100 protein-coding genes and 1 riboswitch (2 of these 101 running past the window's edge) are annotated in these 112,861 nt (G+C 73.5%); of the genes, 53 read left to right on the top strand and 47 right to left on the bottom strand.

Translation table 11 applies throughout. The features are described 5' to 3' along the window. On the top strand, positions 1–1,155 hold the 3' portion of the coding sequence (gene ligA, locus HNP84_RS43040; protein WP_185055854.1) for an NAD-dependent DNA ligase LigA. Its footprint begins 954 nt before the window's first position; the window shows 1,155 of its 2,109 coding nt (coding positions 955–2,109); the start codon falls outside the window, past its left edge; the stop codon is at positions 1,153–1,155. Positions 1,156–1,787: 632 nt separating this feature from the next. Here ligA and HNP84_RS43035 read toward each other — a convergent pair. Then, complete coding sequence (locus HNP84_RS43035) at positions 1,788–2,669, bottom strand: hypothetical protein (protein WP_312926974.1); 882 nt, start codon at positions 2,667–2,669, stop codon at positions 1,788–1,790. A 371-nt stretch (positions 2,670–3,040) separates the two neighbouring features. Between HNP84_RS43035 and HNP84_RS43030 the strand changes: the two genes are divergently transcribed. Both HNP84_RS43030 and HNP84_RS43025 read left to right on the top strand, forming a co-directional pair. Further along, positions 3,041–4,708, top strand: a complete 1,668-nt coding sequence (locus HNP84_RS43030) for a RyR domain-containing protein (RefSeq protein ID WP_185055853.1) — start codon at positions 3,041–3,043, stop codon at positions 4,706–4,708. Between the two features lie 62 nt (positions 4,709–4,770). Beyond that, complete coding sequence (locus tag HNP84_RS43025; protein WP_185055852.1) at positions 4,771–5,253, top strand: hypothetical protein; 483 nt, start codon at positions 4,771–4,773, stop codon at positions 5,251–5,253. On the opposite strand, the gene HNP84_RS43020 is transcribed toward HNP84_RS43025, so the two are convergent. Then, the gene (locus tag HNP84_RS43020) at positions 5,250–9,302 is read right to left on the bottom strand and encodes a GH92 family glycosyl hydrolase (RefSeq protein ID WP_221337451.1); all 4,053 of its coding nucleotides are present in this window, start codon (positions 9,300–9,302) and stop codon (positions 5,250–5,252) included. The two genes, HNP84_RS43025 and HNP84_RS43020, sit on opposite strands and share 4 nt — an antisense overlap. A gap of 228 nt (positions 9,303–9,530) precedes the next feature. Here HNP84_RS43020 and HNP84_RS43015 point away from each other — a divergent pair, with 228 nt between their 5' ends. Further along, positions 9,531–10,190: a hypothetical protein gene (locus tag HNP84_RS43015; RefSeq protein WP_185055850.1), complete on the top strand. Its 660-nt coding sequence runs from the start codon at positions 9,531–9,533 to the stop codon at positions 10,188–10,190. A gap of 50 nt (positions 10,191–10,240) precedes the next feature. Here HNP84_RS43015 and HNP84_RS43010 read toward each other — a convergent pair whose 3' ends face one another. The 3 genes from HNP84_RS43010 to HNP84_RS43000 form a co-directional block, all read right to left on the bottom strand. Further along, on the bottom strand, positions 10,241–11,086 hold the full coding sequence (locus tag HNP84_RS43010; protein WP_185055849.1) for an SRPBCC family protein: 846 nt from the start codon (positions 11,084–11,086) through the stop codon (positions 10,241–10,243). Then, the gene (locus tag HNP84_RS43005) at positions 11,079–11,636 is read right to left on the bottom strand and encodes an ArsR/SmtB family transcription factor (RefSeq protein ID WP_185055848.1); all 558 of its coding nucleotides are present in this window, start codon (positions 11,634–11,636) and stop codon (positions 11,079–11,081) included. The genes HNP84_RS43010 and HNP84_RS43005 overlap by 8 nt, the downstream gene beginning before the upstream one ends. A gap of 743 nt (positions 11,637–12,379) precedes the next feature. Then, entirely contained in the window at positions 12,380–13,147 is a 768-nt protein-coding gene (locus HNP84_RS43000) for a glutamate racemase (RefSeq protein ID WP_185055847.1), read from the bottom strand. 276 nt (positions 13,148–13,423) lie between these two features. On the opposite strand from HNP84_RS43000, the gene HNP84_RS42995 reads away from it, so the two are divergent. Together HNP84_RS42995 and HNP84_RS42990 are read left to right on the top strand one after the other, a co-directional pair. Next, positions 13,424–13,918: an anthrone oxygenase family protein gene (locus HNP84_RS42995; protein WP_185055846.1), complete on the top strand. Its 495-nt coding sequence runs from the start codon at positions 13,424–13,426 to the stop codon at positions 13,916–13,918. Positions 13,919–13,965: 47 nt separating this feature from the next. Next, complete coding sequence (locus HNP84_RS42990; protein WP_185055845.1) at positions 13,966–14,439, top strand: Lrp/AsnC family transcriptional regulator; 474 nt, start codon at positions 13,966–13,968, stop codon at positions 14,437–14,439. A 60-nt stretch (positions 14,440–14,499) separates the two neighbouring features. On the opposite strand, the gene HNP84_RS42985 is transcribed toward HNP84_RS42990, so the two are convergent. From HNP84_RS42985 to HNP84_RS42965, 5 genes are read right to left on the bottom strand one after another with little or no spacing between them, the layout of a single operon-like run. Further along, the gene (locus HNP84_RS42985) at positions 14,500–15,510 is read right to left on the bottom strand and encodes an N-acetylglucosamine kinase (protein ID WP_312926971.1); all 1,011 of its coding nucleotides are present in this window, start codon (positions 15,508–15,510) and stop codon (positions 14,500–14,502) included. After that, positions 15,507–16,775, bottom strand: a complete 1,269-nt coding sequence (locus tag HNP84_RS42980) for a family 4 glycosyl hydrolase (RefSeq protein ID WP_185055844.1) — start codon at positions 16,773–16,775, stop codon at positions 15,507–15,509. The genes HNP84_RS42985 and HNP84_RS42980 overlap by 4 nt, the downstream gene beginning before the upstream one ends. After that, positions 16,772–17,662 carry a carbohydrate ABC transporter permease gene (locus tag HNP84_RS42975; protein ID WP_185055843.1) on the bottom strand — a complete coding sequence of 297 codons (891 nt, stop codon included), beginning with the start codon at positions 17,660–17,662 and terminating at the stop codon, positions 16,772–16,774. Before HNP84_RS42975 ends, HNP84_RS42980 begins: the two co-directional genes overlap by 4 nt. After that, positions 17,659–18,618, bottom strand: a complete 960-nt coding sequence (locus HNP84_RS42970; protein ID WP_312926969.1) for a carbohydrate ABC transporter permease — start codon at positions 18,616–18,618, stop codon at positions 17,659–17,661. Before HNP84_RS42970 ends, HNP84_RS42975 begins: the two co-directional genes overlap by 4 nt. A gap of 2 nt (positions 18,619–18,620) precedes the next feature. Further along, complete coding sequence (locus HNP84_RS42965; protein ID WP_185055842.1) at positions 18,621–19,955, bottom strand: ABC transporter substrate-binding protein; 1,335 nt, start codon at positions 19,953–19,955, stop codon at positions 18,621–18,623. A gap of 220 nt (positions 19,956–20,175) precedes the next feature. On the opposite strand from HNP84_RS42965, the gene HNP84_RS42960 reads away from it, so the two are divergent. After that, on the top strand, positions 20,176–21,075 hold the full coding sequence (locus tag HNP84_RS42960; protein WP_185055841.1) for a TIGR03564 family F420-dependent LLM class oxidoreductase: 900 nt from the start codon (positions 20,176–20,178) through the stop codon (positions 21,073–21,075). Between the two features lie 2 nt (positions 21,076–21,077). Here HNP84_RS42960 and HNP84_RS42955 read toward each other — a convergent pair whose 3' ends face one another. Continuing rightward, a complete protein-coding gene (locus HNP84_RS42955; RefSeq protein ID WP_185055840.1) occupies positions 21,078–22,292 on the bottom strand; it encodes an ROK family transcriptional regulator in 1,215 nt (404 codons plus the stop codon). Between the two features lie 161 nt (positions 22,293–22,453). Between HNP84_RS42955 and HNP84_RS42950 the strand changes: the two genes are divergently transcribed. The 4 genes from HNP84_RS42950 (at position 22,454) to HNP84_RS42935 (ending at position 28,656) form a co-directional block, all read left to right on the top strand. Further along, positions 22,454–24,778 (top strand): ATP-binding domain-containing protein, encoded by a 2,325-nt coding sequence (locus tag HNP84_RS42950; RefSeq protein WP_185055873.1) that lies wholly within the window; start codon positions 22,454–22,456, stop codon positions 24,776–24,778. 785 nt (positions 24,779–25,563) lie between these two features. After that, the gene (gene lnt / locus HNP84_RS42945; protein ID WP_185055839.1) at positions 25,564–27,249 is read left to right on the top strand and encodes an apolipoprotein N-acyltransferase; all 1,686 of its coding nucleotides are present in this window, start codon (positions 25,564–25,566) and stop codon (positions 27,247–27,249) included. Beyond that, positions 27,249–27,992: a polyprenol monophosphomannose synthase gene (locus HNP84_RS42940; protein WP_185055872.1), complete on the top strand. Its 744-nt coding sequence runs from the start codon at positions 27,249–27,251 to the stop codon at positions 27,990–27,992. Before lnt ends, HNP84_RS42940 begins: the two co-directional genes overlap by 1 nt. Positions 27,993–28,101: 109 nt before the next feature. Continuing rightward, on the top strand, positions 28,102–28,656 hold the full coding sequence (locus HNP84_RS42935) for an FxsA family protein (protein ID WP_185055838.1): 555 nt from the start codon (positions 28,102–28,104) through the stop codon (positions 28,654–28,656). A 755-nt stretch (positions 28,657–29,411) separates the two neighbouring features. Here the strand turns inward: HNP84_RS42935 and HNP84_RS42930 are convergent. From HNP84_RS42930 to HNP84_RS42895, 8 genes are all read right to left on the bottom strand, one after another. After that, positions 29,412–29,756, bottom strand: a complete 345-nt coding sequence (locus HNP84_RS42930) for an RNA polymerase-binding protein RbpA (RefSeq protein WP_185055837.1) — start codon at positions 29,754–29,756, stop codon at positions 29,412–29,414. A 124-nt stretch (positions 29,757–29,880) separates the two neighbouring features. After that, positions 29,881–31,239, bottom strand: coding sequence for an MFS transporter (locus HNP84_RS42925; protein ID WP_185055836.1), 1,359 nt, complete (start codon positions 31,237–31,239; stop codon positions 29,881–29,883). Positions 31,240–31,287: 48 nt separating this feature from the next. Beyond that, positions 31,288–32,085, bottom strand: a complete 798-nt coding sequence (locus HNP84_RS42920) for a glycerophosphodiester phosphodiesterase family protein (protein ID WP_185055835.1) — start codon at positions 32,083–32,085, stop codon at positions 31,288–31,290. Positions 32,086–32,144: 59 nt separating this feature from the next. Continuing rightward, positions 32,145–32,747, bottom strand: a complete 603-nt coding sequence (locus tag HNP84_RS42915; RefSeq protein WP_185055834.1) for a TrmH family RNA methyltransferase — start codon at positions 32,745–32,747, stop codon at positions 32,145–32,147. After that, the gene (locus tag HNP84_RS42910; RefSeq protein WP_185055833.1) at positions 32,744–33,337 is read right to left on the bottom strand and encodes a class I SAM-dependent methyltransferase; all 594 of its coding nucleotides are present in this window, start codon (positions 33,335–33,337) and stop codon (positions 32,744–32,746) included. Before HNP84_RS42910 ends, HNP84_RS42915 begins: the two co-directional genes overlap by 4 nt. Positions 33,338–33,384: 47 nt before the next feature. Next, complete coding sequence (locus HNP84_RS42905) at positions 33,385–34,332, bottom strand: VWA domain-containing protein (RefSeq protein WP_185055832.1); 948 nt, start codon at positions 34,330–34,332, stop codon at positions 33,385–33,387. Positions 34,333–34,339: 7 nt separating this feature from the next. After that, complete coding sequence (locus HNP84_RS42900) at positions 34,340–35,299, bottom strand: DUF58 domain-containing protein (protein WP_185055871.1); 960 nt, start codon at positions 35,297–35,299, stop codon at positions 34,340–34,342. Between the two features lie 5 nt (positions 35,300–35,304). After that, entirely contained in the window at positions 35,305–36,309 is a 1,005-nt protein-coding gene (locus HNP84_RS42895) for an AAA family ATPase (RefSeq protein ID WP_185055831.1), read from the bottom strand. A gap of 209 nt (positions 36,310–36,518) precedes the next feature. Here HNP84_RS42895 and HNP84_RS42890 point away from each other — a divergent pair, with 209 nt between their 5' ends. Then, positions 36,519–37,289, top strand: coding sequence for a hypothetical protein (locus HNP84_RS42890; RefSeq protein ID WP_185055830.1), 771 nt, complete (start codon positions 36,519–36,521; stop codon positions 37,287–37,289). A gap of 36 nt (positions 37,290–37,325) precedes the next feature. Here the strand turns inward: HNP84_RS42890 and HNP84_RS42885 are convergent, their stop codons facing one another. After that, a complete protein-coding gene (locus tag HNP84_RS42885; RefSeq protein WP_185055829.1) occupies positions 37,326–38,552 on the bottom strand; it encodes an MFS transporter in 1,227 nt (408 codons plus the stop codon). Between the two features lie 31 nt (positions 38,553–38,583). Beyond that, positions 38,584–39,324, bottom strand: coding sequence for a DeoR/GlpR family DNA-binding transcription regulator (locus tag HNP84_RS42880; RefSeq protein ID WP_246519358.1), 741 nt, complete (start codon positions 39,322–39,324; stop codon positions 38,584–38,586). An 84-nt stretch (positions 39,325–39,408) separates the two neighbouring features. Between HNP84_RS42880 and HNP84_RS42875 the strand changes: the two genes are divergently transcribed. The 3 genes from HNP84_RS42875 (at position 39,409) to HNP84_RS42865 (ending at position 41,874) form a co-directional block, all read left to right on the top strand. Then, positions 39,409–40,392, top strand: a complete 984-nt coding sequence (locus tag HNP84_RS42875; RefSeq protein WP_185055827.1) for a helix-turn-helix transcriptional regulator — start codon at positions 39,409–39,411, stop codon at positions 40,390–40,392. A gap of 123 nt (positions 40,393–40,515) precedes the next feature. Beyond that, a complete protein-coding gene (locus HNP84_RS42870) occupies positions 40,516–41,184 on the top strand; it encodes a LysE family translocator (RefSeq protein WP_185055826.1) in 669 nt (222 codons plus the stop codon). Between the two features lie 60 nt (positions 41,185–41,244). Further along, complete coding sequence (locus tag HNP84_RS42865; RefSeq protein WP_185055825.1) at positions 41,245–41,874, top strand: IMPACT family protein; 630 nt, start codon at positions 41,245–41,247, stop codon at positions 41,872–41,874. Between the two features lie 85 nt (positions 41,875–41,959). Here HNP84_RS42865 and HNP84_RS42860 read toward each other — a convergent pair whose 3' ends face one another. Together HNP84_RS42860 and HNP84_RS42855 are read right to left on the bottom strand one after the other, a co-directional pair. Next, on the bottom strand, positions 41,960–42,595 hold the full coding sequence (locus HNP84_RS42860; protein ID WP_185055824.1) for a transcriptional regulator: 636 nt from the start codon (positions 42,593–42,595) through the stop codon (positions 41,960–41,962). After that, a complete protein-coding gene (locus tag HNP84_RS42855) occupies positions 42,592–42,987 on the bottom strand; it encodes a DNA-binding protein (protein WP_185055823.1) in 396 nt (131 codons plus the stop codon). The genes HNP84_RS42860 and HNP84_RS42855 overlap by 4 nt, the downstream gene beginning before the upstream one ends. A 59-nt stretch (positions 42,988–43,046) precedes the next feature. On the opposite strand from HNP84_RS42855, the gene HNP84_RS42850 reads away from it, so the two are divergent. Continuing rightward, positions 43,047–44,288 (top strand): PEP/pyruvate-binding domain-containing protein, encoded by a 1,242-nt coding sequence (locus HNP84_RS42850; protein WP_185055822.1) that lies wholly within the window; start codon positions 43,047–43,049, stop codon positions 44,286–44,288. Between the two features lie 144 nt (positions 44,289–44,432). Beyond that, the gene (locus tag HNP84_RS42845) at positions 44,433–45,047 is read left to right on the top strand and encodes a histidine phosphatase family protein (protein WP_185055821.1); all 615 of its coding nucleotides are present in this window, start codon (positions 44,433–44,435) and stop codon (positions 45,045–45,047) included. Between the two features lie 182 nt (positions 45,048–45,229). On the opposite strand, the gene HNP84_RS42840 is transcribed toward HNP84_RS42845, so the two are convergent. Next, positions 45,230–46,093 (bottom strand): SGNH/GDSL hydrolase family protein, encoded by an 864-nt coding sequence (locus HNP84_RS42840; protein ID WP_185055820.1) that lies wholly within the window; start codon positions 46,091–46,093, stop codon positions 45,230–45,232. 251 nt (positions 46,094–46,344) lie between these two features. Here HNP84_RS42840 and HNP84_RS42835 point away from each other — a divergent pair, with 251 nt between their 5' ends. Then, positions 46,345–47,541, top strand: a complete 1,197-nt coding sequence (locus HNP84_RS42835; RefSeq protein WP_246519357.1) for an isochorismate synthase — start codon at positions 46,345–46,347, stop codon at positions 47,539–47,541. A gap of 457 nt (positions 47,542–47,998) precedes the next feature. Here HNP84_RS42835 and HNP84_RS42830 read toward each other — a convergent pair whose 3' ends face one another. From HNP84_RS42830 to HNP84_RS42815, 4 genes are all read right to left on the bottom strand, one after another. Then, complete coding sequence (locus HNP84_RS42830; RefSeq protein ID WP_221337469.1) at positions 47,999–48,640, bottom strand: DedA family protein; 642 nt, start codon at positions 48,638–48,640, stop codon at positions 47,999–48,001. A 130-nt stretch (positions 48,641–48,770) separates the two neighbouring features. Further along, on the bottom strand, positions 48,771–49,460 hold the full coding sequence (locus HNP84_RS42825; protein ID WP_185055817.1) for a hypothetical protein: 690 nt from the start codon (positions 49,458–49,460) through the stop codon (positions 48,771–48,773). After that, entirely contained in the window at positions 49,457–50,323 is an 867-nt protein-coding gene (locus HNP84_RS42820) for an ATP-binding cassette domain-containing protein (protein ID WP_312926959.1), read from the bottom strand. The genes HNP84_RS42825 and HNP84_RS42820 overlap by 4 nt, the downstream gene beginning before the upstream one ends. Further along, entirely contained in the window at positions 50,320–50,682 is a 363-nt protein-coding gene (locus tag HNP84_RS42815) for a GntR family transcriptional regulator (RefSeq protein ID WP_185055816.1), read from the bottom strand. The genes HNP84_RS42820 and HNP84_RS42815 overlap by 4 nt, the downstream gene beginning before the upstream one ends. Positions 50,683–50,882: 200 nt before the next feature. Between HNP84_RS42815 and trpB the strand changes: the two genes are divergently transcribed. From trpB to HNP84_RS55615, 4 genes are all read left to right on the top strand, one after another. Further along, positions 50,883–52,040, top strand: a complete 1,158-nt coding sequence (gene trpB, locus HNP84_RS42810) for a tryptophan synthase subunit beta (RefSeq protein WP_185055869.1) — start codon at positions 50,883–50,885, stop codon at positions 52,038–52,040. Then, entirely contained in the window at positions 52,037–52,843 is an 807-nt protein-coding gene (gene trpA / locus HNP84_RS42805; protein ID WP_185055815.1) for a tryptophan synthase subunit alpha, read from the top strand. Before trpB ends, trpA begins: the two co-directional genes overlap by 4 nt. Before the next feature lie 5 nt (positions 52,844–52,848). Beyond that, complete coding sequence (locus HNP84_RS42800) at positions 52,849–53,604, top strand: GntR family transcriptional regulator (RefSeq protein WP_185055814.1); 756 nt, start codon at positions 52,849–52,851, stop codon at positions 53,602–53,604. 93 nt (positions 53,605–53,697) lie between these two features. Further along, positions 53,698–54,609: a S1C family serine protease gene (locus tag HNP84_RS55615; protein ID WP_185055813.1), complete on the top strand. Its 912-nt coding sequence runs from the start codon at positions 53,698–53,700 to the stop codon at positions 54,607–54,609. Positions 54,610–54,639: 30 nt separating this feature from the next. Here HNP84_RS55615 and HNP84_RS42790 read toward each other — a convergent pair whose 3' ends face one another. Both HNP84_RS42790 and HNP84_RS42785 read right to left on the bottom strand, forming a co-directional pair. After that, positions 54,640–55,893 (bottom strand): glycosyltransferase family 4 protein, encoded by a 1,254-nt coding sequence (locus HNP84_RS42790; RefSeq protein WP_185055812.1) that lies wholly within the window; start codon positions 55,891–55,893, stop codon positions 54,640–54,642. Positions 55,894–56,054: 161 nt separating this feature from the next. Further along, a complete protein-coding gene (locus HNP84_RS42785) occupies positions 56,055–56,792 on the bottom strand; it encodes an alpha/beta fold hydrolase (RefSeq protein WP_185055811.1) in 738 nt (245 codons plus the stop codon). 77 nt (positions 56,793–56,869) lie between these two features. Between HNP84_RS42785 and HNP84_RS42780 the strand changes: the two genes are divergently transcribed. Continuing rightward, a complete protein-coding gene (locus HNP84_RS42780) occupies positions 56,870–57,847 on the top strand; it encodes a helix-turn-helix transcriptional regulator (RefSeq protein WP_312926955.1) in 978 nt (325 codons plus the stop codon). Here the strand turns inward: HNP84_RS42780 and HNP84_RS42775 are convergent. Further along, positions 57,807–60,995 carry a S41 family peptidase gene (locus tag HNP84_RS42775; protein ID WP_312926953.1) on the bottom strand — a complete coding sequence of 1,063 codons (3,189 nt, stop codon included), beginning with the start codon at positions 60,993–60,995 and terminating at the stop codon, positions 57,807–57,809. The genes HNP84_RS42780 and HNP84_RS42775 overlap by 41 nt on opposite strands. A 301-nt stretch (positions 60,996–61,296) precedes the next feature. Between HNP84_RS42775 and HNP84_RS42770 the strand changes: the two genes are divergently transcribed. Together HNP84_RS42770 and chrA are read left to right on the top strand one after the other, a co-directional pair. Beyond that, positions 61,297–61,599, top strand: a complete 303-nt coding sequence (locus HNP84_RS42770; RefSeq protein ID WP_185055808.1) for an Rv3488 family transcriptional regulator — start codon at positions 61,297–61,299, stop codon at positions 61,597–61,599. A 160-nt stretch (positions 61,600–61,759) separates the two neighbouring features. Beyond that, a complete protein-coding gene (gene chrA / locus HNP84_RS42765; RefSeq protein WP_185055807.1) occupies positions 61,760–62,953 on the top strand; it encodes a chromate efflux transporter in 1,194 nt (397 codons plus the stop codon). Positions 62,954–62,977: 24 nt separating this feature from the next. Here chrA and HNP84_RS42760 read toward each other — a convergent pair whose 3' ends face one another. Beyond that, a complete protein-coding gene (locus HNP84_RS42760; RefSeq protein ID WP_185055806.1) occupies positions 62,978–63,940 on the bottom strand; it encodes a GlxA family transcriptional regulator in 963 nt (320 codons plus the stop codon). A gap of 99 nt (positions 63,941–64,039) precedes the next feature. Between HNP84_RS42760 and HNP84_RS42755 the strand changes: the two genes are divergently transcribed. After that, positions 64,040–64,486: a hypothetical protein gene (locus tag HNP84_RS42755; RefSeq protein ID WP_246519356.1), complete on the top strand. Its 447-nt coding sequence runs from the start codon at positions 64,040–64,042 to the stop codon at positions 64,484–64,486. Positions 64,487–64,545: 59 nt separating this feature from the next. Here HNP84_RS42755 and HNP84_RS42750 read toward each other — a convergent pair whose 3' ends face one another. The 3 genes from HNP84_RS42750 to HNP84_RS42745 form a co-directional block, all read right to left on the bottom strand. Then, positions 64,546–65,751 (bottom strand): S8 family peptidase, encoded by a 1,206-nt coding sequence (locus tag HNP84_RS42750; protein ID WP_185055805.1) that lies wholly within the window; start codon positions 65,749–65,751, stop codon positions 64,546–64,548. A 1,142-nt stretch (positions 65,752–66,893) separates the two neighbouring features. Further along, complete coding sequence (locus tag HNP84_RS55610; protein ID WP_281396451.1) at positions 66,894–67,016, bottom strand: hypothetical protein; 123 nt, start codon at positions 67,014–67,016, stop codon at positions 66,894–66,896. A 60-nt stretch (positions 67,017–67,076) separates the two neighbouring features. Further along, positions 67,077–68,105, bottom strand: a complete 1,029-nt coding sequence (locus HNP84_RS42745; RefSeq protein WP_185055804.1) for an Rv2578c family radical SAM protein — start codon at positions 68,103–68,105, stop codon at positions 67,077–67,079. A 133-nt stretch (positions 68,106–68,238) separates the two neighbouring features. Between HNP84_RS42745 and HNP84_RS42740 the strand changes: the two genes are divergently transcribed. Further along, positions 68,239–68,523 (top strand): DUF3040 domain-containing protein, encoded by a 285-nt coding sequence (locus tag HNP84_RS42740; protein ID WP_185055803.1) that lies wholly within the window; start codon positions 68,239–68,241, stop codon positions 68,521–68,523. 264 nt (positions 68,524–68,787) lie between these two features. On the opposite strand, the gene HNP84_RS42735 is transcribed toward HNP84_RS42740, so the two are convergent. Then, positions 68,788–69,333 (bottom strand): hypothetical protein, encoded by a 546-nt coding sequence (locus HNP84_RS42735; protein WP_185055802.1) that lies wholly within the window; start codon positions 69,331–69,333, stop codon positions 68,788–68,790. Between the two features lie 213 nt (positions 69,334–69,546). Between HNP84_RS42735 and HNP84_RS42730 the strand changes: the two genes are divergently transcribed. Further along, positions 69,547–69,774, top strand: coding sequence for a hypothetical protein (locus HNP84_RS42730; RefSeq protein ID WP_185055801.1), 228 nt, complete (start codon positions 69,547–69,549; stop codon positions 69,772–69,774). A 12-nt stretch (positions 69,775–69,786) separates the two neighbouring features. Here HNP84_RS42730 and HNP84_RS42725 read toward each other — a convergent pair whose 3' ends face one another. Then, the gene (locus HNP84_RS42725; RefSeq protein WP_185055800.1) at positions 69,787–71,013 is read right to left on the bottom strand and encodes an NAD(P)/FAD-dependent oxidoreductase; all 1,227 of its coding nucleotides are present in this window, start codon (positions 71,011–71,013) and stop codon (positions 69,787–69,789) included. Positions 71,014–71,200: 187 nt separating this feature from the next. On the opposite strand from HNP84_RS42725, the gene HNP84_RS42720 reads away from it, so the two are divergent. Next, complete coding sequence (locus tag HNP84_RS42720) at positions 71,201–72,847, top strand: AMP-binding protein (protein WP_312926950.1); 1,647 nt, start codon at positions 71,201–71,203, stop codon at positions 72,845–72,847. A 19-nt stretch (positions 72,848–72,866) separates the two neighbouring features. Here the strand turns inward: HNP84_RS42720 and HNP84_RS42715 are convergent, their stop codons facing one another. The 3 genes from HNP84_RS42715 to HNP84_RS42705 form a co-directional block, all read right to left on the bottom strand. Next, on the bottom strand, positions 72,867–73,322 hold the full coding sequence (locus tag HNP84_RS42715) for a nuclear transport factor 2 family protein (protein ID WP_185055799.1): 456 nt from the start codon (positions 73,320–73,322) through the stop codon (positions 72,867–72,869). Positions 73,323–73,741: 419 nt separating this feature from the next. Next, complete coding sequence (locus HNP84_RS42710) at positions 73,742–74,278, bottom strand: hypothetical protein (protein WP_185055798.1); 537 nt, start codon at positions 74,276–74,278, stop codon at positions 73,742–73,744. Between the two features lie 107 nt (positions 74,279–74,385). Next, positions 74,386–75,114 (bottom strand): FadR/GntR family transcriptional regulator, encoded by a 729-nt coding sequence (locus HNP84_RS42705; protein ID WP_246519355.1) that lies wholly within the window; start codon positions 75,112–75,114, stop codon positions 74,386–74,388. Between the two features lie 152 nt (positions 75,115–75,266). Here HNP84_RS42705 and HNP84_RS42700 point away from each other — a divergent pair, with 152 nt between their 5' ends. The 14 genes from HNP84_RS42700 (at position 75,267) to HNP84_RS42635 (ending at position 92,193) form a co-directional block, all read left to right on the top strand. Then, the gene (locus HNP84_RS42700; RefSeq protein ID WP_185055797.1) at positions 75,267–76,013 is read left to right on the top strand and encodes a FadR/GntR family transcriptional regulator; all 747 of its coding nucleotides are present in this window, start codon (positions 75,267–75,269) and stop codon (positions 76,011–76,013) included. 151 nt (positions 76,014–76,164) lie between these two features. Further along, entirely contained in the window at positions 76,165–77,502 is a 1,338-nt protein-coding gene (locus HNP84_RS42695; RefSeq protein WP_185055796.1) for an extracellular catalytic domain type 1 short-chain-length polyhydroxyalkanoate depolymerase, read from the top strand. 146 nt (positions 77,503–77,648) lie between these two features. Beyond that, a complete protein-coding gene (locus HNP84_RS42690; protein WP_185055795.1) occupies positions 77,649–79,928 on the top strand; it encodes a hypothetical protein in 2,280 nt (759 codons plus the stop codon). A gap of 75 nt (positions 79,929–80,003) precedes the next feature. After that, on the top strand, positions 80,004–80,639 hold the full coding sequence (locus HNP84_RS42685) for a hypothetical protein (protein ID WP_185055794.1): 636 nt from the start codon (positions 80,004–80,006) through the stop codon (positions 80,637–80,639). A gap of 58 nt (positions 80,640–80,697) precedes the next feature. Continuing rightward, positions 80,698–82,008 (top strand): APC family permease, encoded by a 1,311-nt coding sequence (locus HNP84_RS42680; protein WP_185055793.1) that lies wholly within the window; start codon positions 80,698–80,700, stop codon positions 82,006–82,008. 99 nt (positions 82,009–82,107) lie between these two features. Next, positions 82,108–83,922, top strand: a complete 1,815-nt coding sequence (locus HNP84_RS42675) for an ABC transporter substrate-binding protein (protein WP_185055792.1) — start codon at positions 82,108–82,110, stop codon at positions 83,920–83,922. Continuing rightward, positions 83,919–84,947 carry an ABC transporter permease gene (locus HNP84_RS42670; RefSeq protein WP_312926947.1) on the top strand — a complete coding sequence of 343 codons (1,029 nt, stop codon included), beginning with the start codon at positions 83,919–83,921 and terminating at the stop codon, positions 84,945–84,947. The genes HNP84_RS42675 and HNP84_RS42670 overlap by 4 nt, the downstream gene beginning before the upstream one ends. Beyond that, complete coding sequence (locus HNP84_RS42665; protein WP_185055791.1) at positions 84,944–85,855, top strand: ABC transporter permease; 912 nt, start codon at positions 84,944–84,946, stop codon at positions 85,853–85,855. Before HNP84_RS42670 ends, HNP84_RS42665 begins: the two co-directional genes overlap by 4 nt. Before the next feature lie 5 nt (positions 85,856–85,860). Then, positions 85,861–86,874 (top strand): ABC transporter ATP-binding protein, encoded by a 1,014-nt coding sequence (locus tag HNP84_RS42660; protein ID WP_185055790.1) that lies wholly within the window; start codon positions 85,861–85,863, stop codon positions 86,872–86,874. Further along, positions 86,871–87,884, top strand: coding sequence for an ABC transporter ATP-binding protein (locus HNP84_RS42655; protein ID WP_185055789.1), 1,014 nt, complete (start codon positions 86,871–86,873; stop codon positions 87,882–87,884). The genes HNP84_RS42660 and HNP84_RS42655 overlap by 4 nt, the downstream gene beginning before the upstream one ends. After that, entirely contained in the window at positions 87,881–88,750 is an 870-nt protein-coding gene (locus tag HNP84_RS42650) for a GNAT family N-acetyltransferase (protein WP_185055788.1), read from the top strand. Before HNP84_RS42655 ends, HNP84_RS42650 begins: the two co-directional genes overlap by 4 nt. Before the next feature lie 30 nt (positions 88,751–88,780). After that, positions 88,781–89,692 carry an N-acetylmuramic acid 6-phosphate etherase gene (gene murQ / locus HNP84_RS42645; protein ID WP_185055787.1) on the top strand — a complete coding sequence of 304 codons (912 nt, stop codon included), beginning with the start codon at positions 88,781–88,783 and terminating at the stop codon, positions 89,690–89,692. Then, positions 89,685–90,905 (top strand): serine hydrolase domain-containing protein, encoded by a 1,221-nt coding sequence (locus HNP84_RS42640; RefSeq protein WP_185055786.1) that lies wholly within the window; start codon positions 89,685–89,687, stop codon positions 90,903–90,905. Before murQ ends, HNP84_RS42640 begins: the two co-directional genes overlap by 8 nt. Before the next feature lie 79 nt (positions 90,906–90,984). Then, positions 90,985–92,193: a site-2 protease family protein gene (locus HNP84_RS42635; protein WP_185055785.1), complete on the top strand. Its 1,209-nt coding sequence runs from the start codon at positions 90,985–90,987 to the stop codon at positions 92,191–92,193. A 3-nt stretch (positions 92,194–92,196) separates the two neighbouring features. Here HNP84_RS42635 and HNP84_RS42630 read toward each other — a convergent pair whose 3' ends face one another. Continuing rightward, a complete protein-coding gene (locus tag HNP84_RS42630; protein ID WP_185055784.1) occupies positions 92,197–92,910 on the bottom strand; it encodes a TenA family protein in 714 nt (237 codons plus the stop codon). Continuing rightward, positions 92,901–92,996, bottom strand: a riboswitch (TPP riboswitch). It overlaps the preceding gene by 10 nt. A 177-nt stretch (positions 92,997–93,173) precedes the next feature. On the opposite strand from HNP84_RS42630, the gene HNP84_RS42625 reads away from it, so the two are divergent. Then, positions 93,174–94,835, top strand: coding sequence for an alkaline phosphatase family protein (locus HNP84_RS42625; RefSeq protein ID WP_185055783.1), 1,662 nt, complete (start codon positions 93,174–93,176; stop codon positions 94,833–94,835). A 6-nt stretch (positions 94,836–94,841) separates the two neighbouring features. On the opposite strand, the gene HNP84_RS42620 is transcribed toward HNP84_RS42625, so the two are convergent. Continuing rightward, positions 94,842–96,728, bottom strand: a complete 1,887-nt coding sequence (locus HNP84_RS42620) for a LamG-like jellyroll fold domain-containing protein (RefSeq protein WP_185055782.1) — start codon at positions 96,726–96,728, stop codon at positions 94,842–94,844. 198 nt (positions 96,729–96,926) lie between these two features. On the opposite strand from HNP84_RS42620, the gene HNP84_RS42615 reads away from it, so the two are divergent. Both HNP84_RS42615 and HNP84_RS42610 read left to right on the top strand, forming a co-directional pair. Continuing rightward, a complete protein-coding gene (locus tag HNP84_RS42615; RefSeq protein ID WP_185055781.1) occupies positions 96,927–97,769 on the top strand; it encodes an SDR family NAD(P)-dependent oxidoreductase in 843 nt (280 codons plus the stop codon). Between the two features lie 121 nt (positions 97,770–97,890). Further along, positions 97,891–98,979, top strand: coding sequence for an SLAC1 family transporter (locus tag HNP84_RS42610; protein ID WP_185055780.1), 1,089 nt, complete (start codon positions 97,891–97,893; stop codon positions 98,977–98,979). Here the strand turns inward: HNP84_RS42610 and HNP84_RS54265 are convergent. The 3 genes from HNP84_RS54265 to HNP84_RS56520 all read right to left on the bottom strand — a co-directional run bounded on the left by HNP84_RS54265 (position 98,922) and on the right by HNP84_RS56520 (position 101,966). Next, the gene (locus HNP84_RS54265; RefSeq protein ID WP_185055779.1) at positions 98,922–99,941 is read right to left on the bottom strand and encodes a glycoside hydrolase family protein; all 1,020 of its coding nucleotides are present in this window, start codon (positions 99,939–99,941) and stop codon (positions 98,922–98,924) included. The genes HNP84_RS42610 and HNP84_RS54265 overlap by 58 nt on opposite strands. 83 nt (positions 99,942–100,024) lie before the next feature. Further along, a complete protein-coding gene (locus tag HNP84_RS42600) occupies positions 100,025–100,885 on the bottom strand; it encodes an NAD-dependent epimerase/dehydratase family protein (RefSeq protein ID WP_185055778.1) in 861 nt (286 codons plus the stop codon). Beyond that, positions 100,878–101,966: a substrate-binding domain-containing protein gene (locus tag HNP84_RS56520; protein WP_185055777.1), complete on the bottom strand. Its 1,089-nt coding sequence runs from the start codon at positions 101,964–101,966 to the stop codon at positions 100,878–100,880. Before HNP84_RS56520 ends, HNP84_RS42600 begins: the two co-directional genes overlap by 8 nt. 111 nt (positions 101,967–102,077) lie before the next feature. Here HNP84_RS56520 and HNP84_RS42590 point away from each other — a divergent pair, with 111 nt between their 5' ends. The 3 genes from HNP84_RS42590 to HNP84_RS42580 all read left to right on the top strand — a co-directional run bounded on the left by HNP84_RS42590 (position 102,078) and on the right by HNP84_RS42580 (position 106,870). Next, positions 102,078–102,818, top strand: a complete 741-nt coding sequence (locus HNP84_RS42590; RefSeq protein ID WP_312926944.1) for a sugar phosphate isomerase/epimerase family protein — start codon at positions 102,078–102,080, stop codon at positions 102,816–102,818. Then, entirely contained in the window at positions 102,815–103,948 is a 1,134-nt protein-coding gene (locus HNP84_RS42585; protein WP_185055776.1) for a Gfo/Idh/MocA family protein, read from the top strand. The genes HNP84_RS42590 and HNP84_RS42585 overlap by 4 nt, the downstream gene beginning before the upstream one ends. Before the next feature lie 69 nt (positions 103,949–104,017). Continuing rightward, on the top strand, positions 104,018–106,870 hold the full coding sequence (locus HNP84_RS42580) for a glycoside hydrolase family 9 protein (RefSeq protein WP_185055775.1): 2,853 nt from the start codon (positions 104,018–104,020) through the stop codon (positions 106,868–106,870). A 34-nt stretch (positions 106,871–106,904) separates the two neighbouring features. Here the strand turns inward: HNP84_RS42580 and HNP84_RS42575 are convergent, their stop codons facing one another. Further along, positions 106,905–107,918 (bottom strand): hydroxyacid dehydrogenase, encoded by a 1,014-nt coding sequence (locus HNP84_RS42575; protein ID WP_221337449.1) that lies wholly within the window; start codon positions 107,916–107,918, stop codon positions 106,905–106,907. 204 nt (positions 107,919–108,122) lie between these two features. Between HNP84_RS42575 and HNP84_RS42570 the strand changes: the two genes are divergently transcribed. From HNP84_RS42570 to HNP84_RS42555, 4 genes are read left to right on the top strand one after another with little or no spacing between them, the layout of a single operon-like run. Next, on the top strand, positions 108,123–109,487 hold the full coding sequence (locus tag HNP84_RS42570; protein WP_185055774.1) for an ABC transporter substrate-binding protein: 1,365 nt from the start codon (positions 108,123–108,125) through the stop codon (positions 109,485–109,487). Then, complete coding sequence (locus HNP84_RS42565; protein WP_312926942.1) at positions 109,484–110,443, top strand: carbohydrate ABC transporter permease; 960 nt, start codon at positions 109,484–109,486, stop codon at positions 110,441–110,443. Before HNP84_RS42570 ends, HNP84_RS42565 begins: the two co-directional genes overlap by 4 nt. Then, the gene (locus HNP84_RS42560; protein ID WP_221337448.1) at positions 110,440–111,324 is read left to right on the top strand and encodes a carbohydrate ABC transporter permease; all 885 of its coding nucleotides are present in this window, start codon (positions 110,440–110,442) and stop codon (positions 111,322–111,324) included. The genes HNP84_RS42565 and HNP84_RS42560 overlap by 4 nt, the downstream gene beginning before the upstream one ends. Then, the gene (locus HNP84_RS42555) at positions 111,321–112,592 is read left to right on the top strand and encodes an enolase C-terminal domain-like protein (protein ID WP_221337447.1); all 1,272 of its coding nucleotides are present in this window, start codon (positions 111,321–111,323) and stop codon (positions 112,590–112,592) included. The genes HNP84_RS42560 and HNP84_RS42555 overlap by 4 nt, the downstream gene beginning before the upstream one ends. A 41-nt stretch (positions 112,593–112,633) precedes the next feature. On the opposite strand, the gene HNP84_RS42550 is transcribed toward HNP84_RS42555, so the two are convergent. Beyond that, on the bottom strand, positions 112,634–112,861 hold the 3' portion of the coding sequence (locus tag HNP84_RS42550; RefSeq protein WP_246519354.1) for an NAD(P)-dependent alcohol dehydrogenase. The gene runs 786 nt beyond the window's last position; 228 of the gene's 1,014 nt are visible here — the last part of the coding sequence; the start codon falls outside the window, past its right edge; the stop codon is at positions 112,634–112,636.

The raw sequence follows: 112,861 nt of genomic DNA, 5'->3' as shown, positions 1-112,861 counted from the left end.
CCGCGCTGGGCGGTGGCGTACAAGCTGCCCCCCACCGAGAAGATCACCAAGCTGCTGGCCGTGGAGTGGAACACCGGCCGCACCGGCGTCATCGCCCCGCGCGCCGTGCTGGAGCCGGTCGAGCTCGACGGCAGCGTGGTCGGCTACGCCACGCTGCACAACGCCGCCGACATCACCCGGCGCGGCCTGATGCTCGGCGACAGCGTGGTGGTCTACAAGGCGGGCGACGTCATCCCGCGGGTGGAGGCCCCCGTGGTGCACCTGCGCACCGGCGAGGAGCGGCCGATCGAGTTCCCGAAGGTCTGCCCGGTCTGCGGCGACGCGATCGACACCTCCCAGGAGCGGTGGCGCTGCGTGCGCGGGCGGGCCTGCCGCGCCATCGCCTCCATCCTGTACGCCGCGGGCCGCGACCAGCTCGACATCGAGGGCCTGGCCGAGAACCGCATCCAGCAGATGCTCGACGCCGGGCTGATCACCGACTTCGCCGACCTGTTCTCCCTCACCCGCGAGCAACTGCTCGATCTGGAGCGCATGGGCGAGGTCAGCACCGACAATCTGCTGGCCGCGCTCGAACGGGCCAAGACCCGCCCGCTGAGCCGGGTGTTCTGCGCCCTCGGCGTGCGCGGCACCGGCCGGTCGATGAGCCGCAGGATCGCCCGCCACTTCGGCACCATGGACGCCGTCCGCGCCGCCGACGCCGAGGCGATGCAGCAGGTCGAGGGCATCGGCCCGGAGAAGGCCCCGGTCGTGGTCGCCGAGCTGGCCGAGCTGTCCGACCTGATCGACAAGCTGGTCAAGGCCGGGGTGAACATGACCGAGCCCGGAGTCACCCCCGCGCCCCCCGGCGCCCCCGCCGCGCCCCCCGGCGCGCCCCCCGGCGCGTCCACCGGCGCGTCCACCGACGGCCTGCCGCTGGCCGGCATGTCGGTCGTGGTCACCGGCTCCATGACCGGCCCGCTGGAGTCGCTGACCCGCACCGAGATGAACGAGCTCATCGAACGCGCCGGCGGCAGGGCGTCCTCCAGCGTCTCGGCCAAGACCTCACTCCTGGTGGCCGGCGAGAAGGCCGGCTCCAAACGCACCAAGGCCGAAAGCCTGGGCGTCCGCATCGCCACCCCTGAGGAGTTCGCCGCCCTGGTCGCCCCCCACCTGTGACCCCCAGCCCCGGCGAGGCCCCCCGCGCCGGGTGTGCTCCTCGCGTCGGGGCTTCCGGGTCAGTGTTGCCCCGCGCTGGGTTGCCCCGCGCTGGGTTGCCCCGCGCTGGGTTGCCCCGCGCTGGGTTCCCCCGCGCTGGGTTCCCCCCGGGCTGTGCGCCTCGCTCCGGGTGAGTGCTCCTCCCGGCGGCGCTGTGGGCCTCGCGCCGGGTCAGTGTTCCTTGCGTCGGGGCTGTGCTCCCCACGTCGGGGCAGTGCACCCCGCGTCGGGGCAGTGTTTCCCCCGCGCCGGGTGGGTGCTCCTCATGGCGAGGCAGTGCTCCCCGCGCCGGGGCTGTGCGCCTCGCGCCGGGGCGGTGTTCCCCGCGTCGGGGGCAGGCGCCCCGCGTCGGGGCAGTGTGTCCCCCACGCCGGGTGAGTCCACCTCCCGTCGGGCAGTGTCCCCCGCCGGGGCTGTGCTCCCCGCGCCGGGGCAGTGTTTCCCCACGCCGGGTGGGTGCTCCCCCCGTCGGGGCTGTGCGCCCCGCGCCGGGTCAACGCTCCTCGTGCTGGGGCGGCGCTCCTCGTGCCGGGTCAACGCTCCTCGTGCTGGGGCGGTGCTCCTTACGCCGGGGTAGCGCTCCGGGGGGCGGGTCACTGCTCCAGGTGGCGGAAGGCCTCGCGGGCGGAGGCGACGCTGTGGCGCAGGGCCTGCTCCAGGCGGTCGGCGTCGTCGGCCAGGCGGTCGAGCTCGCGCATGGCCAGGGAGTCGGCGCCCGACTCGGCCAGGAGTTCCTCGTACTTCGGCAGCCGGGTGCGCAGCTCCTCGATCTGGTGCCGGGCGTGGTAGGCCCGCTCGGCCTCGGCGACGTGCCCGGCGTACCGCTCCAGGGCCTCGACCCGGGCCACGACGGCGGCCTCGCTGCCGGCCAGTGCCCGCTCCAGGGGCTCGGCCACCGCGGCTGCCTCGGGCGTGAGGCCGCCGCCGACGAACTCCCGGTGCTCCTCACGCAGGGAGGACAGCTTGGCCAGCAGGCGGGCGATCTCCCACTCCTGGGCGGGCAGCGTGACGTTGTTCCTGACATCGTCGAGCAGCCCCTCGGCGTGCACCGCCGACTCCAGCACCGACCTGACCGCGCGCTGCGTACGGGCCATCAGCTCGTGCGCGGCCCGGTCGAAGTCCTCGGGCAGCAGGTAGTGGGCGGCGTACCAGCGGGCGTTGTCGTACAGCGCCCGGTCCTCCGCGGGCTCGTCGCGGACCAGCAGGCCGGTGGAGGCCCAGATCACCGCCCCGCCGATGAGGAGCAGGCCGATGGCGTCGCGGTCGTGCACGAACAGGAACGCCCCCACGACGATGGCCGCGGCCGCGGCAAGGGTGCCGAGCATCATCCTGATCCGCCGGTCGGCCGGGCTGGGCGCGTCGGGCCGCCATCCCGCACGGATGCGCGACAGCAGCACCGGGTTCTCGCGGAAGGACTGGGCCACATCATCGGGCAGGCTGGGATCGACGACGATATCCGCCCGCCTGTCCGTCACTCCCGCGCCCCCAAGTTCCGCCGTGAGCCGGATCATAAAGCGCCCGGCACGCCGATGTCATGCGTTACGGCGCCCCCGTCCCGGTCCCGGCGCCCTGATCGAGCACGAGCGGCGATGCCCGCGCGCGGGTGAGAGACGGCCGCGGGGGAAAGCGCTCGCCCCCCGGCGCCCGGCGCAGCCGGTGCCCGGAAAAGGGTATGTCCCCATTCGATCTCCCGCAAACAGCAGATATGCGCCCCTTATCGCGGAATTTCGTGTAACGGGATACTCACCTGGTTCATTGCTATTTGCCGGGTTACCCTGCGAAAGGCGTGGTCCTGGACTGTCGCAATACAAGGGGAGAAGAGATGACCCTTTCTGCGACATATGTCGTGCGTGTCGCATTCGGGGTCCTCGCCGTCGCCGCGCTGGTGACGGGCTACGCCGGGCTGCGCGCCTACGCCCAGGGCGAGCCCGAGCTGTCCGCGACCCCGCTCAACCTGCTCTACTGGACCCTGCAACTGTTCGTGTTCGACTCCGCCCCGCTGGAGGCCGGCGCCAGCCTGCCGCCCGCGCTGGAGTTCGCCAGGTTCGCGGCGCCCGGCGTCACCGTCTACACGCTGGTGGACGGCGCGCGGCTGCTGCTGGCCGCCGAGCTGCGCCGCATCCGGGCCAGGGAGTCCAAGGACCACGTCGTGGTGTGCGGCTCGGGCGCGGTGGCGATAGCGCTGATCGAGCGGCTGCGCGAGACGGCGGAGCGCATCGTGATGATCAGCGCCGCCCCCGTCACCGAGTGGGGCGACCGCAAGGTGCTGCACGTCGCGGGCGACGCGCGCAGCCCGTCCACGCTGCGAGCGGCGGGCGTGCAGCGGGCCACCACCCTGTACGCCTGCGAGGCCGACAGCTCGATGAACACCGCCATCGCCCTGGCCGCGCACGACATGGCCCGCCCGGCCGCGGGGAGCCACCTGTCGACGTACGCGCTCATCCCCGACCCCGAGCTGTGCGCGGCGCTGCGGGCGCGGCGGCTCGGGCTGCCGGACCGGCCGCGGCTGCGCCTGGACTTCTTCAACCTGGACGAGCTGGCCGCGCGGGTGCTGCTGGAGCGGCATCCCGTGGAGAACGACCGGCCCGTGGTGGTCGTCGGGCTGGACGCGTTCGGGCGCAGCCTGCTGGTGGAGATCGCCAGAAGGCGGCGGCTCGTCTCCCCGTACGGCGAGCGGCTTCCGGTGACGCTGATCGACGGGAGGGCCGGTGAGACGGCCGAGAGCCTGTGCCGCAGGTTCGAGTTCATCTCCGAGGTGTGCGAGCTGACCGCGCACGACGTGGGGCCCGCCGACCCGCTCCGCTACGACCTGCTGCCCGGCCGGGTGCCGCAGCGGGTGTTCGTCTGCTACGCGGACCAGGACCTGGCGCTGCGCACCGCGCTCACCTCGCGCACGTTGTGGCACTGCGGGCCCGGCTCGCTGGTGGTGCGGGTCGAGCAGGCGGCCACGTTCAGCCGGGCCTTCGAGGGGACGCGGCTGCTGGAGGGGCTGGCGGGAGCGCTGCAGATCTTCGCCATCAACGAGGAGGCCGGCGATCCGCGCCTGATCGCGGAGGATCTGGTGGAGACGCTGGCGCGGGCCATCCACGAGCGGTACCTGTTCGACGCGGCGCGGCGCCGCGAGACGCCGGACACCAACCCGTCCTTGCTCCCCTGGGACGACCTGCCCCAGCGGCTGAAGGCCGCCAACCGGGGGCAGGCCGAGGACATCGGGCGCAAGCTGGCGAGCATCGGCTGCGTTCTCGGCCCGCGCGTCGGCCCCGACCTGGAGTTCGTGTTCAAGGACCACGAGGTGGAGCGGCTGGCCAAGATGGAGCACGACCGGTGGCTGGGCGAGATGGTGCGAGACGGCTGGACGCGGGGGCCGATCCGCGACCCCGCCCGCAAACTGCATCCCGATATCACCGATTGGGACGACCTTTCCGAGGTGGCGAAAGAGAAGGACCGCGACACCGTGCGGAATCTGCCGGAGATCCTCTCGTCGGTGGGGTTTCAGATCGTCCGTGTCGCGTAATACAACCGGTGAAATATGAAACGTGGCACGGCGGCCCGGGAGAAACGGTCGAAACAGGGAACATGCTGAGGATCGCGATTTCCGGGCACCGGGACCTGTCCGCGCGCACCGCCGATCGGGTGCGCACCGAGCTGAGGGCCATCCTCGCCGCTCGCGCCGGCCGGGTGGTGGGGCTGTCCTGCCTCGCGGCGGGCGCCGACCAGATCTTCGCCGAGGAGGTCGTACGCGGCGGCGGGCGCCTGCACGCGATCGTGCCCGCCGCCGACTACCGGCAGACGCTGCCCCCGCCCGCACGGGAGCCGTACGACGGCCTGGTCTCGGCGGCGGAGCGGGTGCACCGCATGCCGTACGCCCGCTCCGGGCCGGAGGCGTACCAGGCCGCCTCGGAGTTCATGCTGCGCCTGGCCGACGAACTGGTCGCCGTGTGGGACGGGCTGCCGGCGCGCGGGCGCGCCGGCACCGCGGAGGTGGTCGCGCACGCCCGATCCGCCGGGATGAGCGTGCGCGTGGTCTGGCCTCCTGAGTCGGAGCGGTCGCCGGGTTAGGACCCGGCGGCCTTGGCGAGCAGCTCCACCTCCGCCAGCGTGGTGCTCCCGGCGCCGTCGCCGGTCAGCCGCAGCCGGTAGTGCGCGTACGCGCCCGGCTCGGCCACCTGGAACGGGCGGGTGGCCAGGCGCCAGCGGAAGCTCTCGCCGGACCGCTCGTCCAGCCTCGTCCAGGTGACCCCGTCCGCCGAGCCCTCCAGCACCCAGCCGGACGGGTCCTGCTCGGCCGGGCCCGTGCCCGACGTGAGCGTGTACTGGCGCACCTCGCGCGGCTCGGCGAGGTCGAACCGGATCCAGCCGTCGCGGCCCGGCAGGGTGACCCGGGTCCCGGAGTGGTCGTCGAACAGGGCACGCACGTCGGCGTCGCCGCTCGCGGACGGGGTGCCCGCCCCCGCGCCGGCCGTCGCGTCCGCCAGTGGCGCGGGCACGGCGTCGCCCCGGGTGAGCGACGGCGGGGCGTCGCCGGGGCCGGTGCCCCAGCGCGAGGGGCGCGGGCCCATGTCGAACTCCAGCACCGCCCCGCGCGCGAGCAGGTCGTGCGGCAGGTACGTCTTGGTGTACCTCTTGCCGTCCACCTTGAGCCCCTGCACGTACACGTTGCGCGCGGAGTTGCCCGGCGCCCTGATCACCAGGTCGCGGCCGTTCTCCAGGTGGACCGTGGCCTTGGTGAACAGCGGCGAGCCGATCGCGTAGTACGGGCTGCCCACCTGCAGCGGGTAGAAGCCGAGCGCCCCGAAGACCTGCCAGGCCGACATCTCCCCGTTGTCCTCGTCGCCCGCGTAGCCCTGGCCGATCTCGCTGCCCAGGTAGAGCCGCGACAGCGCCTCGCGCACCTTCGCCTGCGCCTTCCACGGCTCGCCGATGTAGTCGTACATGTAGGGGATGTGGTGCGAGGGCTGGTTGCTGTGCCCGTACTGGCCCATCCGCACGTCCCTGGCCTCGCGCATCTCGTGGATGATCCCGTTGTACGAGCCCGGGTGCCCGGTGGTCTCCGGCGTGGCGAAGAACGCGTCCAGCTTGGCCGCGAGCCCGGACCGCCCGCCGTACAGGTTGGCCAGGCCACGGCCGTCCTGCGGGGCGTGGAAGGCCATGTTCCAGCCGTTGGTCTCGGTGTAGTCGTGGCCCCACACCCGCGGGTCGTAGGAGCCGGGGGCCAGCCGCCGCGTCCCGTCGGCGTTGCGGCCCTGGAAGAAGCCCACCGCGGGGTCGAACAGGTGCACGTAGTTCAGCGCCCGGTCGCGGAAGTACGCCGACTCCTCCAGGTACCGCCGGCGCTCGGCCCCGCTCGACCGCTCCGCCAGCGCCGCCGCCATGTTGGCGATCCCGAAGTCGTTGATGTAGCCGTCCAGCGCCCACGACAGCGCCTCGCCGGTGTCCTGGACCGCGGTGTAGCCGCGGAACAGCGCCCGCGCCAGCCCCTTGCGGCCGACGTTGGCGTTCGGCGGGGTCACGGTCGCGTTCTTCACCGCCGCCTCGTACGCCGCCTTCGCGTCGAACCCGGGCACGCCCTTGACGTACGCGTCCGCGAACGCCACGTCCGAGCTGGTGCCCACCATCAGGTCGGCGTAGCCGGGGGAGGACCAGCGCGCGATCCACCCGCCGTCGCGGTACTGCTGCACGAACCCCTCGGCCATCTCGCCGGCCATGCGCGGCGTGAGCAGCGCGTACGCCGGCCACGTGGTGCGGTAGGTGTCCCAGAACCCGTTGTTGACGTACACCTTCCCGGGCACCACCGGCGCGCCGGTCTCGGTGGGCGTGCTCGGCGGGGTCGTGGTCGCCGACTGCACCGCGTGCTCGTACTTCGGCGCCCTGGCGGTCCCGGTGTTCTCGAAGGCCGAGTTCGGATACAGGAACAGCCGGTACAGGTTCGAGTACAGCGTGACGAGCTGGTCCTCGCTCGCGCCCTCGACCTCGACGACGCGCAGCTTGGCGTCCCAGGCTCGCCGGGCCCGCTCGCGCACCGTCTCGAACGTGTCGCCCGCCCCGATCTCCAGCTCCAGGTTGCGCCTGGCCTGCTCGACGCTGATCAGGGACGAGGCGATCCGCATCGTCACCGTCCGGCCGGGCCCCGGGTCGAAGGCCAGGTAGCCGAGCACGTTGTCGCGACCCTGCCCGGTCAGCTTCGCCCCGCCGGTCACGGGCCGATCGAAGACGGCGTAGTAGAACATCCGGGTCGCCCCGGTGGAGTTGTCGCTGCGCACGTCCGAGTAGCCGGTCACCACTCCGGCCGCCGGGTCGAGTGTGAGCCCGCCGGCGTCGGTCACGTTGTCGAAGATCAGCTTGGCCCCGGTGCCCTCGGGATAGGTGAAGCGGAGCATGGCCGCGTGGTCGGCCGGCGCGATCTCGCCCTTCAGCCCGTTCTCGAACGTCACCGCGTAGTGGTGCGGCTGCGCGACCTCGTTCTCGTGCCGGAACGCCAGCGCGCGGGCCGTACGGGAGGGGGCGGGCACGCCCTCGGCCACCGACGGCATCACCTGGAACGTCTGCCGGTCGCCCATCCACGGGCTCGGCTGGTGGCTGGCCGCGAACGCCTGTAACCGGGGCAGGTTCGCCGCGTCGTTGGCGCGGTGGTACTCATACAGCCAGCCGGTCGTGCCCGCGTTGGTCACCGGCGTCCAGAAATTGAACCCGTGCGGCACCGCGGTAGCCGGGAAGGTGTTCCCGCGCGAGAACCCGCCCGTGGAGTGGGTGCCGCGCGTGGTCACCACGTAGTCCGACGGCCGCGCGCCGTGCCCGTGCGGGCCGCGCGCCTGGTACGGCTGCCGCTTCCGGGACGTGACGATCTTGATGTCGTCCACCCAGCCGCGGAACCCGGCCTGGCCCTCGGGCGCGTCGTAGCCGACCAGGACGCGTTTGATCGTCTTGCCCCGCGCCACCCGGCCGATGTCGGCCCGCTTGAGGTTCCACTGGTCGGCGTACAGCGTCTTGGACGCGCCCTGCGCGCGCGGGGTCAGCTCCACGCCGTGCTGGTCGCGCGCCTTGAGCTGACTGAGGTAGGTGCCGTCGGAGAACGCCAGGTCCAGCGCGACGTACGTGCTCGGGTAGCGCATGTCGGCCCCGGTGAACTGGGGGAAGACGGCGTAGGACAGCTCGGTGCCCGCGCCCACCTTGATGTCGGTCTCGAACACCCTGTTGTAGGAGTGCCCGCCCCCGGCGGCCGTGGTGCCGCCGGAGTACTCCAGGGCGCGCAGGCCGGTGAACCCGGCGCGCGGCTTGGCGGTGAACCCCACGGTGGGGCCGTTCCCCGGCCGCGCCCGCATGTCGGTCGCCGGCTCGGGGCCGCCCGCGCCCGGCGACAGCTCCCACTCCGCGAGCTGCACGATGCCGGCGCCGCCGTTGCGGGTCACCTCCAGCCGGTAGTACGCGTACGCCGTGGTGTTGTCGAAGCGGTACTCCTTGCGCTGGAACCGCTCCGGGAACGACTCCCCGGAGCGGGTGTCCAGCGTGGTCCACTCCCGCCCGTCCTGCGAGCCCTGCAGCCGCCAGTCGCGCGGGTCGCGCTCGGGCACGTCGTTGGCCGAGGTCAGCGCGTAGTACGTGACCGCCACCGGCTCGGCCAGGCGGTAGCTCGCCCAGCCGGTGCCGGTGAACACCAGCCACTTGGTGTTGGCGTCGACGTCGTTGAGGTTCTCCATCACCTCGCCGGCGCCGGTGTTCTCGCCGCTCACCGCGATCTCGGTCACCTTGTCCGCCAGGCTGCCGGAGATGCCGCCGGGCATGATCCCGGTGACGTCCGCGGCCCTCCTGCGCCCCGCGGCGTCGGTCTCCACGGTGTCGGTCCAGGTGGGCTGGGGGTCGCCGGCTTCGAAGGAGGAGTAGAACACCGTCCCCTCCGCCCGGGCCAGGCCGCGCCCCGCCTCGGCCGCCTGCCGCTGCCGCGCCGTGGACGGCGGCGCCTCGGCCCGCTCCGGGGCGGGCGGCGGGCTGTAGGAGGGGCCCGGGGTGGGGGTCGCGGACGGCCCCGGGTTGGGCACGGGGGGCGGGCCGCCGCCCGCGTACGCGGTGGCGGGGAGCACCAGCGTGAGCGCCGCCGCCGCCGAGAGGGTCACCGCCACAAGGACACGCCGAGGACCGAGCCGCCGCATAGGGCACCCTTCCGCTCCGGCCGACGACCCCGCTGCCGCTGCGTTGACAACGTTGTCATCGGCGATCTCTACGGAAGATCTCAAACGCCCTGACACCTGTCAAGAAGGAATGTGAGCCCCGTTCGCGCCCGGCCCGCCCGGATGCAACCCCCGCTCAATCGCCGTGCAAGGAGCACGGGCTACGTTGTGCGCGTGATCAAGAAATACGTTCTGGGTGGGACGGCGGCCGTCGCGGGCGGCGCGCTGCTGTGGGGAGCGGCGCCCGTCGCCGCGGCGACGGCCGGCCCGGCGGCCACGGGGGCGGTCTCGGCCCAGGCGGCCCCGAGCACGGCGGCCAAGAAGCTGATGACCGCGTGGACGCGCGGCGACCGCGCCGCCGCGGCGAAGGTGGCCACGCCGGCCGCGGTGACGGAGATGTTCTCCTACGCCTTCCGCGCGCCCGACAAGTTCCTCGGCTGCGACGGCACCGCCTGCCGCTTCACGCACACCGGCGTCCGGGTGCCGGGCGGGCTCAACGGCGTCGTCATGATCGTCCCCGGGACGAAGGTGACCAAGGTCTACCGGTCGCGGCACATCACCAAGCCGGCCACCGTCGCCAGGCACCTGTACGCCGCCTGGACCAGGAACGACCGCTACCGCGGCCTGGAGGTCGCCACCACCGGCGCGGTCAAGACGGTGTTCCGGGTCAGGTTCGACCCGCGCGGCGTGCCCTACACCTTCCAGGGCTGCTCGGCGGAGCCGAAGGGCTACTCCTGCGCCTACTCCTACGAGGGCGGCGGCATGTTCGTGCACGTGCGCGGCTCCAAGACCCGCGGCTTCTACGCGCACTCGGTGAGCTACATCGCCGACTGAACGACCGGCGGGGCGGCTCGGTCGCGGCCGCCGCCCCGCCGGGCTCCGGCTCACGCGGCGTCGTGGATCCAGATCGGCCGCCAGTCGGGGATCTCGTGGTAGCGGCGCAGCTCGGCGATGCCGCTGACCGTCCCGGCCCAGGCGGCGTACGGCGGGCGCGAGGCGTCGAAGCCGCTCTGCACGAAGGTGAGCCGGGTCTTGCCGCCGGAGTCGGCCAGCTCCCAGGTGCTCACGCCGGCACCCCCGCCCCAGTCGATCGTCACCTTGGCGGCCGGCTCCAGCTCCAGGATCTTGGCCGCGTGGCCCGACTCCAGGCCGCCCATCGCGAACCGGCCGCCGACCCACGGCTCGATCCCGATCGGGTAGCCGAACCAGGCGCTGGCCTGCTCGGAGTCGATCAGCGACTCGAACACCCGCTCCCGCGCCGCGTCGATCAGCACCTCGCCGCGGAGATCGGGCGAGGTGAAGTCGAGCTTGGCGGTCAGCTCGCGGCCGGCGAGGTGGTCGGCGAGGTTGGCGATGGCCAGGCACCAGTACGTCTGCAGCACCCCGCGGATGCCGGCCCCGGTCAGGGCGTCCTGGAAGTCCCAGTGGGTCTGCGACAGCGTGATGATCGTGGAGTCGGGCCCCTCCTCCTCCAGGCCGATCTCGACCGTGGTCTCCTCGCCGTCCAGCAGCCAGGTGAAGCGCAGCGAGCGCTCATCGGCGTGCAGCAGTCGCTGGTGCGGCGCGTCGCCCTCGGGCGTGTGCCGCCCCCAGAACTCGTAGCGGTGCGGCAGCTCCACCTCCGCGTGCTCGGCCAGCCACACCCGCATCTCACCGGGATCGGTCAGCGCGTGGTACGCCGCCTTCAGCGGGGCGTCGAGGCGGGCACGCAGCGTCATCGGCTCAGTCATCGGACTCTCCCTTGGGGTAGCAGGCCACGGCCAGCTTGAAGGCGTCGCCCTCGTCGCCGCCGTAGCGGGTGAACAGCTCCTGCAGCGCGGTGCGCAGGTCGTCGAGGAATTGCCGCCGCAGCTCCGGCGGCACGCGGATCTCGCCCGAGACCCCGATCGAGGGCAACTCGGGCCGGGCGCGGTCGAGCCCCGCGATGTCGGCCTGAACCTCCTCCATCAGGTCCAGCAGGTAGCCCAGGCTCAGCTCGTCCTGCGCCTTGCGCAGCCCGACCCGCCCCACCAGCCGGGGCGAGAGCCAGTAGGACCGCGCCGCGGCCTGGTAGATGCCCTCGTGTATCCCGCGCACCTTGCGCTCGGACACCTGGGCCACCAGCCCGGCCTCCACCAGCCGCTTGACGTGGTAGTAGACCCGCTGCGGGGTCTGCCCCAGCCGGCCCGCCACCTCGGTACAGGTACGCGGCTCGGCGAGTTCCCGCAGCACCTCGATCCGCTGCGGCTTGAGCAGCGCCTCAGCCTGCTCGATGCGCTCCAGGTACAGGACATCTCTCATCGCAAAAACAAGTTTGTACGTAAAAATCGTCTTTGTCAATGGAGGGTGAGGGCAGCGCGATGGCCCTGCCCGCGTGCTTTCCCTCCGGGGGTGTCCCGCCGCCGATGACCAGCCCGACAGGGCGGCACGGGCCGGGGGTCGGCGTGCTCACTGGCGCGGGGTTCGGGTGCCCGCGGTGACTCGTGCATGCCGGTCGCTGGTGGGCCCGCCCAGCAGAGCGGCATGAACCGGGAGGTGAGGGTGGGGTGGTCACCGGGTACGGGGGGCGGGCGCGCTGTGACGCGTGCATGCCGGTCGCCAGCGGGCCTGCCCGACAGGGCGGCGCGAACCGGGGAGGTCGGCTCACCGGGCGCGGGGATCGGGCGCGTGCCCTGACTCACGCATGCCGGCCGCGGGGCCCCTCCGACGCGGACGCGCCCACCAGGTTCGGACACCGCCCTGCCTGGTCCCCGCCGACCGCGATCTCGGTGCCGGCGTACGCGCTGCCCAGTGTGACCGGCATCGCTGGCGGCCTGGCCTACGCCGCGATGATCGGCCTGCTCACCGACCGGTGAGCCGGCGCCTTGGCCTGCGAGGGCGCGACGACCGACCGGCGATCCCGTCCGAAGCCGCACGGTCCCCCACCTCACCACGCACTCGCCCATCGCGTGTGCCTCGCCGCGCTCTCGCGGGCTGCGACCGGGGCGTTCGCCGCCAAGGCCGCCTTCTCCGGTGCGTGCCCCGCCGGACCCCCCGGGGGGCGGTCAGGGGTGGGTGGGGGAGAGGGCGTGGGCTTCGGGGTAGGTGAGGGCCTGGGCGGGGAGGGGGGCCGGGCGGCCGCTGGCCAGGACGGTCAGGGTGCCGGTCACCGGCATGTCGGGTTTGGGTTCGGCGCCGATGCGGACCAGGGTCTGCCTGGCCACGGCGGGGGCCGCGGTGTGGAGGTCCACGGGGCGGGCGAAGGCGGCCCGGATGCGGTCGGCGACCAGGTCGTAGTGGGTGCAGCCGAGCACCACGGCCGCGACGTCCGACGGCGTGCTCTCGGCGGCCACGGCGATGGCGCGGTCGATCAGGTCGGTGTCGGCGGCCTGGATCGCGTCCGCCAGGCCGGGGCAGGCCACCGGGGTGGCGGGCACGTCGCCGGCGAAGCGGTCGATGAGGTCGCGCTGGTACGCGCTGGCCGTCGTCGCGGGGGTGGCCCAGATCGCGAAGGGCAGGCCGCGGCCCGCGGCGACCTTGATGGCCGGGACCGTGCCGACGACCGGGATGCCGGGCTCGTACTCCGCGCGCACCCGGGCCAGGGCCGTCACCGACGCGGTGTTGCACGCGATGGTGATCACGTCGGGCTCGTGCCGTACGGCGGCGGCCACCGCCGCGAGCACCCGCTCGACGACCTCGTCGGCCTCGCGGGGCCCCCAGGGCATGCCGTCGGGGTCCATCGACAGCACGAGGTCGGCGTCGGGGCGCGCGGCGCGCAGCGCGGCCGCGGTGGACAGCAGCCCGAGCCCGGAGTCGATCAGAGCGATCCGCATGAAAGCCCAGATTACCGGCGTGGGCCCCAAGGGCTCCGGCACCGGCCCAGCGTGCCGCGCCATCGGCCGGCGGTGGGCGGGGAGGGCGGGGAGGGCGGGCGTGTCGGGGGATCGCCGGGGAGTGGCGTGCCGGTGTGGTGGTGGGCGGCGGGGGTTGGTGGAGGGGCGGTGTGGTGTGGCGTCTTGCCGGGACATCGTTGTGTGCCCGTGCCCTGTGGTCGCCGCGTCCCCGGGTACGATCGCCACGCGCCGCCCACCCCGACCGCTGGAGCGACCATGACCGTACTGCAGACGATCTGCCTGGTGGCCGCGACGGTGACGACCGGGTCGATGGCGGGGCTGTTCACCGCGTTCTCCTACGCCGTGATGCCGGGCCTGGCCCGTTCCTCCGACCGCACGCTGGTCGAGACGATGAAACAGATCAACCTGGTGATCATCAACCCCTGGTTCCTGGTCCAGTTCGTCGGGTCGATCCCGCTGCTCGTCCTGGCCACGGTGCTGGCCTGGCTGGGCCACGGGGAGGAGTCGCTGGGCTGGATCGCCGCCGCCACGGTCCTGTACGTCGTCGCCTTCGTCGTGACCGTGGCGCGCAACGTTCCGCTGAACAACCGGCTGGAGGCCGCGGGGGACGTGGACGCGATCACGGACCTCGCCGGGGTGCGGGAGCGGTACGAGGGCCCGTGGGTGCGCTGGAACCTGGTGCGGGCGCTGCTGCACACGGCCGCGTTCGGCTGCCTGGTGTGGGCGCTGGTGCCGTACGCGGCGGGCTGATCCGGTGCCGCGTCGCGGGAGGTGGGGCATGGCGCTACCTTGGTGCGGTGGAGGAGATCGATCGACGCATCGTGACGCTGCTCGCCGACGACGGGCGGATGAGCTTCACCGACCTGGCCAGGGAGACCGGGCTGTCGGTGTCCGCGGTGCACCAGCGCGTACGGAGGCTGGAGAAGCGCGGCGTGATCCGCGGATACGCCGCTCTGATCGACCATGACGCGATCGGGCTGCCGCTCACCGCGTTCGTCTCGATCAAGCCGACCGATCCCTCGGCCCCCGACGACGCCCCCGACCGGCTGGCCCATCTGACCGAGATCGAGGCGTGCTACAGCGTCGCGGGTGATGAAAGTTACATCCTGAAGGTGCGGGTCGCCAGCCCGGCCGCGCTGGAGGATCTGCTGCAGCGCATCCGCGCCTCCGCGGCCGTCTCCACCCGCACCACCGTCGTGCTGAGCATCCCGTACGAGCACCGCCCGCCGGGCCTGGCCCCGGAGGAGAAGCCCGAGGCCGAGCCCGCGTAGCCGGCCGGGGTCGAATGCGTGCCCCCGCGTCACGGACGTGCGTGTCCGCGGCGCCGTGCGTCAGGGGCGGTCGCCGGGGGAGAGGGCGGCGCGTACCGCCTCGGCCGCCTTCTCACCGGCGCCCAGGTGGTCCAGGCCCAGCAGGGCCGCGCCCACGATCGGGGGCGTGCCGGTGATCAGCGGTTTGGCCTGAGGGGCGCGCAGGGCGAGCAGTTCGCCGATCCGCCCGATGAGCAGCGGGTCGGCCGCGGCCAGCACGCCGCCGCCGAGCACGACCTCGGTGGGGGTGTCCAGCAGGTCCAGGCGGCGCATCGCCACCTCGGCGAACAGGGTCACCTCCTCGGCCAGCCGCAGGACCAGGGCGACCGCGGTGGCGTCGCCTCCGGCGGCGACCCGGAACACCCACGGCGACAGGTCGTTGAGCCGGTCCATGGGCACCTCGCCGAAGTGCAGCGCCAGGACCACCTCCTCGACCGTGCGGGCGCCGAAGCAGTCGGTGACCGCCCCGGCCAGGGCCGTGGCGGGGCCGCGCCCGTCCTCGGCGCGCACGGCGTGCCACAGCGCCTCCCGGCCCAGGGTCAGGCCGCCGCCCCAGTCGCCGCTGAGCGCCCCCAGGGCGGGGAAGCGGGCGACGGCGCCGGTGGGGGAGACGCCGACGGCGTTGATCCCGGCCCCGCACACCACCGCGACCCCCCATGGGCCCGACGCGCCCGCGCGCAGCAGCGCGAAGGTGTCGTTGCCCACCACCACGCCGGGGGCGTAACCGCGGGCCAGCAGCTCGCGGCGCAGCGCCTCCTCCTCGACCGGCAGGTCGGCCCCGGCGCAGTAGGCGGCGACGTGGTCGGCGTACGGCCGGGAGGGCGGGCCGTGCTCGCCGAGGGCGCGGCGCACGGCCTCGTCGAGGGCGTCCACGGCGGCGGCGACGCCCGCGCTCTGCGGCTGGAACGGGCCGCCGCGCCCGCGCGCGAGCACCCGGCCCTCCTCGGTGACCAGCGCCACGTCGATCTTGCTGTTCCCGGCGTCCACCGCCAGGACCGTACGCCCGCCCGCGGGCGTCCCGATGTCGCTCACGCGCGCGCCCACGGCAGATGTGCCGCGTTGGCCGCGACCAGGCGGGCGGCCAGGTCGCCGGCCAGGGACGCCTGCCCGATCAGCGGGTGGGCGAGCAGCGCGTCGGCCACCCGGTCCACGCCGCCGTGCAGCGCCGCCTCGATCGCCAGCCGCTCGTACGCGCTCACGTGCGCGACCAGCCCGGCGTACAGGGGGTCGAGGGGCGCGAGCGGCAGCGGCTCGGCCCCGGAGGCGGTGATGCGCGCCGGGACCTCGATCACCGCGTCGCCGGGCAGGAACGGCAGCGTGCCGCCGTTGCGCGCGTTGACCACCTGCACGTCCTCCCCGGGCGCGGCCGAGCCCAGCAGGGCGGCGAGCAGCGCGACCGCCGCCTCGGAGTAGAACGCGCCGCCGCGCCTGCCCAGCAGCTCCGGCTTGGTGTCCACGGCCGGGTCGGCGTACAGCTCCAGCAGCGCCTTCTCCATCGCGGCGACCTCAGCGGCCCGCGACGGCTTGGCGCGCTGTTCCTCCACCACCGCGTCGTGCTCCCAGAAGTAGCGCAGGTAGTAGGACGGGACCACGCCGAGGCGGCGCAGCAGGGCGGGGGAGGAGCCCACCGAGGCCGCGATCTCCTCGCCGTGCTCCGCCAGCAGCTCCGGCAGCACGTCGCGCCCGTCCAGGTGGACCGAGCGCTCCCAGGTGAGGTGGTTCAGGCCCACGTGGCCCAGGGAGACGCGCTCCGGTGCCACGCCCAGCAGGGCGGCGAAGCGGCGCTGGAAGCCGATGGCGACGTTGCACAGCCCGATCGCGCGGTGCCCGGCGTCGAGCAGGGCCTTGGTCACGATGCCGACCGGGTTGGTGAAGTCCACGATCCAGGCGCCGGGAGCGGCCTCGGCTACCCGCGCGGCGATGTCCAGCACGACCGGGACCGTACGCAAAGCCTTGGCCAGGCCGCCCGCGCCGGTGGTCTCCTGGCCGACGCAGCCGCACTCCAGCGGCAGCGTCTCATCCACCTCGCGGGCCGCCTGCCCGCCGACGCGCAGTTGCAGCAGCACCGCCGCCGCGCCCGCCGCCCCCGCCGCGGCGTCGGCGTGCGTGGTCACGGCCGCCGGGTGCCCGGCGCGGGCCAGCATCCGCCGGGCCATGCCCGCGACCAGGTCCAGCCGGCGCCGGTCGGGATCGACCAGAGCGATCTCGGTGAGCGGCAGCCGGTCGCGCAGCCGCGCGAAGCCGTCGATCAGCTCCGGCGTGTACGTCGAGCCGCCCCCGACCACGGCGAGTTTCAACCCTTCACCCCCGTCAGTGTCACGCCCTCGATGAAGACCCTCTGGGCGAAGAAGAACACGATGATCACCGGTGCCATGACGAGCAGGGTCGCCGCCATGGTGAGGTTCCACTGCACGCTGTGCAGCGACCGGAACGAGGCCAGGCCGAGCGAGAGCGTCCACTGCTCCGGCGCGGTGGACGTGTACAGCAGCGGCCCGTAATAGTCGTTCCAGCAGTAGAAGAAGCCGAACAGCGCCACCGCGGCGATGGCCGGGCGGGCCATCGGCAGCACCACCTTCAGCAGCACCCGCAGGTCGGAGCAGCCGTCCACCTTGGCGGCGTCGGTGTACTCGCGCGGGATCGTGACCAGGAACTGGCGCAGCAGGAAGATGGAGAACGCGTCGCCGAGCAGCATGGGCAGGATCAGCGGCCACAGCGTGCCGGTGAGCTCGAACCTGGCCCACACCAGGTAGATCGGCACCGCCACCACCTGGGGCGGCAGCATCATCATCGCGATGACGCCGAAGAAGGCGAGGTTGCGCCCGCGGAAGCGGAAGCGGGCCAGCGCGTACGCCACCGGGATCGACGACAGCAGCATGAACGCGGTGGACAGCCCCGCGTACAGCATGGTGTTGCCCAGCCAGCGCAGCAGCGGCGCCCGCTCGAACACCTCGGCGAAGTTGCCCCAGTTCCACGAGTCGGGCCACAGGTCGGCGGTGAGCGCCTGCCGGTCGGTCATCAGCGCGGTGAGCGCGACGAACGCCAGCGGCCCCAGGAACATGATCGCCAGGGCGACCGCGATGGCGTGCCGGGCGATCCAGTACAGCGCGGCGCGGGCGCGGGCCGAGGCGACGCCGGGCGCCGCCGGACGCGCACCGCGCGCGGCCGGCGCGGCCGTGACGCTCATGATCCCTCCCCGTCGGCGGTGAAGGCGCTGAAGCGCCGTAGGAGCACCAGCGTGAGCAGCGTGGAGGCCGCGAACATGACCAGCGCGAGCACGCACGCGTATCCCATGGTGAAGTCCCGGAAGCCCTGGTGGAACAGCCACTGGGGCAAGGTCAGCGTGGCGCCCTCCGGATAGCCGGGCACGAAGCTGGAGCCCGGCGAGTCGGTCACCCCGGAGGCGACCCGCGCCGCGACCATGGCCTGGGTGAAGTACTGCAGGGCGTAGATCACGCCTGTGACGGCCGAGAACATGATCACCGGGGAGATCGTGGGCAGGGTGATGTCGCGGAACTGGCGCCAGGCGCCCGCGCCGTCGATGGCGGCGGCCTCGTACAGATGCCTGGGCACGTCCAGCAGCGCGGCCAGGAAGATCACCACGGTGTTGCCCGCGCCCCACATGGCCAGCAGCGTCAGGCCCGGCTTGGCCCAGGCGGGGTCGCCGAACCAGTCGGGGCCCGTGACGCCGAGCAGGGCGAGCGCCTGGTTCACCGGGCCGGTGGCCGGGTTCAGGATGAACACGAACGCCACCGTTCCGGCCACCATCGGCACCAGCGAGGGCAGGTAGAACACGGTGCGGAAGAACCCGGCCCCGGCCTTGAGCCGGGTGAGGAGCTGCGCCACGCCCAGCGCGAAGACCGTCTGGGCCGGGACCATGAACGCCACCAGCCACAGCGTGTTGCGCATCGCCGTGTGCGCCCGGTCGTCGCCGAGCAGGTGGCGGTAGTTGTCCAGGCCGATGAACTCCAGGCTGAACAGGTCGTAGCGGTGGAAGGAGAAGTAGACGGTCGCGGCGAGCGGGTAGGCGAAGAACAGGCCGAAGCCGATCAGCCAGGGCGAGGCCCACAGCAGCGCCTTGCGGCCCTCGCCCCGGGGGCGGGCGGCGCGGGGCGCGCCGCCCGGCGGCACGGTGATCGCCACGGTCAGCCGCCCGCCAGCTTGAGCTTGTCGTTGATGGTCTTGTCCACCTCGGCCAGCCCGGCGTCCAGGTCGGTCACCGCGCCCGACTCCCACTTGACGACGAACTCGGCGAACGCCTCCTGGTTGTAGACGCTGTTGATGTGCGCCGGGAGGCTGAAGGAGGCCGGGTGGGCGAAGACGTCCAGCGCGGTCTGGAAGTTGGCGTCCTTCTTCAGCGCGGGCGAGGCCAGCGACGCCTTGGTGGTCGGCACGTTGCGCAGCGCGTTGGACAGCGTGACCAGGCCGTCGGTGTCGGTGGTGAGGTACTTCACCAGCTCCCAGGCGGCCTGCGGGTTCTTCGCGCCCCGCGGGATCCCGATGATCGTGCCGGAGATGAAGCCGCCGCCGTAGAGCTGGGGCTTGTCGTCGGCGACCGGGACGGGCGCGGTTCCGTAGTCGAGGTCCTTCGCGTCGAGCGCGATCATCGCGTTGCGCCACTCGCCGTCAATGGCCATGGCGACCTTGCCGACGTGGAAGGGGTTGTCGGCCGACCACTCCTGGCCCAGGCCCTTGCGGAACTTCTCCAGCTTGTCGTGGCCGTACCAGTCGATGAGCTCCTTCTGCCAGGTCAGCAGCTGCTTCCAGGCCGGGTCGGAGCCGATGGCGGAGGTGCCGTCGGGGTTGTACCACTTCCCGCCGACCATGGTGCCGAGGTGGGAGATGGAGTGCTCGTAGTACTGGGTGGAGGGCATGAACCCGGCGACCTCGATGTTCCCCTCGGAGTCGCGGACGGTCAGCTCCTTGGCGAGCCTGGTCAGCTCCGAGAGCGTCTTGGGCGGCTCGTGCCCCTTCATCAGCTTCTTGTTGTAGTACAGCCCGTACGCGTCCGCGAGCAGCGGCATCACGCACCGCTTGCCCTCGAACTGGGTGTAGTTCTGCACCACCTGCGGCAGCACGCCGATGTCCACGCCGTCCTGGGCGATGACCGGGTTCAGGTCCTGGAACATGCCGGTCTTGCAGAACTGCGCCACGTTGTCGGTGGAGAAGGAGGACGCGACGTCCGGCGGCTGGCCGGCGCGCACGGCCTGGATGATCTTGTCGTCCTCGACGGCCTTGACCAGCTTCACCGTGATCTGCGGGAACTTCTTCCGGAACCCGGCCACCGCGTCCTCGAACGCCTTGACCTCGTGGTCGGCGGAGAAGCCGTGCCACAGCTCGATCGTGGCGGCGGGGAGCGCGGACGCCGCCCCTGAGGGCTTCGCGCCGAGCCTGGGCGCGTCCTCGGTGCCCGCGGTGCAGGCGGCGAGGGCCAGGACGGCGATCCCGGCCGCGGCGAGCGGGGCGAGCCGTCGACGCATGGCGACCTCCTCATAGTGACGCCGGAGCAGGAGTTAGGAAACTTTCCTAACTTGCCAGGACCGTACGAACCGCGCCCGGCCCCCGTCAACCCGCCGAGGGCGGGCGCAACCAAGCTGTGACGGGACCGTGGCCGTGGCGGTGCGGGGTGTCGCGGGCAGGCCGGCGGGGCGGCGTGCCTAGAATGATGTTCTGTAACCGTCGAACGGAGCTGTGCCGACAATGCGTACCGGACTGATGATCAACGTGCCCGCGCGGCCCGACGGGCTGGACCGCCTGCGCGACTCCCTCGCACGGGCCGCCGACGACGGCTTCGCGTCGGCCTGGGTCTCCAACATCTTCGCCTTCGACGCGCTGACCGCGCTCACCGCCGCCGGAGCCCAGGTTCCGGGCATCGAGCTGGGCACCGCCGTCATCCCGACCTACCCGCGCCACCCCGCGGTGCTGGCCCAGCAGGCGCTGAGCGCCGATGTGGCGCTCGGCGGGCGCCTCACGCTGGGCATCGGCCTGTCGCACCAGCCGGTGATCGAGGGGATCTTCGGCATGAGCTTCGACAAGCCGGTACGGCACATGCGCGAGTACCTGTCCGTGCTCATCCCGCTGCTGCGCGGCGAGTCCGTGGACTTCACCGGCGAGACGCTCTCGGCCCACATCGCCCTGGGCGTGCCCGTCAGCCGCCCCATGCCGGTGCTGGTGGCCGCGCTCGGCCCCAAGATGCTCAAGCTGGCCGGCGAGCGCGCCGACGGCACGGTGCTCTGGCTGACCGGCCCCAAGACCGTGGCCGGGCACATCGCCCCCGCCATCACCGAGGCCGCGCGGGCGGCGGGACGGCCCGCGCCCCGGATCGTCTGCGCCCTGCCGGTGTGCGTCACCGGCGACGCCGAGGCGGCCAGGGCCCGCGCCGCGGAGATCTGGCAGGGGTACGGCGACCTGCCGTCGTACCGGGCCATGCTCGACCGCGAGGGCGCGGGCGGGCCCGCGGACGTGGCGCTGATCGGCGACGAGGACACCGTGGCCGCGCAGGTCGAAGCGCTGGCCAAGGCCGGCGTGACCGACTTCGTGGCCGCCCTCTACCAGCGCGACGACGAGCGTACGCGGGCGTTCCTGAAGGGCCTGCTCTAGCCTCAGGCGCCCGGCACGGTCGAGCCGAAGACCTCCTCGCGCGTGGCGGCCAGCGCCAGGCCCAGCGCGCCGGAGATCACCGGGTTGCCCCGCACCGTGGACAGCCGCACCGGCGGGCGCGGCAGCGTGAGCGCGTGCAGCTCGCGCTCCACCAGCGCCCGCAGGTGCTCGCCGCCCGCCAGCAGGGTGCCGCCGGTGAGCACGACCAGCTCGGGATCGACGACCGCGGTGATCGAGGCCAGTCCGAGCGCCAGGCGGCCCGCCAGCTCGCGCAACCCCGCCTCGGCCCGCTCGTCGCCGTTCTCGGCGGCGGCCACCGCGTTGCGCACGGTCGCGGCCGTGCCGCCCGCGCCCCTGGGCCCGCGTACGCCGTGCTCGCGCAGCAGCGCGCGCACCGCGGGGCCGCCGCTGAGCGCCTGGAAGCCGTGCGTGGCGTGCCGGCCCACCTCGCGGGCCGTGGGCGCCCCGATCGCGGGCATGTAGCCGACCTCGCCCGCGCCGCCCGTCGCCCCGCGGTGCAGCGCGCCCCCGATCACCAGGGCCGCGCCCAGCCCCTCGTCTGCCCACAGCAGCACGAAGGTCTGGTGGCCGATCGCGGCGCCGTGGTCGCGCTCGGCCAGGGCGACCAGGTTGACGTCGTTCTCCACGTCCACCGGCACGCCCAGGCCCTCGCGCAGGGTGCCCAGCAGGTCGGGGGTGTGCCAGCCGGGGATGTGCGCGGCGTAGCCCAGGCGGCCGGTGCCCGGGTCGAGCGCGCCCTGGATGCCGATCACCACGCGGTGCGGCCTGGCGCCGGGCTCGCCGGCGAGGGCCCCGTCGAGCGCGGCGCGCACCTTGGCCACCAGGTCGCCGCGGGAGCGGGGCGTGGGCAGGGTGTGCTCGCCGACCACGGTGCCGGTGATGTCGGCGACGGCCGCCGCGATCCTGGCCGGAGTCACGTCGAGCGCGGCGGCGTACGCGGCGGCGGGGTTGAGCCGGTACACCTCGGCGGTGCGGCCGGGCAGGCCCTCCCTGATCCCGTCGAGGACGACCAGCCCGGCCTCCTGCAGCCGGGCCAGGAGCTGGGAGGCGGTCGGCTTGGACAGCCCGGTCAGCGCGCCGATCTGGGGGCGGGTCAGCGGCCCGCGCTCAAGCAGCGCGTGCAGGGCCGCCTTGTCGTTGATGGCCCGCAGCAGGCTCGGCGTACCCGGCTGTGCCGGCGGCCTGGTCGGCGTCACGGCGTCCTTCCCCCAAAGTTAGTAAACCTTACTAACTTTACGGGGCGGGCCGTGGTGAAATCAAGGCGACGGCGTTGATCATGGACGGGATGACGTCTCGACGGAACCTGCTAAGGTGAGAGTTTGTTCGCCACAATGAGCAGAATTGCCCGGAGAATCCCATTACTACCAAGAATAACGGTGTCCCCGCGGCTCGTCAAGCGGAGCTGGTCAGGGAGCAGGAGTACGTGTCCCGGCTCTACGGCCGGCTCGACGAGCTGCGCGACCACACCCAGCGGCAGCTCGACGGCGTCCTCGCCCAGGGCGGAGGCGGCACGATGCAGAACCGCTCCGAGCGCGACTCCTTCGCCGAGATGTACTCCCAGCGGCTCGCCCGCCTGTGGGCGGTGGAGAACGGGCTGTGCTTCGGCAGGCTCGACCACGCCGACCAGACCTCGCTCTACATCGGGCGCATCGGCCTGTCCGACGACGAGCGGCGCCTGCTGATCGACTGGCGCGCGCCCGTCGCCCAGCCGTTCTACCGGGCCACCCCGGCCAACCCAATGGGCGTCACCCGCCGCAGGCACCTGCAGACCAAGGGCCGCAAGGTCATCGGGATCGACGACGACCTGCTCGACCTGGACAGCCTCGCCGAGGCCGACCGGAGCACCCTCAACGGCGAGGCCGCGCTGCTCGCCTCGATCGGCGCCCGGCGCACGGGCCGCATGCGCGACATCGTGGCGACCATCCAGGCCGAGCAGGACCGGATCATCCGCTCCGGCCTGGACGGCGTGCTCGTGGTCCAGGGCGGCCCCGGCACCGGCAAGACCGTCGTGGCGCTGCACCGGGCGGCGTACCTGCTCTACACCCACCGCGAGCGCCTGGCCAGGCGCGGCGTGCTCATCCTCGGCCCCAACCCCACCTTCCTGCGCTACATCGGCCAGGTGCTGCCCTCGCTCGGCGAGACCGACGTGCTGCTGTCCACGGTCGGCGAGCTGTACCCCGGCGTCGTGGCCACCCGGCGCGAGGAGCCCCACGTCGCCGCGGTCAAGGGCGACATCCGCATGGCCGAGGTGATCGCCGCGGCCGTCCGCGACCGGCAGCGCGTGCCGCGCAAGCCCGTGCGGATCGACCTCGGCGGGCGCACCCTCACCCTGGACGTCCGCACCCTGGAGGCCGCCCGCAACCGGGCCGCGCGCTCCCGCCGCGCCCACAACCCGGCGCGGGCGGTCTTCGTACGGCACCTGCTCAACGCCCTGGCCCGCCAGTGGGCCAAGCAGCTCGGCAAGGGCCTGATCGAGGAGGACGAGCTGGCCGACCTGCGGGAAGAGCTGCGCACCGAGCCCGCCGTACGCACCGCGCTGAACCGGCTGTGGCCGTACCTGACCCCGCAGCAGCTCCTGATCGGCCTCTACACCGACGACGGGCGGCTCGCGTACGCGGCGCGCGACCTCAAGCCCGCGGAGCGGGAGCTGCTGCGCCGCGACCCGCCGCGCCGCGGCGCCGACTACTGGACCGAGTCCGACGTGCCGCTCCTCGACGAGGCCGCCGAGCTGCTCGGCGACATCGACGAGCACGTGCTGCGGGCCGGCGCCTGGATGGCCGAGGAGGAGCGGGCCGCCGGCCGCGAGGCCGAGCGCGACGAGCGCGAGCACGAGCTCACCTACGCGCGCGAGGTCCTGGAGCTGACCGGCATGGCCGACATCCTGGACGTCGAGCGCTTCGCCTCCCGCCACCGCGCCGCCGAGGAGTACCTCACCACCGCCGAACGCGCCGCCGCCGACCGCACCTGGGCCTTCGGATACGTGATCGTGGACGAGGCGCAGGAGCTCACCGCCATGGCCTGGCGCGCCGTCATGCGCCGCTGCCCCACCCGCGCCATGACCATCGTCGGCGACATCGCCCAGAGCGCCGCCCTGGCCGGCCCCCGCTCCTGGTCGGAGGTGCTGCGCCCGTACGTCGCCGGCCGCCACCGCGAGGAGACCCTAACCATCAACTACCGCACCCCCGCCGAGCTGATGGAGACGGCCGCGTCCGTGCTGGCCCTGATCGACCCCGCCCTGCGCGCCCCCGAGTCGGTGCGCGAGAGCGGCGAGCGCCCCTGGGCCGTACGCGTGGCCTCCCTGACCGACTCCCTGGGCGAGATCGTCAAGCGCGAGGTCGTCGAAGGCGGCCGCCTGGCCGTCCTGGTCCCCGACTCCCTGGCCGGCCCCCTGGGCGCCGCCGTGACCTCCGCCGTCGAGGGCGCGGTGGCCGGCCCCGGCCCCGAGGCCCTGGACGCCCCCGCCGCCGTCCTCACGGTCGCCGACGCCAAGGGCCTGGAGTTCGACAGCGTGATCGTCGCCGAGCCGTCCCGGATCCTCACCGAGACCCCCAGAGGCGCCAGCGACCTCTACGTGGCCCTCACCCGCGCCACCCAACGCCTCGGCGTCGTCCACACCACCCGCCTCCCCACCGCCCTCGCCCACCTCACCCCCGAGCCCGGCCCCCCAGGAGCCCCCGGCTGACACCAAGCCCTCACCCCGGGGGCACGCCGACCGCAGGGGGGCAAGCCTGGGGTTCTCGTGCGGTGCGGGTGCGCGGGTCGGCTCGCCGATCGGAGGCCGGCAGGGCCGGATGCCCTTGTCCGGAGGGCCGACCGCTGGGGGGCGAGCCGGGGGTTCTCGTGAGGTGCCGGTGCCCGGGACGGCCCGCCGGCCGTAGGTCGGCAGGGCCTGCATGCCTCTGTCCATAAGCGCGCCAAACCCCAGGCGGACGGACGCCTGGGGTTTGTTTCGCGTGCGGGCTCCGGCACGGAACGGGAAGAGGGCCCGGAGGCCCTTCGGACCGGACCCGTCCCGTCGGCGGCGAGCGCGGAGTTCCGTTGTCTACTGGGCAACCGGGCCCGTCCCGGGTCCAACCCCCCCGCCCGGATGGGGTGCCCCGACCCGACGGATCGCCGGCCCTGCACCTGGCTGTACGGACGAAGTGACCCTCCGTCACGGGCGCAGGATCCGACGATGTCAGAGACGGCCAACCGGCCAGTCCCGTGCTGGACTGCGCAGCAAACTACCGACCTCAGCTCAGATGTCAACCGTGTCCCGATCAGGTGGAACACCAAGATTCCCCAGGTAGGACGCATCCGGACAGCGGGTGGCATCGTGACCTATGTCGCTTACGGGCGGACGTCCTGCCGGAGGGCCGGAGCGTTGGGGGAACGTTCGCGGGAGCGGTAGCGTTTCGGCAAGGACAGGCCGAAGCACACGTCAGTGGGGCTTCGCGGCACGATGCACGGCAAGGAGAGCCCCCTTTCGTGGTGCAGGAAAAGACAGGCGCCCCGGCGGTGGGCGCGGCGGCCTCCGCGACCGGTGCCGCGGGGTCCGGCGAGAGCGTGTTGGAGACCCCGGCGCGGCCCGGGTGGCGGCGGTGGGCCGGCGGCGGCTGGGGGAGGGCCGCGGCCGCGGTCGTGGGCGGGCTCGCGCTGTTCCTGGCGTTCCCGCCGATCGACGCCTGGTATCTCGCGCCGCTTGGCATCGCGTTGACGATCGTGTCGGTGAGCGGCGCCGCACCGCGCCGCGCCCTGTGGGTGGGCTACCTGGGCGGCGCGGCGTTCCTGGTGCCCACCATGGCATGGGTACGCCCGATCGGCGATGACGCCTGGGCGGGCCTGGTGGCCATCGAGAGCGTGTTCTACGCCCTCCTGGGCCTGGGCACCGCCCTCGTCCTCCGGCTGCGCCTGTGGCCGCTGTGGGCCGCGTGCCTGTGGGTGGCCATGGAGCTGGCGCGCAGCTCCTTCCCCTTCGGCGGGTTCCCGTGGGGGCGCGTCGCCTTCAGCCAGGGAGAGTCGCCCTTCACCCCGTACGCCGCCCTCGCCGGGGCGCCGTTCGTGACGTTCGCGGTCGCGCTGTGCGGTGGCGTGCTGGCCTGGACCGCCCTGCACGCCGCGTCCCGTACGCCGCGCGGCCCCCGGTTCCGGCGGGGCCTCGCCTTCGGCCTGGCCGCCGCCGTCGCCGTGCCGGCGCTGGCGTACGCGGTGCCCCGGCCCGGCGACGAGGGCAGGACGGTGCGCGTCGGCATCGTGCAGGGCAACGTGCCGGGGCGCGGCATGACGCCGTTCGGCGACGAGCCCGCCGTCGTGCTGCGCAACCACACCACCAAGGTGCACGAGATGGCGCAGGCCGTACGCGAGGGGAGGCTGCCCCGGCCCGACCTGGTCGCGCTCCCCGAGAACAGCACCGACATCGACCCCTACCGCAACGAGTTCGCCCGCGGCACCATCGACGCGGCGGTCAAGGACATCGGCGTGCCGGTGCTCGTCGGCGCGGTCGTCGCGATCGGCGAGAAGCAGCGGGCGACCCGCAGCCTGGTGTGGGACCCCGTCACCGGGCCCGGCGCGTACTACGACAAGCAGCAGCTCGTGCCGTTCGGGGAGTTCACCCCGTTCCAGGACCTCGTGCTCGCGCTGTTCGAGCGGGCCAGGCTGGTCGGCAGGCAGTCGGTGGCCGGCACCCGCCCCGGCGACCTGCGCATGGGTCCGGTGACGATCGGCGCGGTCAACTGCTACGAGGTCGCCTTCGACGGCACCGTACGCGAGACGGTGCGCGCCGGCGGCACGCCGCTGGTCGTGCAGACCAACAACGCCACCTACGCCCTGTCCAACCTGCCGCCCCAGCAGCTCGCGATGTCCAAGCTGCGCGCGGTCGAGCACAACCGCGCGATCGTCACCGCGGCGACCACCGGGATCTCCGCCTACGTACGGCCCGACGGCCACGTCGCGTGGAGCACCGGCGAGCTGATCGCCGACATGACCGTGGTGACCGTGCCGGTACGCACCGAACAGACCATCGCCACGAGGGTGGGAGCGGTGCCGGAGTGGGCATTGGTAATCATGGGCGCCGCGGCGCTCGGTGCGGCCGCCTGGCTCGCCCGTGGCGAGCGCGCCCGCCGGGGCGCGGGAGAAGCGGTCACGGAAGGTGTTAGGGAAGGCGAGGACTCATGATGGAGCGCATGCTTGGCCGGGTGCTCGTCGTCGTCCCGACCTATGACGAGCGCGAGAACCTGCCGCTCATCGTCGAGCGCATCCGCGCGGCCGTGCCCGAGGCGCACCTGCTCATCGCCGACGACGCCAGCCCCGACGGCACCGGCGAGATCGCCGACCGCCTCGCCGCCGAGGACGACCACGTGCACGTGCTGCACCGTCCGGGCAAGCAGGGCCTGGGCGCCGCCTACATCGCCGGGTTCCGCTGGGGCCTCGCCGAGGGCTACGACGTGCTGGTCGAGATGGACGCCGACGGCTCCCACCAGCCGGAGGAGCTGCCCAAGCTGTTCCAGGCGCTGTCCGACGGCGCCGACCTGGCCATCGGGTCGCGCTGGGTGCCGGGCGGCAAGGTGGTCAACTGGCCCCACTCCCGCGAGCTGCTCTCGCGCGGCGCCAACATCTACAGCCGGGTCATGCTCGGCGTGCCGGTGCGCGACGCCACGGCCGGCTTCCGCGCGTACCGGGCGGCCACCCTGGAGAAGGTCGGCCTCGACGACGTGGAGTCGCAGGGCTACTGCTTCCAGATCGACCTGACCCTGCGCACCGTACGCCACGGGCTGCGCGTCGCCGAGGTCCCGATCACGTTCGTCGAGCGCACGGCGGGGGCGAGCAAGATGAGCCGCAACGTGGTGGCCGAGGCGCTGTGGCGGGTGACCATGTGGGGCGTCTCCGGCCTCCCGGCCCGCTTCAAGCGCCCCCGCTGACCCGAAGCGCCGCCCCGCCAGACCCCGCCGTCCCGCACGGGCCCTGTGGAACGCCGGAGGCCCGCCGGGCGTTGGAACGGATGTACCCCCGCTGCGGATCGAGGATGAGATGCGTCTGCTGCTGTTCCTGGCGTTCCTGGTCGTGCCGGTGCTGGAGATCTGGCTGCTGATCCAGGTCGGCGAGGTGATCGGCGGCTGGAGCACGGTCGCGCTGCTGCTCGCCGACAGCCTGCTGGGCGCGTGGCTGGTGCGCCGCGAGGGCCGCCGCGCCTGGCGCAGCCTCCAGGACGCGCTGGCCTCTGGCCGTATGCCCGAGCGCGAACTGGCCGACGCGGGCGTGGTGCTGGCCGGCGGCATGCTGCTGCTCACCCCGGGCTTCCTGACCGACGTGCTGGGCTTCGCCTGTGTGGTCCCCCTCACCCGCCCGCTGGTACGCAAGGCGCTGTCCTGGTTCTTCGCCCGTCGCCTCCGCCGCTACGCCCAGGCGGGCGGCCCGCTCGGCGCCGGAGGCGGCCCGTTCCTCGGCGGCCCCTTCACCGGCGCCCCCGGCCCCTTCGCCCAGGACCTGTTCGGCGACTCCTCCGCCCACGAGCCCGCCCGCCCGAACGGCCGCGGCCCCGTCATCCACGGCCAGGTGATCCGCGAAGAGGAACGCGACGCCTGACCCGCCCCCCGGCCGGCATACCGGCGGCACGGCAGGGCACAGAGCGGATCGGGATGGCGGCGGGCCGCCCCGCGGCCCTGACCCCGCCCCTCCGGATCACCGCGCCCTGCCCAACGCGGCGAGTCGCCGACCCCGCGTCCGCCAGGGAGTACCGGTCGATGGTGGATCTTCCGCAAGGTGGGATGGCGCGGGTGCCGGAACGCGGAACCTGCGCGAATGCGACGGTCTCCCTGACGTGACCCCCTCCTACGGGAGGCTTTCCCGGAAAGGCGGCATGGGGGTGGATGCCGGACCCTGTCGAAACGCACGGCCTCCCGAAACTGGGACACACCGAGCCCTGCCGGCCGCTCCCCGATTCCGCGCATGCCGCCTCGTCCCGGAACGGGGACACACCCCTCCGCCACGCCTTGACAGCCCGCCCGGGGCAGCAGGGGTGTCCGCACAGGTGGAGTGGGGGGCGCATGCAGGAAGGGGGTCCGTGGCGGAGTGGTGTGTGATGCGCTCGCCCGCCGAATGGCATCTGCTGGTACGGGTGGGGGAATTGCGGGGCCGGTGCCGGATCTGCCGATGCGAGGCGGTTGCATGCGGGGCCCAGGAGTCGGTTGAGGCGTGTGTGCGCTTCCGCGGCGGGCTGCGGTGCTTCTCCTCGCCGGTCCGCCCCTGCCCGCGAGGGGGCGCCGCCCGCAGAGGCGGGCATGAGGACGCCCCCGGTCCGTGGGGGGCCGGGGGCGTCGGGACGTGTCTCGGGTCGTGTGTCAGGCGCTCTTGCGGCGCTGGGCGCGCAGGATGGCCAGACGCTCGTTCAGCACTTCTTCCAGGTCTTCTATGGTGCGCCGCTCCAGCAGCATGTCCCAGTGAGTCCGCGGGGGCTTCATCTTCTTCGCCTGGGGTAGCTCGCCGTCCACCCGCACCCCGACCGCGCCGCAGCTTCGGCACTCCCACGTCGCGGGAATCTCGGCCTCGGCAGCGAGCGGCACATCGAAGCGATGGCCCTTCGGGCAGGTGTAGGACACCTCCTGGCGCGGGGCCAGATCGGTGTTGCGGTCGTTCTCGTAGCTCGTCGCGCCGAGTCGGGTACCGCGAAGCGCACGCTCGCCCATGTTTCAATGCCTCCTGAGGGCCCCGTCGTGAGGGGTCTGTCTCCCACGGCGTACAACGCTTGATACCGTGGATGGATTCCCACAGATGGGTTGATCCAATCGCGGATTTTGCCGCGGTGTCCCCTCAGATGGTCTCGGGCACCTCGTTGCCCGCCGCGCGGATCGCCTTCGGCAGGTTGACCAGCAGCAGGAGCACGAAGCCCAGCACGAAGAAGACGAGCAGCGACAGGATGCCGTAGCGGTAGCTGTCGGTGAGTTGCAGGGCCAGGCCGAGGGTGAAGGAGCCGAGGAACGTCGAGCCCTTGTCGCTGATCTCGTACAGGCTGTAGTACTCCGCCTCCTTCCCCTTCGGGATCACGTGCGAGAACAGCGAGCGTGACAGCGCCTGGGTGCCGCCCATGACGATGGCGATGGCGAAGCCGAGGGCGAAGAAGGCCAGGGCCGAGCCGGCGGGCAGGAAGTACGCCACGCCGACCACCGCGGTCCAGGCGACCAGCGCGGTCAGCACCACCCGCTTGGCCCCGTACGAGGCCGCCAGGCGGCCCAGCAACAGCGCGCCGAAGAACGCCACGAACTGGACCATGAGGATCGCGCCGATCTGCACCGTCTGCCCGAGCTTGAGCTCCTGGTCGGCGTAGGTGGCCGAGAAGGAGATCACCGTCTGCACGCCGTCGTTGTAGATCAGGTACGCCACCAGGAACGCCAGCGTCAGCGGGTAGCGGCGCAGCTCCACGAGCGTGCGGCCGAGCTGGCGGAAGCTGCGCCCGACGGCCTGGGCCGCGTTCTCGGAGCCGGCGGCCAGCGCGCGGCGGTTGCGCAGCCGCAGCAGCGGGATGATCGTGAACCCGCCCCACCACAGGCCGGAGGACGCCAGGGCGATGCGGGCCGCGGTGCCGCCGTCCAGGCCGAGGCCCTCGGCGTTGAGGAACAGGCCGAGGTGGATCGCGAGCAGCAGGCCGCCGCCGAGGTAGCCGAAGCCCCAGCCGACGGCGGAGACCCGGTTGCGCTCGCCGGGGGTGGCGATCTCGGGCAGGAACGAGTTGTAGATCACGAACGCGCAGGCGAAGGCGACGTTGGCGATGACGAACAGGGCCCCGCCGAGCAGATAGTTCCCCCCGGTGACGAACCAGAAGCACACGGTCGCCGCCGCCCCGATGTAGGCGAAGACCCCCATCAGCTCCTTCTTGCGGCCCGTGTGGTCGGCCAGCGCGCCGGCGACCGGCATCAGCACGATCTGCACGATCGCGGCGACGCCGACCACGAAGGAGTAGTACGCGCTCGGCCGCACGTCGAAGCCCAGCACCTCGACGAACTCGCGCCCGGCGGCGGCCGTCTTGGCGATGTCGGTCAGGTACGGGCCGAGGAAGACGGTCAGCACCGTGGTGGGGAAGGCCGAGTTGGCCCAGTCGTACCAGTACCAGCCGCGCTGCTCGCGCCTGCGCGCCGCGGGGCTCTCGTCGACCTGGACGGGGGCGGAGGTCATCGGGGGTTCTCCCGGGGAGAGGAGGGGCGTGGTCGGGGGGACGAGGGGTCAGGGCCGCTGGGCGCGGGGGTGCCACACGCCGCGCGCGGTCAGCACATCGCGCAGGGCGGTGATGTCGTCGGTCATGATGCCGTCCACGCCCATGTCGAGCAGGCGGTGCATCAGCGCGGTGTCGTTGACCGTCCACACGTGCACCTGCATGCCGAGCGCGTGCGCGGTGCGCACCAGCGCCGGGGTGGTCACGCGCAGCCCGCGGAAGCCCACCGGCACCTGCGCGCACGGCACTCCGGCGCGGGCCAGCCCGGTCAGCAGCCGCCCGTAGCCGGAGGTCACCGAGGCGGCGCGCAGGGCGGCCACCCCGCGGGGGCCCAGGGCCGAGCACACCTTGTCGTCCAGGGCGGCGCGCGCCCGCGCCAGCCGCTCGTCGGAGAAGGAGGTCAGGCAGACCCGGTCGTACGCGGCGGTGCGCCTGATCGCCTCCGCGAGCGGCGCGATGGCCCCCCGCTCCTTGACGTCGATGTTGAACCGGGCCTCCGGCCAGGTGCCGATCAGGTCCTCCAGCAGCGGGATCTCGTCCACGCCGCCGATGCGCGCTTGGCGCACCACCCGGTACGGCAGCTCCGCGATCCGGCCGCTGCGGTCGGTCACCCGGTCCAGGGTGTGGTCATGGAAGGCCAGCAGCACGCCGTCGGAGGTCGCGTGGGCGTCGGTCTCCAGGTAGGTGTAGCCCAGCTCGATCGCCCGGGAGAACGCGGCCATGGTGTTCTCGCGGTTCTCGCCGGCCCCGCCCCGGTGGGCGAAGGCGAGCGGGCCCGGATGATCCAGGAAAGGATGACGGCGCTGCACGTGGAGGAGTATGCCCGGTTCGGGCGGCGCGCGTCAGCGCGGCCCGGTGAACGTTTGGGTCACGGAGCCCCGGTCTCGCCGCCGATCCCGCCGGGGCCGGGCTCGGCGCCGGCGGGCGTGTCGCCCGCCGCGGCCCACTCGCGGCGGCGGGCCTCGGCCATGGCGATGGCGGCGGCGATGCCGACGTTCATCGAGCCCACCCGCCCGACCTGCGGGATGTAGCAGACCGAGTCGACGGCGTCGAGCATGGCGGGGGAGCAGCCGTGGTCCTCGCTGCCCAGGACCAGGCACACGTCACCGTCGAGGGGCGCCTCGTGCAGCGGCACGGCGTCGCCGGTCAGCTCGACCGCGATCACGGTGAACCCGTCGTCCCTGGCCGACCGCACCGCCTGGGCCGCGGGCACCGGGTCCTTCCAGGACACCAGCCGGTCGGTGCCGAGCGCGGTCTTCTGCGCCTTGGGGTTGGTCGGCGGGGTGGTGTTGCCGGCCAGCCAGATCGACTCCACGCCGAACGCGGCGGCGGTGCGGAAGATCGAGCCGACGTTGAACGGCCCGGTGACCGACTCCAGGATCAGCGCGAGCCGGTTCTCGGTGGAGCGCCGCCAGGTGCGGTTGAGCCGCTTGACGTCGGTGGGGCGGAGCTGCCTGCGGGTGCCGTTCATCGAGCTTCTGCCTTCAGGATGCGGTAGGACGATCTGGACGCCTCGCGGGTCGTGGCCCAGCCCTGCTCGTTCAGCCAGCGCTGCAGCGAGTCGGAGCCGAGGTGCTTCTGCACCACCAGGTAGGCCGCGCCCCCGGGCGCGAGCCGCGACAGCCAGCGGGTCAGCATCTCGTGCAGGGCCTGCTTGCCGATGCGGATGGCCGGGTTGGACCAGATGGCGGCGAAGCGTACGCCGGGCGGCATCTCGTCGGCGTGCACCGGCCTGACCCCGCCGAGGCCGGCCGCCTTGGCGTTGCGCTCGCACAGCTCCAGCGACCTGCGGTTGACGTCCACCGCCCACACCGTGGCCCGCGGCGCCCGCGCCGCCATGGTCAGCGCGATCGGCCCGTAGCCGCAGCCCAGGTCGAGCAGGTCGCCCTCGGCGGGCGGCGGCGGCACGCTCTCCAGCAGGATGCGCGTGCCGGGATCGACCCGGTCGGGGGAGAACACCCCGCGGTCGGTCTCCAGCCGCAGGTGCAGGTCGGGCAGGACCAGCGTGACCACGCCGGGCCTGCTCGCCGCCTCCGGCCGCTCCTCGAAGTACTGTGCCACGGGCACAGACGTTACCAACGCCGGGACACCGCCCCGGACGCCCGGCGTCAGGGGAGGCGGGAGCTGAGCAGCACGGCGCTGGCGGCCACCATCAGGCCCACCACGATCGCGGCCACGACGAAGTACTGCCCGATCTCCTGGTGGACGACCCGGTAGCCGAGGGAGGTGCCGATCTGCTCGTAGACCTCGCGCAGCTCGGTGCCCGACTCCGCCTCGTACGCCCGGCCGCCGGTGCCCTCGGCCAGCGACTGGAGGGTCTGTTTGTTCACCGGCACGTTGACCGCCCGCCCGTCGATCACCACGGTGCCCTCCTGGGTGCCGTACGCGATCGTGGAGACCGGCACCCGGGCCTGCATCGCCGACTCCACGGCCTCGTTGACCGACCGGCCGGAGGTGTTGTCGCCGTCGGAGAGCAGCACGATGGCGGCCGGCGGCGGGTCGGTGACCGCGCGCTGGTCGAAGGAGCGGATGGAGTCGAGCGAGTTGAACACCGCCTCGCCGATCGCGGTGCCGGGGCGGGTGGACAGGTTGCCCACGGCGGTGATCACCGCCAGGTGGTCGGTGGTGGGCGAGATGACCACGGCGGCGGAGCGGGCGAAGGACACCAGGCCGACGTTGAACCGCTCGGGCAGGTCGCGGATGAACTTCTGCGCCGCCTCCTTGGCCGCCGAGATCCGGTTCGGCTGTACGTCGTCGGCCTCCATGGACAGCGAGATGTCCAGCGCGATGATGATGGTGGCGCGGTCGCGCGGGACCCGCACCGAGTCGGCCGGACGGGCCGCGCCGATCACCAGCAGGCTCATCATGACCAGGAACAGCGCGGGCGCGACGTGCCGCCGCCATCCCGGCGCCGCGGGCGAGACCAGGGCCAGCAGCGGCATGTTGGTGAAGCGGACGGCGTAGCGGCGGCGCCAGAACTGGGCGGCGACGTAGCCGGCCGCCATCAGCGCCACGGCGGCGAACAGCCACAGCCAGCCGGCGGCAAGGAACGTCACGGCGACATCACCTCCTCGCTCCCGACCCCGCGGCGGCCGTGGGGTGGCGGTGCATCAGATGGGCCATGCGGCGCTGCCGCAGCACGAACTGCGCCACGTCGAACACCCAGTCGCGGTCGGTGCGCAGCACCATGTGCGCGACGCCGCAGCGGCGCAGCGCCAGGCGGGTGCCCTCGCGCTGGAGCGCGGCGGCCTCGGCGTACGCGGCGCGCACCTTGGGCGACAGGTGGATCTCCCGGGTGCGGCCGGTCTCGGGGTCGGTGAGCGTCACCAGGCCGACCGGCGGCAGCTCCAGCTCCCGCGGATCGACCACCTCCACCGCGAGCACCTGGTGCCGCGCCGCGAGCCGGCGCAGCGGGCGCTCCCAGGGCCGCTCGGCCTGCGGGTCGAGGTCGGGGACGCGCTCGATGAAGTCGGAGACCACCACCCGCATGCCGCGCCGCCGCCGGGCGGAGGCCAGCACGTCGATGCCCTCGGCCAGGTCGGGCGCGTCGGGGGCGGGCCGGGCGCGCGGGGCGTCCATCAGGGAGTGCAGCAGCCCGTACAGGGCGGGGCGGCCGGCGCGGGCCGGCATGCGGTGCAGGAAGCGCTCGTGCAGCACGTACGCGCCGAACCGGTCGCCGATGCGCCCGGCCAGGAACCCGATGGCGCCGATCGCGGCCACCACCAGGTCGCGTTTTTCCATGTCGGCGGTGCCGAAGTCCATGCTGGGCGACAGGTCGGCCAGCGCCCAGGTCTCCAGCTCCCGATCGGCGATCAGGTCGCGGACGTGCGGGACCGTGGTGCGCGCGGTGACCGCCCAGTCCATGCGGCGCACGTCGTCCTCGCCCGGCACGTAGACCCGGCTGTCGCCGGTCTCGCTGCCGGGCCCGGGGAGCAGGCCCTGGTGGTTGCCCTGGAGCATGCCGTCCAGACGGCGTACGATCGTCAGCTCCAGCCGGCGCAGCGCCTGCTCGGCGGTGTTCATGTCGCTCACCGCGGTCCCTGGTTCCACACCACGAGCGGCGGCGGGACCGCCGCCAGGATGCGCCGTACGACCTCGTCGGGGTCCACCCCGTCGGCCAGCGCGTCGAAGGTGAGCATCAGCCGGTGCCCCATGACGTCCACGGCCACGTCGCGAACGTCGTCGGGCAGCAGGTAGTCGCGCCCGCGCAGCAGCGCCAGCGCTCGCCCGGCCGCGACCAGGCCCAGGGTCGCGCGCGGGCTCACCCCGATCTCGATCGTGTCGGCCAGCTCCTCCAGGCCGTACTCCGCGGGCGCGCGGGTGGCCATCACCAGGCGTACGACGTAGTCGGCCACGAGCTGGTGCACCGAGACCTGCTCGGCCAGCTCCTGCAGCTCGATCAGCTTCTCGGGGTCGAGCACCACCTCGGGCCTGGGCGGCTTGACGCTCATCCGGTGCAGGATCTCCAGCTCCTCGCGCGCGTCGGGGTGGGAGATGCGCACCTTGAACAGGAACCGGTCGCGCTGGACCTCCGGCAGCGGGTAGACGCCCTCGGACTCGATGGGGTTCTGCGTGGCCAGCACCACGAACGGGGCGGGCAGCGGGTGGGTCTTGCCGGCCAGCGTCACCTGGCGCTCGGCCATGACCTCCAGCAGCGCCGACTGCACCTTGGCCGGGGCCCGGTTGATCTCGTCGGCGAGCAGGAAGTTGACGAACACCGGTCCCAGCTCGACGTCGAACTTCTCGCTGGAGGGGTGGAACACCCGGGTGCCGACGATGTCGCTGGGCACCAGGTCGGGGGTGAACTGGATGCGGGCGAAGCTGCCGCCGACGACGGTGGCCAGCGTGGAGGCCGCCAGGGTCTTGGCCACCCCCGGCACGCCCTCCAGCAGGCAGTGGCCGCGGGCCAGCAGCGCGACGAGCAGCCGCTCGACCATGTGCTCCTGGCCGACGATGACCCGCTTGACCTCGGCGAGGGCCTGGCGCAGCACCTCGCCGTGGGTGTTGCTCGGGACTTCTTCTGCGACGGTCATCTGGTACGTCGGCGCGCCCGCCCCCGGCCTTGCGGCCGCACGGCGCGCGCCTCTCCTTCCCTGGGCGAAAGAGGCAGGATCTCCATGATGGTTGTTATTCCATCAAACGCCACGCGAACGCGTCTCGGGTGACGGGGCCTCATCGATCTTTTTTGCCGTCCGTGGCGGGGTGTGCGCCCGCGTGCTTTCACCGCAGGCCCCGTGCTTTCATGAGAGACGTGGCCACGCAGCTCCAGCAAGGCGACCCGCCCACCCTCGGTCCGTTCGTGATCCAGGCGCGCCTGCGCGTGGGCCCGGCCGGCCTGGTCTACCTCGCCCAGGCCCCCGACGGCCGCGCGGTCACGGTCGCGCTGCTGACCAGGGGCGCCGCGCTGGACGCCGCGGCCCGCGACCGGTTCGTCACCGCGATCCGCGAGGCCGCGACCGAGCGCGGCGGCGTGCGCGGGTGGGTGGCCCGCCTGCCCGGCCGCGGGCGCGCGCCGGTGCCCGACTCCATGCCGCAGGTGCTGGCCATGGACGTCGGCCCCGCGCCGTGGGTGGCCACCCCGTACGTCCCGGGGCGCGACGGCGCGGAGAGGTTCCTGGAACCGGTCATGGTCAGCGGCACCCTGATCGGCGAGCGGCACGGCCCCGACTTCGTGCCGTACTGGGTGTCGGACCGCTCGCCCGCGATCCCGGCGCCGCCGCGTCCCAAGCCGCCGCCGACCGAGCCGCGCCGCTCGGTGATCGCGGCGGGCGCGGTGCTGGCGCTGATGGTGGCGCTGCTCATGCTGACCATGTGGCTGCTGTTCGGCGGCGAGGACGACACCGAGCAGCCGCTGCGCCCGCTGCCGCCCACGATGTTCGTCCCCACGCCGCCGCCGGTGCCGCTGACCCCGGTGCCCGGCAGGCCCTCGCCGACCCCCAGCCCCGGCGAGACGGGTCCGGGCTCACCCCACCCCGAGGGCGACGAGGAGAACTTCCCCGGCGAGCCCATCTGATCAGCCGAGCCGATTTGATCCGGCGAGCCGAGCCGGTCAGGCGGACCCGAGCCGGTCGGGGGCAGGCCGCGGCCCTGCGGATGCCCTGACGCGCAGAGCGGTGGCGGTCAGCGCCACGAACATGGCGAGCACGACCGGGATCGCCAGGGCCCGGGGCAGCCCGGCCGGCTCCGCCACGCCGCCGATCAGCACCGGGCCGCTGAGGAAGCCGGCGTAGCCGATGCTCGCCACCCGGGCCAGCGCCCGGCCCGCCTGCGCGGGGTCGCGGTGCCCGGCGGCCGAGAACACCTGGGGCACGATGCACGACAGCCCCGCCCCGAACAGGCCGAACCCGATCAGCGCGGCGATCGGGTGGCCGATGAGCAGGGCGGCGCCGAGACCGCCCGTGGCGAGCGCGCCGCACGCGCGTACCAGCGTCACCGGCCCCAGCCACGCGGCCAGCCGGTCGCCGGCCAGCCTGCCCGCCATCATCGCGATGGAGAAGGCGGCGTAGGCCATGGCCGCGAGCGAGGCCGAGGCCCCGAGGTCGAAGCGGACGTACACCGTGCTCCAGTCGGCCGCGGCGCCCTCGCCGACCAGGCAGCAGAAGGCCAGCACCCCCAGGAAGAGCACCCCGCGCCCGCCCGTCCGCCCGTCCGTGGCGGGCCCGTCGGGGGCGGCGGAGGGGGCGGTGGTGGAGGGGGCGGCGGCCGGGAGCGCCCAGGCGGCGGCCCAGGCCGCCATGGCGGCGATCAGCACGCCCGCCGCGAGGAAGGTCAGCGCCGGGCTCAGCCCGGCGTGGGCGAACCCCGCGCCGAGCGCGGCGCCGAGGAACCCGCCCAGGCTGAACACGGCGTGGAAGGACGACATCAGCGGGCGGCCCGCGGCCCGTTCCACGTCCACGGCGCCGGCGTTCATGGACACGTCCAGCGCGCCGTGCACGGCGCCGAAGACCAGCAGCGCCGCCACCAGGGCCGGCAGGTTCGGCATCACGCCGGGGAGCACCAGGACGGCGCCCTGGGCGAGCGCGGCCGGGATCATCACCCGGCGGCTGCCGTGCCTGTCCACCAGGCGGCCCACGGCCTGCATGCCGGCGATGGCGCCCGCGGCGATGCCGAGCAGGCCGACGCTGAGCAGCCCGTCGGTGAGCCCGAGCGCGTCCTTGATCGCCGGTATCCGGGAGGTCCAGGTGCCGATCGCCAGCCCGGACAGCAGGAACAGCAGGCAGGTCGCCACGCGGGCGCGGGCCGTCTCCGCCCGGCGCTCCGGGGTGGGGGGATTCACGAGGGGTGCCCTCCAAAGGGTGGGACGGCCGTCAGACCAGGCGGGTGGTCACGCCCGCGGCGGTGAGGGCGCGGTGCTGCTCGGGCGGGATGCCGTCGTCGGTCACGACCACGTCCAGGCGGTCGATGGGGCAGACCGCGCCGAAGGCGGTGCGGCCGAACTTGCCGGAGTCGGTCGCCGCGATCACCCGGCGCGCCGAGGCCATGGCCGCCTGCTTGATGGCGACCTCGGGCAGGTCGTGCGCGGTCATGCCGTGCTCGGCCGACAGGCCGCAGCAGCCGATGACGGCGGTGTCGAAGCGCAGCGCGCGGATGGACGACTCGGTCAGCGGGCCGGTGAAGTTCAGCTCGCCCTTGCGGACCTCGCCGCCGGGCAGCACGACCCGTACGCGCGGCGCGCCGGCCAGCTCCTGCACCGCCTGCAGGGCCAGCGGCATGACGGTGATGCGGCGCTCGCGCAGCGCCCTGGCCACCTCCAGCACCGTGCTGCCGCCGTCGAGCAGCACCGCCTCGCCGTCGGCGATCAGGGCCGCGACCTCGGCGCCGATGCGGCGCTTGGCCTCCGCGGCCTCCCGCTCGCGCACCGCGAACGGCGGCTCCTCGCCGCGCAGCAGCAGGCTCATCGCGCCTCCCCGCACTCGCCGCACCACGCCCTGCCGGGCCAGCTCGTCCAGGTCGCGGCGGATCGTCATCTCCGACACCTCGTGCAGCGCCGCCAGCTCGGCCACCGAGACGGTGTCGTTGACCCGCAGCGCGTTCAGGATCGATCGCATCCGATCGGCACTCTCCATGCGTTCATTTGAACATGAGGCATGTGCGATTCGCAATGCGGCCCCGCGTTGCGCACACTCGGAGGCATGCGCGCCAGCCGCCTGCTCTCGCTCCTGCTGCTGTTGCAGACCAGGGGCATGATGACCGCGCCCGAGATCGCGCGGGAGCTGGAGGTCTCGGTTCGCACCGTGTACCGCGACGTCGAGGCGCTGTCGGCGGCGGGCGTCCCGGTGTACGCCGACCGCGGCCCCGCCGGCGGCTACCGGCTGCTCGACGGCTACCGCACCCGGCTGAACGGGCTGAGCGCCGAGGAGGCCGCCTCGCTGTTCCTGGCCGGCCTCCCCGGGCCGGCCGCGGACCTGGGGCTGGGGGAGGAGGCCGCGGCGGCGGGGCTGAAGCTGCTGGCCGCGCTGCCGCCCGAGCCCCGCTCGCACGCCGCGCGGATGCGCGAGCGGTTCCATCTGGACGTGCCGGGCTGGTACCGGCAGGCCGACGAGGTGCCGCATCTCGGCGTGGTCGCCGACGCGGTGTGGGACGAGCGGCCGCTGCGCATGGTCTACAGGCGGTGGGGACCGCGCGAGGTGGAGCGGATCGTGCACCCGTACGGGGTGGTGCTCAAGGGCGGCTCGTGGTACCTGGTCGCGGGCGCCGACGGGGGCGGGCCGCGTACGTACCGGGTCGCGCGGATCGTGTCGGTCGAGCCGCTGCCCGGCCGGTTCGAGCGGCCGGAGGGCTTCGACCTGGCCGCCTACTGGCAGGAGTGGTCGGCCGACTTCCGGCGGCGCATGTACACCGCCGAGGCCCGGCTGCGCCTCGCCCCCGGCGCCGAGCCGATGCTGGGCCTCAGCGCGGGCCAGGACGTCGCCGAAGCGGCGCTGGCGGCGGCCGGGCCGCCCGATGCCGACGGCTGGCGCGAGATCGTGCTGCCGGTCGAGTCGCTGCGGCACGGGCGCTGGGTGCTGCTGCGCATGGGCGCGGACGTGGAGGTCCTCGGCCCGCCCGAGCTGCGCAAGCTGATGGAGGAGGCCATCGCCGACCTGGCCGCCCTGTACGGCGTGCGCCCGGACTGACCGGCCCCCCGGTACGCCGCGACGGGCGGCCGGTCGCCCGCTGCGGTCTGCGCGGGCGGCCGCCCAGCGGAAAAGGGGAAAATGGGATTGCGGCCGTGGCGGGCGGGCGACAGCATGGGCGGCATGGATGGTGTCCAGTTCGCCGCGTTCATCGGCGCCTGCGTCGTCGTGGCGATGATCCCGGGGGTGAGCACGGCCGTCATCCTCCGGCAGACGATCCGCTCCGGCCGGGGCGCGGGGTTCGCGGCGGTCCTGGGCAACGAGACCGGCGTGCTGCTGTGGGCGCTGGCCGCGGCGTTCGGGCTGAGCGCGCTGGTGGTCGCCTCACAGGTCGCCTACGACGTGATGCGGATCGCGGGCGCCGTGATCCTGGTGGTGATGGGCGCGCAGTCGCTGTGGGGCGCCAGGCGTCGCCGCGGCGCCCCCGAGGCCGCGGAGCCGGCCGATCCCGAGGCGGTCGCGCCCGGCGGTGCGCCCCGCGGCTGGTGGCGCTCCTACCTGCTCGGGCTGAGCACCTGCGCCGCCAACCCCAAGGCCGCGGTGTTCGCGGTGTCGTTCCTGCCGCAGTTCGTCCCGTCCGGCCAGACCGGCGGGGCCGGCGTGCCGCTCATGCTGACGCTGCTCGCGGTGATCTGGGCGGTGGTGGACACGCTCTGGTACGGCGGGGTCATCTGGCTGATCGCGCGGGCGAAGGCGGTGCTGGCCCGGCCCGCGGTGCGCAGGTGGCTGGAGCGGGTCTCCGGAACGGTGCTGATCGGCCTGGGCGTGCGGATGGCGCTGGACTCCCGGTGAGCGGGCTCCCCACCTCCTGATCTACTTTGTAAAGGCGCCGGGCCGGACTACCCTGAGCGGGTGCCAGAGCCCTACCTCACCGTCAGCGCGCCCGCGGAGCACGAGATCGAGATCAAGCGGTCCCGCTTCCTGTGCGCCGTGGCCGGCGTGTCCGGCGAGGACGAGGCGCGGGCGTTCGTCGAGGAGCGCAGGCGGCTGCACCCGGGCGCCCGGCACACCTGCTCGGCGTACGTGCTGGGCGGCGACCGGCGGGTGCAGCGCGGCGACGACGACGGCGAGCCGGGCGGCACCGCGGGCACGCCGATGCTGGAGACGGTGCTGCGCCGGGGGTTCAGCGACACCGTGGCCGTGGTGACCCGCTACTTCGGCGGCGTGCTGCTGGGCGCGGGCGGGCTGGCGCGCGCGTACGGCCGGGCGGTGGGCGAGACGCTGGAGGACGCCCCGGCGATCCGGATGGTCCCGGCGCGGGTGATGGAGGTGCGCGTCGGGCACGGTCAGGCGGGCCGGCTGGAGAGCGACCTGCGCGCCTCGGCGTACCCGGTGCGCGAGGTGCGCTACGGCCCGGCCCTGGTCGCCGTGGAGGCGGCGGTGGGCGAGGGCGACCTGGACCGGTTCCGCGACTGGATCGCGACGGTGACCGCGGGCCGCGCCGAGGTGGAGCAGGGCCCGGTCGTGTACGTCCCGGCCTGACGCGTTCGAGACGCGCGGACCGGCGACGCCCGCCGGCCCCGGCTCCTCAGGCCCCGGGGCGGGCGGGCGTACGCCTGCGGCCGGGTCAAGGGTGCGCGTTCCGGTCGATGCCGAGCGTGGCGACGAGGTCTTCGTGGAGCTGGAACCAGACGCGATGGCAGGAGTCGATGTCGGTTCGGTCCACCCAGGCGCCTTCCCCGGCTCGGGCGCGCGCCAGGGCCGCGGAGAATCGGGTGTCGTAGCCGCGAAACCGGGTCAGGACGCTCCCGAGCCGCTCGGCCAGCGGCGTGAGCGCGCGGGAGATGCCGTCGAGCTCGTGGAGGACCCGGGCGTCCCAGGCGGGATCGGAGTGGTCGTTGACGGCGAGCCGGTCGCCGGCGGTGGGCCGGAGCTGCCAGTCGGTGCAGGCGCGCAGCAGGAGGGCGTTCAGGGGGAGGAACTCGCGGTAGACGTCGCGGACCTCGTCGGCGCCGCCGACGCGTGCGAGCTCGGCCGCGAGCCGGCGCTCGTTCTCGGCGCGGCCCGGTTCGGTCAGCGACCAGCCCGCGGTGCCGGCGAAGTCGGTGTGCCCGGCCCAGCCGCGTGCCTCGGCGTCGCGCAGCAGCTCTTCGGTCCGGGCCGCGTCGAGCCCGTACCGCTGCGCGACCACCGGGGTGTCCGCGAACCCGAGGATGCGCACCGCGTGCAGGACCAGCAGGCCGGGCGGAGAGTCGCGGGTCACGAGCCGGCGTCCTGGCGCGCCGTCAGGCGGGTGTAGTGCTGCTGGCACGCCTGGGGGGAGTTGAATCCCATCGCGTTCGCGATCTGCGCCCAGGTCAGCCCGGCGCTGCGGGCGGTGAACAGCAGGGCGGATTCGAGTCCTTCGACCTCGGCGCGGGCGGCGGGCAGGAGGGTGAGCGCGCTCAGGATGTCCTCTGAGTCCAGGTCGGCGTTGCGCCAGACGGCGAACTGGACGAGATCGACCGCCGCCGGCGGAGCCGGGGAGGGGCGCCACGGACGGGCGTCGAGCGCGTCGGCGCCCCGGCGCAGCAGGCGTTCGCGCGCGTCGCGCTCGCGGTCGGCCTGAGCGTTGTCCGCGCGCCCGGTGTGAGTGATGTCCTCCTTGCGTGACATGCCATTAATGATCCACAATCAAGAAATTGTTGTCAATGTTCTGTTGAAAGGCGGAGTGGATGATCGTACCCCTCAGGTCGGCTGCCGCCGATACGTGCGGGGGCAAGGCCGGTGCGCTCGGCGCGCTGCTTCGCGCGGGACTGCCGGTTCCCGACGGCTTCGTCGTGTCGTTCGCCGCTTACCACGCCGCCGTCCGCGACCTGGACCTCGAACGGCTCGCCGGCGAGCCGGACCCTCTCGACGCCGTGCGGCGGGCGGTCGCGGCCCGCCCGGTCCAGGCCACCCTGCGCGACGCGCTCGTACGCGCGCTCGGCGCGCTCGGCGATCCGCCGGTCGCGGTGCGATCATCCGCCGCGCATGAGGACACCGGCCAGGCGTCGGCGGCCGGTCAGCACGACAGCTTCCTCGCCGTGCGCGGAGCCGGCGGGGTGGCCGACGCCGTACGCGCCTGCTGGGCCTCGCTGTTCACTTCGCGCGCCATCGACTACCAGGGCGCCTCCGGCGGCCCGGCCTTCGACGGCCTCGCCATGGCCGTCCTCGTGCAACGCCATCTGGACGCCGAGGTGTCCGGGGTCATGTTCACCCCCGCGGACCCGCACGACGCGACCCGCATCGAGGCGTCCTGGGGCCTCGGCCCCAGCATCGTCGGCGGCACGGTCACCCCCGACGCCTACCGCGTCGCCGAGGACGGGTCGGTCACCCGGACGGTCGCGTACAAGCGGACCCGCCTCGACCGGCGCGGCGGGCGGCTCGTCGTGTCCGACGTGCCCGAACGCGACCGCGACCGGCCGGCGATCGACGACGCGACCGCCGGACTGCTGGCCGAGCTGGGCAAGGAGATCGCCGCCGTACGCGGTGGACCGCAGGACGTCGAGTGGGCCGTCGCCGATGGACGTACCTGGATCCTGCAAGCGCGGCCGGTCACCGCCGCACCCCCGGCGTGGCCCGCGCCTGCCGGCCACCCCTCGGCCGCCGCGCCCACGCTGACCGGAACACCCGGGAGCCACGGGGTCGTGACCGGCCCCGCGAGGATCGTCCGCGGTCCCGGCGACTTCGGGCGCGTGCACCCGGGCGACATCCTCGTCTGCCCCTTCACCGACCCCGCCTGGACGCCGCTGCTGCGCATCGCGGCCGGCGTCGTCACCGAAACCGGAGGCGTGCTCTCCCACGCCGCGATCGTCGCCCGCGAGCACGGCATCCCCGCGGTCCTCGGCATCCCGAACGCGACGAGCAGACTCCGCGACGGCGGCGCCATCACCGTCAACGGCACCACCGGCGCCGTCACGGCGGCCGATGCGTGACCGATCCCCCGCCTCTCCGGCCGGGGGGCCGCGCGCGGCCTCCTCGCGCCCCGCCGCACCGGACAGACCCCCCACACCCACGTCACTCACGAATCGAAAGGAGACGGGAAGCGGGCCCGCTCGGGCGCCGCGTCCCAACCGCTCATGCCCACGCGACACCTCTACCTGGCACGCCACGGCGCGGCCGACGCGTTCGGAAACCTCACCGACATCGGCCGCCGGCAGGCGCGACTGCTGGGCGAACGGCTCGCCGGCCTGCCGGTCGAAGCCGTGTGGCACTCCCCGCTGCCGCGCGCCGCGGCCAGCGCGCACGAAATGGCCCGGCACCTGGGAAACGCGCCCGTCTCCGAGGCCGCCGAACTCATCGACCATGTGCCCTACGTTCCCCGACCGGCCGAGACACCCCCATCCTGGGCCGGCTTCTTCGACGGCTACGACGACGCCGAGGCGGCCTCGGGCCATAAGCTCGCCGAGACCCTGGTCGCCCGGTTCGCGAAGTTCCCCGGCACGACGGCGGCGGGAACCGGGCGCGACACCCACGAGGTGCTGGTGACGCACGCGTACCCGATCGCGTGGCTGGTGCGGCACGCCCTGGACGCGCCGCCGGCGCGGTGGCTCGGCCTGGAAAGCGCCAACGCCGCGCTGACGGTCATCGACTACCGCCCCGGCCTGCCGCCGACGCTCGTGATGTTCAACGACATGAGCCACCTCCCGCCCGACCTGCGCTGGACCGGGTTCCCCGGCGGCATGAGGCCATGAGGCGGCTCCACAGGACCCGTACGCGACCGCCGGCCGGGCTCGGACTCTCACCGAAGGCGGTGTTCACCGGCTGGGCGGCCGCGCAGCCGCCGCGGATGGCGCAGGGCGCACGGCCGTGACCGCGCGGGCGGTCATGACCGTGGGCCCTGCGCCCACCTCATGGATCTATCGGCATGGATCGATCAGCGTTGGGCCTCCTCGGGAACCGGGGCGGGCAGGTCCCAGCCGCGCAGGACGAAGGCGGTGCGTTCGGCGATGATGCGCTGGCCCTCGGCGTTGGGATGGAAGAAGTCCCACTTGCTGACGTGGTCCAGGGTGAAGGGGTAGGAAAAGACCGCGTTGCGGTCGAATCTGCAGGCCGGGCCGTAGGCCGCGCACTCCTGGGCCAGTGCCGCGTTGTAGTCCACCACGCGGGCGCGCACCCGGTCGCGGCGGGCCCTGTCGGCCTTGGCGGTGGAGGTCGGCTTCCACAGCATGGACTGGCACAACTGCCCCACCGACCAGAAGGTGCGGGCCAGGGTGCTGTCCTTGCCCACCGACCACAGCCGCTTGATGTCGGGGATGCTGGCGACGAACACCCGTACCGGCGGAGACGCCTCGCGCAGCACGTCCAGCGCCGCGCCGATGTTGCGCCGGTACGTCGCCACCGGTGTCATGTTCTTCTCGTCCCTGACGCAGGCGTCCTGCGCGCCGATCAGGATGGTGACGTACTCCACCCCCTTGCGCACCGCCTGCCGCGCCTGCCCGGCCAGGTCGGCGCTGGTGGCGCCGGGCACGGCGAAGTTCAGGTTGCGCCCCGATTCCCGGGAGCCGCCGCGCAGGCGCAGGTAGTGGCTGTTCACGGTGGAGTTGTCCCCCGCCGACCAGGAACGCGAGGTGCACGAGACGTACCACCCGCAGGCGTTGAACCCGGCGCTGATCGAGTCGCCGAGCGCGGCCATCACACCCGGTGACCAGGTCGCGGCCGAGGCATGCCCGGGAAAGACCAGGCAGGCCGATGAGACGATGGCGGCACCCGTCACAAGGGTGACCGTCCTGCGCACCATGGCACCTCCGCTGAGAGATCACTATCTGGCTCGGGTGTATCACCGCGAAGCCGGGTCGTGACCCCAGGTGACCAACTGCCTTGGTTACCTTGACAGCGAATTGGACCTGTGCTGGCACGGACGGGGCGGGCCGGCGCTCACCCCACGGTTCACATGGGCAACATGTGAGTGAGCGACCCACCGTCGAACACGTTCAGTTTCCGCCTAGCATGTCTAAAGTGAGTGTCGCGCTGGGATTGACCCGCCCTTTGATGGTTCGCACCGTCCCCGTCGCCGATCCGGGAGATCTGCTGGCACGCCTGCCCGAGCGGGCGCCGTACGCCTGGGTCCGGCACGGCGAGGGCCTGGTGGGGTGGGGCGAGGCGGCCAGGACGACCGTGCCGCCGGGGCCGGGCCGCTTCGCCTGGGCCCGCGAGTGGCTGGCCCAGGTGCTCGGCGAGGCCCACACCGACGACTCCGTGCACCGGCCGGGCTCGGGCCCGGTCGCCTTCGGCAGCTTCACCTTCGACCCCGACTCTCCCGGCTCGGTGCTCGTGGTGCCCAAGGCCGTCCTCGCCCGCCGCGACGGCCGCGCCTGGCTCACCACCGTCGGCGACGCCCCCATGGAGGTCGTGACCCCGCTGCGCGACCCCGGCGCCATCCTGTACGGCGACGGCAGCCTCACCGCCCCCGAGTGGCAGCACGCCGTGGCCCGCGCCGTGGACCGGATCAACGACGGCGAGCTGGAGAAGGTGGTGCTGGCCCGCGACCTCAACGCGCTGGCCGAGCACCGGATCGACGTACGCCTGCTGCTCACCCGCCTGGTGCGCCGCTACCCCGAGTGCTACACCTTCTCCTGCGCCGGCCTGGTCGGCGCCACGCCCGAGCTGCTGGTCCGCCACACCGGCGAGGCGATCGAGTCGCTGATCCTGGCCGGCACCATCGCCCGGGGCGGCTCGCCCGAGGACGACGCCCGGCGCGGCGCCGCCCTGCTCGCCTCCGAGAAGGACCGCCACGAGCACCACTGCGCGGTGGAGTCGGTGCGCGACGCGCTCGCCCCGCTGTGCAAGGACCTGACCATCCCCGACTCCCCGGAGCTGCTGAAGCTGTCCAACGTGCAGCACCTGGCCAGCCCGGTCAGCGGCCGGCTGTCCGACGGCGCCTCGGTGCTGGACGTCGTGGCCGCGCTGCACCCCACCGCCGCCGTCGGCGGCACCCCCACCGGCAGCGCCGTCTCGCTGATCCGCGAGCTGGAGGGCATGGACCGCGCCGGCTACTCCGGCCCGGTCGGCTGGATCGACGCCCACGGCGACGGCGAGTGGGGCATCGCGCTGCGCTGCGGCCAGATCGAGGGCTCGCGCGCCCGGCTGTTCGCGGGTTGCGGCATCATGGGCAACTCCCGCCCCGCCGCCGAGCTGGCCGAGGCACAGGCCAAGCTACGCGTCATGCAGTACGCCCTGGAGGGCTGACCCCAGCGTCCGTCAGCCCTCAACCCGCCGCACGGCCCGCGCGCGTCAGCCCACGCGGCGCGTGGGCCGCGTCCGCCAGCCTTCGCGGCGCGCGGGCCGCGCGTTCGTCAGTCCTCGCGGCGCGTGGGCCGCACGCGTCAGCCTTCGCGGCGCGTGGGCCGCGTCCGTCAGCCTTCGCCGCGTGGGCCGCGCGTCAGTCCTCGCGGCCGGCGCGCGGGGCGCGTTCGTCAGCCCTCAGCACGGGCCGCGCGCGTCAGCCTTGCCGGCGCGCGGGCCGCGCGCGTCAGCCTTCCCGGCGCGCGGGCCGCGTGGTGCGGAGGGGTGCTGCGGGAGGCGTGGTGCGGAGGGGTGCTGCGGGAGGCGTGGTGCGGGCCGCCTGGTGCGGGAGGCGTGGTGCGGGAGGCGTGGTGCGGAGGGGTGGTGCGGGAGGGGTGGTGCCGCCGCCCGCCTGCTGTCGTCACACGCGGTGCCTGCCCCGCTCGCGCCGCCGCCCGGTCAGCCGGGCCACCACGAACCAGGCCACGGCCAGCACGCACACGCCGAGCACGACCTTGGACAGGACGCCGACATACTGCTCCACCAGCGTCCAGTTCTCCCCGAGCAGGTAGCCCGCCAGCACGAACGCGGTGTTCCAGATCAGGCTGCCGAGCGCGGTGTAGAGCAGGAAGGTGGGCAGCGGCATCCGCTCCACACCCGCCGGGACCGAGATGAGACTGCGGAAGATCGGAATCATGCGGCCGAAGAACACCGTCTTCACCCCGTGCCGGGCGAACCACGCCTCGGCCTTCTCGATGTCCTCGGTCTTGACCAGCGGCAGCTTGGCCGCGAGGGCCATGGTCCGCCGCCGGCCCAGCAGCGCGCCCACGCCGTACAGGGCGAGCGCCCCCACCACGGAGCCGACCGTGGTCGCCAGCACCGCGCCCCAGAGGCTGATGTCGCCCCGGCTCGCCGCGAACCCGGCCAGCGGAAGGATCACCTCACTCGGCAGCGGCGGGAACAGGTTCTCCAGCGCGATCGCGATCCCGGCGCCGACTTCGCCGAGCCCTTCCATCAACCCGACCGCCCACCCGGCGATCCCTCCGATCTCCGCTGTACTCATCGTCATGGGGATCAAGGTTACAAACACCTGCGTATGGGGGACATGAAGTTGGCCTTCCTGGTCGGGGACGCGCGCCGCAAGCCGGGGGTGCGGAAAACCTCAGGGAAGCGAAGCATAGCGGCTACCCTCATCATGCGCGGTTACGCACCGGGACGTCCCGCACGATCATCCAGGTCAGTGCCGCGCCCAGTAGGGCCGCCCCCAGGGCGGCCACCGCGGGAATCTGCGGCAGCGCCAGGCCCAGCCGCTCCCCGATGAGCGGCAGCGCGTCACCCGTGGCGGCCTCGCCCAGCGCGACGATCACCACGCCGAGCGGGATGACCAGCAGCCCGCCGCCCTCCCAGCGGTAGAACGCGGCACCCACCAGCGCCCCGGCCGCGATCCAGGCGAGGTACTGCAGCGAGTACTCCGCCAGGACCAGGTGGACCTGGAGGGGGTCGGTGAACAGGTGACGGCGGTCCAGGTTCTGCGGCACGTCCGCCAGCGCGTACGCCCCCCGCTCCACCAGGTACGCCAGCGCGGCCAGCACCGCCAGGAACGGCGCGAACAGCGCGATCGTGATCCCCCCGTGCAGGCCGAACAGCCGCCGGGTACGCCCGTGCGCCAGATACAGCGGCATCCACTCGCGCACCAGCGCGATGCCGAAGAACAGCGCGTAGAACCGCACGAACTGGGACGCCGGCTCCCACACGCTGCGCCCCAGCGTGCCGAACAGCCCGATCCCCACCGCGACGATCGCGACCACCGCCACGAAACCCGCCCACAACATCGCCGTGATCAGCGCGTTGGCGGCCAGCAGCCTGGTCGGGAAACCTCTCACGACGATCCTCCGGTCAGGTGGATGAACAGATCCTGCATGTTGATCGGGCCCAGTTCGAGCCCGGCCTCGACGGCCTTCCGGCGCCGCGCCGCGTCCAGCTCCCCGTACACCATCGCCGACTTCGTCGGCCCGAGCTGGCGCTCGCCGAGCACCCGCAGCCCGGCGGTGAACGTGTCCACGTGCGCGGCCTGCCCCGTCACCGACACCCCGCGCGACAGCAGCGCCTCGCTCTCCTCGTGCACCAGCACCTTGCCCTCGTGGATGATCACCACCTCCTCGAACAGGCCGCTGACCTCCTCGATCAGGTGGGTGGACAGGATGATCGTGCGCGGGTGGGCGATGTAGTCGGCCAGCAGCGCGTCGTAGAACGCCTGCCGCGACGGGGCGTCCATGCCCAGGTACGACTCGTCGAACATGGTCAGCGGCGCCCGCGAGGCCAGCCCCACCACCACGCCCATCGCCGAGCGCTGCCCCTTGGACATCTCCTTGACGTTCTTCTTGCGCGGCAGCTTGAACAGCTCCATCAGCGACTCGGCGTATTCGGAGTCCCAGCTCGGCCGCAGCCACTCGGCGAAGTACAGCGCGTCCTCGGCGGTGCCGATCGTCACCGCCTCGCCGGTGTCGCGGATCAGCGCGATGTCCCGGACCGCCTCCCCGTTCTCGAACACCGGCCGGCCGCCCACGCTCACCCGGCCCGCCGTCTGCTTGCGGAAGGCCGCCAGCACCGACATCAGGCTGGTCTTGCCCGACCCGTTGCGCCCGAGCAGCCCGTAGATCTTGCCGCCCTCCAGGGAGAACGACATGCCGTCCAGCGCGGTGACATCTCCGTAACGCAGCACCAGGTCCTCGACTTCGACCCTCACGTGTCGCCCCCCAGCTCCTCGATGCGGGTGACGACGTCGCGCAGGGGGATCCCGATCGCCTTGGCCTCGGCGATCATCGGATCGACCATCTCGGCGAAGAAGGTCTCCCGGCGCCGCGCCCGGAGCATGTCCCGGGCGTCCGGGCTCACGAACATGCCGATACCTCGTTTCTTGTACAGCACTCCCTCGTCCACCAGGTGCTGGAACGCCTTCGCCGCGGTCGCGGGGTTGATCCGGTAGAAGGCGGCGTACTGGTTGGTGGACATGACCTGCTCGTCGGCCTTCAGCGCCTCGCTCAGGATCTCCGCCTTGATGCGGTCGGCGATCTGCCGGTAGATCGGGCTGCGGTCATCGAACATGGCACCCCGCTTCACTGGTTCATTACTTCACTAATGAACCGTAGGACATGACGAGGCTCCGGTCAACCGCGACGCTGGCGCGCCCGCGCCGCCCGTGCCACACTGACTGTTATAGAACTCTCAGCAGAGTTATAGAACGATCGGAGCATGGCGTGCGAGACGTGTTGCCGGGGCGTGAGCCGGTCCCGCCGGACGGGACGATGGGCGTGCCCCAAGCGAGGGGCCGGTTCGGCGAGTACGGCGGCCGGTACGCGCCGGAGTCCCTGGTGGAGGCGTGCCGCGAGGTGGACGAGGCGTTCCGGGCGGCCTGGGCGGACCCGGGGTTCCGCGGCGCCCTGGCGCGGCTGCTCGCCGTGTACGCCGGGCGGCCGACCCCGCTCACACCGGCCCACCGGCTGTCGGAGGCGCTGGGCGTGCGGCTGTACCTCAAGCGCGAGGATCTCACCCACACCGGATCCCACAAGATCAACAACGTGCTGGGCCAGGCCCTGCTGGCCACCCGGATGGGACGGCGCAGGCTGATCGCCGAGACGGGGGCGGGCCAGCACGGGGTGGCCACCGCGACCGCCGCCGCGCTGCTCGGGCTGGAGGCCACGGTGTTCATGGGCGAGCGCGACATCGAGCGGCAGGCGCTGAACGTCTTCCGGATGCGCATGCTCGGCGCCGAGGTGGTCCCGGTGACCGCGGGCAGCCGTACCCTCAAGGACGCGACCAGCGAGGCCATGCGGCACTGGGTGGGCGCGACCGGCGACTCCCACTACTGCATCGGCTCGGTCGTCGGGCCGGACCCGTACCCGTGGATGGTCAGGGAGTTCCAGCGGGTCATCGGCGACGAGGCCCGCGGGCAGTGCGCCGCCGAGCTGCGGACCGGCGTCCCGGACCACGTGGTCGCGTGCGTCGGCGGCGGCTCCAACGCGGCCGGCACGTTCGCCGGGTTCGCCGACACCCCGGCGCGCCTGGTCGGTGTCGAGGCGGAGGGCGGCGCCGGGGCGGCCCGCGGCCGGCTCGGCGTCATGCACGGCTGCCGCTCGCTGTTCCTCCAGGACGACGACGGGCAGATCATCCAGGCGCACTCCATCGCCGCCGGGCTCGACTACCCGGGAGTCGGCCCGGAGCACGCCCACCTGCGCGACCTGGGCCGGGCCCGCTACGTCACGGTGACCGACGACGAGGCGGTGGGCGCGGCGGTACGGCTGGCGCGCACCGAGGGCATCGTCCCGGCGCTCGAATCGGCGCACGCCCTCGCCTGGGTGATCCGCGCGGCGGGCGACGGCGACCTGCCCGCGGGATCGACGGTGCTGATGACGTTGTCCGGCCGGGGTGACAAGGACGCCTCAACCCTGAAGGAGCTGCTGTGACGAACCCCACCCTGGCCGCGGGCGCGGTCGAGCGCCACCTGCGTGCCCGCCGGGACACCGGCCGCGGCCTGCTCATGCCGTACGTCACCGGGGGGATCACGCCCGGCTGGACGGACTACCTGCGGGCGTTCGCCGCCGCCGGGGCGGACGCGATCGAGGTCGGCCTGCCCTTCTCCGATCCCACGCTGGACGGCGTCACCATCCAGCGGGCCGGTGACACGGCACTGGCCAGGGGGGCGAGCACCCGCCGGATCCTCGCCGACCTGTCCGGCGTGCCGGACCTGGGCGTGCCGCTGGTCGCCAGCACGTACTACAACCTGGTGCTGCACGACGGCCCCGAGGCGTTCTGCGCCGCGCTGCGCCGGGCCGGCGTCGGCGGCCTGATCGTGCCCGACCTGCCGGTGCACGAGGCGGACGAGCTGACCGGCGCGGCCGCCGCCGCCGGGATCGAGCTGGTCCTGCTGGCGTCGCCGGCGACGCCGCGGCCGCGGCTGGCGGAGATCTCGCGCCGCAGCCGCGGATTCGTCTACGCGGTGTCGCTGATGGGCACCACCGGCGAGCGGGCCGCCCTCGCCGCTTCGGCGGCGGAGCTCACCGAGCGGATCAGGCACGTCACCGACCGGCCGGTGTTGCTAGGATTTGGCATTTCCACCCCGGACCAGGCGCGCGAAGCCCGCCGGCACGCCGACGGCGTGGTGGTCGGCGCCGCGGTCATGCGGCGGGTGCTCGACGGGGCCGGGCCGGACGACCTGCGGGCGTTCCTCGCGACCCTGCGGCAAGCCCTCGACCAGGAGTGTGACTGACCACGATGACCCCCGACGCCGGACACGAGGCAAGATACCGCGCCATCGCCGCCGACCTCGCCGCGAAGATCCGGTCGGGACACTACGCCCCCGGTCAGGCCCTGCCCTCGCAACGGGAGCTGAGCGCCACCTACGGGGTGACCCTCATGACGTTGCGCCAGGCGTTGCGGGAGCTCAGCGACGAGAGGCTGATCGTGCAGCGGCCCGGCAGGGGCACGTTCGTCGCCCCGCCCCACCTGGCGTACCAGCTCGACTCGCTCCGCAGCCTGGTCGATGATCTGCGTAAACAGGGCCACGACGTGCGCACGTCGGTGGCCGGGCGGGCGGTGCGCCGGGCCCCCGCCCGGATCGCCGCGGAGCTGCGGCTGCGTCCCGGCGACACCGCCCTGCGACTGGAGCGGGTCCGCGAGTTCGCGGGACGTCCCGCCGTGCACCAGGTGTCCTGGGTCCGCCGGCCGGTGGCCGACCAGATCCGCGACCGCGACTTCACCGCCGTCTCCCTCTACACGGCCCTCGCCGACGCGGGAGTGACGGTCGCCCGGGCGTCCGAGGTGGTCCGGCCCGGCCTGCTCGGCCCCGCCGCCGCCCGCCACCTCCACGAGCCGCAGGGCAGCCCGGTGCTCGTCAGCACCCGGATCACCTACACCCTCGACGCCACACCCGTGGTGTCCGACCATGCCACCATCCTCGGCAGCATGATGGAGATCCGTACCGAACGCGCCGCCAACGGCCTTTCGCTCACCTGGGGCGCCACCCGCTGAGAACCACAGGCGCGGAATGAAAACCGCGTTTCTGGACTTGAGGCGTAATGATGTAAGCATCGTTGTCGTCCTCATGTCGAGGAGGCGGTTGCCTTGGACGACTACTCCCGGATCGTCTCGTCGGTGGCGCGGGAACTTCAGCCGAAGGTGGCCGGTGTGCGGGCGGGACAGGGGAGCGGGTCGGCGGTGGTGTTCACCGCCGACGGGTTCCTGCTCACCAACGCGCACGTCGTCGGGCGGGCCAGGTCGGGGACGGTGGCGTTCTCCGACGGGTCGCAGGGCGACTTCACGGTGGTGGGCACGGACCCGCTGTCGGACCTGGCCGTGCTGCGGGCGGAGGGGCCGACCCCCGAGCCGGCCGTGCTGGGCGACAGCGACGGGCTGGTGGTCGGCCAGCTCGTGGTGGCGGTCGGCAACCCGCTCGGCCTGGCCGGCTCGGTCACGGCGGGCGTGGTGTCGGGGCTGGGCCGGTCGCTGCCGGCGCGCAGCGGCTCGGCCGTGCGGCTGATCGAGGACGTGATCCAGACCGACGCCGCGCTCAACCCCGGCAACTCCGGCGGCGCGCTGGCCGACGCCGAGGCCAGGGTGGTCGGGATCAACACGGCGGTGGCCGGGGTGGGGCTCGGCCTGGCGGTGCCGATGAACGCGACCACCCGGTCCATCATCGCCACGCTGATGCGCGACGGGCGGGTGCGGCGGGCGTACCTGGGGCTGGTGACCTCGCCGGCGCCGCTGCCGGAGAACCTGCGCCGGCGCACCGGCCAGGCCACGGCGCTGCGGGTGATGGAGGTGGTGCCGGGCTCACCCGCGGCGCGGGCCGGGCTGCGTCAGGGCGATCTGGTGCTGAGCGCCGGGCGTAGCCCGGTCGGCGACGCGCAGAGCCTGCAGCGGCTGATGTTCGCCGAGGCGATCGGACGCCCGCTGCCGATCACGGTCTACCGCAACGGCGCGCTGGTGGACGTGATCGCCGAGCCGGTGGAGCTCGGGCCGGTCTCGCAGTTCTGAGCTCGCAGTACCGGGCTCTACTGCGCCGGCTCAGCTCTCGGGCGCGGCGGGGGCGGATCTGCGCTCGACCAGGCGGGCGAGGAGGTCGTCCCACTGCTTGCCGACGATCTCCGGCGTGTACAGGGCGGCCGTCTGCAGCGCGGCGCGGCCGAGGGAGCGGCGCAGCTCCTCGTCCTCGATCACGCGGCACAGGGCCTCGGCCATGCCCTCGGCGTTCTTGCGCCGCACCAGGAGGCCGTCGTGCCCGTCGGTGATCAGCTCCTTGGGACCGTCGGGGCAGTTGAAGCTGACCACGGCCATGCCCTTGCTCATCGCCTCCAGGATCGTCATGGAGAAGCCCTCGCGGCGCGAGCTGAGGGCGTAGACGGAGGCTTTGGCGAGCTCGGGGCCGATGTCGGACCTCGGGCCCATCAGGAAGGCGTGGTCGCACAGGCCGAGGTCGTGGATCTGCTTGGCCAGGTTCTCCTCCTGTACGCCGGCGCCGTAGATGCGCAGCGTCCAGCCGGGGTGCCGGGCGGCGACGGACCGCCAGGCGTCGATGAGCTTGTGGAAGCCCTTGACCCGGGTCAGGCGGCCGGCCGCGACGACGGTCGTGGCGGCCGGGTCGCTGGGCGGGCCGCCCAGCTCGGTGAGCGCGTTGGGGATGCGGGTGAGCACCCCGGGCCGGCGCCGCAGCGTGGCGCGGTAGTTCCTCAGGTCGGCCTTGGTCAGCGTGACGACCGCGTCGAGGCGGCGGTAGCGGCGCTTGATGAGCGTCTGGATCGGCTCGGCGTGCGAGGTGAGCCCGACGTGCTCCTGCCCGATGGTGATCACGCCGGGGGCGGCGAAGCGGGCGGTGATCAGGTTGAGGCCGGGCCGGGTGGAGATCAGCACGCCGTCCCTGGTGCGCCACAGGAAGCGGAGCAGGGCCAGGTCGGTGTAGAGGGTGAAGCGGTGGTAGGCGGCCTCCTCCTTCGGGATGAGCCTGCTGGGACGGCGCGAGAGGGCCCACCGCAGCGGGCCGCGCCGGGCGAGCCGGTCGTCCAGGTAGGAGATCCGCACGCCGGGCGGGACCGGGAAGAACGGCTCGGCCGCCTCGCGCAGCACGCTGACGATCTCGACGTCGCGCTCGCGGGCCAGGTATCCGGCCAGGTTCAGCACCGTCCTGATGGTGCCGCCCATGCCGTTGGCGTGCAGGAGCAGGATGCGCACCTTGGCGGCGGACGGCGGTGGGGCGTGCTCCGCCCTGCGCCTGTTGATCGCTTCGAGGAGCCGTACCGCCCGTCGTGCGATGACCCTGCGCACCGTGTGTTACCCCCTATTCGTCTCCGCGTCGGGACCTTCCTCTGCCGTCTGATCGCGACGCAAAACCAGAACCGGTGGTGAGAGGCCACTCACCACCGGTCGTACGGGACGTGCTGAACGCGACAGATTTTGAAATTTCCCCGTAATCTGCCCGTTGATCGTTAGACGCTCAGGAGTACGGAAACCGTTGCATCCGGGCGCGAGAACATCGGCCAGTGCCCGGTCGGCAACGCTGCGAAGTCCCACTCGGACCCGGCCATCTCGGCGAAGAAGGGGTGCCCGGCCTCGATCATGGCGTGCACCTGCTCCAGCGGGAACGAGCACGCGACCAGGGTCTTGGGCACCTTGCCGAACCCTCCCGTACGCCGCAGCGGCTGGGCCATCGTGCCCAGCGGCTGGCCCACCGCCCGCGAGGCCATCAGCTCGCGCTCGGCCGGACCCAGGCCCTCCAGGCTCGCCCCCGCCTTCTCGTGCTCCTCCCAGGAGGGGAACGGCACCAGACCCCCGCCGTGCTCCGCCGCCCGCGCCTCCATCGCCGCCCGGTGCTCGGGCGGGCCGAAGTCGAGCTGCGACATGCCGTCGGGCTGCGGGCCGCTGTCGAGGAAGACCACGCGCGCGATCCGCTCGGGCACCCGGTCGGCCGCCCCGGTGACCGCGCCGGCGGCGCCGCTGTGCGCGACCAGGATCACCTCGCGCAGGTCCTCGTAGCGGATCAGGTTGACGATGTCGGCGATGTGCGTCTCCAGGTCGGTCTGCGGGGTGGCGAGGTGCGCGCGCTCGCCGAGCCCGGTCAGGCTCAGCGGGTACACCCGGTGGCCCGCCTCGCGCAGCGGCTCGGTCACCTTCTCCCACGCCCACGCGCCGAGCCAGAAACCGGGAACCAGTACGTATGTGCTCATGACGCCACCGTAGGCTTGAATTCGGACAGAACCCGCCCGGATTTTCGAGGTGATCTGTGTCACATCCGGTGAGTCGCGTGCTGGCGCTGCTGGAGCTGCTCCAGGCCCGCCCCGGCCTGACCGGCCGTGAGCTGGCCGCCCGGCTGGACGTGGACGAGCGCACCCTGCGCCGGTACGCCGCGCGCCTGGCCGAGCTGGGCGTGCCGGTCGAGGCCGGCCGGGGCCGCTACGGCGGCTACCGGCTGCTGCCCGGCTACAAGCTGCCGCCGCTGATGCTGACCGACGACGAGGCCACCGCGGTGGTGCTGGGGCTGCTGGCGGGGCGGCGCACCGGGCTGGCGGTGGGGGAGGCCGCCACCGAGAGCGCCCTGGCCAAGATCGGCCGGGTGCTGCCCGCGGCGCTGCGCGAGCGGGTGGCGGCGGTGTCGCAGGCGGTGGAGATGACCTCCCGCGCGGCCGGGGACGCCCCGGCGCCCCAGGCCCGTACGCTGCTCGCGCTCGCCGAGGCGGCCACCCGGCGGCGCCGGGTGCGCCTGGGCTACCGGTCCTTCCGCGGCGAGCGCAGCGAGCGGGAGCTGGACCCGTACGGGATGGTGTTCCACGCCGGGCGCTGGTACGTCACCGGCCGCGACCACCGGCGCGGCGAGGTGCGCACCTTCCGGGTGGACCGGGTGGAGTCGGTGGAGCCCGGCGAGGAGGAGTTCGCCGAGCCGGAGGAGTTCGACCCGGTGCGCCAGGTGGTCTCCGGCCTGGCGGCGGTGCCGTACGCGCACCGGGTGGAGGTGGTCCTGCACGCGGAGCTGGAGGAGGTGCGGCGGCGGGTGCCGCCCTCGGTGGCCGCGCTCGACCCCGTCCCCGGCGGCGTGCTGATGAGCACGCGGGCCGAGCATCTGGCCGGGATGGCGCAGATGCTCGCGGGCCTGGGCTGGCCGTTCACGATCCGCGAGCCCGACGCGCTGCGCGAGGAGGTGCGGGCCCTGGCCGGGCGCCTGCTGCGCTCGGCCGGGGACGGGCTCACCCCGCCGGAGTCCGGGGAGGCAGGACCGGAGCGGTGAGCCGGGGCCGGTCGGCCGGGTTGGGCGTGTGCGGCGGATGCTGCGCCAGGCGCTCCAGGGCGATGTCGATCGCGGTGTCGAGCTGGGTGTCGTGCCCGCGGGCGTAGTCCTGCGGGGTGATGTCCACCTCGATGTCGGGGTCGGTGCCGTAGTTCTCCACCCGCCAGCCCACGTCGTCGAAGGCGAAGGAGAACTCCGGCTGGGTGGTCACGGTGCCGTCGGCCAGGCGGTGCCGCGGCCAGATGCCGATGACGCCGCCCCAGGTGCGCTTGCCCACCAGCGGGCCCAGGCCGAGCAGCTTGAAGGTGTGGCTGAAGATGTCGCCGTCGGAGCCGGCCCACTCGTTGGTGATCGCCACCAGGGGGCCGCGCGGCGACTCGGCCGGGTAGGGCTCCGGGACGCCCCAGCGGGGGAAGTCGTAGCCGATGCGGCGCCGGGCCAGCTTCTGCAGCAGCAGGCCCGAGACGTTGCCGCCGCCGTTGAAGCGCACGTCCACGATCAGCCCCTCGCGGTCGTACTCGGCCAGGAAACCGCGGTGGAACTCGGCGTACCCGTCGGGGCCCATGTCCGGGATGTGCAGGTAGCCGATCCGTCCGCCGGTGCGCTCGTGCGTGCGCGCCCGGTTGGCCGCCACCCAGTCGCGGTAGCGGCCGGGCTGCTCGTCCGACAGCGCCTTCACCGTCACCGTGCGGGTGGTCTCGCCGCGGCGCACGGTGAGCTGCACCTCCTGGTCGGCCTGGTTGACCAGCCGCTCGCCCGGGGTGGCACGCGGCCCGATCGGCTGGCCGTTGATCGCCAGCACCGCGTCACCGGGCCGCAGCCCGGCGCCGAGCCGGTTCAGCGACGAGGTGGCCTCCGGGTCCCACGGGTCGCCGTCCACGATCCGCGCGATGCGGTAGACGCCGTCCTCGTAGGCCCAGTCGACGCCCAGCTTGCCCTGCCAGTAGTGCGGGCGCGGCCGGTACTCGCCGCCGCTCTCGTACGCGTGCGAGGTGCCCAGCTCGCCCAGCAGCTCCCACAGCAGGTCGGAGAACTCGCCCCGGGTGCTGATCCGGTCCACCAGCGGCAGGTAGCGCCGGTACACGCCGTCCCAGTCGATGCCGGCCATGTCCTCGGTCCAGAAGTGCTCGCGCTGCAACCGCCACGCCTCGCGGAACATCTGCCGCCACTCGGCGTCCGGGCACACCGACACCTTCACCCGTGACAGGTCGATCCACCCGTCGGCCCGGGTGGTCCCGTCGCCGTCGGGCGCCTCGTCCCCGGCCTTGATCACCCGCAGCCGGCCGCCCGAGCGGTAGAGCAGGGTGGCCCCGTCGCGGCCGAGCCGGAAGTCCTGCACCTCGCGCGCCAGCACCTCGGCGCTCAGCTTCTCGAAGTCGTAGGCGTGCAGCGTGCCCGTGTCGGACTGCTCGCCGTCCTCGCGGCTGCCGACCACCGGGTAGGAGGTGAACAGCGCCTTGCCCTTGATCGCGGCGATGCGGTGGTAGCGCCGCTCGGGCACCGGGAACGCGACGATCCGGCGCTCCAGGCCGTCGGTGTCGATGCGCAGGGTCTCGTCGTCCTTTTCCGCGGCCTCCTCGCCCTTTTCCTCTTTTTCTTCCTTGTCCTCTTCCTTGTCGTCCTTCTTGGCGAGCGGCTTGGGCTCGGGCACGAACGGGTCGCCGACGTCGGCGCGCAGCGCGATGGCGTACGGGCGGCTGCCGAGCGGGAAGCCCAGGTCGAACTGGAGGGAGTCGTGCACGGGGTTGAACACCCGCTGGCCGATGAAGTACAGGTAGCGGCCGTCGGGGTCGAAGGCCGGGCTGGAGTCGCGCAGGACCGGCCGGGTCGCCCGGAACGTCTCGCCCTTCGCGGTGTCGTACAGCTTGATCGCGCTGGTGTTGGCGCTGTCGGGGCAGGTGTAGGCGAGCCAGCGGCCGTCGGGCGACCAGGCGGGCTCCTCCACCCGGCCGTACCTGCCCGACTCGGCCACGGTGGCGGTGGCCTCCTCGCCGGTCAGGTCCACGAGCAGCAGCTCGTTGCGGTGGTTGGTGAGCGCGATCTTGTCGGCGGCGGGGGAGACCTCCAGCTCGATCGCGCGCCCGGTGTCGAGGTGGTCCAGGCGGCGCGGCTCGGCGGTGCCGTCGGCGGTCAGCACGACCAGCACCTCGCGGTCGCCGTCGTCGCTGGCGGCGGCCACCAGCCGGGCCCCGTCGTTGAGCCAGGTGAGCAGCCGGTAGCGTACGCCGTCGGGCTCGCCGTGCTGGCGCACCGGGCCCTCCCAGTTGGCGAAGGAGTACGCCTTGCCGCGCGTGGTGATCGCCAGGCCGCTGCCGTCGGGATTGAGCGTGGCGCTGTCGAGATAGCGGGAGGCGGGCACGAAGCGGCGGTTGCGCTGGGTGTGCGAGCTGCGCAGCCGTACGTCGAGGCGGCGGGCCTCACCCTCGTCCGGGTCGAGCACGTACAACTCGCCGCCGGCGTGGTAGACGAGCCGGGTGCCGTCACCGGACAGGTTGCGCGCGTAGTAGTCGGCGTGATCGGTGTGCCGGCGCAGCCCGGAGCCGTCGGCGGCGCAGGAGTAGACGTTGCCGACACCCTCGTGGTCGGACAGGAAGTAGATCCGATCCCCCGCCCAGCAGGGCGAGGCCAGGTTGCCCGGCAGCGCGATGAGCCGCTGGAACTCGCCGTTCCCGTTCCGGTCGATCCACAGGTCGCCCACGGTGCCGCCCCGGTACCGCTTCCACCGCGCGGGGTCGGCGGTGTTGCGTCCCAGCACGACGGCCCCGCCGGGGCCGTGCGAGATCGTGTTGGCCGGCCCGTACGGCAGCCGCTCCGGCGGCCCCTCGGCCCCCGGCGTGACGCGGTGCAGCCGGCGGTGCCCGTCGAAGGGCTGCCCGGCGTCGCTGGCGTAGACGATCGTGTCGTCGCCGTGCCAGGCCGTCACCGTGGACCGGGCGCCGTGGAAGGTCACCCGCTGCGCCGCCCCGCCGTCGGCGGGCATGACGTAGACCTCCTCCGGCCCCTCCTCCCGCCCCGCGAAGGCGATCCGGTCGCCCTTGGGGGAGAACCGCGGATACCCGGCCTCCGCGACCCCCGCGGTCAGCCGGAACGCCCACCCTCCGGCCGCGGGCACCATCCAGAGGTCGTCCTCGGCAGCGAAGACCACCACATCACGAAAAATCGTTGGAAACCGGAGGTAAGCCGGCATCGTCCCTCCCCGCACGCATGATCACACCAATCCTCGCACTGTGTCCGGCCGCGCCGCGCACGGGGACACGACCCGCCTGCCCGAACCGCCTCCGGCCCCTCCCTCCTTCGGCCCCTCGCGGCCTGGCCCCGCTCGCCGGGGCCCCACCACTCACAGACGTCCCGGCGCTCACGGGATGACGCCGCCGGGGGAGGGTGGCGTTAGTATCGGGTGCCGATATCGGTTTCGTCATATCGGTGACGGCGGCGGGAAGGGCGGTCCGATGCGGGAGTTCCTACGCGGGGCGGTGCGGCTGCACATCCTGCATCACGCCGCCGAGCAGGAGATCCACGGGGCGTGGATGACCGAGGAGCTGGCGCGGCACGGGTACGCGATCAGCCCGGGGACCCTGTACCCGACCCTGCACCGGCTCGAAGCCGAAGGGCTGCTCACCTCCGAGCAGCGCACCGTGGACGGCCGGGTGCGCCGCGTCTACCGGGCGACCGAGGCCGGGCGGGCGGCGCTCGCCGAGGACCGCAGGGCGCTGGCCGAGCTGGCCCGGGAACTGCTGCCCGATCTGGACTGAGCCCGGCGGACCTCCCCCCTGCCGCCGCCGCACGCCCACTGGTATCGTCTGCCGATATCGGGCCCCGTAAAGGCGGCCTGATAACCGGCGGGCCCGTGACCGCGGGCCCATTACCGGCGGCCCCGTGACAGCGGGACGCGCAGCGGCGGAGAGGAACCAGGTGAGCCAGGACCAGCCCTCGGGCGGCCACGGTGACGACGAGGACGGCCCCGCCGGGTCCGGCGGCAGGTGGCGGGAGGTCGCCGGCCTGTTCCTGCGGCTGGGGGTGATCGCCTTCGGCGGGCCGGCCGCGCACATCGCCATGATGCGCGATGAGCTGGTACGCCGCCGCCGCTGGGTGAGCGACCAGCGCTTCGCCGACCTCATGGGCGCCACCAACCTGATCCCCGGCCCCAACTCCACCGAACTGGCCATCCACCTCGGCTACGACCGGGCCCGGTGGCGCGGCCTGATCGCCGCCGGGGTGTGCTTCATCCTGCCCGCCGCGCTCATGGTCACCGCCCTGGCCTGGGCCTACGTCGAGTACGGCACCACGCCGGCCGTGGCGGGCATCCTGTACGGCGTCGTCCCGGCGGTCGTCGCCATCGTCGCGTTCGCGCTGTTCGGCCTGCTGCGTACCGTGATCAAGAGCGTGTGGCTCGGCGTGCTCGCGGTCGCGGGGCTGGCGGCGTACCTGCTGGGGGTCAACGAGCTGATCGTCCTGGCCGCCGGCGCGGTGCTCGCCGCCGCGGCCCGGCTCGGGCGCTCGGCCGCGGGCGCGGGGAACCCGCACGGCCTGCTGGCCGCACCCCTCCTGACCGGGCTGCCGGTGTTCCCCGACCCGACGGGCGCGCAGCTCGCCCAGCTCTTCGGCACCATGCTCAAGATCGGCGCGGTGCTGTACGGCAGCGGCTACGTGCTGCTGGCCTTCCTGCGCGGCGACTTCGTCGCCCGGCTCGGCTGGATCACCGAACAGCAGCTCATCGACGCCGTCTCCATCGGCCAGGTCACCCCCGGCCCGGTGTTCACCACCGCGACCTTCATCGGCTACCTGGTCGCGGGTCCGGTCGGCGCGTTCCTGGCCACCGTGGCGATCTTCCTGCCGTCGTTCGTGTTCGTCGGGCTGCTCACCCGCCTCACCGACAAACTGCGCTCCTCGGAGTGGACCTCCGCGCTGCTCGACGGCGTGAACGCCACCGCCCTGGCCCTGATGGCCGGGGTGTCCTACCAGCTCGCCCGCACCGCGATCGTCGATCCGCTCACGGTGGTGATCGCCGTGGTCACCCTGGTGCTGCTGTGGCGGACCAAGCTGAACAACGCCTGGTACATCGCCGCGGGCGCGGTGATCGGCCTCGCGCACACCCTGCTCACCTGAGCGCCTACACCGGCACCCGAGCGGCTACGCCGACGCCTGCGTCAGCCGGTAGTGGGACGGGGAGACCCCGTAGATGTCCGCGAACGCCTGACGCAGCGTCTCGGCGGTGCCGAATCCGCACCGGACCGCGATCGAGGCCATCGGCAGCGACGTGGTGGCCAGCAGGTGGGCGGCGGCCTCGGTGCGCGCCCGGCGTACGAACCGGCCGGGCGTCACGTGCAGTTCGCGCAGGAACAGGCGGGTGAGGTGGCGTTCGCTCACCCCCGCCCCGGCGGCCAGGGCCGCCGTGCCGAGGTCGTCGGCGAGGTTCGCGGTGATGTGCTCCACGACCCGCCGGATCAGGCCGTTCTCCGGCGGCGGCGCGGCGGTGAACATGCTCATCTGCGCCTGGTTGCCCGGCCGCTGCAGGTACGTCACCAGGTGCCGGGCCACCGAGCGGGCCAGTTCGGGGCCGTTGTCCTCCTCGATGAACGCGAGGGTGAGGTCCAGGGCGGCGGTGACCCCCGCCGAGGTGGCCACGTGACCGTCGCGGATGAAGATCGGCGCCGGGTCGAACAGGACCCGCGGGTAGCGGGAGGCGATGGCCGACGCCTGGTCCCAGTGGGTGGTGGCACGGCGGCCGTCGAGCAGCCCGGCCGCGGCCAGCACCTCGGCGCCGGTGCACACCGAGGCCACACGGCGGCTCTCGCGGGCCAGACGGCGCACGTGCGCGATGATCAGCGGGTTGGCGGCCGCGTCCACGTGCCCGATCCCGCCGGAGACGACGATGGTGTCCAGCGGCCCGGTGACGCGCTCCAGGACCTCCTGGGCCTGGAGGACCAGCCCGGTGCCGGTGGTGATCGGGTGCCCGCCGGGGGTGGCCAGGCTCAGGTCGTAGATCGGCCCACCGCCTTGGGTGTTGGCGGTGATCAGCGCGCTGGTCACGCAGGCGATGTCGAGCAACGCGGCGGCTTCGTAGCCGATGACGACCACTCGGCGTCCCGTCATGGCACCACCATAGGGCTCCAAGGACGTGGACCCCAAGTTTCCGGACCTGCCCGGCCCTCGCCCTCGACCGGCGCGGGCCGGTCCCGGCACGGTGAGTGCATGACAGTCATCAAGAACGACTCCGACACCCCCGTCGCCGCCGCTCCGTCCCCCTCCACCACCCCGCACGGGGGCGGGTGGTGGAGGTTCGCCCGGCACTACGGCGAGATGGTCATCGCGATGTTCGCCGGGATGGCCGTGTTCGGCCTGCTGCGCTCCGCCGTCGGGCTCAGCCCCTCGCACGACGGCGCGCCCGAGGCCGCGTACCTGCTCATGGCGCTGGACATGTCGATCGGCATGGCGGCCTGGATGCGCTTCCGCGGCCACGGCTGGGCCTCGACCCTGGAGATGTGCGCCGCGATGTTCGTGCCGGTCGTGCCGCTGTTCCCGCTGTTGTGGGCCGGCGTGATCGACGCGGGCGGCCTGATGATCGCCGCGCACGTGGCGATGTTCCCGCTGATGCTGCTGGCCATGCTGCGCCGGCGCGAGGAGTACGCCTCCTGCTGACCCATGGCGACGACCACGCCGCCGGGTCAGGGAGCCCGGACGATGCCCACGCCGCCGGGTCAGGGAGCCCGGACGATGCCCACGCCCCGGTCGGCGACGTCGTCGCCGGCCAGCGGCGCGACGGTGGCCCCCGCGAGCAGGCGGGCGGTCACCGTCGCCGCCGTGGCGGGGACCGGCGAGCCGAGCACCTGCTCCCACCACAGCGCGGCGGCCCCTGCCACGTGCGGCGCGGCCATGCTGGTGCCCTGCGACGACCTCAGGCCGCCTCCGCTGCTCGCCGAGACCACGTCCACGCCGGGCGCGCTGATCTGCGGAAAGGTGTTGGAGAACGGGGCGACCGCGAGCCCCTGCGCCGACTCCCGCAGCGCCCCCACCGAGATGACGCCCTGCGCGGCGGCGGGCAGCGCGACCGCGATCTCGAACGGCGGGCTCGCGTTCCGCCTGCTGCCGTTGCCCGCCGCGGCCACGACCACCGTGCCCCCGGCGGCCCCGGCCCGGGCCGCGACGAGCTGCATGAACGCGTCGAACAGCCGCAGATTGGCCCGGTAGCTCTCCAGAGCCAGCGACGTCGCCGCGCGTACGGGCATGCCCTCGCCGACGACCTCGTCCACCAGCCGGGGGAAGTCGAACTCCAGCGACAGCGAGATGACCTGCGCGCCCCCGGCGAGCGCCCACTGCAGCCCGCGCATCAGCCCCTCGGTGCTGCCCGACCCGTCGTCCCCGAGCACCTTGCCGATCAGCGCCTTCTGGACCCCGGGCGCCACCCCGATCCGCGTCCCCTCCACCGCCCGGCCGAAGATCGTCCCCGCGCAGTGCGTGCCGTGGCCGACCTTGTCCCCGGTCCCCATCCCGGTGAAGTCCTCCTCGACCAGGGTCATCCCCGCGAACGCGGCGTGCCCGGGGTCGATCCCCGTGTCCAGCACCGCCACCACGACCCCGTCCCCGGTGAACGCCGACACGTCGGCCCCCACCGCCCGCACCCCCCACGTGACCGCCCCCGCCCGCTCGGCCCCGCCGGACACGTCGCCCTCCGCCTCCACCGGCGCGACGAGACTGGTCGGCATCACCGGCGCGACCGCCGCCACCTCCGGATCCCGGGCCACGTCGCGCAGCTCCCGCTTGCTCAGCACGACGCTCTCCACCCGCGGCTCCGCGGCCACCTCCCCGATCCGCCCGATCCCGCCCACGACTCCCGCCCCCGCCTCGAAGGGCCCGCTCGTGCTCGCCCGGCTCATGTCCCGCAGAACGCAGTACTTCCTGGTCATGGGACCCTCCACCCTGGCCGGCCCACCCGGCCGCACATCCGCCGTCCGTGCTGTCCCCCCAGATGTACGACCGCCCCCACCCCGAGCACATGAGCAGCCCCCTACTCACCCCGGGTGTGACCCCATTCGGGAGGGGGAGGGCGGGGAGGGCCTCGCACGTCCGCAGTTCGGGCATCCACCCCCAATGCCGCCCTGCAAATGAGCCCCGTTGCCCGGACACTCCCCTCACCCGGCAACGGCCGATGCCCCCGGAGCGCCGGGGCCGTCCTCTCCGAGCCGCCGCCGGGGAGGGCGAGCGCAGCATGTGGCGCGGCACGGGAGTGTCCGGGCAACGGTGGATCTTGCGCCCGACGGGATGGGGGTGGATGCCGCAACTTGCGGAAACGCGACGCCCTCCGGCCGCCTCCTCCCGAACGGTGACACACCCCGCGGCACCCCATGGCCGGGAGGTGGCCCCGTGGCCGGGTGCGGGTGCCGGGGCGGGCATCGCCTGGTCTCGGGTGACGGGATGGGGGCGCGGGTGGTCGGCCCGGTGGGGGCGGTTGCGGTGGCGCGCGGGTGTGGGATGCGGCGGGTGGGGCATGTGGCGCGGTTCCCATGGCCCGGGGGCCCATGGTCGGGTGCGGGTGCCGGCCGGGCATCGCCTGGCCGGCGGGCTACCGGATCGGGCGCGGGTGGGCGGCCGGTGACCGGATGGGAACGTGGGCGGTCGGCCCGATGGGGTCGTTACGGTGGCGCGCATCTCCTTCGATCTTGAGTTGCGCCTTTGCAGGAGCACGTGATGGCCGTCGCCATTTCACGAGGCCACGCCTGTGACCAGGCCGAACTCTTACACCACTCCCGTGGATGCGACCATCGCCCAGCCCCCGGCAGGCGGGCTACCGGATGGGGTCGCGGGTGGTCGGCGGGTGACCGGATGAGGCACGGGTGGTCGGCCCGATGGGCCGCTCCGAAAGCCACACCCGGTGGGGCGCGGCAGGTGCGGCGCTGTCGCGCGCCCTTCGGTGAGATCGGCTCGATGCTGCTCGACCGGTGCATCGGCGGTGCCGATGAAGTTGCCCCCGCGTCGTGGCCCGTGGCGCTGGGTGTGGGGTCGTGGTGTGTGGAGGTGGGGGGATTTCAGTGGGTGGGGTGCGCGTGGGTCACTCGGTCGGCTCTTCGCGCTTGGCCTCTCTCTTGGCCTGCTTGGCGGAGCGGGTGGCCTTGATCGCGGCCTTCTTGGCCTTCGCCGAGGACTTCGCGGGTTTCTTACGGGTGTCGCCCATGACTCCCCCTCTATGTGTCCGGGTGATACGTCTGCTTCATACCCAAATGGGCGGAGCGCACTACAAGAGGGTGAGTTGTTCGGCTGGTGGGGGAGTGGGGGCCGGGGGGCGGATGAGGCGGGTCCGGCCGGGGGACGTGCGGCCGACGCCGTGGCGGGTGGCCAGGTCGCGGACCTGGGCGGCGATGCGGCGCTGGTAGGGGGCGGGGGCGTAGGCGCCGCGGCCGTAGAGTTCGCGGTAGCGCGGGACGAGGCGCGGGTGCTCGCGGGCGAGCCAGGCGAGGAACCACTCGCGGGCCCCCGGGCGCAGGTGCAGCACGATCGGGGTGATGGAGGCGGCGCCCGACTCGGCGATGCGGCGCACGGTGGTGTCGAGCGCCTGGGGGGAGTCGGTGAGGTAGGGCAGGATCGGGGCCATCAGCACCCCGCAGCGCAGCCCCGCCGCGCTGAGCGCGGACACCACCTCAAGGCGCTTGCGCGGTGAGGGGGTGCCCGGCTCGACGGCGCGCCACATCTGCTCGTCGGTGAACCCGATCGAGACCGCGGTGGACACCTCGGTCACCCCGGCGGCCTCGGTCAGCAGGTCGAGGTCGCGCAGGATCAGCGAGCCCTTGGTGAGGATCGAGAACGGGTTGGCCGCATCGCGCAGGGCTTGGAGGATGCCGCGCATCAGGCGGTAGCGGCCCTCGGCGCGCTGATAGGGGTCGACGTTGGTGCCCATCGCGATGTGGTGGCCCGCCCAGCGGGGCGCGGCCAGCTCGCGCCGGGCCAGCTCGGCGGCGTTGACCTTCACCACGATCTTGGAGTCGAAGTCGCGCCCGGAGTCGAGGTCGAGGTATTCGTGCGTCTTGCGGGCGAAGCAGTAAACGCATGCGTGGGTGCAGCCCCGGTAAGGGTTGATCGTCCATTCGAAGGGGACGCGGCTCGCCGACGGCACCCGGTTGATGATCGACCGGGCGTGGATCTCGTAGAAGGTGACGCCCCGGAACTCCGGCGTGTCGAAGGTCCGGGCGACGGCCCGCCTGGCGAACAGCGGCGTCGCGGAATCGGCCTCGCCGTCGTCGGTGAGCCGGAGGTTGTCCCAGCGCATGACATGATTAGAACAACCGTTCGAGCTTGATCGCAACTTCAAAGAGGCCGCAATTACCTGACCTAGGAACGGCTAATGATCTTCACGATTGGGCAGAACCTCCGCACATACCTTGCGTTCCGGGAGGTGCGGCATGGCCTGGTCGCAGGACGAGGAGAGGGCGCTGGCCCAGATCGAGCGCCACCTCGTCGACGATGACCCGCGTCTCGCGGCGCGGCTGGAGTCGTTCAACGAGCGCGTGCAGCGCAAGGAGGACGGCGCCCGCAAGCGCGAGTCGCGCGACGCGAGGCGGCGGCTGCGCCGGCCACGGCGGTCAACGGTCATCATCATGGTGAGCTGGCTGGTGATCGCCACCTTGATCGCGACCCTGCTGGTCATGGCCCTGCGTCAGGGGGCCGCCGCCGCGCTGGCGCTGTAAGGCCCGCGGTCAGGACGAGTTCGCGCCCGGAGTCCAGGCTTCGGGTGCGATGTCGTTGCGCCCGCGGCCAGGGCCGCGCTTCACGTGGATCGGCTCTCTGTGCCGGGCGTGGTGATGATGGGCCGCCGTGGCCGGTGATCGGGCCGGTCGCCGAGTGGGGTGCGGTTGCGGGGCGGCGCGCGGTTGCGGCCCCGGACGAGTGCGGTTGCTGGGCCGGTGCGGCGGGGCGTGCCCGTCCCGCGGTGCGGGCACGCCCCGGTCCGGTCAGCCGATGCTGAACTCGCCGGTGAAGGGGGCCTGCCTCAGCCCGCCGAAGAAGACGCCCGCGGTGCACTTCACCCCGCCCGCGAGCAGGTCGGTGCTGAACTGCCCGGTGAAGCGCTTGCCGGCGAACAGGCCCCGGCGCACGACGCCCGACACCGACGCCTGGTGGAACAGGCTCTCGTCGATCGACACCTCGACGCTGCTGGTCTCGCCGTTGTCCCAGGTGATGGTCCCGGTCCCGGAGCCCGAGACGTACTGGCTGGCGACGCAGCTCAGCCGGACGTCGCGGAAGTCGGCGGTGATCCGCGCCCCGGTGATGCCGTTGCCGCTGTGGTCGTTGCAGGAGCGCTCGTCGCCCAGGTAGGTGACCTGCTGCGACTGCGGGAGGAGCTGCACGCCGGGGCTGAACCGCGACTGCCCGGAGGCGGCGCACGAGATCGACAGGGCGCGTGCCTCCGCGGGCGCGGGGACGGCGGTGAGGGTGACCGCGGCGGCCAGGGCGCCGAGCGCGGCGGTGGCGGCCTTGACGGGACGCGATGAGGTCATAGCTGGCATCGGGGGTTCTGCTCCTTTCGGGGGCAGCGACGTGCGGCGGCCCGGCCGGGCGCCGGGGGTTGCCGGTGGTGCCCGAGAGGCCGCTGCTCATGTGGTGACGCCTTCACTGTCCTCATGACTCTTCGTGATGTCAACGTTACTGAGAGTTGTCTCATCTGGGAGGCGAAGGTGGTTGGGCGGGCCCGCCGGGGGCAGCGGAGGGGCATGGACGAGATGGAACGCGAAGACGACCGCGGGTCAGGCGTCCCCGACAGGGAGATCGGCGGCGAGGACGACGCGGTGGCCGCGCGGACCGGCAGGACCGACAGAGGCCGGCGGATCACCCCGCAGCCCGAGGAGCCCGGGGACGAGGGCCGGCGCGAGGAGGCGCACGCCGAGGAGGCGCGCATCCCCGAGACCGAAGCCGAACCCGACGTCGGCCCCACCTCCTGAAAGGCGTACGGGTCAGGCGGGGGTGCGGGGACGCCGGGTCCAGGGGGCCGCGGCGAGGGCGTCGGACAGCGGGGCGCGCTCGGCGATCGTCGCCCGGCAGCGGAAGAGCGCGGCCGGCATGCTCAGGGCCACCGCCCCGGTGACGCGTCCCTCGCGGGCGTAGAGGGCGAGGAAGCGGCCCGACTCCGCGGCGCCCTCGACGACCACCGGCTCGGCGCCGTGCCCGGGCAGGCCCAGGGTCTGCACCTTCACGTCGTACTGGTCGCTCCAGAAGTACGGCACCTCGCTCAGCGGGCGGCGCTCCCCGGGGGCGGCGAAGAGGTTGGCCGCGACCAGCGCGGCCGTGTCGCCCGCCGCGCTCCAGTGCTCCAGGCGTACGGTGCCCTCGCCCGCCGGGTGCGGCAGCCGGGCGACGTCGCCGGCGGCGAAGACGCCCTCGGCGGACGCCGCGCCGGTGGCGTCGCACACCACGCCGTCGTCGAGCTCCAGCCCCGCCCCGGCCAGCCACTCGGTGTTGGGGGCGGCGCCCACGGCGACCACCACGAGGTCGGTGCGCAGGCGGGCGCCGTCGGACAGCACCACCGTGTGGGCGCGCTCCTCGCCCAGCAGCTCCACCACCGATGTGGACAGGCGCAGATCGACCCCGCGGTCGCGGTGCAGCGCCGCGACCGCCGCACCGACCGTGCCGCCGACCACCCGGGCGAGCGGCTGCTCCAGCGCCTCCACCAGGGTGACCTCCAGCCCCAGGGTCCGGGCGCTCGCCGCGATCTCGCAGCCGAGCACCCCGCCGCCGACCACCGTGACGTGCCGGGCCCGGCCCAGCTCCGTGCGCAGGGCCAGGCAGTCGTCCCAGGTGCGCAGGGTGAGCACGTTGGCGTGGCGGGCGAAGGCGGCGATCGTGCGGGCGCGGGCCCCGGTGGCGATCACGAGCCGGGCGTACGGCAGGGCGTCGCCGTCGTCCAGCGCGACCTCGCGCCGGGCGGTGTCCAGGGCGACCGCGCGCCGCGACAGCCGCAGGTCCAGGCCCAGCTCGGCGTACGCCTCCTCGGGCCGCAGCCACCTGGGGGCGGGGTCCTGCCCGGTGAGCAGCGACTTCGACAGCGGCGGCCGGTCGTAGGGCAGGTGCTCCTCCGCCGCGACCAGGGTCAGCGGGCCGGAGTGCCCCTGCCGGCGCAGGGCCTCGGCGGTACGGAGGCCGGCCAGGCCGCCTCCCACGATCACCACGCTGTCGCCGGCCATCCCGCGCTCCTTCCCCAGAGCTGACTCAGGGAGATCAGTATCACAAACCTCCGGCGCCGGGCCGGGGCTTGCCCCCCGGTTCGCCGCCCGGCTAGATTCATGATTATAGAAACCATAGATTAGGTGATGCCCCGCAAGGGGCGCCGGGAGGCGCCGCGCCGCCCGCCGGCGGAGAAAGGAAGCCCTGGTGACGTTCCGGTACTACCGCGACCTGCGCCCCACCTTCCCCGGCCGCGACGGCTGGGCCCTGCCCACGGTGCTGCGCCACCACGCCGCGACGCGCCCGGACGCCGTCTGGCTGGACGCCCCCGAGGAGGGCCGCACCTGGACCTACGCCCAGACGCTCGCCGCGGCGGAGGCGGTGGGCCGCGGGCTGCTCGCGGCGGGCGCCGTGCCGGGCGACCGGGTCGTGATCGTGGCGGGCAACTCCTCCAGGTTCGTACGCACCTGGCTCGGCTGCGCCGTCGCCGGCCTGGTGGAGGTGCCGATCAACACGGCGTACGAGCACGACTTCCTCGCCCACCAGGTGCGAACGGTGCAGGCCAGGTTCGCGGTCGTGGACGACGTGTACGCCGAGAGGTTCGCCGCCGTCGCCGGGGCCGCCAAGGAGATCGTCAAGTTCTGGGTGATCGACACCGGGCGGGCCGAGGAGGCGATCCGCGCCCTGCGCGAGGCCGGATGGGAGGCCGCCCCCTGGGAGGAACTGGAGGGCGAGCACCGGACGGAGCTGCCCGAGGTCGGCCCGCGCGACCTGGCCGCGGTGCTGTTCACCTCCGGCACCACCGGGCCGTCCAAGGGCGTGGCCATGCCGCACGCGCAGATGTACTTCTTCGCCGACCTGTGCGTCTCGCTCACCCGGCTCACCCCCGCCGACGCGTGGATGGCGGTCACGCCGCTGTTCCACGGCAACGCCCAGTTCATGGCGGCCTACCCGGCGCTGGTGGCGGGGGCCAGGTTCGTGCTGCGCAGCAGGTTCAGCGCCAGCCGGTGGATCGACCAGATCCGCGAGAGCCGGGTCACGGTGACCAACTTCATCGGCGTGATGATGGACTTCATCTGGAAGCAGCAGCCCCGGCCCGACGACGCCGACAACCCGCTGCGCTGCGTCTTCGCCGCCCCGACCGCGGCCACCATCCTGGAGCCGATGAAGCGGCGCTTCGGCATCGAGGCGTTCGTGGAGGTCTTCGGCCTCACCGAGACCACCTCCCCGATCATGACTCCGTACGGCGAGGACCGCCCCGCGGGCGCGTGCGGGCTGCAGGCCGACGAGTGGTTCGACGTGGCCCTGGTCGATCCGGAGACCGACGAGGAGGTGCCGGTCGGCGCGGTCGGCGAGCTGGTCGTGCGGCCCAAGGTGCCCTTCATCTGCAGCAACGGCTACTACAACATGCCCGAGCGCACCGTGGAGGCCTGGCGCAACCTGTGGTTCCACACCGGCGACGCCCTGCGGCGCGACGAGGACGGCTGGTTCTACTTCGTGGACCGCATCAAGGACGCGCTGCGCCGTCGCGGCGAGAACATCAGCTCCTACGAGGTCGAGACCGCGATCCTGGCGCACCCGGCGGTCGTCGAGTGCTGCGTCATCGCCGTCCCCGCCGACAGCGAGGCGGGCGAGGACGAGGTGATGGCCTACCTGGTCACCAGGGAGGAGGTCACCCCCGAGGAGATCTGGCGGTGGTGCGACACCCGCATCCCGAAGTTCGCGGTGCCCAGGTTCCTGCGCTTCACCGCCGAACTGCCCAAGACGCCCTCGCAGCGCGTGCAGCGGGCCAAGCTGCGCGAGTACGGCGTAACCCCCGACACCTTCGACCGCGCAACCGCCACCTCCGCCTGACGGCACCTTCGGCGGCGGGCTACCGCCCCGCCCAGCCCGTGCGTACGTCCGCCGCGACGTCCACCACGATGCGCTTCTCCGCGAACCGGGCCGAGCCGCCGGCGACCCGCACCAGGTCGCTGTAGCCGCCCCAGCCGAGCACCGACTCCGGCCCGGTCGAGGTGTACATGAAGTACGACTCCACCCGCACCTCGCCCGGGGCGGGGTGGGTCACCCGGTGGTTCATGATGAGGTGCTTCTTGGTGCCGGGGTCCGCGAGGAGCGCGTCGCGGAAGAACCCCACCACGGCCTCGCGCCCGCGAAGCGTGCGCGGCCCGGCGTGCAGCACCGCGTCCTCGGTGAACAGCGCGGCCAGCGCGTCGAGGTCCTTGGTGTCCAGCGCGAGCGCGTACGCCGCGGTCAGCTCCCTGGCCGCCTCCGCCGCCTCCAGCCGCGCCACCCGCTCCGCCAGCGCCTCCACGTCGGCCTCGCCCATCTCGTCGCCCTCTCCTAAGCGTGATAACCATGAACATGATATCGGAGGTGCGGGGTCGGGCCTACGCGGGGGAGCGGGCGTGGGCCTGGGCGACGCCGGCCGTGGCGTGGCCGTCGCGCAGGTCGTGCCGCGTTCCAGCCTGGCAGCGACGGCGACCGGGCGCGGGCGTGCGTGGGGAGCGGGTGTGGGTCTCTCCGGGTACCGGGTTGGGCGTGCGTGGGGGAGCGGACCCGGGTGGGTGTGGGATGCGCATCGGTATCGGAACCGAGGGCGGCGTGCGCGGGGAACAGGCGTGGGAGTGTCCGGAAACGGGCCTGGTGTGTGGGGAGCGGTGTGGGTGTGAGCGGGGGAGGGGACATGGGGACGGGCCGGGCGTGGCGGGGGCGCCGGGTGGCCGGCGCCCCTGTTGGGTGTGGTGGTCAGGTGGGCTTGGTTTTGGCGCTGCGGACCCTTGCCCTGGCCGTCTTGGCGGCGTCCGAGGGGGTCTCGCTCGACGCCCTCGGCGTTCTTGAGGCCCTCTTCGGCTTCTCGGCGGCGGTCTCGGCGGTGGGTTCGGCTGCGGCCTCGGTTTTCGGTCGCGCGGTCTCGGACGAGGGCTCGGCCCTTCGCATGCCCCGGGCGCGCTGGGCGATCACCGTTCCGGCGCCGATCGCCGCGGCGACGGGCCATTCGATGACCCCGAACGCGGCCAGGGCGCCCAGCCCGCCGTAGTAGGCGATGCGTTCCGGCGGCGGCATGGCGGTGCGGGCGTTGCGCACTGCCTTGCGGGCCGGTTCGGTGTCCACGTGCGGCATCCGCATCTGCGGCCTGCGCATCTGCGGCATGTGCGGGCGGTGCACCTGGAACGAGACCATGGGCAGGTTCAGGGTGAGCAGTTCGTCCCGTGACTCGCGCTCGGTGCTCTCGGGCCTCGTCTCGGTCGTCTGCCTGGCCGGTTGCCTGGTTTCGGTGGTCATGTTCCTCCTCCCCGAAGGAGTGTTCGTCCACTCTCTGTCCGCCCTACCCGGTCAGGGCGGTCAGGATCGTCCTCGGGCCGATTCGGTTGCGGCGGCGGGCGTGGCGCTCACAGGTTCGCCCACACGATGGGGGCGGCGAGGACCTCGGGGAACTTGCGCTCGGCGTAGCGGACGTACTCGGTGATGTGCCGGGCCATGGCCTCGGCCGACGACTCCGGGTCGCGGTTCTTCAGCGCCTGGTAGATGCGCAGGTGGGCCTTGTGCACCGCCGAGCGGCGCACCTCGGGGTAGTCGATGCCGATCGCGGAGCCGTCCAGGATGCCCAGCAGGGCGTCGATGAGGTAGCCGAACATCACGTTGCCCGAGCCGTGGGCGATGATGTCGTGGAAGCGCTTGTTCTCCTCCAGGAACACCGCCTGGTCCTCAAGGTGCTCGCGCATGGCGTCCACGCTGGCCCCCAGCGCGTCCAGTTGCTCGGGGCTCATCCGCTCGGCGGCCAGGCGGGCCATCATCGGCTCCAGGCCGGCGCGGGCCTCGGCGATGGTGCGGAAGGGGGCGTTCTCGAACTGCAGCAGCAGGGTCAGCGTGGTGGCGAGGCTGCCGGCGTCGGGGCGCTGGACCACCGGGCCGCCGCCGGGGCCCGGTTTGAGCGACAGCACGCCCTGAAGCTCCAGGAACCGCAGCGACTCGCGCAGGGTGCCCCGGCCCACGTCGTACTCGTCGAGCATGACCCGCTCGGGCGGCAGCCGGTCGCCGACGGTGTTGCCCCGGCGGTTGATGTCGGCGACGATGCGCTGGGCGAGGAGCATGGCCGTCTTCGGCGGGCGCAACGACATCACTGCCATCTCTCCTGGGCTCCGTGGAATATCAATGCGCATGAATAGTAGCATTGGCATACATGTGGAACCAGGTCGCGCGGCGCTCGCGTCGCGGACGCATTTTCCGGGAAGTTCCCTGGTCGAGGATCATCATGGCTATGATCTGAGCCATGGCTGAGGCGGATGGGCGGGCTCGCACACCGATCAGGCGCGGTGACAAGGTCGCCCAGGCGGTGGCCAGGAGCATCGTCCGCAAGATCAGGGCCGAGGGCCTCCAGGTCGGCGCGCAACTGCCCTCTGAGGCGCAGATGCTGGAGGAGTACGGCGTGGGCCGCGGCTCCCTGCGCGAGGCGCTGCGCATCCTGGAGGTGCACGGGCTGATCTCGATCAAGCCCGGCCCCCGCGGCGGCCCGATCGTGGCCGAGACCGACACCGGCGACTTCGGCCGCATGGCCAGCCTGTACTTCCAGGTGTCCGGCATGACCTACCGCGAGCTGATCGAGGCGCGGCTGGTCATGGAGCCGGTGATGGCCCGGCTCGCCGCCGAGCGGCGCGACCCTGAGGCGGTGGCCCGGCTGCGCGAGAGCGGCGAGGCGGGGCGGGCCGACGACGAGACCGGCTACCTCGCCTCCACCGGCGACTTCCACCGCATGGTCGGTGAGATGTCCGGCAACGGGGTGCTGTTCCTGTTCAGTCAGTCGCTGTCCGACCTGTTCCGCGAGCGGGTGAGCGGGATCGTCTTCCCCAAGTCGCGCCGCCGCGAGGTGCTGGCGGTGCACGCCGCCATCGCCAAGGCGATCGAGGAGGGCGACGCCGACGAGGCCGAGCGCCTGATGTTCGAGCACATGGACAAGTACGTCACCTACGTCAAGCGGGCCCACCCGAGCCTGATCGACGAGGTCGTCGACTGGCGGTGACGGCCACCGGCCGGTGAAACTTTCGGCGGTTCGGCGCACCTTCCGGGCCGCTGGGCGGCAACCTTCGCCCGGCCGGCGGACTGCCGGCCCGTTCTTCGAGAAACTTTCGCTCCATCATCGCAATGTTTCGAGGGCGAGCGGAGGTTCCAGCATGAGAATGCGGGTCCGTCTGGCCGGGGCCGCGGTCATCGCGGCGGTCCTGGCCGTCATGGGGCTGGTCGTGGCCTCGCCGGCATCCTCGGCGCAGTTGACCGAGGTCACCGGCTTCGGGACCAACCCCACCAACCTGCGGATGCACCTGTACGTCCCCGACGGCGTGGGGGCACGCCCGCCGGTGCTCGTCGCCGTCCACTACTGCACCGGCTCCGGGCCGGCCTTCTACTCCGGCACCGAGTTCGCCTCCCTGGCCGACCGGCACAAGTTCATCGTCATCTACCCCTCCGCCACCCGCAGCGGCTCCTGCTTCGACGTGTCCTCGCCGCAGGCCCTGCGGCACGACGGCGGCAGCGACCCGGTCGGCATCGTGTCCATGGTCCGCTACGTCCAGCAGCGGTACGGCGGCGACCTCGACCGCACGTTCGTCACCGGCGCGTCCTCCGGCGCGATGATGACCAACGTGCTGCTCGGCGCGTACCCGGACGTGTTCAAGGCCGGGGCGGCGTTCATGGGCGTGCCGTTCGCCTGCTTCGCCACCACCGACGGGTCGAGCTGGAACAGCCAGTGCGCCAACGGGCAGCTCGTGAGGACCCCGCAGCAGTGGGGCGACCTGGTACGCGCGGCGTACCCGGGCTACAGCGGGCCGCGCCCGCGGATGCAGATCTGGCACGGCATCGAGGACTCCACCCTGCGCTACCCCAACTTCCAGGAGCAGATCAAGCAGTGGACCAACGTCCACGGCCTGAGCCAGACGCCCGCCTACACCGACACGCCCCAGCCGAGCCACACCCGCACCCGCTACGGCTCCACCGGCGGCATGGCCCCGGTCGAGGCGATCAGCATCCAGGGCGCCGGGCACGACCTGCCGCGCGCCGGCATGGCCGCCGAGGTGATCCGCTTCTTCGGCCTGAACCAGGGCCCGACCGGCTCGCCCACCGTCACCCCCACCGTGACGCCCACCGTGACCCCGACGGTGACCCCGACGGTGACCCCCACGGTGACACCGACCGTCTCGGGCCCGTGCCGGGTGAGCTACACCGTCAGCTCCTGGAACACCGGCTTCACGGCCTCGGTGACCATCGCCAACACCGGCTCCGCCCAGGTGCAGGGCTGGTCGCTGGCGTTCACGCTGCCGCAGGGCCAGTCGGTGACCAACGCCTGGAACGCCACCGTCACGCCCGCGACCGGCCAGGTCACGGCGCGGAACATGTCCTACAACGCCGCCATCGCCCCGGGCGGATCGGTCACCTTCGGCTTCCAGGGCACCCACTCCGGCGACACCGCCGAGCCCGCCGCCTTCGCCCTGAACGGCACCGCCTGCACGGTCGCCTGAGCCGTCCCAGTCCCATGAGGTGACTCGCCGCCGCGTCCCCGGCCGGCCCGCCTCCCCGGCCGGGGACGGCACATCGCAAGATCGACAGTGCGGCGGCGCACCGCTAGGGTGGGGCGACCCGTCGGCCCGACCCCCGGGGAAGTGCAGTGCGCCGTTACCGTTTCGGGCGCTTCGCCGCGGTGGTCGCGGCCGGATACGCCCTGCTCGTCGTCGTGCTCGGCGTCCTCGCGCTGGTGAGCGGCGACGACTCGGGCCTGCTCCGCGTGGTGACGTTCGGCGTGGCGTGGTTCGGCGAGGAGGAGACCGGCGCCTCCTCGTGGCCGGTGAGCCTGGCGCTGGTCCTGGTCGGCGCCGGGCAGGGCTGGGTGCTGTGGCAGGTCCTGCGCGGGCGGGCGGCGGGAGACCCGGTGCGGAGCGGCCGGGCGGTCCGGTGGCTGCGTGCGGCGCTGTACCTCAACGTGGTCTGCGGGCTGGCCGACGCGGTCCCGCTGCCGCTGCCGGACTGGGCGGACGACCTCGTCCCCGCCGCCGCCGGGCTCGTCCTCGTCGTGCTGTTCTTCCTCGTGCTGCGCGGTACGTCCAGGGGCCTGCGGATCACCGCGCTGGTGGCCGGGGTGGTCGCCGAGGCGGGCTGGATCGCCGCGAACGTTGCCGGCGAGCTGGACCTCCACCTCGTCGCGCAGATCCTCCACTTCGCCCGGCTGGACGGTGTGCTGTGGCTGGTCTGGATGGTGCTCACCCTGATCGCCCAGGCGCGCGACGGCAGGTGGAGCCGGGGCACCGTGTGGATCGGGGCCGCCGCGACGGCGCTGTCCTACGTGCTGAGGCCGTTCGCCTTCGACCTGCCCGTGGAGTTCCCGCGCGGCGGTCTGCTGCTCTCCGCCGCGTTCGGCCTGCTGGGCCTGCTGCGGGTGGTGTGGCAGGCGCGCTCCGCGCACGAGCTCGCCGGCCCGCCCGCGAGGGCCGCCACGACGCCCGCGCTCTCACCGGCGCCGGTCAGGCGGCCGCCCGGCCGGTGGCCGCTCGCCGCGCTCGCGGTGGTGCTGCCGCTGCTGCCCGTCGCGGTCAACCTGGCCCAGGGCATGCCGCTGTGGATCGGGCCGAGGGGTGTGATCGAGTCCTATCTGCGGGAGTCCGCCGGCGCGCCCGTGCCGCTGAGCGTCTGGCTGCTGCTGGACCTGTTCGCCGGCGTGGGCGGCATGGCCGTCCTGGTGCTCGCCGCCGTCGTGCGCCGGACGTTGAGCCTGGTGCGGGCGACGGCGAGCGCGCTGTTCCTGGCCATCGCCGCCGGGGTCGTCAGCGTGCTCACCGCCGGGCCCGAGCCGCGCGAGGAGTTCTGGTACCCGGGCCCGCAGATCTACCCGGAGCGGGACGGCTCGATCGTCTTCGGCGTGTCGCCGCTGTGGCACTGCGCCGCGTTCGCCGTCTCCGCGCTCATCCTGATCTTCCAGTACGGCGGCGGCCCCGCCCACCGTACGCGGCTGCACGTCGTGGCCTCGGCGGTCGCGGCGGCCATGGCGCTGTGCTTCCTGCCCGTGGCCGACTTCGCCGGTGGGCGGGTGCTCGGCGACGACGACTGCCTGGCGCCGGAGCCCTACTACGGTGCGCACCGCGAGCCGCTCAAGCTCAGCGGCGAGCCGGCGTTCGCGTGCGGGGTGCGCGGGTCGGAGACGCTGCCGCCGGTCAAGGACGCCCCGGCACGGGTCCAGATCGCCTACGGCCGCCGCCTGTGCGAGGTGTTCACCCGCGCCGACCCCGCCGAGTTCGCCCGTGTCGCGCGTACGGACGGGGTCGAGGTCGCCGGCCTGGCCTCCACCCTGGCCCACATCTGCCCCGCCGCCTCGGCCGTCGCCGCCGCCGAGAGCATCGAGGCGGAGAGCGAGTACGCGATCTGGGCGGCCGAGGAACGGCTGAAGTGCGCGGCGACGCCCCGCCACCGGCCGAAGATCGAACCGGTCGCGGCGGTGGTCCAGCCCGGCTCGGTGTCCACCGACTACGGCGTGCTGGAGGTGTACGAGCCGGACGTCGCGGAAGGCGATCCGTTCCTGGACGAGCTGCCCTACCGCGGCGACGTGCTCGCGGCGGGCCCCGGGCACCTCCAGGTGCGCGTCCACTCCGATACCCCCCTGTGCGTCACCACCGAGACCTACACCCGCCGCCCGCCGGTGGAGACCAAGGGCTGGGACGAGGTCGTCGAGGCCGGCCTGCGGAGCGCGAGCGGCGAGATCGCGTTCGCCGACCCCATGGGCGGAGAGCCGCTGCCCGACCTCGCCGTGCGCGGCAAGGGCCACTACCGCATCCGGGTGCACTTCGCGTGGCGGCCGTGGAAGGGGGAGGAGCGGGTCACCCAGCAACTGCTGATCATGGCCTATCCGGGACCCGGGGACGAGGTCGAGGAGCATCTGCCGCGCCGGCCCGGCCGATGAGGACCCGCGCGTACGGCCGGATCGCGGCGTATCGTCACCGTTGAGCGGCCCGTGCGGGCCGGCGAAGGAGGGTACGTGAGCGGCCTCGGCCCCCGCGCGGTCCTGGTGCCCGACCTGGGTGACGAGCTGGCCCATGTGGTGGCCGGGCTGGAGGAGTTGCTGGTCGCGCTGCGCACGGCCGAGCAGGACGGCGCGACGCTGCCCGGCCCGCTGGCGCGCGGGGCCGCGCTGGGGGCGCTGCGCCGGTTATGGCGGGCGGTCGGCCCGACGCAGGGGCGGCGCGCGGCCGAGGCGTGGCTCGCCGGGCGGGTGTACGGCCCCGGCGGCCGGGTCGAGCACGTCCCGCTGCGTCTGGTGGACGTCGATCCGGTGGACGTGGCGATGCTGTCGTCGGCCGCCGCGGTGCTCGGGAGCGCCGCACGAGGCGGGGGCGTGATGCGAGGCGGGGGCGGGGTGCGAGGCGGGGAAGTGGTGCGCGCGGCGCTGGAGTCGGGGGGCAGGGGGCTGCCCGGCACCGCGCTGGTCGCCGCCGCCGCCGCGCTCAGCGGCCTGCTGGACCTGGCCGACACGGCCGAGTCGATCCTGCTGCGCGAGTGCCTGGCGGCGGCCGGGCCCGGGGCCGACGTGGTGCTCACCCCGGCGCAGGAGCAGGCGTACCTGGCCACGGTGGCGCGGCTGAACACGATGTGGGCCCACGGCTCGGCGTGCTGACCCGCGGGGCCGGTAGCATTTCTCCCCGTTCGTGACGGGGGCCGGGCCGGGAGGTGGGGTGGACGCCGCGAGCGGCGCGCTGCGGCGGTCGGTCCGCCTGGCCGACGTCGTCATGCTCGGCGCGGGCACGGCCATGGGCGCCTCGGTGTTCACCGTCCTGGGGCCCGCCGCCGGGGCGGGCGGCGGCGGCCTGCCGGTGGCGGTGGCGCTGGCCGCCGCGCCGATGGCGGTGTTCGGCCTGGTCTACGGGTTCATGGCCTCGGCGGTGCCCCGCACCGGCGCCTCGTACGAGTGGCAGCACGCCTTCGTGCACCCGCGCGCGGCCTTCGCGATCTCGTGGCTGCGCGTCCTGGGCAGCGTGGCGATCATGGTGCTTATGGCCCGGGTGCTGGCCGACCACGCCGCGGCGCTGTGGCCCGGCCTGCCGGACTGGCCGGTGATGGGGGGCCTGCTCCTGCTGGTCTACGCGCTGAACCACTTCGGGGTCGCGGTCGCGGCGAGGGCGCAGACGGTGATGATGCTCCTGCTCCTCGCGGCGTTCGCGGTCTTCGTGGCCGCCGGGGCGCCCCGGCTCGGCGCGGGCCCGTCCGGCCCGGCCTTCCCGGGCTGGGAGCCGGTCCTGGCCGCCCTGCCGCTGCTGGTCACCCTGTACCTGGGCATCGAGGGCGCCACCGAGGTGGGGGAGGAGGTGGCCGACGCCCGCCGGTCGGTGCCGCTGGGGCTCGTCCTGGCCCTCGTCCTGGCGCTGGGCGTCTACCTGGCCGTCGCCGTCACGGCGCTGGCCGCGGTGGGGCCGGCGGCGCTGGCGGCGAGCGACGCCCCGTTGGTGACGGCCGCGGAGGCGGCCCTGGGCCCGCACGGCGCGCCGCTGATCGCCGGGGCGGCGGCGCTGGCGCTGGTCAAGTCGGTCAACGCGACGTTCCTGATCTTCAGCAGGTACCTGTTCGCGATGGGCCGCGCCGGGGCGCTGCCGGCCGCCCTGGGCCGGGTCCACCCGCGCTGGGGCACGCCGCACGTGGCCACCGCGACCGCCTTCGCCGCCGCGTCGCTGGGCCTGCTGCTGTCGCGGGAGGTCCTGCCGCTGCTGCTCGCGGTCAACGTCCCGGCGATGCTGAAGTACGGCGGCACCTGCCTGGCGGCGCTGAACGTCGCGCGCTCGCACCCGGACGTGCACGCGCGGGCCCGGCTGCGCCTGCCCCGGCCGTGGCTGGCCGCGCCGGCGGTCCTCGGCATGGCCGCGGCGGCGGCCATCGCCGTGCTGGGCCTGGTCGCCGACTGGCGCCCGTACGCCGTCTGCGCGGCCTGGACGGCCGCGGGGCTCGCCTACCATGGGGCTCGCGAACGACGTCTTCGCAGGTCGGAGCGGTAAGTAAAAATAACTTCCAGAGCTGTCTCCAGCGATGGAAATTATTGACGCTCCTTGGAACGCCCCCGTAGTGTCCAGGCAATCGGGAACCAGGAGCAGCCCATGAAGCGACTCGCGACGTTCGCGGCTCTGATGGCGATCGTCACCGCGACCGCCACCGCCTGCGGCGGCGCCGCGGCCACCGACGCCGGCGCCGAGGTGGACGTCTACACCACGATCGACGGCACCAAGCAGATCAACGCCAGCGCGCCGATCAACCCCTTCAACCCCGTCGGCTCGGTCTTCACCGGCTACAACGGGATGGCGCTCGCCTGGGCCAGGAACCACCCCACCGACCCCAACCGGTTCTACCCGGCCCTCGCGCGGAGCTGGACCCAGAGCCCCGACGGCGCGCAGGTGGACATCCACCTCCAGCCCGAGGCCCGGTGGTCCGACGGCAAGCCGGTGACCAGCGAGGACGTCAGGGTCTCGATCGGGCTCGCCTACACCCAGGGCGGCACGGCGTACGCGCTCGACCCCAAGGCGGCGGGCGCGGCGGCCGACGTGCGGGTGCTGGACGCCAAGACCATCAGGGTCACGCAGGGCGCCAACCGCAGCGCCGCCTTCCTGGCCAACCTGCTGTCCACCGTCGTGGTGCCCGCGCACGTCTACGGCGCGCTGCTGCCCCGCGGCTTCTGGGACACGCTCAAGGTGGCCCAGCACGACCGCGGCCCCGCCGGCGAGCGGGCCAAGGCCGTGATCACCGGGCTGGCCGACAAGGTCATCGCCTTCAGCCCGGAGCAGGACGTCTCGGCCGGGCCGTTCGTGCTGGAGCGGGTCAACCCGGGCGCCGCGCTCCTGCGGCGCAACCCCTACTTCTACAACAGCCGCGCCATCGGCCCCGACAAGGTCAAGGTGCTCAACTACACCGGCAACGAGCAGATCTGGAACTACCTCATCTCCGGGCAGCTCGACAACGCGCCGTTCACCTCGGTGCCCGCCGCCGTGATGGAGCGCATCCGCGGGGCGCGCGGCAGCCAGGTCATCACCGGCTACTCCCCGGTGGCGACCTCCCTGGCCTTCAACCAGTCGCACAAGCCGTACGACAACGTGCACGTGCGCCGGGCGCTGGCGTACCTGATCGACCGGGAGCAGGTGACCAGGATCGCCGCGCCCGAGGGCGGCACGCCGGCGGCCACCACGTCCGGCATCCACGCCAAGGCGGCCCGCGCCTGGCTCGGCGACGGCTTCGCCGAGCTCGAACCGTACCGGCTGGACCCGGCCAAGGCCGCGGCCGAGCTGCGGGCGGCGGGCATGAAGCTGCGCGACGGCAGGTGGACGATGCCCGACGGGTCGCCGTGGAAGGTGGAGATCCACGTGCCCGCCTCGTTCTCCGACTGGGTCTCGGCGGCCAAGTCGATCAGCAGCGGGCTCGGCGACCACGGCATCGACGCGACCGTGCTGACCGCCGCCGACTACAGCCTCTACCTCAGCGAGCTGGCCAAGGGCGAGTACGACCTCGGCTTCTGGCTGATCGGCCTGGGGCCCTCGCCGTACAACATCTTCCAGCGGCTGTTCGGCCAGGCCAACGGCTGGCAGATGTTCGGCGGCAGGCTCACCCACGTGCCGCCGGGCACCGGCGGCAACTGGATGGGCGGGCCCCGGACCGTCGAGGTCGCCGGCGAAGGACTCGTCGATCCCGGCGAGCTGACCAGCCGGCTCAACTACGTCTCGCCCGGCGAGCAGCGCCGGATCGTCGGCGTGCTGGCGCGGATCGCCAACGAGCAGCTTCCCGCCGTCCAGTTGTGGGACTACGTCAACACCCAGTTCGTCAACACCTCCCGCTACACGGGCTTCCCGCCGGACGACAGCGAGATGCTGCGGCTGTCGTCGGGCGTGTGGATGCAGCTCGGCATGATCAGAAAGAGGCAGCCGTGACCCGAGCAACCGCGAACCGCGCGGGCGCCCTGGCACGCCGGGTGGCGGGCCACGTGGCCCGCGGCCTGGTGATGATCTGGCTGGTCGCCACGATCAGCTTCGTGATCATCAGGGAGATCCCCGGTGACCCCGTGCTGGCCATGTACGAGAGCATGCTGCAGAAGGGCATGTCCCCCGACCAGGCCGAGCGCGCCACCGCCGTGCTGTACGGCTTCCTGCCCAAGGGCAGCCTGTGGGAGCAGTACACCGGCTACATGGGCTCGCTGCTCCACTTCGACCTGGGGCGCTCGCTGAGCACCCCCGGCGTGGAGGTGACCAGCCTGATCGGCTCGGCGGCCTCCTGGACCGTGCTGCCGGTGCTGGCGGGCACGCTGCTCAGCTTCCTGCTCGGCGTGACCATGGGCGTGTACGCCGCGGTCCGGCGCTCCGGCAGGCTCGGCGACCTGCTCGCCCTGTCCGGCTCGCTGCTGCACGGCGTCCCCGTGTACGTCATCGGCCTGCTGCTCACCGCGATCTTCGCCACGCTGTGGCCGATCCTGCCCTCCGGCGGCCCGGTGGACGTGGAGTTCACCCCCGGCCTGAACGCCGGATACCTCGGCTCGCTGGTACGGCACGCGGTGCTGCCGGTCGTGACGTACACGCTGGCGAGCTACGGCGGCTGGATCCTGGCGATGAAGTCGAACGTCGTGACCGTGCTCGGCGACGACTTCATCCTGGCCGCCGAGCTGCGCGGGCTGCGGCGCGGCATCGTGTTCCGCTACCTCGCCAGGAACGCGATCCTGCCGCTGTTCACGATCCTGGCCCTGTCGATCGGCATGCTGTTCGGCGGCTCGATCTTCATCGAGGAGATCTTCAACTACCCCGGCCTCGGGCTGCTGCTCGTCAACAGCATCAGCTCGCGCGACTACGCCCTGATGGGCGGCACCTTCCTGGTGATCACGATCGGCATCGTCGTGGCCAACATCGTCGCCGACCTGCTCTACAGCGTGATCGACCCCCGAGTGAGAAGCGGAGGCACCGCATGACCGTCACCGCGTTGCCCGGCGCAGCCGGAAGGAGCCGCCGGGCCACCCTGCGGCGCAACTTCTGGCGCGGCGTGTGGCGGGTGCTGCGGCGCAAGCCGAGCCGCATGGCCGGCGTCGCCATCTGCGCCCTGTTCGCGGTCATGGGCGTGGCCGGGCCGCTGCTCTACCCCGCCCACCTGCCGCGTGACGACGACGCGCTGTACGCCCCGCCGAGCCTCAGCCACCCGTTCGGCACCGACTTCGAGGGCACCGACGTGCTCGCGCTCGTCGTCACCGGCTCCCGCTACGTGCTGCTCACCGGCCTGGCCACCGCGGTCATCACGGTCGCGCTCGGCACCGCCGTCGGGCTGTTCGCCGGGTTCCGGCGCGGCTGGCAGGACACCCTGCTGATGCGCCTCACGGACCTCAACCTGGCCATCCCCGGGCTGCCGCTGCTGCTGGTGCTGTCCACGGTGTGGAAGTTCGAGAGCCCGCTGGAGATGGGCCTGGTGCTCGGCCTGCTCGGGTGGGGCGGCATCGCCCGCGCCGTGCGCTCCCAGACGCTCTCGCTGCGCGAGCGCGGCTTCATCGAGGCGGCCCGCGGCCTGGGCCTGCCGACCACCCACATCATCGGCCGCGAGCTGCTGCCGTCCATGGCCCCCTACATCGCGATGAACATGCTGATCGCGGTGACCGGCGCGGTCTACGCGCAGGTGGGCCTGTTCTTCCTGGGCGTGCTGCCGTTCGAGGCCAACAACTGGGGCGTGATGCTCAACCTGGCCGTCTTCAGCGGCGGCGCGCTGACCACCCCGGCGGCGCTGCCGTACCTGCTGGCGCCCCTGCTCGCGATCCTGCTGCTCACGCTGGGCATCGTGCTCGTCGTGGACGCGATGGACGAGATCTTCAACCCCCGGCTGCGGGAGGAGTAGCCCCCATGGAACGACACCTCACGGCGCCGGGCGTGCGCATCCGCGGCCTCACCGTCGTCTACAACACCCCCTCCGGCGAGCTGCCCGCCGTCTCCGGCGTGGACCTCACCCTCGCCCCGGGTACGATCACCGGCGTGGTCGGCGAGTCGGGCTCCGGCAAGTCCACCCTCGCGCTGTCGATGCTGAACGCGGTCCAGCCGCCCGGGCGCATCAGCGCGGGCAGCGTAGAGATCGACGGCCTCGGCGACGTCGTACGGCTGCGCGGGGAGGAGCTGCGCCGCACCCGCGGGCGCAAGGTCGGCTACGTCTTCCAGGCGGCGCAGAACTCCCTCAACCCCCTCAAGACGATCGGCGCGCAACTGCTCGACCTGGGCCGCTCGCACGACGTGGGCGACCTGCGCGCGCTGGTGCGCGACGCCAGGGAGCTGCTGGGCCGCATGGGCATGGACGGCGCGCGCGTGCTGGACTCCCGCCAGCACGAGCTGTCGGGCGGCATGCGCCAGCGCGTGGGCATCATGTTCGCGCTGGTGCTCGACGCCCGGGTCGTCGTCCTGGACGAGCCCACCACCGCCCTGGACATGATCACCCAGGCGACCATCCTGCGCATCATCCGTGAGGTTCACGACGAGCGTGCGCTGACCACGCTGGTCATCACGCACGACGTCGGCGCGGTCGCCGAGGTGGCCGACGACCTGGCCGTCATGTACGGCGGGCGCGTGGTCGAGCACGGCCCGGTCGCCGAGGTGCTGGGCGCGCCGGAGCACCCGTACACGCGGGGCCTGATCCGGGCGATCCCCCGCCTGTCCGGAGACCTCGGCCTGGCGCGGGCGCTGCCCGGACGCCCGCCCACGCTGGGCACGCTGCCCGCCGCGGGCTGCGTGTTCCGCGAGCGCTGCGAGAGCAGCCTGGACCTGTGCCGCACCGCCGAGCCGGTCCCCGCCGCCCGCGCCGGGCGCACGGTCGCCTGCCATCTCCCCGGCCCGCACGCGGTGCCGGTGAAGCGGAAGGAGTACGCGTGATCACGGGAACCGCGATCACCAAGACGTTCCGGCAGCGCGGCGGCGTGCTCGGGCACCGCGAGGTCCCCGCGCTGCGCGGGGTGGACTTCGCCATCGAGCGCGGCGGCGCGGTCTGTTTCATCGGCGAGTCGGGCTGCGGCAAGACCACGCTCGGCCGGATCATCGCCGGCCTGGAGACCTGCGACTCCGGCGAGATCGTCATCGACGGCACCCCGATGTCGGGGCTGAGCCCGCGCCGCCGCCGGCCGTACTTCCGCCGGGTGCAGATGATCCACCAGGACCCGTACTCGGCGCTCAACCCCACCCGCACCATCCACCAGACCCTGCGGGCGCCGCTCGCGCTGCGCGCCCGCCAGACCGGGCGGCCCAAGCCGTGGATCGACGCGCGCGCCGAGGAACTGCTCGCCCTGGTGGGCATCGACCCCGGATACGTCCTGCCGCGCTACCCGCACCAGCTCTCCGGCGGCATGCGGCAGCGCGTCGTCATCGCACGGGCCCTCACCATGGACCCCGAGGCACTGGTCGCCGACGAGGCCGTCTCCATGATCGACGTCTCGCTGCGGCTGGGCATCCTGGCCCTGCTGCGGCGGCTGCGCGAGCAGCTCGGCGTGGGCGTGCTGTTCATCACCCACGACATCGCCACCGCCAGGTACATCGGCGACGAGAGCGAGCTGTACGTCCTGTACCGCGGCCAGGTCGTCGAGCACGGCCCGACCGAGACGGTGATCAACGAGCCGGTCCACCCGTACACGCAGTCGCTGCTGTCGGCGACCCCGGTCCTGCACGGCCTGGAGCGGCCCGGCCCCGACCGCATCGTGCCGACCGAGGCGCTGGACGAGCGGCACGGCGACGCGGGGTGCCTGTTCGCCCGCCGCTGTCCGCTCGCCACCGAGCGGTGCGAGCGGGACCGGCCGGTCCTCGGGCACGACCCGGCGTACCCGACCACGCAGCGCCACGCCTGCTTCCACCCCCGCCGCCGCCAGGTGATCCCGCTGGCGGCCGGAGCATGACCGGCCCGGACTCCATACGGCCGGTGCCGGTGGACGCCCGCGTGGAGGAGCTGGCCGCGGCGGCGCTGTGGGCCGACTCCGACGACGCGCCGCTCCTGGCGCGGCGGCTGGCGACCCCACCCCCGGGACGCCGGTGGACCGCCCTGGCCGCCCCCGGCCTCGACGGCGTCGTGCTCGCCTCGACCGCCCCCGGCGGCATCGGGCACATCGACCTGATCGCGGTACGCCCCGACGCCCGAGGCCGCGGCGTCGGGCGCGCGCTGGTCGGGGCCGCGGAGGAGTGGCTGCGCGGCGAGGGCGCCACCGAGGCCCGCTTCGCCGGCAACCCGCCCTGCTACGCCTGGCCCGGGATCGACGTGCGCTACACCCCCGCGGTGTGCCTGGCCGAGAGCCTGGGCTACGAGCGCTACCGCATCGCCTGGAACATGACCGCCGACACCGGAGCCCGCCCCGGCGAGGACGCCGCCGACTTCCGGCGGCTCGCCGCGGCCGGGGTCACCCTGCACGCCGCCTCGCCCGGCGAGCGCGCCGCCGTGGCCGCGTTCGCCCGCGAGCACTGGAACGACGCCTGGGCCTGGGAGGCCCAGCAGGCCACGGGCTGCCACTACGCCGCGCGCGACGGCCGCATCATCGGCTTCGCCGCCTGGGGCTCCCGGCCGTACTGGTTCGGGCCGATGGGCACCGCCGAGGAGGCCCGGGGCCTGGGCGTCGGCCGGGTGCTGCTCCGCCGGTGCCTGGCCGACCTGGCCGCCGCCGGACGGCGCAGCGCCCAGATCGGCTGGGTCGGCCCCGTCCGCTTCTACGCCCGCGCCGTCGGCGCCCGGATCGAACGCGTCTTCTGGCTCTACCGCCGTCCCCTCGGCTGACCGCGTCAACCCCGACCACGCGAAGGAACCATGACCGAATCACTCGCCGCTCTCGCCACCGAGCAGAGCGACCCCCGCTACAGCCGCATCGACACGCTCTCCACGCTGGAGATCGCCCGGCTGATGAACGCGGCCGACGCGGCCGTGCCCGCCGCGGTCGCGCGGGCCGTGCCCGCCATCGCCGCCGCGATCGACGGCATCGCGGCGCGGGTCGCCGCGGGCGGGCGGCTGCTCTACGTCGGCGCCGGCACGTCCGGGCGGCTGGCGGTGCTGGACGCCTCGGAGTGCCCGCCCACCTTCGGCACCGACCCCGAGACCGTGCAGGGCGTCATCGCGGGCGGCGAGGCCGCGCTCACCAGGTCGGTCGAGGGCGCCGAGGACGACGCGGAAGCGGGGGAGGCGGTCATCGCGGCCAAGCGGGTCGGCCCGGCGGACTCCGTCGTCGGCATCTCGGCCAGCGGGCGGGCGCCGTACGTCGTCGCGGCGGTGCGCGAGGCCCGGCGGCGCGGGGCGCTGACGGTCGGCCTGGCCTGCAACGCGGGTACGCCGCTCGCCGCCGCCGCGGCCCACGCCGTCGAGGTGATCGTCGGGCCCGAGGTCGTCACCGGCTCGACCCGGCTCAAGGCCGGCACGGCGCAGAAGCTCGTGCTCAACATGATCTCCACGATCACGATGGTCAGGTGCGGCCGCACCTACGGCAACCACATGATCGAGGTGTCCGCGAGCAACGCCAAGCTGGCGGACAGGGCCGCGCGCATCGTCGCCGACATCACCGGCACCGGGCAGGCCGCCGCCCGCCGGGCGCTCGCCGCCGCGGGCCACGACGTCAAGACCGCCGTGGTGATGATCCGGCACGGTCTCGACCCCGACGCGGCCCGCGCCCTGCTCGCCGACCGGGGCGGATGGCTCGGCACCGCACTGGGACGCGACGGAGATGCCTGAACCCCCCGCCCCGGCCCCGATCCCGGACCCGGCCCCGATCCCGGACCCGGCCCCGATCCAGGACCCGGACCCCACCCAGGACCCTGACCCGACCCAGGACCCTGACCCCCCTCGGGACCCGGCCCCGACCCAGGACCCGGACCCGATCCCGGATCTGGATGGTCTGCCCGATCTCGGCGCGATCCTGCGCGCGGCCGTGCCGGGCGTCGCCGCCGCGGCCGTCGCGCTGATCGCGGTGGACGGCCGTCCGGTGGCCGCCGCCGCGGAGGGGGAGCTGGCCCGCTACGCCGGAGCGTCCGGCGACCTGCTGCCCGCCCGTCCCCCGGCGGCCCCCGACTCGGTGTTCGACCTCGCCTCGCTCACCAAGCTGTTCACCGCGGCGGTGCTGTCGTCGCTGTCCGAGGACGGCCGCCTCCGCCTGGACGATCCGGTGGCGGCCTGGCTGCCCGCGCACTACGGCGACCGGCCGGAGGTGACCGTGCGGCACCTCCTCACCCACACCTCCGGCCTGCCCGCCGAGCACCGGGTGGACGCCGAACCCCCCGAGGCCCGGTGGGAGGCGATCCTGGCCACCCCCCTGGACGCCCGCCCCGGCAGCCGCCACCTCTACTCCGACGTGGGCATGATCGTCGCCGGCCGGGTCGCCGAGCTGGCCGGGGAGGCGCCCCTGGACGTCCTGGTGACCGAGCGGGTCACCGGGCCCCTCGGCATGGCCGACACCGGGTACCGGCCGCGGGCGGCCCTGCTGCCGCGCATCGCCGCGACCGAGGACATGCCCGGCAGGCCGGGGGCGGGCTGCGTCCGCGGCGAGGTGCACGACGAGACGGCGTACGCGCTGGGCGGCGTCGCCGGGCACGCGGGACTGTTCGGCACGGCCCCCGACCTGCTCCGCTTCGGCGAGATGCTGCGCACCGGCGAGGGCGGGGCGCTCACGCCCGCGTCGATCGCCGAGATGACCCGCGACCAGGGCGCGCCCGCCGCCGGGTACGGCCAGGGCCTCGCGATCCGCATCGGCGACCCGTCGGTCGCCGGCCCGCTCGCCGGGGCCCTCGGGCACACCGGCTTCACCGGCACCTCCCTGCTGGTGTCCCCGGCCCGCCGCCTGACCGCCGTGCTGCTGACCAACAGCGTCCACCCCCGCCGGGGCCGTCCGGGCATCGCGAGGCTGCGTACGGCGGTCGCCCGGCTGTGCCTGCGCCTCACCGGCGGCTGAGCACGCCGGGCGGGGGCGCCCCGTCTGAGGGACCCGGATCTGGGTAGGCGGAGGGGACGCGCCCACACGAGGAGGGAACATGCGCTCCTCCATCAGCCTGGGCCGGATCGGCGGGGTGCCGGTCGGGCTCAACATCAGCGTCCTGTTCATCGTCGCGATCCTGGTCGCCGGCCTCGCCTTCGGCCGCTTCCCGGTCGCCTTCCCCGGCCACTCCGTCGCGCTCTACCTGCTGGCCGCGGTGGTCACCGCGGTGCTGTTCCTGGGCTCGCTGCTCGCCCACGAGCTGGCCCACGCCTTCGTGGCCAGGCGCGACGGGATCGAGGTCGAGGGCATCACGCTGTGGCTGCTCGGCGGGGTGGCCCAGTTGCGCGGGCAGGCCCGCACGCCGGGCGCCGACCTGCGCATCGCCGCCGTCGGCCCGGCGGCCAGCGTGGCCGTCGCCGCCGGGTCGGCCCTGATCGCCTGGCTCTCGGCGGCGGCCGGGGGACCGGCCCTGCTGACCGGGATGTTCGCCTACCTGGCCGGGGTCAACGTGCTGCTGGCCGTGTTCAACCTGATCCCGGCCGCCCCGCTGGACGGCGGCCGGGTGCTGCGCGCGGCCCTGTGGTCGCGGTGGGGCGACCAGGTCCGGGCCGCGGTCACGGCCGCGCGGGCGGGCCGGATCTTCGGGTACGTCCTCATCGCGCTGGGCTTCGCGCAGTTCCTCGTCGGCCTGGGGTTCCAGGGCCTGTGGCTGGCCCTGATCGGCCTGTTCCTGGTCAACGCGGCCACCGCCGAGGAGCAGCAGGCCCGGCTCGGCTCCGCGCTGCACGGCGTACGGGTGGGCGACGTCATGTCGCCGCACCCCGTGGTGGCCCATCCGGACGAGACCGTCGCCGGCCTGATCGACCGGGTGGTGATGCGGGCGCGGCTGTCCACGTACCCGCTGGTGGACGAGCGCGGCGCGTTCGCCGGGCTGGTGACGCTCAACCGGCTGCGCGAGGTGCCCGCCGACCGCCGGGCGGCGACGCGGCTGCGCGAGATCGCCTGCCCGCCCGGCGAGGTGCCCTCGGCCCGTCCCGACGAGGCCCTGACGGACCTGCTGGCCCGCATGAACGGCGCCGCCGACGGCCGCGCCGTCGTCCTCGACGCCGCCGGGCACCTTGAGGGCCTGGTCACGCCGAGCGACATCAGCCGCGCGGTGCAGACCGCCGGCCTGCGTCCCGCCGGGCCGTACACGTCGCACTTCGGCGCCGACCTCGCCGCCCACCCGCACGGCGGCCGGCACACGCCCGGCCGGGCGGCCTGATCCCTAGGACAGCCAGGTGGCGGTGGGCCAGGTCTCGCGGTGCCAGGCGCTGTCCCAGAACATCCACTCGTACTCGGTCGCCTTGAGGAACGCGGCGGCCATGGCCTCGCGGGTGGCGCGGCCGGCGCCCGCGGCCAGGCGGTCGGCGATCGACCTGGCCTGCTCGACCGAGGCGGCGAACTCCGGGTCGGAGTAGGTGTCGATCCAGGTGCGGTACGGGTGGTCCGGCGCCTCCGCCGTGCGCTCCAGCAGCGCCGTCCCGACGTCCTGGTAGACCCAGAAGCACGGCAGCACCGCGGCGACGACCACGGGGTACGGCGCCGACAGCGCCGTGGCCTGGAGGTAGGAGGAGTAGGCGAGGCAGGACGGCGAGGTGGGCACGGCCGCCGCGTCCTCGGGCGTCACGCCGAACTCGGCCAGGTAGCCGGTGTGCAGGGCCCGCTCGACGACGAGCGCGGTGTGCGCGCTCTGGGCGAAGAACGCCGCGTCGGACGAGTCGGTGGCCCGCACCGAGGCCGTGGCCAGCACCTTGGAGAACGCCTCCAGATAACGGCCGTCCTGAACCATGTAGAACGCGAACCGCTCGCCGTCGAGCGTGCCCGCGCCCAGCGCGGCGTTGAACGGGTGCTCATGGATCGCGGCCACCAGCTTGGCGGCGCGCGCCCACACCTCGGCGCAGAACTCGGGGCCTGGGGTCTCTCGGGCGGTCTCGCGCACGGCGACGTCCCTTCGCTAGTCCGAACTAGATCAGGTTCTACGGGTGTGATCTCAGCCCGGCGCTCCGGGCACCCCGCGTCGCCCCAAACGGTAACAGAGCCCGCTGCGCCCTTTTACCGGGTGGTGCGGGAGCGCGCGCTGCTAGGCTGAGCCCGCCCCGGCCCCACCGGCGTTCTGGAGGCATGCGTCGTCCAGGCGGGCACGCGCGCCCGTCGCCATCGTCTGCCGCACGGGATCACGTGCCGCACGGGAAAGGGCTTCGATTGTCGTTGTTCACGCGGACCCGCCAGGTCCCCGCCACCGAAGACGAGGCGAAGGAGGAGCGCCGGAGCGGCTGGAAGCGGCGGGCGGGCGCCGTGGCGGCGTGCCTGGTCCTGTTGTTCGCCCTTCTGGCGCCGAACCGGGCCACCCTGTTCACCCCCGCCGCGTTCCTGCGCGTCCCGGTCGAGGCGCTGATCGGTGTGGCGCTGGTGATCGTGCTGCCGCCGAGGGGGCGGCGGATCGCGGCGGTGGCCGGTGGCGCGGTGCTCGGGCTGCTGACCGTCCTGAAGCTTCTCGACATGGGGTTCCACACGGTCCTCGCCCGGCCGTTCGACCCGGTGCTCGACTGGTACTTCGTGGGGGCCGGGATCGAGTTCCTCACCACGTCGCTCGGGCGGGTTGGGGCGTGGGCCGTGGTGGGCGGGGTGGTGCTGCTCGCTCTGGCCGTGCTCGCGGCGACGGCCTGGGCGGCGCTGCGGCTGACCGGTTCCGTGGTGCGGCGGCGGGGCACGGCGGCCGGGGGCCTCGCGGTGCTCACGGCCGTGTGGGTGGCCTGCGCCCTGCTCGGGGCGGAGATCGTGCCGGGCGTGCCGGTCGCGGGCCTGGCGTACGAGCGTACGCTCCAGGTGGGCGAGAGCCTGCACGACCGGGAGGAGTTCGCGGCGCAGGTCGCGGTGGACGCCTTCCGGAACACCCCGGGCGAGCGGTTGCTGACCGGGCTGCGCGGCAAGGACGTCGTGCTGGTGTTCGTGGAGAGCTACGGGCGCGACGCGGTCGAGGATCCGCGGTTCGCGCCGCAGGTCGGCGCGGTGCTCGACGCCGGCGGCGCGCGGCTGCGCGCGGCCGGGTACACCGCCCGCAGCGCGTTCCTCACCTCGCCCACGGTCGGCGGCGGGAGCTGGCTGGCGCACGCCACCCTGCTGTCCGGGCTGTGGGTGGACAACCAACAGCGCTACGACGCCCTGGTCACGACCGACCGGCTCACCCTCAACGGCGCCTTCCGGCGGGCGAGCTGGCGTACGGTCGGCGTCATGCCGGGCATCACCCGGGCCTGGCCGGAGGGGGCCTTCTTCGGCTACGACCGGGTCTACGCGGCCCGCGACCTGGGTTACCGCGGCCCGGGGTTCAACTGGGGCACCATGCCCGACCAGTACACGCTGTCGGCGTTCCAGCGCGCCGAGCGGGCGGCCGGGGCCGGGCCGGTGATGGCGGAGATCCCGCTGGTGTCGAGCCACGCGCCGTGGGCGCCGATCCCGCGGATGGTCGGCTGGGACGACGTGGGCGACGGGTCCGTCTTCGGCTCCATGCGCGCGGCGGGCCGGTCGCCCGACGACGTGTGGCGCGACCCCGGCAAGGTGCGCACGGAGTACCGGCGGTCCATCGAGTACTCCCTGACCAGCGTGCTCTCCTACGTCGAGCGCTACGGCGGCGAGGACCTCGTGCTGGTGTTCCTCGGCGACCACCAGCCCGCACCCCTGGTCACGGGCGAGGACGTGAACCGGGACGTGCCGATCACGATCGTCGCCCGCGACCCGGCGGTGCTGGAGCGGATCTCGGGGTGGGGGTGGCAGGACGGCCTGAGGCCGGGCCCGAAGGCGCCCGTCTGGCGGATGGACGCGTTCCGCGACCGCTTCCTGACCGCCTTCAGCTCGCCTTCCCCGTGAGCGCCGTCAGCCGGCGAAGGGCGTGAGGAAGTCCTTCGGCTTCAGCGCGCGGGCGACGATGCGCACGTCGCCGATCCAGCCGTAGTAGCCCTGCCCGTACTTCTGCGCGAACTGGGTGCCGCCGATCGCGAACGGCTTGCCCAGCGTGGAGATCCCCCTGGAGGGCTGGGTGGGATTGCGGGCGATCTTGGAGCCGTCCACGTAGACGATCGTGCGCCGGGAGTCGTTCACCACGGCGAGGTGCATCCAGCGTCCGACCGGCAGCGCGTGGCTCCACGAGGTGGGGTCGGCGTCGCGGTCGGTGGGGTAGACGACGTACTGCAGGAACCGCTCGGGGGAGAGGTTGAGGCTGCACGTCGGCTCCTCCGGTGACCAGCCGCTGGTCTTGCCCGCGTCGCCGCTGCGGCCCTCCCAGCTCAGGATGCCCATCCAGGCGTGGTCGCCCTCGAACGGGTCGGGCAGCTTGATGAACGCCTCGATGGTGTAGCCCGACTCGAACTTCATGCTGTTGATCGGCGCGTTCGGGGCCGAGCGCAGCACCGCGCCCCGGTCGGGATTCTTGCCGCCGTCGAAGCGCAGGCTGGCGTGGGCGGGCTGGCCCTCGTGGTGCTCGCCCGACCAGCGCAGGATCTCGGCCGGGCTGGAGTGCAGCAGCTCCATGGTCAGGTCGTTGCCGCCGCCGGTGAGGTCGCGGGCCACCGCGCCGGCGGGCACCGTCGCGCCGTCGGTCCCGGCGCCGGCGAAGCCCTCGGCGTCGAAGCGCCAGTACGCCACCGTGCCGCGCGGCATGACCTCCCGGGCCGGGCGCGGCCGGGGCGGCGTGCGCGGGGCGAACCCGGCGAAGCGCGCGTCGAAGTCGATCTCCAGGCTGAACCGGTCCACCGGGCCGGTCAGCTCCAGGTTCTCCGCCTCCAGCGGCGCCCGCTCGTCGGCGTCGAGGCCGAGCAGCCACGGCGACAGCGTCTCCACGTCGATCACGTTGCGCACCAGGTCGAAGGAGTACAGCCGGACCATGCCGGCGCCGCCGTAGTAGCGGTCCTGGTAGTTCGTGATGTGCACGTGTACGTCGTTGCCGGCGTCGTTCTTCAGCACGGTGCGGCCGGGCGGCCAGTAGTGGCCGTTGAGGGTCAGGAAGATCTGGTCGTTGCGCCGTACGAGGGCGTCCCACAGCCGCTGCCCGAACTGCGACAGCGCCGCGGTGCCGGAGGCGTCGGCCCAGGCCAGGTCGTGCGTGGTGAGGATCGCGGGCAGGGTCTTGTTGGCGTCCAGGACGCCCTGCGCCCAGGAGATCCCCTTGTCCGAGACCCGCCAGTCCAGCGCGAGCACCAGCCACTCGCGGCCCGCCGCCTTCAGCACGTGGTAGCTGTTGTAGCCGTCGGGCGACGCGCCGCGGAAGGTCGGCATCTTGGCGTAGCGGGCGGGCCCGAACTCGCGCAGGTACGCCGAGTCGCCGCGCTGGTCGTCGCCGCGCTGGATGTCGTGGTTCCCGGCCAGCACGCTGTAGGGCAGCCTGCCGTCGATCACCTTGAACGCCTCGCCGGCCAGCTCGATCTCGTGCTCGCTGCCGTGCTCGGTCACGTCGCCGAGGTGGGTCATGAACGCGATGTTGCGCGCCGCCCGCTCCTCGGTCAGGAACCGGAAGGTCTGCCGGAGCGGGTTGGGGTCGGAACTGTCCTCGTCGAAGAGGTACTGCGTGTCGGGCAGCACGCCGATCGTGAAGCGGGGGCTTTCCGGGTCGAACCGGCTCGTCCAGCCACGCGGCCCGGAGGCGGACGCGGCGGCGGGGGCGGCGCCGAGCAGCGTGCCCGAGGCCACGGCCGCGGCGGGCGCGGCCACCGCCGCGGTGAGCAGTGACCGGCGGCCGAGGTGCGGCCGCCGGGAGGATTCGGTCATGGGGTCTCCAATCAGGGTGCCGCGCAGCACCGTGGTGTGCCCGGATGGCACAGAGGTGGCCCCGAATAGAACGATCACACGCCACGAGTGGAAATCTCCCCAATCCGGCGTTCGTCGGCGTCGTTCCCCGGCGACGTGCGCCCGCGTAAAGTAATAGCCATTCACATTGTAAGTGCCTTTTACATCAAGGGGGACGACATGCCGTCCAACGCTGTCCTGATCACCGGATGCTCGACAGGGATCGGCCGCGCCACGGCCCTCGCCCTGGTCCGGGCCGGCCATCCCACATGGGCGACGGCGCGCAGGGTGGAGACGCTGGCGGAGCTGGAGGACGCCGGCTGCCGGGTTCTGCGGCTGGACGTCACCGACGAGCAGTCCAGGATCGGCGCGGTCAAGGCCGTCGAGGCCGTGCACGGCGCGGTCGGCGTCCTGGTCAACAACGCCGGCCACGGCGGCGGCGCGCCCGTGGAGGAGGTGCCGCTCGACAGGGTCCGAGAGGTGTTCGAGACGAACGTGTTCGGCCTCATCCGCATGTGCCAGCTCGTCCTGCCCGGCATGCGCGCGCAGCGCCACGGCACGATCGTGAACCTGGGCTCCGCCGCCGGGCTGGTGACCCCGCCCATGGGTGTGCCGTACACGATGACCAAGTACGCCCTGGAGTCGCTGAGCGACGCGCTCCGGCTGGAGGTCGCGCCGTTCGGCATCAGGACGGTGCTGATCGAGCCCGGCGCGGTGCGCACCCGGTTCATGGCCAACAGCGAGCTGGACACCGGCGGACACGGCCCGTACGCGGTGCTGAAGAAGAACATCGCCGCGATGGTCGAGCGCGCGCACCGGGAAGGCGCCAGGTCCGTCCTGACCGCGGAGGACGTCGCCAAGGTGATCGTCGCGGCGATCCGGGCGCGGCGGCCGAAGGCCCGCTACAGGATCGGCGCCCAGGCGCGGCTGGCGCCGGTGGTCCGGCGGCTGGCGGGCGACCGCGGCTGGGACGCGGCGATGCGGCGGGTGGTGCCCTTCCGCATTGACCGGCCCGCGTCCTGACCTGTCCCCGAGCCCCCGACCATGGCGGGGCGGCGCCGAAATCTTCCTCACAATCGCGGAATCCGGATTGTGCAAGCGAGTCGCCAGTGGCGTTCAAGCGGGGGTCGCGATCATCGTCCGCATGCCGCCGAACTGGTATGCCACCGTCATGGGGACGGGCATCGTCGCCATCGCCCTGCCCGACCGCCTCGCCGTCCTGCGTCCCGTCGCGATCGGGATCTGGCTGGTGGCCTCGGTGATGCTGGCGGGGCTGGCGGTCACGTGGCGGAACCGGCCGTTCGACCCGGCGAGCGCGCCCTTCCTCGGCGCGCCGCCGATGGCCCTGCTGACGGTCGGCAGCGGCTTCCTGTTCTACGGGCGGGACCTGATCGGCGTGCCCGCGGCCGTCGCGGTGGACGCGGTGCTGTGGAGCGCGGGCACGCTGCTCGGCCTGGCCACGCTGGCCGGGGTGCCGTACCTGATGCTGACGCGCCACCGGCCGGGGCTGGAGGACGTCAGCGGCGCGTGGCTGATGCCGGTGGTTCCGCCGATGGTCGCCTCCACGGCCGGGGCGCACCTGGTGCCGTACGCCGGGTCGCTGCGGCAGCCGCTGATCGTGGTCTGCTACGGGCTGTTCGGGGTGAGCCTGCTCATGGTGGTGCCGATCCTGGTCCTGCTGGTGCGCCGCATCCGGGAGCACGGTCCCGGCCCCGCCCCCGTGGTGCCGACGCTGGTCATCGTGCTCGGGCCGATCGGCCAGTCGGCCACGGCGGTCAACCAGCTCGGCACCTCCGTGCCCGAGCTGGCCGGTTTCGGCATCTGGTACGGCCTGCCCGTGTGGACCTTGGGGATGATCTGGCTGGCCGTGGCGGCGTACTTCCTGGCCCGCACCGCCCGCCGCGGCGGGCTGCCGTTCGCGATGACCTGGTGGGCCTTCACGTTCCCGATCGGCACCTGCGTCACCGGCGCCGGGGCGCTGGCCGCCGCGCTCGGCTCGGCCGGGATGCGCTGGGCCGAGCTGGCGCTGTACGCGCTGCTCGTCGCCGCCTGGGCCACGGTCGCCGCCCGCACTCTGCCCCTGGTCCTGCCGCAGCTCCGCGAGGCCGGGACCCGGCCGGATGGGGCGTCCGGCCGGGCCGGCCGCCGCGTGCTGGCGGCGGTGGGGAAGTGGGGTCAGACGGTGGCGCGGGCGACCGCGATGACCGTCGATCCCCGCGGGCCCGCCTCGTAGAACATGTACTCCACCCCGCGGTCGGTGCCGAACGCGGGGGCGGCGGACCTGCCCCGGTCGGGCGCGCCGGACAGGGGGATGTGGAAGACGCCGAGGTGCACCTCGCGGTCGAAGGCGTCGCCGACCTCGGTGAGGTACATCTTGCCGGAGTTGCCGTGGTAGACGAGGTAGGTCGTGTCGTTGCGGCGCAGCAGGTGGGGCGAGCTGAGGTCGGTGATCCCGTCGCCGGCGGGGGAGACGAGCGGGTCGGGGTGGAACCGCCAGGACAGGGCGTCGGCCGACCAGCCCCAGAAGATCTTCCGCTTGCCGCCGTGGTTGCCCATGTACACCATCACGTAGCGGGCGCCCAGCGCGGGGATGGCGTGGTCGAACACCCGGGCGTAGGACGCCTCGGAGATGCCCGGCACCATCGTGGTGTCGAGCACCGTGCCGTGGTAGGTGAAGTGGACCCCGTCGGCCGAGATCGCCAGCCGCGTGGTGGTGTTCTCGCCGTGGAAGTACATGAACCACCTCCTGCTCGCGGCGTGCCAGAGCACGTGCGGAGAGGAGACGTGGCTGACCGAGTAGTGCGGCGACCAGGTACGGCCGATGATCGGGTTGCCCGGGTACTCGGTGAACGGCCCGGCGAGGGAGTCGCCGTAGGCCAGGCAGATCCCGCCCGGCGCGTCGTGCGGCGCGTAGTACAGGTAGTACCGGCCGAGGGCGCCCGTCATGCGGTCGTACGTGCCGCGCACGCACGGGAAGATCAGCTCTCCGGTCGGGTTGTACCTCAGCGAGGCGGTGTCGAGCGGCTGCCCCAGGTAGGCGTACGCCGGGAACCCGGCGGGCCCGGTGGCCGCGGCGGCGGGTGAGGCCGCCGCGATCGTGGCGGGGATGCCGGCCGAAGCGGCGATGCCGGTCGCGATGCCGGTCGCGAGGGCGGTGCGGAGGAGGGTACGGCGGTCGAGGACCGGTTCGGACATGCTCTGCCCTTCCGTGTTTCACATGGGCTCGTGATGACACAGAATCGTTCAGAGCAATCGCTTGGTCAACATGCTAATACGAATTACCAGCCACTTTCGCGCACCGGGTACACGTGCCGGGCGGTGAAACCGAGCAGCGCCGCGGCGGGCTCCAGGTCGATCGGCACCGTGCGCCCGGGGAAGCGCCGCCGCCGAGGCACGTCCGGATGGAACTCCTCCAGCAGGCGCTCGGTGGGCAGGGGCGAGAGGGTCTCCGGCGCGGCGGCGTACACCGTGTGCGCGCCGGGGCGGGCGACGTCCAGCGCCATCACCAGGGCGCGGGCGGCGTCGCGGGTGTCGATGTAGCTCCACATGTCGCGCGCCCCCGCCTCGGGGCGCCGGGCGTACTGCTCGGCCATCGCGGGCAGTTTGTGCTCCGCGTCGCCGACGTACGGCAGGCGCAGCGCGACCACCGTCATCGCGTGGCGGGCCGCCATCATCGCCGAGGTGGCCTCGTCCACCTGCTTGGACAGCGCGTACGGGTCGGTGATCCGCAGCGGCGTGGCGGTGTCCACCGGCAGGTACGGCGGCGAGACCGGCCGCACCGCGAACGGCAGCCCGCCGACCGCGTAGCTGCCGGCGACGGCGGCGTGCCGCACCCCGCGGCGCCCGGCCTCCTCCAGCACCACGAACGTCGCCCGGGTGTTGGTGGTGAACACCTCCTCCGGCGTTCCCAGGCGCGGCGAGGGCAGCGCGGCCAGGTGCACCACGGCGTCCACACCCTCCATGGCCGCGGCGACCACCGCGGGATCGCGGGCGTCGCCGATGACGACCCTCGCGGCGGGCAGCTCGCCGGGCGGGTCGAGGACCAGGGCGGTCACCGGGACGCCCCGCTCGGCGAGCAGCGCCAGCACCGCGCGCCCGACATGGCCGGCCGCGCCGGTCACCAGCACGCGCTCAGGCATTGCGGGGCCGCGCGGTGGTCCGCCGGACGTGCAGCTGCGGCTCGATCTGGATGTGCACCGGGGTCTGCCCGAGGTGCCCGGCGATCAGGTCCAGCAGCAGCCGGGCCGCGACCATGCCCACCTGCTCCTTGTGCGGCGCGACCGCGGTGAGCGGGGGATCGGCGAGCCCGGCCAGCTCGTCGTCGTAGGCGACCAGCGACAGGTCCTCGGGGATCGACAGGCCATGGCCGCGCGCGTGCTGGAGCAGCACCAGGGCGTCCTCGTCGCCGTGGCACAGCAGGGCCGTCACCCCGGCCGCGGACAGCTCGTCCAGCACGCTGGCCGGGCCGCCCGGCTCCCAGGTGGGCCCGGTGCCCAGCCGCTCGCCGGTGATGTTGGGCACGTCGGGGTTCATGCCGTGGCGCGCCACCGCGTCGGCCCAGCCGCGCCGTACGAAGGCCGCGCTCTGCGACTCGCCCCGGCTGACCAAGGCGACGCGGGTGTGCCCGAGGTCGCGCAGGTGGCGCATGGCGCTGGCGACGCCGCGCTCGTGGGCCGAGCGCACCGTGGACAGCCGCCCCAGCTCCTCGCCGGGCGCCGCGCGCTCGATGAGCACGGCGGGGACGGGCACGTCGTCGAGGTAGGCCAGCGCCTCCGGGTCGTCCCCGCCGACCGAGGGGGCCAGCAGCAGCCCGGCGCACCCGCTGGACACCAGCTCGCGGACCAGGGCCGGCTCCTCGGCCTGGTCGTAGTTCGACAGCAACAGCCGTACGTCGCCGCCCGTGCTCCCGGCCACCGAGCGGATGCCGTCGACCACGTGCCGGAAGTAGTAGGCGGCCGGGATCAGCACGCCCAGCGTGCGCTGGGTGCGCTGGGCGGGCGCCGGGCCGGGCTGCGGCGGCGCGGGCTCGGCGGCGGCGGACTGCCGCAGCATCGCTCCGCCGCGGACCTTCTCCAGGACGCCGTCATGGATCAGCGCCTCCAGATCGCGGCGGATCGTCACGTGCGATACGCCCAGCTCGCCGACAAGCTGGGAGACGCGCACGGCTCCCTCACGTTGCGCGGACTCCAGGATCCGCGACCTTCGCTCCGCGGCAAGCACTCTGTGCCACCCCTATCGGCGAGCCTCGCTCGCTCATCGGAAACTATTGACCACTAATGAAAAGTATTCGTAACATAAATGCGCCAAAATGTAAAGTTGTAAGGGGTCTCCGTGCCTGTTCCCGCCGTACAGCTCTACTCCGTCCGCACCGAGATGATCGCGCGGCCGGGGCCCACCCTGCAGGCCGTCTCCGAAATGGGTTATCGCGCCGTCGAGCCCACCGCGGGCCTCGTGGGCGAGGACCCCCACGCGTTCCGCGGCCTGCTGGACGCCGCCGGGCTCGCCGTGTGCTCGCTGCACGGCCCCCTGCTCGACGAGCGCGCCGATGCCGTGCTGGACGCCGCGCGGGTGCTCGGCGCCGGCACCGTCGTCATCCCGGCGATCCGGGCCGACGGGTTCGCCGGCGCCGAGGCCGTGGCCGCGAGCGCGCGCCTGGTCAACGAGGCCGCGCGCCGGGCGGCCGGCGCCGGGCTGCGGCTCGCCTACCACAACCACCACTGGGAGTTCGCGGCGCAGGAGGACGGGCGGCCGGCGTACGAGGTGTTCGCCGGCCTGCTGGACCCGGAGGTGCTGCTGGAACTGGACGTCTACTGGGCCGCCGTGGGCGGGGCCGACGTGCCCGGCCTGCTCGCGCGGCTGGGGGACCGGGTGTCGCACCTGCACGTCAAGGACGGGCCCGCCACGGTGGAGGCGCCGATGACCGCGGTCGGCTCCGGCACGCTGCCGATCCCGGACATCCTGGCCGCCGCCCCCGCGGGCGCGTGGCGGATCGTGGAGCTGGACCGGTGCGAGGGCGACATGCTCGCCGCGCTGGCCGCCTCGCGGCGCTACCTCGCCGGGCTCGCCGCGTGAGCGGCCCGGGGACCGGCGGAGGCCCGGTCGGAGTGGCCGTGGTGGGCTGCGGCGTCATCAGCGCGCAGTATCTGCGCAACCTGGCCGGCTTCCCGGCCGTGCGGGTGCTGGCGTGCGGCGACCTCGACCCCGCCCGCGCCCGGGCGGCGGCGGCCGAGCACGGCGTCCCGTACGCCGGGGGCCCGCACGACGCCATCACCCGCCCGGGGGTCGAGCTGGTGGTGAACCTGACCGTCCCGGCCGCGCACGCCGAGGTCGCCGAGGCCGCCATCGCGGCCGGGCGGCACGTCTACAACGAAAAGCCGCTCACCCCCGACCCCGCCTCGGCGCGCCGCCTGCTGGCCGCCGCCGAGCGGGCGGGCGTGCGCGTGGGCGCGGCGCCCGACACCTTCTTGGGGGCGGGCCTGCAGGCGACGCTGCGGCTGCTGGCGGAGGGCGGCGCGGGCCGCCCGCTCTCGGCGGTGGCCCTGATGCAGGGGCCGGGGCCGCAGCGCTGGCACCACGACCCGGAGTTCTTCTTCCGTCCGGGCGGCGGCCCGCTGTTCGACATGGGGCCGTACTACCTGACGGCGCTGGTCGCGGCGCTGGGCCCGGTCGCGCGGGTGGCGGCGCTGTCGGGCCGGGCCTTCGACCGGCGGGTCATCGGCGCCGGGCCGCGCGCGGGGACGGACTTCCCGGTGGAGGTCGCCACGCACGTGACCGCGCTGCTCGAATTCGCCTCCGGGGCGGTCGCCACCACGGTGTTCAGCTTCGACTCCCCGCTCGGCCGCCAGGACTTCCTGGAGTTCACCGGGACCGAGGCGACCGTCGCCGGGCCGAACCCGAACGGCTTCGGCGGGCCGCTGCGGCTGCGGCGGGCGGGCGAGACCGAGTGGCGCGAGCTGCCGGTGCCCGCGAACGGCACCGGGCGCGGGGCCGGCGTGGCGGAGATGGCCCTGGCCATCAGGGAGGGACGCCCGCACCGGGCCGGCGGCGAGCTCGGGCTGCACGTCCTGGACGTCATGGCCGCCATCGCCGAGTCGGCCGAGCGGGGCGCGTTCGTCCCGGTCGCCTCCACGTGCCCGCGCCCGGAGCCGCTGCCGGAGGGCTGGGACCCGCGCATTTCACAACATCGAAACCTAGCTATCTGAATGTTTCACTCTTCTTGCTATCTGGTTTCGTCTGTATGAATATGAGCCAGATGGAAGGAGCGTGAGTACATGTCCAGCCCTCCGCACGCCCGATCGTTCCGGCGTCTGTCCCTGGTCGCGGTCCTCGCCGCTGCGGCGGTGTCGCTGCCCGCGAACCCGGCGCGGGCCGCCGGGACGGTCGAGCAGGTCGCCGTCAGCCAGGCCGGTTACAGCGCCGGGTCGTACAAGGTCGGCTACGTCGTCGCCACCGACAAGCTCTCACCGTGGACCTGCCGGGTCGTCCGCGACGGCGCCGTGGTCCTGCCCGGCTGCGTGCTGACCGACCACGGCGTGGTGTGGGGCAGACGGGTCTACAGCGTGGACCTCAGCGCCCTCGCCCAGCCGGGCGAGGGCCACACGCTGGAGGTGAACGGGGTCTCCTCGCCGCCGTTCGCGGTGGCCCCCTCGGTGTGGGACCGCTACAAGGACGAGATGACCGCGTTCTACCGCGTCCAGCGGGCCTCGGTGGCCACCGCCGAGGCGTACCCGGCCGGGTACAGCAGCGTGACGCCCTCGGCAAAGGTGTTCCACGGCGCCGGGTACCTCGACGACGCGGCCTCCGCGGACGGCTCGGCGCACCACGACCTCACCGGCGGCTGGTACGACGCCGGCGACTACGGCAAGTACGGCGGCAACCAGTGGGTGGGCGGCGAGATCGCGCTGGCGTACCTGCGCAACGAGAGCGCCCCCGCCGTGCGCTTCGACAACGACGCCAACGGCGTGCCCGACCTGCTGGACGAGGCCAGGTTCGGCGCCGAGTACCTGGTCAAGATGGCCGCCGTGGGCGACGGCGCGATGTACGACGTGCGCGGCAACGGCACCTTCGCCCCGCCGGAGACCCAGACCGACAACGTGCCCGGCACGGCCGACGACCGCAGGATCGGCGGCCTCGGCGTCGGCGGCTCGGCCAAGGCGGCCGGCACGCTCGCCGCCACCGCCCGCGCCATCCGCAGCGCCCTGGAGACCGGCGCCATCGCCGCGGACAAGGCCGCCGGCTTCGCCGCCTTCGCCGAGACCTGCGAGCGGACCGCGATCACCTTCCACGACTACGCCGCCGCGCACCCGGACGACCCGATCGGCTCCTACTCCACCCGCGGCGGGCTGCCCAACTCCATGCTGTACGCCGAGGTGGAGCTGTTCCTGCTCACCGGCGAGCCGGAGTACGGCCGGGCCGCCACCCAGAAGATCGGCGCGCTGACGTTCGAGGACCTGTACGCCACCAACTACTGGGACCTGCGGCCGCTGTCGCTGGCCGAGTTCCACCCGGTCGCCGACACCGCCACCAAGGCCAGGATCAAGGACCTGCTGACCAGGCAGGCGGAGTACTTCCTGTCCATGACCGACGACACCCCGTACGGGGTGTTCAACCAGTTCAAGAACTTCGGCGTGAACGAGCCGCACGCCTCCTACCTCGGCGACATGATGCGCTACTACGAGCTGTTCGGCGACCAGCGGGTGCTGCGGGCGGTGCTCAAGGGGGCGTACTGGGTGTTCGGCGCCAACCCGTGGAACACGAGCTGGGTCTCCGGCGTCGGCGCCCGGCACGTGCGGTTCCTGCACACCCGCCTGGACGCCGAGTCCTACGACCAGGCCAACACCGGCGTGGTGGTGCCGGGCGCCATGGTCAGCGGGCCGAACATCCGCGACCCCCAGGACGTCCGCGGCGCGGGCCCGTGGTACGCCGACCGGCCGTTGTGGCAGGACAGCTCGCAGCAGTGGCGCTACAACGAGTACAGCATCAGCATCCAGGCCGGGCTGCTGTACACGATCATGGGCCTGATCCGGTTCAACGACGCCCCGACCACCGGCACCCGGATGCCGATCAGGCTGCCGGTCACCTCGCCGCTGATCGGCGACCGGGTGACCGGCGAGGTCACCGTCTTCGCCCAGCCCGCCGGCACGCTGACCGGGGTGGACCTCGGCGCGGAGCACGCGCCGATGGCCGCGGGCGACGGCGTCTACACCGGCACCGTCAGCGTCGAGGGCGCCCAGCCGTACGCGAACCAGCGCATCGACGTGCGCGGCGTGCAGACCAACGGCGCGCACACGCACTCCTCCACCCACGTCACCGTCGCGCCCCCGCCGCCGACGCCGCAGACGCCCCTGGTCTACGACGACTTCGGCGGCGGCGGGATCTGGGGCTCGCAGAACACCTCCTGGGTGAACTGGTGGAACAACCACGCCGGCGTCGGCGTCTACAGCCGCCAGACCATCGACGGGCGCACCGCCGGGCGGTTCTTCCACAACCCCGCCTCGGCCTCGTCGCAGGCGAAGTTCCAGCCCTGGCACCACAGCGTGGACGCCTCCGGCTACCGCTACCTCACCTTCGTCATGAAGAGCCCGACGCCGGGGACGCGGATCTGGGTGGCGCTCCACGACGGCGTACGGGCGTACCGGGTCTCCGGCGCGGCGTCGCTGGCGGTGCCGGACACCTGGACGACGTACGACTTCGACCTCGCGGCCTTCCCGGAGCTGGACAGGCGGGCGGTGAAGATGGAGATCTGGCTGCAGCAGACGGCCGACGTGGACGGCGAGGTGCACATCGACGACATCTCCTTCACCAGCAAGGGGGAGGGGAGCGCGCCCGCCTTGGACGCCGTGGGCGTCAGCCCCGCCACCGGCACGCCCACGACCGCCTTCACCTTCACCGCCACCTACACCGACCCAGACGACCGGCCGCCGTTCTCGGTGGACCTGGTGCTCGACGGCGTGGTGCGCACGATGCCCGAGGCCGCGCCGTCCGACACCACCTACTCCGACGGCAAGGTCTACCGGCTGAAGCTGTGGCTGCCCAAGGGGGCGCACTCCTACTACGTCCGCACCACCGACACCACCTCGCCGCTGGTGAGAACGTCCGTCCGGACGGGCCCCACGGTGAACTGAGGCGACGGGGGCGCGCCCGCCGGGGCGCGCCCCCTCAGGCGATCTTGGACAGGTCGTCGCCGCGGACCGCGTGCAGGGGGGCGCGGCCCTCGGCGAAGCGGGCCAGCTCGTCCAGCGCCGCGTCCACCAGCCGGTACGTCTCGCTGCCCAGCGCCCCGGCGATGTGCGGGGTGAGCACCACGTTGGGCAGCGTGTACAGCGGCGAGCCCGCGGGCAGCGGCTCGGGATCGGTGACGTCGAGGATCGCGTCGAGCCGTCCGGCGGCGCACTCGTCGGTGAGCGCGGCGGTGTCCACCAGGCCGCCCCTGGCGGTGTTGATCACGGTGGCGCCGTCGCGGAGCATGGCCAGCCTGCGGCGGTCCAGCAGGTGCCGGGTCTCGGGAAGCTGCGGCGCGTGCAGGGTCACGATGTCGCTGCGCCGCAGCAGGGTCTCCAGGTCCACCAGGGACGCGCCGACGGCGGCGGCGCCCGCGGCCGAGGCGTGCGGGTCGGCGGCGAGCACGGTGACGTCGAAGGAGCGCAGCAGCGCCGCGACCCTGCGCCCCACGTTGGACAGCCCGACGATCCCGACCGTACGCCGGTAGTTGGACGGATCGGGCACCGCGTCGCGCCACGGCTCCCACACCCCGGGGCTGCCGCGGTAGGCGGCGGCGAAGCGGTGCGCCCGCTTGCCGGCCATCAGCACCGCGGCCAGCGTGTACTCCGAGACGGGGATGGCGTTGGCCCGCGCCGCCGAGGTCACCACGATGCCGCGCTCCCAGCACGCACCGGTGACGTGGTCCTTGACGGTGCCGGCCGCGTGGAAGACCGCGCGCAGCCGGGGCGCGCCGGCCAGCACCTCGGCGGTCAGCGGGGGGCACCCCCACCCGGTGACGAGCACGTCGGCCGTGGCCAGGCGCTCGCGCGCGGCCGGCGAGTCCAGCTCGGTCACGAACACCGGCTCGCGTACGACGGCCAGCCGGACGAGGCGCTCGCGCCGCTCGTCGTCGAACGACATCCGGTACGTCTCCCGCGCCATGACGACGAGTGCTTCGGGCCGCTGGATCACTGCGATGGGCTCCTGCCGGTAGGAGAACTGCGCACTAGCGACCCAAAGTATACAAGTTGGAAACTTGTGTTTCACAGGTCTTGTCTTTTGTGCGATTCGCGTTCACTATGGCCAGGACGTAACAGGGTGGGCATCCCGGCGTCACACCGATGACATCCCCCGGCTTGGGGCAGCGGCGCGCGTTCCCGCCCCATGGAGGTACAGATGAGATCCCATTTCCGCAGCCTGAGCGCCTGCGCGCTCGTGGCCGTGCTCACGGTCGCCGGCGCCGGATGCGGCCAGGACGCCGAGACCGCGCAGGGCGGCGTGACCACGATCACCGTGATGGGGATGCCGGCCGCGACCAACGCCAAGGGGCGCAAGCTGTTCCAGGACCAGGTCGCGGCCTTCGAGAAGGCCAACCCCGGTATCAAGGTGGTCGGCTCGGACATGCCCTGGGACGTCAAGACCTTCGCGCCGATGCTCGCCGGAGGCAGCGCGCCCACGGTGCTGCGGGTGCCGCTCACCGAGCCGGCCGGGCTGATCGAGCGGCGTCAGGTCGCCGACATCACCAAGGAGGCCACCGCGCTCGCCGAGTACCGCTCGCTCAACCCGGACATCATGTCCTACGTGACCAGGAACGGCGTGACGTACGGCCTGCCCGAGAAGGCGTACGCGCTCGGGCTGGCCTACAACCGGGCCCTGTTCGCCAAGGCCGGGCTGGACCCGGACAAGCCCCCGGCGACCTGGGACGACGTGCGCGCCTACGCCAAGCAGATCAAGGACAAGACCGGCGCCGTCGGCTTCGGCGAGATCACCACCAACAACAGCGGCGGCTGGCACCTGACGGCCTACACCTACAGCGAGGGCGGCTCGATGATCGAGCAGGCCGGCGGCAGGTGGACCGCGGCCTTCAACGGCGACGCCGCCCGCAGGGTGCTGGACCGCTGGCGCGCGATGCGCTGGGAGGACGACTCGATGGGCGGCAACGTGCTGGGCAAGCAGGAGGACATGATCGCCCAGTTCGCCGCCGGCAAGATCGGCATGTGGGTCACCTCGCCGTCCGACATCTACCCCACCTACGTCACCAACGGCGGCAAGCCCGAGGACTTCGGCGCCGGGCCCATGCCGCAGGGCGCCGGCTCCGCCACCCTCGTCGGCGGCACCATCCACATGGTCAACGCCAAGGCCACCCCCGAGCAGCGCGCCGCGGCCGTCAAGTGGATCCAGTACCGCTACCTGCGCCCCAACTTCGACACCGAGGCCGCGGTCGCCACGGCCAAGGCCGCCGCCGCCGACGGCACCCCGGTCGGGGTACCGGTACTGCCGATCTTCGACCAGGCCACCGCGGACAAGATCTACAAGGCGATCGCCCCGCACGCCAACGTGCCCCAGGACCACTTCGCGGCCTACGTCGCCTCGCTGGGCTCGCTCACCTTCACCCCCGAGCCCCAGGTCGCCAGCCAGGAGATCTACGCGGCCCTCGACCCCGTCGCCCAGGCGGTGCTCACCCGGCGGGACGCCGACCCGGCCGCGCTCCTCGCCGACGCCGAGACCCGGGTCAACGCCATCCTGGGCAAGCAGCAGTGACGCCCGTGGTCGCCACCGCACCCTCCCCGGCCGGCGCCGCCCCCGAGGCGGCGCCGGGCCGGCGTGCCGGGGCCCGGCCCGGACGCTCCGACCGCGGCCGGCGCGCCCTGGCCGGGCTGGTGTTCCTGCTGCCCGCGCTGGCCTGCTTCGGCTACTTCGCCTGGTGGCCCATCGGCCGCAGCGTGGTCCTCGCCCTCCAGCAGACCAACCTGGTGGACCCGGCGCGCTGGGTGGGCCTGCGCAACTTCGAGGTCCTGTTCGCCGACCCGCTGCTGCCGACCGCGGTGCTCAACACGTTGTGGTACACCGTGCTGTCGCTGCTGATCGGGCTGCCCGCGCCGCTGGTCCTGGCCGTGCTCATCTCCGAGCTGCGCCGCTTCGGCGCGCCGGCGCGGGTGCTGGTCTACCTGCCGGTCATCGTGCCGCCGGTGGTGTCGGTGCTGCTGTGGAAGATCTTCTACGACCCCGACTCCGGCCTGATCAACGCGGTGCTCGGGCTGGTGGGCCTGGGCCCGTACCCGTGGCTGCAGTCGCCGGCCTGGGCGATGCCGAGCCTGGTCGTCGAGGCCACCTGGGCGGGCGCGGGCGGGGCCGTGCTGATCTACCTGGCCGCGCTGGTCGCGGTCCCGCGCGAGCTGTACGAGGCCGCCGAGACCGACGGCGCCTCGATCGCCCGGCGCGTGTGGCACGTGATGCTGCCCCAGCTCCGCGGCGTGATCCTGGTGCTGCTCCTGCTGCAGATCATCGGCTGCCTTCAGGTGTTCACCGAGCCGTACGTCATGACCGACGGCGGCCCGGAGAACGCCACCGTGACCGTGCTGCTGATGATCTACCGCTACGCGTTCCTGTTCGGCGACTACGGCACCGCCACCGCGCTGAGCGTCCTGCTCGCCGTGGCGCTCGCGGTCGTCTCGGCGCTGTACCTGCGGCTGACGAGAGGATGGAGCTCCCGATGACGCCCGCACCCGGCCGCGGCCTGCTCTCCGAGGCCGACTGGCGCAAGCCGCTCACCGGCACCGGGTGGCGCGCCGCCCACGTCCTGCTGTTCGCGATCCTGCTGCTCGCCGGGCTCGGCCCCCTGCTGTGGACCCTCAAGGCCGCGGTCTCCTCCACCGCCGACCTCTTGGCCGACCCGCTGGCGCTGTGGCCCGCCTCGCCCCGCTGGGGCAACCTCGCCGACGCCTGGACCAGCCTGGAGATCAGGCACTACCTGCTCAACACCGTCGTGCTGGTGGCCGGCTCGTGGCTGGTCCAGGCCGTCGTGGCGACCACCGCGGGCTACGCCCTGTCGGTGGTGCGCCCGTGGTACGGCAGGTACGTCTACGGCGCGTTCCTGATCACCCTGTTCGTGCCCGGCACGGTCACGCTGGTCGCGCTCTACCTGACCGTGCTCGACCTGCCCGGCCTGAACGTGTCCATCGCCAACACCCCGCTCGCGGTGTGGCTGCCGGCCGGGGCCCACGCCTTCAACATCCTGCTCGCCAAGCAGTTCTTCGACGCGATCCCGCGCGAGCTGTTCGAGGCCGCCCGGGTGGACGGGGCCGGCTCCTGGACGGTCTTCCGCCGGATCGTGCTGCCCATGTCCACCCCGATCCTGGCCGTCATCTCGCTGTTCGCGGTGATGAACGCGTGGAAGGACTTCCTGTGGCCCCTGATCGCGATCACCGATCCGCAGGCCCAGCCGATCGCCGTGGCGCTGCCCCGCCTGGCCCAGGCGGCCGAGCCGGCCCTGCTGGTGGCGGGGCTGCTCATCGCGACGGTCCCGCCGCTGCTGATCTTCCTGATCTTCCAGAGGTACGTGGTGCGGGGCATCGCCTTCACGGGACTGAAGGGATGAGCCCCGGCGACGGCGTGATGCCGGAGACCCAGGCGCCCTGGCCGGCCCGCGACAAGCTGCGCATCACCGCCGTGCGCCCGATCGTCACCGCCCCGGAGGGCGTGCCGCTCGTGGTCGTCCGGGTGGACACCTCCGAGCCGGGGCTCTACGGGCTGGGCTGCGCCACCTTCACCCAGCGGTTCGAGGCGGTGCGCGCCGCCGTGGAGCACCACCTCGCGCCGATGCTGATCGGGCGGCACCCGGCCGACATCGGCGACATCTTCCGCATGCTGCACTTCTCGTCGTACTGGCGCGACGGGCCGGTCGGGAACAACGCCATCTCCGGTGTGGACCTGGCCCTGTGGGACATCGCGGGCAAGCGGGCCGGCATGCCGGTGTACGACCTGCTCGGCGGCCGGGTGCGCGCCGCCGTCCCCGTCTACCTGCACGCCACCGGGGCCACGGTCGCCGGCACGCTGGAGCACGCCCGCATGATCATGGACTCCGGGGTGCGGCACGTGCGGCTCCAGACCGCCCAGCCGGGCCTTGGCACGTACGGGGCGCCGCGCACCGGGGGCGGCTACCCGGACGCGCCGTACCCCGACGGCTGGGACGTGCAGCACTACCTGCGCACCACCCCGGAGCTGTTCCGGCGGGCCCGCGAGGAGCTGGGGGAGGAGGTGGAACTGCTGCACGACGTCCACTCCCGGCTGACGCCCAAGCAGGCCGTGGTGCTGGCCCGCGCCCTGGAGCCGTACCGGCTGTTCTTCCTGGAGGACGTGGTCGCGCCGGAGCACTACGACCGGCTGCCGGAGGTACGCGCGGCCTCGCCGGTGCCGATCGCGGCCGGCGAGCTGCTGACCTCGGTGCCCGAGGCCGCCCGGCTGGTCATGAACGGCGGTGTCGATCTGCTGCGGCTGCACCTGTCGGCCATCGGCGGGCTCACCCCGGCCGTCAAGATCACGGCGCTGTGCGAGCTGACCGGCGTCCGCACCGCCTGGCACGCCCCCGCCGACGTCTCCCCGGTGGGTTTGGCGGCCAACCTCGCCCTGGACCTGGCCAGTCCCGCCTTCGGCATCCAGGAGGGGCACGAGTATCCCGACGCCGTGCACGAGGTCTTCCCCGGCACGCCCGTCATCCGCGAGGGCCACCTGCACCCGTCGGGCGAGCCCGGGTGGGGGGTGGACCTCGACGAGGCCGCGGCGGCGAAGCACCCGCCGTCCACCCACGCCCATGAGCGGTGGGCCGCCCGCGTGCGCCGCCCCGACGGCGGGCTGGAACCGCCCTGAGGGCGGGGCCTTGGATCAAGGGCTGGGATCAGGGCCTGGGGTCAGGGGAGGATGACGACCTTGCCCGTGGCGTGGCCCGCGCGCAGGTACTCCAGGGCCTCGGGCAGCCGGTCGAGCGGGTAGGCGCGGTCGATGACCGGGGTGACCTCGCCCGCCTCGATCAGCCCGGTCAGGAACCGCAGGTCCTCGGCCCGTCCGGCGGACATCAGGCCGCGCAGGGTCTGCCGGGTGAACCGCGACAGCAGCATCGCCCGCACCTGCCGGTCGGA

The organism is Thermocatellispora tengchongensis (assembly GCF_014202315.1).
Classification (GTDB): domain Bacteria; phylum Actinomycetota; class Actinomycetes; order Streptosporangiales; family Streptosporangiaceae; genus Thermocatellispora; species Thermocatellispora tengchongensis.
This window is presented reverse-complemented; position numbering and strand designations above follow the sequence as displayed.

What these genes read in the sequence shown, in the direction of transcription:
- HNP84_RS42735 (WP_185055802.1), bottom strand. Translation starts at nt 69,333, where the DNA reads ATGACCTCATCGCGTCCCGTCAAGGCCGCCACCGCCGCGCTCGGCGCC.
- HNP84_RS42715 (WP_185055799.1), bottom strand. Translation starts at nt 73,322, where the DNA reads ATGGGCGAGGCCGACGTGGAGGCGCTGGCGGAGCGGGTGGCGCGGCTG.
- HNP84_RS42870 (WP_185055826.1), top strand. Translation starts at nt 40,516, where the DNA reads ATGGATGGTGTCCAGTTCGCCGCGTTCATCGGCGCCTGCGTCGTCGTG.
- HNP84_RS42800 (WP_185055814.1), top strand. Translation starts at nt 52,849, where the DNA reads ATGACCCCCGACGCCGGACACGAGGCAAGATACCGCGCCATCGCCGCC.
- HNP84_RS42995 (WP_185055846.1), top strand. Translation starts at nt 13,424, where the DNA reads ATGACCGTACTGCAGACGATCTGCCTGGTGGCCGCGACGGTGACGACC.
- HNP84_RS42740 (WP_185055803.1), top strand. Translation starts at nt 68,239, where the DNA reads ATGGCCTGGTCGCAGGACGAGGAGAGGGCGCTGGCCCAGATCGAGCGC.
- HNP84_RS42620 (WP_185055782.1), bottom strand. Translation starts at nt 96,728, where the DNA reads ATGACCGAATCCTCCCGGCGGCCGCACCTCGGCCGCCGGTCACTGCTC.
- HNP84_RS42615 (WP_185055781.1), top strand. Translation starts at nt 96,927, where the DNA reads ATGCCGTCCAACGCTGTCCTGATCACCGGATGCTCGACAGGGATCGGC.
- HNP84_RS42975 (WP_185055843.1), bottom strand. Translation starts at nt 17,662, where the DNA reads ATGAGCGTCACGGCCGCGCCGGCCGCGCGCGGTGCGCGTCCGGCGGCG.
- HNP84_RS42570 (WP_185055774.1), top strand. Translation starts at nt 108,123, where the DNA reads ATGAGATCCCATTTCCGCAGCCTGAGCGCCTGCGCGCTCGTGGCCGTG.
- HNP84_RS42705 (WP_246519355.1), bottom strand. Translation starts at nt 75,114, where the DNA reads ATGTCGTTGCGCCCGCCGAAGACGGCCATGCTCCTCGCCCAGCGCATC.
- HNP84_RS42900 (WP_185055871.1), bottom strand. Translation starts at nt 35,299, where the DNA reads ATGAACACCGCCGAGCAGGCGCTGCGCCGGCTGGAGCTGACGATCGTA.
- HNP84_RS42725 (WP_185055800.1), bottom strand. Translation starts at nt 71,013, where the DNA reads ATGGCCGGCGACAGCGTGGTGATCGTGGGAGGCGGCCTGGCCGGCCTC.
- HNP84_RS42895 (WP_185055831.1), bottom strand. Translation starts at nt 36,309, where the DNA reads ATGACCGTCGCAGAAGAAGTCCCGAGCAACACCCACGGCGAGGTGCTG.
- HNP84_RS42960 (WP_185055841.1), top strand. Translation starts at nt 20,176, where the DNA reads ATGCGTACCGGACTGATGATCAACGTGCCCGCGCGGCCCGACGGGCTG.
- HNP84_RS42815 (WP_185055816.1), bottom strand. Translation starts at nt 50,682, where the DNA reads ATGTTCGATGACCGCAGCCCGATCTACCGGCAGATCGCCGACCGCATC.
- HNP84_RS42555 (WP_221337447.1), top strand. Translation starts at nt 111,321, where the DNA reads ATGAGCCCCGGCGACGGCGTGATGCCGGAGACCCAGGCGCCCTGGCCG.
- HNP84_RS42600 (WP_185055778.1), bottom strand. Translation starts at nt 100,885, where the DNA reads ATGCCTGAGCGCGTGCTGGTGACCGGCGCGGCCGGCCATGTCGGGCGC.
- HNP84_RS42845 (WP_185055821.1), top strand. Translation starts at nt 44,433, where the DNA reads ATGCCCACGCGACACCTCTACCTGGCACGCCACGGCGCGGCCGACGCG.
- HNP84_RS42835 (WP_246519357.1), top strand. Translation starts at nt 46,345, where the DNA reads ATGGTTCGCACCGTCCCCGTCGCCGATCCGGGAGATCTGCTGGCACGC.
- HNP84_RS42850 (WP_185055822.1), top strand. Translation starts at nt 43,047, where the DNA reads ATGATCGTACCCCTCAGGTCGGCTGCCGCCGATACGTGCGGGGGCAAG.
- HNP84_RS42610 (WP_185055780.1), top strand. Translation starts at nt 97,891, where the DNA reads ATGCCGCCGAACTGGTATGCCACCGTCATGGGGACGGGCATCGTCGCC.
- HNP84_RS42760 (WP_185055806.1), bottom strand. Translation starts at nt 63,940, where the DNA reads ATGACGGGACGCCGAGTGGTCGTCATCGGCTACGAAGCCGCCGCGTTG.
- HNP84_RS42930 (WP_185055837.1), bottom strand. Translation starts at nt 29,756, where the DNA reads ATGGGCGAGCGTGCGCTTCGCGGTACCCGACTCGGCGCGACGAGCTAC.
- trpB (WP_185055869.1), top strand. Translation starts at nt 50,883, where the DNA reads ATGGGCGTGCCCCAAGCGAGGGGCCGGTTCGGCGAGTACGGCGGCCGG.
- HNP84_RS42580 (WP_185055775.1), top strand. Translation starts at nt 104,018, where the DNA reads ATGTCCAGCCCTCCGCACGCCCGATCGTTCCGGCGTCTGTCCCTGGTC.
- HNP84_RS42710 (WP_185055798.1), bottom strand. Translation starts at nt 74,278, where the DNA reads ATGACCACCGAAACCAGGCAACCGGCCAGGCAGACGACCGAGACGAGG.
- HNP84_RS42650 (WP_185055788.1), top strand. Translation starts at nt 87,881, where the DNA reads ATGACCGGCCCGGACTCCATACGGCCGGTGCCGGTGGACGCCCGCGTG.
- HNP84_RS42855 (WP_185055823.1), bottom strand. Translation starts at nt 42,987, where the DNA reads ATGTCACGCAAGGAGGACATCACTCACACCGGGCGCGCGGACAACGCT.
- HNP84_RS42745 (WP_185055804.1), bottom strand. Translation starts at nt 68,105, where the DNA reads ATGCGCTGGGACAACCTCCGGCTCACCGACGACGGCGAGGCCGATTCC.
- HNP84_RS42880 (WP_246519358.1), bottom strand. Translation starts at nt 39,324, where the DNA reads ATGCGATCGATCCTGAACGCGCTGCGGGTCAACGACACCGTCTCGGTG.
- HNP84_RS42730 (WP_185055801.1), top strand. Translation starts at nt 69,547, where the DNA reads ATGGACGAGATGGAACGCGAAGACGACCGCGGGTCAGGCGTCCCCGAC.
- HNP84_RS42770 (WP_185055808.1), top strand. Translation starts at nt 61,297, where the DNA reads ATGCGGGAGTTCCTACGCGGGGCGGTGCGGCTGCACATCCTGCATCAC.
- HNP84_RS43000 (WP_185055847.1), bottom strand. Translation starts at nt 13,147, where the DNA reads ATGCGGATCGCTCTGATCGACTCCGGGCTCGGGCTGCTGTCCACCGCG.
- HNP84_RS42935 (WP_185055838.1), top strand. Translation starts at nt 28,102, where the DNA reads ATGCGTCTGCTGCTGTTCCTGGCGTTCCTGGTCGTGCCGGTGCTGGAG.
- HNP84_RS43025 (WP_185055852.1), top strand. Translation starts at nt 4,771, where the DNA reads ATGCTGAGGATCGCGATTTCCGGGCACCGGGACCTGTCCGCGCGCACC.
- HNP84_RS42640 (WP_185055786.1), top strand. Translation starts at nt 89,685, where the DNA reads ATGCCTGAACCCCCCGCCCCGGCCCCGATCCCGGACCCGGCCCCGATC.
- HNP84_RS42965 (WP_185055842.1), bottom strand. Translation starts at nt 19,955, where the DNA reads ATGCGTCGACGGCTCGCCCCGCTCGCCGCGGCCGGGATCGCCGTCCTG.
- HNP84_RS43005 (WP_185055848.1), bottom strand. Translation starts at nt 11,636, where the DNA reads ATGAGAGATGTCCTGTACCTGGAGCGCATCGAGCAGGCTGAGGCGCTG.
- HNP84_RS42875 (WP_185055827.1), top strand. Translation starts at nt 39,409, where the DNA reads ATGCGCGCCAGCCGCCTGCTCTCGCTCCTGCTGCTGTTGCAGACCAGG.
- HNP84_RS42925 (WP_185055836.1), bottom strand. Translation starts at nt 31,239, where the DNA reads ATGACCTCCGCCCCCGTCCAGGTCGACGAGAGCCCCGCGGCGCGCAGG.
- HNP84_RS42700 (WP_185055797.1), top strand. Translation starts at nt 75,267, where the DNA reads ATGGCTGAGGCGGATGGGCGGGCTCGCACACCGATCAGGCGCGGTGAC.
- HNP84_RS43010 (WP_185055849.1), bottom strand. Translation starts at nt 11,086, where the DNA reads ATGACTGAGCCGATGACGCTGCGTGCCCGCCTCGACGCCCCGCTGAAG.
- HNP84_RS54265 (WP_185055779.1), bottom strand. Translation starts at nt 99,941, where the DNA reads ATGTCCGAACCGGTCCTCGACCGCCGTACCCTCCTCCGCACCGCCCTC.
- HNP84_RS42750 (WP_185055805.1), bottom strand. Translation starts at nt 65,751, where the DNA reads ATGACCAGGAAGTACTGCGTTCTGCGGGACATGAGCCGGGCGAGCACG.
- HNP84_RS42840 (WP_185055820.1), bottom strand. Translation starts at nt 46,093, where the DNA reads ATGGTGCGCAGGACGGTCACCCTTGTGACGGGTGCCGCCATCGTCTCA.
- HNP84_RS42785 (WP_185055811.1), bottom strand. Translation starts at nt 56,792, where the DNA reads ATGAGCACATACGTACTGGTTCCCGGTTTCTGGCTCGGCGCGTGGGCG.
- HNP84_RS42755 (WP_246519356.1), top strand. Translation starts at nt 64,040, where the DNA reads ATGACAGTCATCAAGAACGACTCCGACACCCCCGTCGCCGCCGCTCCG.
- HNP84_RS42890 (WP_185055830.1), top strand. Translation starts at nt 36,519, where the DNA reads ATGAGAGACGTGGCCACGCAGCTCCAGCAAGGCGACCCGCCCACCCTC.
- murQ (WP_185055787.1), top strand. Translation starts at nt 88,781, where the DNA reads ATGACCGAATCACTCGCCGCTCTCGCCACCGAGCAGAGCGACCCCCGC.
- HNP84_RS42830 (WP_221337469.1), bottom strand. Translation starts at nt 48,640, where the DNA reads ATGAGTACAGCGGAGATCGGAGGGATCGCCGGGTGGGCGGTCGGGTTG.
- HNP84_RS42695 (WP_185055796.1), top strand. Translation starts at nt 76,165, where the DNA reads ATGAGAATGCGGGTCCGTCTGGCCGGGGCCGCGGTCATCGCGGCGGTC.
- HNP84_RS42915 (WP_185055834.1), bottom strand. Translation starts at nt 32,747, where the DNA reads ATGAACGGCACCCGCAGGCAGCTCCGCCCCACCGACGTCAAGCGGCTC.
- HNP84_RS42660 (WP_185055790.1), top strand. Translation starts at nt 85,861, where the DNA reads ATGGAACGACACCTCACGGCGCCGGGCGTGCGCATCCGCGGCCTCACC.
- HNP84_RS55610 (WP_281396451.1), bottom strand. Translation starts at nt 67,016, where the DNA reads ATGGGCGACACCCGTAAGAAACCCGCGAAGTCCTCGGCGAAGGCCAAG.
- HNP84_RS42940 (WP_185055872.1), top strand. Translation starts at nt 27,249, where the DNA reads ATGGAGCGCATGCTTGGCCGGGTGCTCGTCGTCGTCCCGACCTATGAC.
- HNP84_RS42560 (WP_221337448.1), top strand. Translation starts at nt 110,440, where the DNA reads ATGACGCCCGCACCCGGCCGCGGCCTGCTCTCCGAGGCCGACTGGCGC.
- HNP84_RS42635 (WP_185055785.1), top strand. Translation starts at nt 90,985, where the DNA reads ATGCGCTCCTCCATCAGCCTGGGCCGGATCGGCGGGGTGCCGGTCGGG.
- HNP84_RS42665 (WP_185055791.1), top strand. Translation starts at nt 84,944, where the DNA reads ATGACCGTCACCGCGTTGCCCGGCGCAGCCGGAAGGAGCCGCCGGGCC.
- HNP84_RS42675 (WP_185055792.1), top strand. Translation starts at nt 82,108, where the DNA reads ATGAAGCGACTCGCGACGTTCGCGGCTCTGATGGCGATCGTCACCGCG.